The sequence below is a fragment of the Pseudomonas sp. IPO3747 genome, from assembly GCF_013385245.1.
Classification (GTDB): Bacteria; Pseudomonadota; Gammaproteobacteria; order Pseudomonadales; family Pseudomonadaceae; genus Aquipseudomonas; species Aquipseudomonas edaphica.
In genome coordinates this window covers 1-95111 of the sequence record NZ_JACAQL010000011.1, presented here as the reverse complement: position 1 = coordinate 95111, position 95111 = coordinate 1, and the positions used below count along the sequence as shown (strand labels likewise).

89 protein-coding genes and 9 tRNA genes are annotated in these 95111 nt (G+C 60.1%); 24 read left to right on the top strand and 74 right to left on the bottom strand.

The window, feature by feature from the left end:
- Positions 1 to 214: 214 nt before the first annotated feature.
- The gene (locus HX790_RS18065) at positions 215 to 1051 is read left to right on the top strand and encodes a 5'-nucleotidase, lipoprotein e(P4) family (protein ID WP_017138718.1); all 837 of its coding nucleotides are present in this window, start codon (positions 215 to 217) and stop codon (positions 1049 to 1051) included.
- A 15-nt stretch (positions 1052 to 1066) separates the two neighbouring features.
- Here HX790_RS18065 and HX790_RS18060 read toward each other — a convergent pair whose 3' ends face one another.
- Positions 1067 to 1555 (bottom strand): type VI secretion system tube protein Hcp, encoded by a 489-nt coding sequence (locus tag HX790_RS18060; RefSeq protein WP_017138717.1) that lies wholly within the window; start codon positions 1553 to 1555, stop codon positions 1067 to 1069.
- Between the two features lie 185 nt (positions 1556 to 1740).
- Here HX790_RS18060 and HX790_RS18055 point away from each other — a divergent pair, with 185 nt between their 5' ends.
- Both HX790_RS18055 and HX790_RS18050 read left to right on the top strand, forming a co-directional pair.
- Positions 1741 to 2655, top strand: a complete 915-nt coding sequence (locus HX790_RS18055) for a hypothetical protein (RefSeq protein WP_017138716.1) — start codon at positions 1741 to 1743, stop codon at positions 2653 to 2655.
- Entirely contained in the window at positions 2652 to 3218 is a 567-nt protein-coding gene (locus tag HX790_RS18050; protein WP_017138715.1) for a hypothetical protein, read from the top strand. Before HX790_RS18055 ends, HX790_RS18050 begins: the two co-directional genes overlap by 4 nt.
- 32 nt (positions 3219 to 3250) lie before the next feature.
- Here the strand turns inward: HX790_RS18050 and HX790_RS18045 are convergent, their stop codons facing one another.
- The 13 genes from HX790_RS18045 to HX790_RS17985 all read right to left on the bottom strand — a co-directional run bounded on the left by HX790_RS18045 (position 3251) and on the right by HX790_RS17985 (position 21075).
- Positions 3251 to 4435: an EAL domain-containing protein gene (locus HX790_RS18045; RefSeq protein ID WP_017138714.1), complete on the bottom strand. Its 1185-nt coding sequence runs from the start codon at positions 4433 to 4435 to the stop codon at positions 3251 to 3253.
- A 159-nt stretch (positions 4436 to 4594) separates the two neighbouring features.
- Positions 4595 to 6745, bottom strand: a complete 2151-nt coding sequence (locus HX790_RS18040; protein WP_017138713.1) for a phosphocholine-specific phospholipase C — start codon at positions 6743 to 6745, stop codon at positions 4595 to 4597.
- 359 nt (positions 6746 to 7104) lie between these two features.
- Positions 7105 to 7527 carry a RidA family protein gene (locus tag HX790_RS18035; protein ID WP_017138711.1) on the bottom strand — a complete coding sequence of 141 codons (423 nt, stop codon included), beginning with the start codon at positions 7525 to 7527 and terminating at the stop codon, positions 7105 to 7107.
- Between the two features lie 11 nt (positions 7528 to 7538).
- Positions 7539 to 9122 (bottom strand): FAD-dependent oxidoreductase, encoded by a 1584-nt coding sequence (locus HX790_RS18030; protein WP_170040388.1) that lies wholly within the window; start codon positions 9120 to 9122, stop codon positions 7539 to 7541.
- Between the two features lie 10 nt (positions 9123 to 9132).
- Positions 9133 to 10056, bottom strand: a complete 924-nt coding sequence (locus HX790_RS18025; protein WP_176991861.1) for an ABC transporter substrate-binding protein — start codon at positions 10054 to 10056, stop codon at positions 9133 to 9135.
- Positions 10057 to 10074: 18 nt separating this feature from the next.
- On the bottom strand, positions 10075 to 10848 hold the full coding sequence (locus HX790_RS18020) for an amino acid ABC transporter ATP-binding protein (RefSeq protein ID WP_017138708.1): 774 nt from the start codon (positions 10846 to 10848) through the stop codon (positions 10075 to 10077).
- Positions 10841 to 11806: an amino acid ABC transporter permease gene (locus tag HX790_RS18015; protein ID WP_017138707.1), complete on the bottom strand. Its 966-nt coding sequence runs from the start codon at positions 11804 to 11806 to the stop codon at positions 10841 to 10843. The genes HX790_RS18020 and HX790_RS18015 overlap by 8 nt, the downstream gene beginning before the upstream one ends.
- Positions 11807 to 11831: 25 nt before the next feature.
- On the bottom strand, positions 11832 to 14225 hold the full coding sequence (locus HX790_RS18010; protein ID WP_176991860.1) for a TonB-dependent siderophore receptor: 2394 nt from the start codon (positions 14223 to 14225) through the stop codon (positions 11832 to 11834).
- A 494-nt stretch (positions 14226 to 14719) separates the two neighbouring features.
- Positions 14720 to 15511 (bottom strand): Fe(3+) dicitrate ABC transporter ATP-binding protein FecE, encoded by a 792-nt coding sequence (gene fecE / locus HX790_RS18005; RefSeq protein ID WP_176991859.1) that lies wholly within the window; start codon positions 15509 to 15511, stop codon positions 14720 to 14722.
- A 4-nt stretch (positions 15512 to 15515) separates the two neighbouring features.
- Positions 15516 to 16484 (bottom strand): iron chelate uptake ABC transporter family permease subunit, encoded by a 969-nt coding sequence (locus tag HX790_RS18000; protein WP_138450896.1) that lies wholly within the window; start codon positions 16482 to 16484, stop codon positions 15516 to 15518.
- On the bottom strand, positions 16481 to 17470 hold the full coding sequence (fecC, locus tag HX790_RS17995; RefSeq protein WP_169988569.1) for an iron-dicitrate ABC transporter permease FecC: 990 nt from the start codon (positions 17468 to 17470) through the stop codon (positions 16481 to 16483). The genes HX790_RS18000 and fecC overlap by 4 nt, the downstream gene beginning before the upstream one ends.
- A 2-nt stretch (positions 17471 to 17472) precedes the next feature.
- Complete coding sequence (locus HX790_RS17990; RefSeq protein ID WP_370589443.1) at positions 17473 to 18387, bottom strand: Fe(3+) dicitrate ABC transporter substrate-binding protein FecB; 915 nt, start codon at positions 18385 to 18387, stop codon at positions 17473 to 17475.
- Positions 18388 to 18669: 282 nt separating this feature from the next.
- Entirely contained in the window at positions 18670 to 21075 is a 2406-nt protein-coding gene (locus HX790_RS17985) for a TonB-dependent receptor (protein WP_176991858.1), read from the bottom strand.
- A gap of 167 nt (positions 21076 to 21242) precedes the next feature.
- On the opposite strand from HX790_RS17985, the gene HX790_RS17980 reads away from it, so the two are divergent.
- Positions 21243 to 21872 (top strand): CatB-related O-acetyltransferase, encoded by a 630-nt coding sequence (locus HX790_RS17980; protein WP_099549939.1) that lies wholly within the window; start codon positions 21243 to 21245, stop codon positions 21870 to 21872.
- 5 nt (positions 21873 to 21877) lie between these two features.
- Here the strand turns inward: HX790_RS17980 and HX790_RS17975 are convergent, their stop codons facing one another.
- The 10 genes from HX790_RS17975 to thrS all read right to left on the bottom strand — a co-directional run bounded on the left by HX790_RS17975 (position 21878) and on the right by thrS (position 30184).
- Entirely contained in the window at positions 21878 to 22519 is a 642-nt protein-coding gene (locus HX790_RS17975) for a glycoside hydrolase family 25 protein (protein WP_099549938.1), read from the bottom strand.
- A 212-nt stretch (positions 22520 to 22731) separates the two neighbouring features.
- Positions 22732 to 22808 (bottom strand) — tRNA-Pro (locus HX790_RS17970).
- Between the two features lie 90 nt (positions 22809 to 22898).
- Positions 22899 to 23255 (bottom strand): MerR family transcriptional regulator, encoded by a 357-nt coding sequence (locus tag HX790_RS17965; RefSeq protein ID WP_003174972.1) that lies wholly within the window; start codon positions 23253 to 23255, stop codon positions 22899 to 22901.
- On the bottom strand, positions 23236 to 23538 hold the full coding sequence (ihfA, locus tag HX790_RS17960) for an integration host factor subunit alpha (protein WP_002553164.1): 303 nt from the start codon (positions 23536 to 23538) through the stop codon (positions 23236 to 23238). The genes HX790_RS17965 and ihfA overlap by 20 nt, the downstream gene beginning before the upstream one ends.
- 3 nt (positions 23539 to 23541) lie before the next feature.
- Positions 23542 to 25920 carry a phenylalanine--tRNA ligase subunit beta gene (gene pheT / locus HX790_RS17955; protein WP_176991857.1) on the bottom strand — a complete coding sequence of 793 codons (2379 nt, stop codon included), beginning with the start codon at positions 25918 to 25920 and terminating at the stop codon, positions 23542 to 23544.
- 26 nt (positions 25921 to 25946) lie between these two features.
- On the bottom strand, positions 25947 to 26963 hold the full coding sequence (gene pheS / locus HX790_RS17950; protein ID WP_034117607.1) for a phenylalanine--tRNA ligase subunit alpha: 1017 nt from the start codon (positions 26961 to 26963) through the stop codon (positions 25947 to 25949).
- 109 nt (positions 26964 to 27072) lie between these two features.
- A complete protein-coding gene (gene rplT, locus HX790_RS17945; protein ID WP_003174975.1) occupies positions 27073 to 27429 on the bottom strand; it encodes a 50S ribosomal protein L20 in 357 nt (118 codons plus the stop codon).
- Positions 27430 to 27456: 27 nt separating this feature from the next.
- A complete protein-coding gene (gene rpmI / locus HX790_RS17940; RefSeq protein WP_002553160.1) occupies positions 27457 to 27651 on the bottom strand; it encodes a 50S ribosomal protein L35 in 195 nt (64 codons plus the stop codon).
- A 59-nt stretch (positions 27652 to 27710) separates the two neighbouring features.
- On the bottom strand, positions 27711 to 28262 hold the full coding sequence (gene infC / locus HX790_RS17935) for a translation initiation factor IF-3 (protein ID WP_015884933.1): 552 nt from the start codon (positions 28260 to 28262) through the stop codon (positions 27711 to 27713).
- Positions 28262 to 30184, bottom strand: coding sequence for a threonine--tRNA ligase (gene thrS, locus HX790_RS17930; protein ID WP_176991856.1), 1923 nt, complete (start codon positions 30182 to 30184; stop codon positions 28262 to 28264). The genes infC and thrS overlap by 1 nt, the downstream gene beginning before the upstream one ends.
- A gap of 365 nt (positions 30185 to 30549) precedes the next feature.
- Between thrS and HX790_RS17925 the strand changes: the two genes are divergently transcribed.
- Together HX790_RS17925 and HX790_RS17920 are read left to right on the top strand one after the other, a co-directional pair.
- Positions 30550 to 30864, top strand: a complete 315-nt coding sequence (locus tag HX790_RS17925; RefSeq protein WP_017138777.1) for a hypothetical protein — start codon at positions 30550 to 30552, stop codon at positions 30862 to 30864.
- Positions 30865 to 31153: 289 nt separating this feature from the next.
- On the top strand, positions 31154 to 31366 hold the full coding sequence (locus HX790_RS17920) for a cold-shock protein (RefSeq protein ID WP_003234260.1): 213 nt from the start codon (positions 31154 to 31156) through the stop codon (positions 31364 to 31366).
- Between the two features lie 73 nt (positions 31367 to 31439).
- Here HX790_RS17920 and HX790_RS17915 read toward each other — a convergent pair whose 3' ends face one another.
- Together HX790_RS17915 and HX790_RS17910 are read right to left on the bottom strand one after the other, a co-directional pair.
- Positions 31440 to 31760 (bottom strand): I78 family peptidase inhibitor, encoded by a 321-nt coding sequence (locus HX790_RS17915; RefSeq protein WP_017138776.1) that lies wholly within the window; start codon positions 31758 to 31760, stop codon positions 31440 to 31442.
- A gap of 142 nt (positions 31761 to 31902) precedes the next feature.
- Positions 31903 to 32211, bottom strand: a complete 309-nt coding sequence (locus HX790_RS17910; protein WP_026013818.1) for a hypothetical protein — start codon at positions 32209 to 32211, stop codon at positions 31903 to 31905.
- Between the two features lie 172 nt (positions 32212 to 32383).
- Here HX790_RS17910 and HX790_RS17905 point away from each other — a divergent pair, with 172 nt between their 5' ends.
- Entirely contained in the window at positions 32384 to 32596 is a 213-nt protein-coding gene (locus HX790_RS17905; protein ID WP_017138774.1) for a hypothetical protein, read from the top strand.
- Positions 32597 to 32629: 33 nt separating this feature from the next.
- On the opposite strand, the gene HX790_RS17900 is transcribed toward HX790_RS17905, so the two are convergent.
- From HX790_RS17900 to HX790_RS17870, 7 genes are read right to left on the bottom strand one after another with little or no spacing between them, the layout of a single operon-like run.
- Positions 32630 to 33658: a nucleoside hydrolase gene (locus tag HX790_RS17900; protein ID WP_169988573.1), complete on the bottom strand. Its 1029-nt coding sequence runs from the start codon at positions 33656 to 33658 to the stop codon at positions 32630 to 32632.
- Positions 33659 to 33684: 26 nt separating this feature from the next.
- Entirely contained in the window at positions 33685 to 34089 is a 405-nt protein-coding gene (gene rbsD / locus HX790_RS17895; RefSeq protein WP_017138772.1) for a D-ribose pyranase, read from the bottom strand.
- Entirely contained in the window at positions 34086 to 35003 is a 918-nt protein-coding gene (rbsK, locus tag HX790_RS17890; RefSeq protein ID WP_138453586.1) for a ribokinase, read from the bottom strand. Before rbsK ends, rbsD begins: the two co-directional genes overlap by 4 nt.
- A 23-nt stretch (positions 35004 to 35026) precedes the next feature.
- Positions 35027 to 36049: a LacI family DNA-binding transcriptional regulator gene (locus tag HX790_RS17885; RefSeq protein WP_017138770.1), complete on the bottom strand. Its 1023-nt coding sequence runs from the start codon at positions 36047 to 36049 to the stop codon at positions 35027 to 35029.
- Positions 36050 to 36052: 3 nt separating this feature from the next.
- A complete protein-coding gene (locus tag HX790_RS17880) occupies positions 36053 to 37030 on the bottom strand; it encodes an ABC transporter permease (RefSeq protein WP_099549914.1) in 978 nt (325 codons plus the stop codon).
- A complete protein-coding gene (locus HX790_RS17875; protein ID WP_017138768.1) occupies positions 37027 to 38580 on the bottom strand; it encodes a sugar ABC transporter ATP-binding protein in 1554 nt (517 codons plus the stop codon). Before HX790_RS17875 ends, HX790_RS17880 begins: the two co-directional genes overlap by 4 nt.
- A 57-nt stretch (positions 38581 to 38637) precedes the next feature.
- Positions 38638 to 39597 (bottom strand): sugar ABC transporter substrate-binding protein, encoded by a 960-nt coding sequence (locus HX790_RS17870; protein ID WP_099549913.1) that lies wholly within the window; start codon positions 39595 to 39597, stop codon positions 38638 to 38640.
- Positions 39598 to 40091: 494 nt separating this feature from the next.
- Between HX790_RS17870 and HX790_RS17865 the strand changes: the two genes are divergently transcribed.
- The 3 genes from HX790_RS17865 to HX790_RS17855 all read left to right on the top strand — a co-directional run bounded on the left by HX790_RS17865 (position 40092) and on the right by HX790_RS17855 (position 42309).
- On the top strand, positions 40092 to 41180 hold the full coding sequence (locus tag HX790_RS17865; protein WP_056861272.1) for an asparaginase: 1089 nt from the start codon (positions 40092 to 40094) through the stop codon (positions 41178 to 41180).
- 186 nt (positions 41181 to 41366) lie between these two features.
- A complete protein-coding gene (locus HX790_RS17860) occupies positions 41367 to 41615 on the top strand; it encodes a DUF1654 domain-containing protein (RefSeq protein ID WP_017138765.1) in 249 nt (82 codons plus the stop codon).
- Positions 41616 to 41619: 4 nt separating this feature from the next.
- Positions 41620 to 42309: an endonuclease gene (locus HX790_RS17855; protein WP_056861270.1), complete on the top strand. Its 690-nt coding sequence runs from the start codon at positions 41620 to 41622 to the stop codon at positions 42307 to 42309.
- Between the two features lie 31 nt (positions 42310 to 42340).
- On the opposite strand, the gene HX790_RS17850 is transcribed toward HX790_RS17855, so the two are convergent.
- Positions 42341 to 42706, bottom strand: coding sequence for an SPOR domain-containing protein (locus tag HX790_RS17850; RefSeq protein ID WP_017138764.1), 366 nt, complete (start codon positions 42704 to 42706; stop codon positions 42341 to 42343).
- A 262-nt stretch (positions 42707 to 42968) separates the two neighbouring features.
- Here HX790_RS17850 and csrA point away from each other — a divergent pair, with 262 nt between their 5' ends.
- The 3 genes from csrA (at position 42969) to HX790_RS17835 (ending at position 44027) form a co-directional block, all read left to right on the top strand.
- The gene (csrA, locus tag HX790_RS17845) at positions 42969 to 43163 is read left to right on the top strand and encodes a carbon storage regulator CsrA (RefSeq protein WP_003192511.1); all 195 of its coding nucleotides are present in this window, start codon (positions 42969 to 42971) and stop codon (positions 43161 to 43163) included.
- 209 nt (positions 43164 to 43372) lie between these two features.
- Positions 43373 to 43636: a hypothetical protein gene (locus tag HX790_RS17840; protein ID WP_017138763.1), complete on the top strand. Its 264-nt coding sequence runs from the start codon at positions 43373 to 43375 to the stop codon at positions 43634 to 43636.
- Positions 43637 to 43730: 94 nt separating this feature from the next.
- The gene (locus HX790_RS17835; protein WP_017138762.1) at positions 43731 to 44027 is read left to right on the top strand and encodes a hypothetical protein; all 297 of its coding nucleotides are present in this window, start codon (positions 43731 to 43733) and stop codon (positions 44025 to 44027) included.
- Positions 44028 to 44046: 19 nt separating this feature from the next.
- On the opposite strand, the gene HX790_RS17830 is transcribed toward HX790_RS17835, so the two are convergent.
- Complete coding sequence (locus HX790_RS17830; protein ID WP_099549912.1) at positions 44047 to 44724, bottom strand: HAD-IA family hydrolase; 678 nt, start codon at positions 44722 to 44724, stop codon at positions 44047 to 44049.
- Positions 44725 to 44945: 221 nt separating this feature from the next.
- Here HX790_RS17830 and HX790_RS17825 point away from each other — a divergent pair, with 221 nt between their 5' ends.
- The 4 genes from HX790_RS17825 to HX790_RS17810 all read left to right on the top strand — a co-directional run bounded on the left by HX790_RS17825 (position 44946) and on the right by HX790_RS17810 (position 48198).
- Positions 44946 to 45716: an alpha/beta fold hydrolase gene (locus tag HX790_RS17825; protein ID WP_169988577.1), complete on the top strand. Its 771-nt coding sequence runs from the start codon at positions 44946 to 44948 to the stop codon at positions 45714 to 45716.
- Between the two features lie 110 nt (positions 45717 to 45826).
- On the top strand, positions 45827 to 46087 hold the full coding sequence (locus HX790_RS17820; protein WP_058419832.1) for a DUF2790 domain-containing protein: 261 nt from the start codon (positions 45827 to 45829) through the stop codon (positions 46085 to 46087).
- 42 nt (positions 46088 to 46129) lie between these two features.
- Entirely contained in the window at positions 46130 to 46801 is a 672-nt protein-coding gene (locus tag HX790_RS17815) for a heavy metal response regulator transcription factor (RefSeq protein ID WP_017138758.1), read from the top strand.
- Positions 46798 to 48198 (top strand): heavy metal sensor histidine kinase, encoded by a 1401-nt coding sequence (locus tag HX790_RS17810; RefSeq protein WP_170037997.1) that lies wholly within the window; start codon positions 46798 to 46800, stop codon positions 48196 to 48198. The genes HX790_RS17815 and HX790_RS17810 overlap by 4 nt, the downstream gene beginning before the upstream one ends.
- Positions 48199 to 48213: 15 nt before the next feature.
- Here the strand turns inward: HX790_RS17810 and pcp are convergent, their stop codons facing one another.
- The 5 genes from pcp to HX790_RS17785 all read right to left on the bottom strand — a co-directional run bounded on the left by pcp (position 48214) and on the right by HX790_RS17785 (position 52759).
- Positions 48214 to 48855: a pyroglutamyl-peptidase I gene (gene pcp / locus HX790_RS17805; protein ID WP_176991855.1), complete on the bottom strand. Its 642-nt coding sequence runs from the start codon at positions 48853 to 48855 to the stop codon at positions 48214 to 48216.
- Between the two features lie 7 nt (positions 48856 to 48862).
- Positions 48863 to 49813, bottom strand: a complete 951-nt coding sequence (locus HX790_RS17800; protein ID WP_176991854.1) for a DUF979 domain-containing protein — start codon at positions 49811 to 49813, stop codon at positions 48863 to 48865.
- A complete protein-coding gene (locus HX790_RS17795; protein ID WP_176991853.1) occupies positions 49810 to 50526 on the bottom strand; it encodes a DUF969 domain-containing protein in 717 nt (238 codons plus the stop codon). Before HX790_RS17795 ends, HX790_RS17800 begins: the two co-directional genes overlap by 4 nt.
- Before the next feature lie 241 nt (positions 50527 to 50767).
- Positions 50768 to 51193, bottom strand: a complete 426-nt coding sequence (locus HX790_RS17790) for an N-acetyltransferase (RefSeq protein WP_017138753.1) — start codon at positions 51191 to 51193, stop codon at positions 50768 to 50770.
- A gap of 444 nt (positions 51194 to 51637) precedes the next feature.
- On the bottom strand, positions 51638 to 52759 hold the full coding sequence (locus HX790_RS17785) for an NADH:flavin oxidoreductase (protein WP_099549906.1): 1122 nt from the start codon (positions 52757 to 52759) through the stop codon (positions 51638 to 51640).
- A 99-nt stretch (positions 52760 to 52858) separates the two neighbouring features.
- On the opposite strand from HX790_RS17785, the gene HX790_RS17780 reads away from it, so the two are divergent.
- Positions 52859 to 53275, top strand: a complete 417-nt coding sequence (locus HX790_RS17780; protein WP_017138750.1) for a helix-turn-helix domain-containing protein — start codon at positions 52859 to 52861, stop codon at positions 53273 to 53275.
- A gap of 116 nt (positions 53276 to 53391) precedes the next feature.
- Here the strand turns inward: HX790_RS17780 and HX790_RS17775 are convergent.
- Positions 53392 to 53468, bottom strand: a tRNA-Val gene (locus HX790_RS17775).
- A 184-nt stretch (positions 53469 to 53652) separates the two neighbouring features.
- Between HX790_RS17775 and HX790_RS17770 the strand changes: the two genes are divergently transcribed.
- Complete coding sequence (locus HX790_RS17770; RefSeq protein WP_017138749.1) at positions 53653 to 54936, top strand: FAD-binding oxidoreductase; 1284 nt, start codon at positions 53653 to 53655, stop codon at positions 54934 to 54936.
- A gap of 230 nt (positions 54937 to 55166) precedes the next feature.
- On the opposite strand, the gene HX790_RS17765 is transcribed toward HX790_RS17770, so the two are convergent.
- From HX790_RS17765 to leuC, 19 genes are all read right to left on the bottom strand, one after another.
- Positions 55167 to 55243: transfer RNA gene (locus HX790_RS17765), tRNA-Asp, on the bottom strand.
- 105 nt (positions 55244 to 55348) lie between these two features.
- Positions 55349 to 55425: transfer RNA gene (locus tag HX790_RS17760), tRNA-Asp, on the bottom strand.
- Positions 55426 to 55480: 55 nt separating this feature from the next.
- Positions 55481 to 55556, bottom strand: a tRNA-Val gene (locus HX790_RS17755).
- Between the two features lie 107 nt (positions 55557 to 55663).
- A complete protein-coding gene (locus HX790_RS17750) occupies positions 55664 to 56428 on the bottom strand; it encodes an SDR family oxidoreductase (protein ID WP_020372699.1) in 765 nt (254 codons plus the stop codon).
- 11 nt (positions 56429 to 56439) lie between these two features.
- Positions 56440 to 57651, bottom strand: coding sequence for an O-succinylhomoserine sulfhydrylase (locus HX790_RS17745; protein ID WP_017138747.1), 1212 nt, complete (start codon positions 57649 to 57651; stop codon positions 56440 to 56442).
- A 65-nt stretch (positions 57652 to 57716) separates the two neighbouring features.
- Positions 57717 to 59222 (bottom strand): amidophosphoribosyltransferase, encoded by a 1506-nt coding sequence (gene purF / locus HX790_RS17740; protein ID WP_017138746.1) that lies wholly within the window; start codon positions 59220 to 59222, stop codon positions 57717 to 57719.
- Between the two features lie 41 nt (positions 59223 to 59263).
- Positions 59264 to 59821: a CvpA family protein gene (locus HX790_RS17735; protein WP_176991852.1), complete on the bottom strand. Its 558-nt coding sequence runs from the start codon at positions 59819 to 59821 to the stop codon at positions 59264 to 59266.
- A gap of 183 nt (positions 59822 to 60004) precedes the next feature.
- Entirely contained in the window at positions 60005 to 60679 is a 675-nt protein-coding gene (locus HX790_RS17730) for an SPOR domain-containing protein (RefSeq protein WP_138453023.1), read from the bottom strand.
- Complete coding sequence (folC, locus tag HX790_RS17725) at positions 60663 to 61970, bottom strand: bifunctional tetrahydrofolate synthase/dihydrofolate synthase (RefSeq protein ID WP_099548305.1); 1308 nt, start codon at positions 61968 to 61970, stop codon at positions 60663 to 60665. The genes HX790_RS17730 and folC overlap by 17 nt, the downstream gene beginning before the upstream one ends.
- Entirely contained in the window at positions 61967 to 62887 is a 921-nt protein-coding gene (gene accD, locus HX790_RS17720) for an acetyl-CoA carboxylase, carboxyltransferase subunit beta (protein WP_003234319.1), read from the bottom strand. The genes folC and accD overlap by 4 nt, the downstream gene beginning before the upstream one ends.
- Before the next feature lie 245 nt (positions 62888 to 63132).
- On the bottom strand, positions 63133 to 63765 hold the full coding sequence (locus tag HX790_RS17715) for a phosphoribosylanthranilate isomerase (RefSeq protein ID WP_017138743.1): 633 nt from the start codon (positions 63763 to 63765) through the stop codon (positions 63133 to 63135).
- A 64-nt stretch (positions 63766 to 63829) separates the two neighbouring features.
- A complete protein-coding gene (gene truA, locus HX790_RS17710; RefSeq protein ID WP_026013815.1) occupies positions 63830 to 64654 on the bottom strand; it encodes a tRNA pseudouridine(38-40) synthase TruA in 825 nt (274 codons plus the stop codon).
- Between the two features lie 225 nt (positions 64655 to 64879).
- Entirely contained in the window at positions 64880 to 67447 is a 2568-nt protein-coding gene (locus HX790_RS17705; RefSeq protein ID WP_176991851.1) for a FimV family protein, read from the bottom strand.
- Positions 67448 to 67608: 161 nt separating this feature from the next.
- Positions 67609 to 68619, bottom strand: coding sequence for an aspartate-semialdehyde dehydrogenase (locus HX790_RS17700; RefSeq protein WP_176991850.1), 1011 nt, complete (start codon positions 68617 to 68619; stop codon positions 67609 to 67611).
- A 239-nt stretch (positions 68620 to 68858) separates the two neighbouring features.
- The gene (asd, locus tag HX790_RS17695; RefSeq protein ID WP_017138739.1) at positions 68859 to 69971 is read right to left on the bottom strand and encodes an aspartate-semialdehyde dehydrogenase; all 1113 of its coding nucleotides are present in this window, start codon (positions 69969 to 69971) and stop codon (positions 68859 to 68861) included.
- A gap of 64 nt (positions 69972 to 70035) precedes the next feature.
- The gene (gene leuB / locus HX790_RS17690; RefSeq protein ID WP_021491199.1) at positions 70036 to 71118 is read right to left on the bottom strand and encodes a 3-isopropylmalate dehydrogenase; all 1083 of its coding nucleotides are present in this window, start codon (positions 71116 to 71118) and stop codon (positions 70036 to 70038) included.
- Between the two features lie 53 nt (positions 71119 to 71171).
- On the bottom strand, positions 71172 to 71936 hold the full coding sequence (locus tag HX790_RS17685; protein ID WP_176991849.1) for a class I SAM-dependent methyltransferase: 765 nt from the start codon (positions 71934 to 71936) through the stop codon (positions 71172 to 71174).
- Between the two features lie 128 nt (positions 71937 to 72064).
- Positions 72065 to 72709, bottom strand: a complete 645-nt coding sequence (gene leuD, locus HX790_RS17680; protein ID WP_003234333.1) for a 3-isopropylmalate dehydratase small subunit — start codon at positions 72707 to 72709, stop codon at positions 72065 to 72067.
- 10 nt (positions 72710 to 72719) lie between these two features.
- Complete coding sequence (leuC, locus tag HX790_RS17675) at positions 72720 to 74138, bottom strand: 3-isopropylmalate dehydratase large subunit (RefSeq protein WP_099548310.1); 1419 nt, start codon at positions 74136 to 74138, stop codon at positions 72720 to 72722.
- Positions 74139 to 74278: 140 nt separating this feature from the next.
- Here leuC and HX790_RS17670 point away from each other — a divergent pair, with 140 nt between their 5' ends.
- On the top strand, positions 74279 to 75169 hold the full coding sequence (locus tag HX790_RS17670; protein ID WP_099548313.1) for a LysR family transcriptional regulator: 891 nt from the start codon (positions 74279 to 74281) through the stop codon (positions 75167 to 75169).
- 67 nt (positions 75170 to 75236) lie between these two features.
- Positions 75237 to 78545, top strand: coding sequence for an EAL domain-containing protein (locus HX790_RS17665; RefSeq protein ID WP_017138735.1), 3309 nt, complete (start codon positions 75237 to 75239; stop codon positions 78543 to 78545).
- Here the strand turns inward: HX790_RS17665 and HX790_RS17660 are convergent.
- From HX790_RS17660 to uvrB, 13 genes are all read right to left on the bottom strand, one after another.
- A complete protein-coding gene (locus tag HX790_RS17660) occupies positions 78531 to 80444 on the bottom strand; it encodes a hypothetical protein (RefSeq protein WP_256349288.1) in 1914 nt (637 codons plus the stop codon). The two genes, HX790_RS17665 and HX790_RS17660, sit on opposite strands and share 15 nt — an antisense overlap.
- Before the next feature lie 177 nt (positions 80445 to 80621).
- Positions 80622 to 81644: a hypothetical protein gene (locus HX790_RS17655; RefSeq protein WP_244973010.1), complete on the bottom strand. Its 1023-nt coding sequence runs from the start codon at positions 81642 to 81644 to the stop codon at positions 80622 to 80624.
- Between the two features lie 90 nt (positions 81645 to 81734).
- A complete protein-coding gene (locus HX790_RS17650) occupies positions 81735 to 82712 on the bottom strand; it encodes a hypothetical protein (protein WP_176991847.1) in 978 nt (325 codons plus the stop codon).
- Positions 82713 to 83284: 572 nt separating this feature from the next.
- Complete coding sequence (locus HX790_RS17645; RefSeq protein ID WP_017138731.1) at positions 83285 to 84244, bottom strand: tRNA-dihydrouridine synthase; 960 nt, start codon at positions 84242 to 84244, stop codon at positions 83285 to 83287.
- A 55-nt stretch (positions 84245 to 84299) separates the two neighbouring features.
- Positions 84300 to 84734, bottom strand: coding sequence for a thioesterase family protein (locus HX790_RS17640; RefSeq protein WP_017138730.1), 435 nt, complete (start codon positions 84732 to 84734; stop codon positions 84300 to 84302).
- Between the two features lie 37 nt (positions 84735 to 84771).
- Positions 84772 to 85605: an alpha/beta hydrolase gene (locus tag HX790_RS17635; protein ID WP_017138729.1), complete on the bottom strand. Its 834-nt coding sequence runs from the start codon at positions 85603 to 85605 to the stop codon at positions 84772 to 84774.
- 14 nt (positions 85606 to 85619) lie between these two features.
- Complete coding sequence (locus HX790_RS17630) at positions 85620 to 86159, bottom strand: TetR/AcrR family transcriptional regulator (RefSeq protein ID WP_017138728.1); 540 nt, start codon at positions 86157 to 86159, stop codon at positions 85620 to 85622.
- A gap of 183 nt (positions 86160 to 86342) precedes the next feature.
- A tRNA-Glu gene (locus HX790_RS17625) sits at positions 86343 to 86418 on the bottom strand.
- Positions 86419 to 86497: 79 nt separating this feature from the next.
- Positions 86498 to 86573: transfer RNA gene (locus HX790_RS17620), tRNA-Ala, on the bottom strand.
- 50 nt (positions 86574 to 86623) lie between these two features.
- Positions 86624 to 86699 (bottom strand) — tRNA-Glu (locus tag HX790_RS17615).
- 78 nt (positions 86700 to 86777) lie between these two features.
- A tRNA-Ala gene (locus tag HX790_RS17610) sits at positions 86778 to 86853 on the bottom strand.
- 147 nt (positions 86854 to 87000) lie between these two features.
- A complete protein-coding gene (gene gltX, locus HX790_RS17605; protein ID WP_169988596.1) occupies positions 87001 to 88482 on the bottom strand; it encodes a glutamate--tRNA ligase in 1482 nt (493 codons plus the stop codon).
- Positions 88483 to 88672: 190 nt separating this feature from the next.
- On the bottom strand, positions 88673 to 90688 hold the full coding sequence (gene uvrB, locus HX790_RS17600; protein ID WP_176991846.1) for an excinuclease ABC subunit UvrB: 2016 nt from the start codon (positions 90686 to 90688) through the stop codon (positions 88673 to 88675).
- A gap of 343 nt (positions 90689 to 91031) precedes the next feature.
- Here uvrB and HX790_RS17595 point away from each other — a divergent pair, with 343 nt between their 5' ends.
- On the top strand, positions 91032 to 92228 hold the full coding sequence (locus tag HX790_RS17595; protein ID WP_017138725.1) for an amino acid aminotransferase: 1197 nt from the start codon (positions 91032 to 91034) through the stop codon (positions 92226 to 92228).
- 101 nt (positions 92229 to 92329) lie between these two features.
- The gene (locus HX790_RS17590; protein ID WP_049712317.1) at positions 92330 to 92539 is read left to right on the top strand and encodes a hypothetical protein; all 210 of its coding nucleotides are present in this window, start codon (positions 92330 to 92332) and stop codon (positions 92537 to 92539) included.
- A 48-nt stretch (positions 92540 to 92587) separates the two neighbouring features.
- Here HX790_RS17590 and HX790_RS17585 read toward each other — a convergent pair whose 3' ends face one another.
- Positions 92588 to 93460: a LysR family transcriptional regulator gene (locus HX790_RS17585; protein ID WP_176991845.1), complete on the bottom strand. Its 873-nt coding sequence runs from the start codon at positions 93458 to 93460 to the stop codon at positions 92588 to 92590.
- A gap of 190 nt (positions 93461 to 93650) precedes the next feature.
- On the opposite strand from HX790_RS17585, the gene HX790_RS17580 reads away from it, so the two are divergent.
- Complete coding sequence (locus tag HX790_RS17580; RefSeq protein WP_176991844.1) at positions 93651 to 95042, top strand: aldehyde dehydrogenase family protein; 1392 nt, start codon at positions 93651 to 93653, stop codon at positions 95040 to 95042.
- The last annotated feature ends 69 nt before the right edge of the window (positions 95043 to 95111 follow it).

Here is a 95111-nt window from a genome sequence, read left to right as displayed (position 1 = left end):
CACCGAGTGTTGGGGCGAGGACCTTTTGCTTACTTTTGACTGGGCCGGCATTCCGGTCCTTGCAAAAGTGAGCCGCCGTAAGGGCGGAACCATAGGCCGCCGTTACCGCAGCAACGGATATGTACACCTACCCCCCCAAAAAAACATTCGGGATTGATGTATAGCCTGATTAGGCTAAGGTGCTGCCCACACGCGTCCACCGCCGAGGCATCCCATGCGCCACCTGATTTTCGCCAGTGTCTGCCTGCTGACCACCGCCCTGACCGGCTGCCAGCAGACCCCGCCGGCCAACGACCAACTCGACGCCGTGCTCTGGACCCAGACCTCCATCGAACACGAGTTGATCTACCGCCAGCTGTTCGCCAACGCCACCCGCCAACTCGACGTGGCCCTGGCCGACCCGACCTGGGATGCCCTGCCCTTTCCACCCCGCAATCTGAACGGTTTACCTCCAGCGGTGGTGGTTGATATCGACGAAACCCTGCTGGATAACGTGCCGCTGAACGCGCGCGATATCATCAATAATCAAATCTATTCCTACGATCGCTGGAACACCTGGGTCGACCAGGCCAAGGCCCAGGCATTGCCGGGCGCAGTGGCTTTCCTGCACGCCGCCGAGCAAAAAGGCATCAAGGTTTACTACCTCACCAACCGCGAACACAGCCAGGTCGCGGCCACTGTCGCCAACCTGCGCCTGCGTGGTTTTCCGGTGACCAGTGACACGCAGGTCCTGGCCGCCAGCACGCCAATCGGCCATTGCGAAAGCGCCGGCTACGGCAAGACATGTCGCCGTCAGTGGGTCGCCAGCCATGCCCGCGTATTGCTGATGGCCGGGGACTCGCTGGGTGATTTCGTGCAGGCCGAACACAACACCCTTGCCGCCCAACGTAAAGCGGTGGAACCCTATGTGAGCTGGCTGGGGCAGCGCTGGTTCCTGCTGCCGAACCCGAGTTACGGCAACTGGTACAGCGCGCCGTATGGGGATGATGAGAAGTTGCCGTTTGAACAAAAACGCAAGCTCAAACAGCAGGCATTGCAGTTGGAACAATAAGAGGCTGGCTGGTGCTCAGGCTTTGATGTTCTGCCGAATGTTCCAGCCAAACTTCACTGGCCCGCCGTCCTTGGTACCGTCGGCCTTCTGCGGCTGGTAGCTGACGTCGACGCTGGCGAAATTGAGAGCGACGCTGTCATGCACGACGTCGGTGTTGCTTTCAGCATTCGTGCTGTAGGACACCACCATGACTTCCTTCAGGGTAATCACCAGATACTCCACCGGGCTCGCACCGCCGGCCTTGCGTACCACCAACCTGGCCTCGGGGTAATGCTTGCCGCTGGCGCAGGCCATCATCAGGTTGGGGCTGGATTTATCCAGCGGTTTGGTCAGGTTCAGGTTGGCGATATTGACCTTGCCCGCACCGCCGCCCGTACCGCTGTGCATCGAACCCGACTGCGACATGCCCCACGCCCATTGGGTGATGTCAATCTCGTCGCGATGGGCCTGGTCCCTTGATTCACCCTTGATATCACCCAGCTTCAAAAACATATCGACTGCCATGTTTGCTCCTTGCCTTGGTATGCGTCGGTAGTGACGTGGGGCGCACTTTTCCTCAGCCGCAGCGGTGCGCGCAAGACGCAGAGGGCAGTTAGAGATGCACCCGACGTTAAATGGCGAACCTTCCGACATTCAGCGCCACCTCCTCATCTTTAGGCTCTCGACTCCCGCAAAAACAGGAGTTAAGGATGACGGCTTCCCTGCTCAGAGATGGACTCCCTTCGGCGCACCGCACCACACGTCAGCGGATTGAAAGCAGTATTGATCTGCGCAAGTTGTTCTTCACCATCGATAGCGACCCGGCACTGATTGGCGCGGGCGTGGTGTATATCGATGGCATGTTTAACGTGGTGGTACTGCGCGAGTTTCAGGCGATTTGCAGTGTGCGGCCGATCAAGGTCGTGCTGCGTGAGGCTCCGAAACATGTGGGGCCGGTGGAGTTCAAGCGGATGTTGGAGCATGAGCCGCGAGAGTCGGAATGGGTGGCTGAAGCGCTTGGCACGGCGGTGACCTGTACGGGGGCGATTCTGAGTTGGGTAGTCATTACCAGTGGCGTGATGTTGATGCCCTTTACGGCGGGGACGAGCGCGGTAATTACGTTTATCGGCAAGGCTGCTCTGGCTGCCAGTATGACCCAATGCGCCATCGGGTTAGGTCGAACCAGTGTAGAAGCGTTTGCGCCCCAATACCTTGATCTTCTGGATAACGAAACCTGGTATCAGGCCGTTGTTACGACGCTGGATGCCATTGCATTACTTGGCGTCGCCACTTCTGCCTTGACCACAATCAAAACAATAAACACAGCAACAAGAGTCACTGGCAAACCTCTCAAACAAGTACTCAAAGGTCTGAACCGGCAAGAACGAGCGAGACTGAATGATGAATTGCTCAGGCTTCGTGATCCTCGATTAACCCTAAAAATCCTCAAGGTGAAACAAGCCACCGGCGTATTACCAAAACGAATCAGTGCCACAGAAATGCAACTTGCTACCGCCAATCACATAAAAGACACCTTGGCTGCAACCCTGGGTTTCGCGAGCAGCTCGATGCCAGGAAATATCAAGACGTGGGCTATTGGTATCTACGAGGAAGTCAGCCAGTGAGCAAGCATGTACCAAAAAAAGGTCTTAGCGGATCCGAAAAGGATGAAATATATGAAGATCGCAAAGCCCTGACCTCTGAGGATCGCGCTTACGCATACTTCTATTTTGAGAACCCACAAACGTTCAGGAGACGCTACGCGCTAGTGATTGGCGCCGATCTAATTACCGGCTGCTCCACGATTGCAATGACTGCCGTCTTACTGTTGCTGACCTTTCTCTCCAGACTTCCGGAAGACCTTGCAATTAAGATCTGTTTTCTCGGCAGCATCGCAGCAGGCCTTGTCCTGTTTTTTTCCAAGGCTCAGGTCAACTATGGGCATATCCGCGCGGTATGGATCAGTGTCGGTATTTACTTAATTTGCTTGCTGATATCCCTACCCGCAATTGCGTACCGCCCGCCGCTTTTTCTCTACGCTATGTCACTGCTTAGCCCACTGACCGGCCTGCTGATCCTCAACAGCAACCGCTGCCGCGAACTGCGCCACAAGATGGTCGAAATCCGCCTCAAGCGCGAAGACATCATCGCCACCCTGAAAAAACAGGGCCGCTGGAAATGGTGGTGAGCGCCCTGCCACCTGTATTCGCTCAACGCCCATCAAGCCACGTTCTGCAACCGCCACAACAACTGCTCGCCACTCATCGCCGGCGCATACACATACCCCTGGCCCACCCTGCAGCCCATCGCCAGCAATTGCCGCTGCTGCTCCTGGGTTTCGATACCTTCCACCACCACGCTCATGCCCAGGCTATCGCCCAGCGCCAGGGTGCTGTGGATCACCGCGCAGCAGCGTGGGTCGGCGGTCATGCCGCGCACAAACTCGGCATCCAGCTTGATCTCGTTGAACGGCAGCTGACACAGCCGTTGCAAGGATGAAAACCCGGCGCCGAAGTCATCCAGGGACAGGTTGCAACCGAGCATGCGCAAACGCATCAGGCACGCCAGGCTGCTCGCCGAGGCTTCCAGCATGCCGCTTTCGGTCAGCTCGAAAGTCACGCTGGAGCGCGGTGCCTTGAACGGCGCCATGACGTCTTTGATCTTCAAACTCAACCCGCCCTGAGCCAGCTGCTGAGCGTGCAGATTGAACGCCAGGTTCAAGGTCATGCCTCTTGCCCTGACGTGTTGTTGCAGGGTCAAGGCCTGGTGCATCTGTGCAAACAGCAATGGGTCGAGCAGCCCGCAACGCTCCAGCACCGGCATGAAGGCCATTGCCGGTAACAAACCGTAAAGCGGGTGCTGCCAGCGGCTCAACACTTCCACGCCGATCATCTCGTTGGTCCACAGGCTGAATTTGGGCTGGTAGTACGCGTGCAGCTGGCCGGCAGCTAATGCGTCGCATACTTGCGCCTGAGTAAACAATGGCAACGCAGGTGAAACCGCAGGCACGATCCCCCCAACAGGCTGATGACGATGCAATACCTCTTCGAGCTGATTGAGGGTCGCCAGCTTTTCGACATGGCCAAGCAAACACACGCCGAGCAGGCTGGTGAACTGTTGCAGGGCTTGGCTGATCCCGGTCGGCTGATGGCCGCTGACAATCACGCCATGCAGCCACCCTCGTTGCGCGGCATGTTGCAAAAACTCCAGCCCATCCATGCCGGACATGGACAAGTCGCACAGTACGACATCCACCCCGTGAACGCTTTCCAGGAGGGCCAAGGCTTCAATGGCATGCGTCGCCTCGATCACCGCATGCCCCAACCGTTTGAACTGGCTCACGACGACGGCGCGCTGAAAGGCGTGCTCCTCAAGGATCAGGACGCGTAAAGGCTGGCTCGTCATTGGCGTGGGCTCGTGGGTGGTGGACCCAACGATTGTCTAAAACTGCCCGGAAAAAGCGCGGATGTTTAATCCTTTATGAACGTAGGATATTTCTCAAAATACTAACTCCCGGCCAAAGGCAGCGGATCGGTTCAACGCTATCCGCCGCCTCAGGGTTTGCTACACCGGCTTACCCATCAACGGGTCACTGATGCTATGCGCCCCCGTCTCAACCCGCCCCGCCACCCGGCGCACCCAGCCATGCTCATTACGCACGGTGAAGTCATACCAGCCACCGCTCGGCTGACGGGAGAATGTGCGTTGCTGCGAGCTGTGGCCAGCAATCTCCAGCAGCCATGGGCCTTGATGGGTGTAAGGGCAGCGCTTGATCGTCACCGAGGCTGGATGCTTGCTGGGGTTGATCACTGTCAGTTGCACGCTGTCCCCCTGGTAAGCCACTGACAGTTGCGGTTCGCGGCGTTGCAGATCACCCTTGAATGACCGGTGAAAGCCGTTCGGCCCCAATAGCCACAGGTCATAGCCGCCAGCCACTGGCCAGGTATCACTGAGGTGCTGTTCGGCGCCAACGGTGTAGCGCCGTGGGATGTCTTCCAGGTGCAGTCGATCGTAGACGTGGAAGACCGCGCCCTGTTCGCCATGGTTGAAGAAGTTCAACGTCAGCTCACCGGCGCGACGATCAACGTCACCTTCGACGTTCAACTGGTATGGCAACGCACGGGATGGCCGAGCCATGCGTGCCTGATGCGGCGCCTGTTGCCGACCTTCAGCAGGTACCACAACCTGGGCCAGTTGTTCCTGGCGCTGGCGCAGCAAATCCGCCGCCCGGCGGGTGGTTTCATGCAGTGGCGGCAACAACTCGGTGTTGGGGTTGACGAAGTTGAACGCCGAGGTGAGGTCGCCGCATACGGCGCGGCGCCAGGCGCTGATATTGGGCTCGCGCACCTGGAAGCGCTTCTCCAGAAATTGCAGCACCGAGGTGTGATCGAACGCCTGGGAGTTGACCCAACCGCCGCGGCTCCAGGGCGACAGCACCAGCATCGGCACCCGTGGGCCAGGGCCGTAAACACCACCGTCAGGCGCAGGCTGTTGCGTGGTGCCGGGCGGCGCCGGGTGCGTGAAGATTTCGCTGTCGAACTTGACCGTGGATTTGCCGGCAAAGCTGCCATCGGCACGCTTGGACGGGGCTGACGGTGAAGGGACGTGGTCGAAGAAACCGTCGTTTTCATCGTAGTTGACCAGCAATACAGTCTTGCTCCACACCTGCGGGTTTTCAGTCAGCGACTTGAGAATCTCCTGGGTGAACCAGCCACCCTGCACCGGGCTGGAAGGCCCAGGATGTTCGGAGTAATTGGCCGGGGCGACCAGCCAGCTCACCTGAGGCAAGCGGCCGTTTTTTATGTCATCGCGAAAGCCCTGGATGATCGCTTCCAGGTCACTGCCGTTTGCCGATGGCAGCGTGTTGCCGTTGCCTTTGTACAACGGCACACGGGCGTTGAGTTGATCGCTGTAGGGCACAAAGGCCTTGAAGTCTTTCGGTGGCTCCGCCGGGTTGCCGGCCGCAACACTGGCGGCGCGGTACTGGCGAAAACCAGCCAGCGGGTTGTCGCCAAAGTTATCCGGCAAGAACTGGTAGACCTTCCAACTCACGCCCGCCTCTTCCAGGCGCTCAGGGTAGGTTTTCCAGGTGTAACCCACGCTCACTGCGCCAGGGCCGTCCCATTCATTGACCACCGCAGCCACATTGGCGCCGGTCGGGCCGTTGGTGCCGGTCCAATGGAACAGCCGGTTCGGGTTGGTGCCGGCGTGCACCGAACAGTGGTAGGCATCGCACAGGGTAAAGGTGTTGGCCAACGCAAACTGGAACGGCAATTCCTGCTCGCGGTAATAGCCCATTGACGTGTTGGTCTTGTAGGTTGGCCAGGCATTCATGCGGCCGCTGCCCCAGGCGGCGTGTTCGTCAACCCAGGAATGTGGCGTGCCGTCGACACGCTGGGCATTGCCGCGTGAACTGTCCAAATGATAAGGCAATACGCGCCGCCCCTTGCCCTGTTGCTCCCAGACTTTGCGGCCGCCCGGCAGCGGAATGGTGAAGCGGTCGCTGAAACCACGTACGCCGGGCAAGGTCCCGAAGTAGTGGTCGAACGCGCGGTTTTCCTGCATCAGGATGACTACGTGTTCCACATCCATGATCGTGCCGGTGCGGTTGTTGGCGGGGATCGCCAGCGCCTGGCGGATGGAGTCGGGTAGCAGGGTGTAGGCGGAGCCGATGGCGGCGGCCTTCAGCAGGGTGCGGCGGGTGAGAGTTGGCATGGCACTAATCAATCCCTGGGGTGCTTGAGATAAAAACGCTCAAGACAAAGTAGAGACTGCAAGCGACAAAAAGGTGACATGCGGTTACTGACAATCCGATGATCTGTTCACGGGCCTGCCACCAATGGTGGTGAGCAGCTTGTTGTGGCTAGAGGCTTATTGTGGCAAACAGGCTTGTTGTGGCGAGCAGGCTTGCCCTGCGTTGGGCTGCGCAGCAGCCCCAGTAAAGGCACCGGGATTCTCCTGAAGGAACTCAGCGCCTGGTTTCAGGCGCCGCTGCGCGCCCCAACGCAGGGCAAGCCTGCTCGCCACAACAAGCCACAGCAAGCAAGCTATCCACAACAGCGCATTCAATAGAGTCAGGCCGTTCTGGCCGCAATCGCCTCCACTTCCACCAGCGCCCCTGGCAACGGCAATGCCACCACCTGCAACGCCGTGCGCGCAGGCTTGTTCGGCTGCTCTGGCGTGGCGAAGAACTGCGTGTAACCACGCTGCAACCCGGCAAAGTCGAGCTTGCCGTCGGTCTCTTCGGCCCCCACCAGAAACACGCGCAATTGCACGATATCGCCCAGGTCCAGGTCTTGCTGCTGGAGGATCTTGCGCAGCTTGTTGAACACCGACACCGTCTGCACTTCGGTGTTGCCGTAAACCCCGGGCACGTTAGGGTCGGCCAGGTCGGGCAAGGTGCCGCTGACGAAAATCAGGCTGGCCGAGGCCGGTACGGTGACGGTTTGCGAGATGGGAAAATCGCCGACGCTGGTGCGTTGAATGCTGTCGCTCATGGTGATGCTCCTCAGGAGGCGGCGAGTGCCGCAATCTGTTGTTGTTGGGTAACGCGCTCGGCCAGCTGCGCGACCACATGCCGTGCCGAGTTGGCTGCCGACTCCTGCCAGATGCCCACACCGCTTTGCACCAGGCCGTCGCCGGCGAAGTACACGCGGCCGTGGGCCTGTTCCAGCAAGGCACTGGCGTCGGCCGGGAAGTGTTCGCGTTGCAGCCATGGGCCTTCGCTGTAGGGGATCTGTTCCCAGGACACCGCCAGCGGGTGGCGCAGGTGTTTTGAATAACCCGGATGCAGCAGTTCCACGGCTTCTTTGGACGTGGCGTACTGCTGGTCGAATGGCTTGGCACCAAATACGTCGGCGCCCTCCCCGGTCACGTAACCGGCCACCAGCAAACCGTCGCGGGTGTTGAGGTCGTTGCTGGGGTACCACAGCAGGCGCGCCGGGTGTTCGATCCACGACAAGCCGCCGTAGGTGCGATAGTCGGTTTCCCAGAAGCGCGGCGATTGCCACGCCACTTTGGTCGCCTGATCACTGCGGGTGCTGAGCAAGGCGGCTTTGACCCGGTCGCTGAAGTCGGTGTCGAGTTTGGCCAACAGCGGCAACGGCAAGGTCGAGACCAGGTAATCGGCGCGCACCACCTGTTCGCGGCCGCTGAGCTGGTCGTGGTAGGTCACCGCCACGCCGTCTTCAAGCTGGCGGATCTGCCGCACCTGGGCGCCGAGTTGCACGTGCTCGCGCACGCGCTGGTAGAAGGCGTCGGTGATGCGGTCCATGCCGCCGACAGGTTGGAACATGGTGGCGGAAAATTCCGGGAATTCGGTGTGCAATAACGCCCCCCACAACTCCGGATGCAGCAGCCGGTCCAGCGCCAGCGGGCTACGGCTGGCGGGCAGCGCGCCGGGGTGGGCAGGCGACTCCAGGTGACCGGAGCGCAAGCTGCCTTCAAAGGCCAGTTCCTGCGACAGATCGCCATACACCTGCAAAAACGCCAGCAAGCGCGTGCGCTCTTCACTGCTCAACACATCATCGAGGGCATCGCGCTGCACGGCTTTGGCCAGCAAGCCGGACAAATGCCCGCGCGTGTCATTGATCGCCTGGCCGACGGTGAACGCCGGCTGTTGCAGGTCGGGCCGCACCTGGGCGCCGTGGCTGCTGTTGACCAGTACTTCCAACGGCACACCCAGCTCGCTGCAATAGTCGAGAAGCGTGCGGTGCTGGCTCGGAATCCTGGCGGGACCGGCGTTGAAATACAGGCCGTTATCAAACGCTACGGTTTGCGTGCGGCCGTCCTTGTAGTCCACGCGGTCGCCATTGCGCAGGGTCCAGGTGCGCCCGCCCACGCGGTTGCGGGCCTCCAGTATTTGCACGCTGAACCCGGCGCGGCTGAGTTCCAGGGCCGTCACCAACCCGGCAATCCCGGCGCCCAGCACCAGCACACGAGTGCCCTGCCCCAGGCCCGCGTTGAGTTTCAGCGGTTGCGGGCGGCGATGTGACGACGGCCCCAAACCCAATACCGCCAATGCATCCTTGACGGCCTTTTCGCCGCCTACAGCAGCGATGCTCGACAGCGCTTCACGGCGTGTCAGTCCCATGTCGATGCTCCTAGTCCGGCAGGCCCGGTGGGTTGATCAGCGACGTGTCGACACGCTCGATGTCCAGACCCCAGCGTTGCAGCACCTGTTCGTATTGGCCGCCGGCGATCGCGCCTTCCAGGGCGGTGTGAATCGGTTGGACCAGGCCGTTGTCCTTGCGTGTGGTCACGGCAATATCTGCCTTCAACGGCCAGCCGCCGTTCACCGTGCCCACCCGCTTGATGCCACCGGTGACCGCCGCCGAATAGGCATACACCGAGTTAGGCCCGAACAGCGCATCGCTGCGACCCGATTGCACCGCCAGTTGCGCGGCGGCCTGGTCGTCGATGTATTGCAGGAGCGCAGGCTCGATACCGGCCTTTTCATTGGCCTCGTTCCAGGCCAGCAAGACCTTTTCCTGGTTGGTGCCGGAGCCGACGATAATCTTCAGCCCGGCAATGTCGGCGGCCTGTTTGATCTCGGTGATTTTGTTGGTGCTCTTGACGTAAAAGCCGAGCACATCCTGGCGATAGGTGGCGAAGTCAAAACGCTTCTTGCGCGCCTCGGTCACGGTGACGTTGCTGATCACCGCGTCGTACTTGCCGGAGCTGACGCCCAGCGGCCAATCCTCCCAACTGGTCTGCACCACATTGAGTTGCAGGCCGAGGCTGTCGGCCACCAACTGCGCGGTGTCGGCTTCGCTGCCAATGGTGGTCTTGTCGTCATTGGCCAACAGCGCCAGCGGCGGCCCGGCAACGCCGGACACCGCCACGGTGAATTTGCCAGGCTGGGCGAACTTGAAACCCGGCGGGATCTGCGCAATCGCTGCTTCATTGCGCGGCACATGGATGCGCACACGGTCGGGGCTGAAATCCACCTGTTGCACGGCGAACGCGGTTTGCGCAGCACCGACGGCAAGCGTCAGCAAGGCCACGCGGGCAGTATTGATGAACATGGGCAGTCACTCCTTGAACTAAAGCACCTTGCCCAGAAAGGCCACGGTGCGGGGATGTCGGGGTTGGCGAAACATCTGTTCGGGCGGGCCTTCTTCGATCAGTTGACCGTCACACAGGAACACCACGTGGTCGGCCACTTCGCGGGCAAACCCGATTTCGTGGGTGACGATCACCAGGGTCACACCCAGTTGGGTCAGGCCTTTGATCACGTCGAGCACTTCGCCCACCAGCTCCGGGTCGAGGGCTGAGGTGGGTTCATCGAACAGCAGCACTTTGGGATCCAGCGCCAGGGCGCGGGCGATAGCCACGCGCTGTTGCTGGCCGCCGGAGAGCTGCCGTGGGTAGGCATCGACTTTGTCGGCCAGGCCGACCTTGGCCAGCAGCTCGCAGGCCTTGGCCTGCGCCCCGGCCTTGCTCCAGCGCTTGTGCGCCAGCGGTGCCTCGGCGACGTTTTCCCAGGCGGTGAGGTGCGGGAACAGGTTGAAGTTCTGGAACACAAAACCCACGTCGATGCGGCGCTTGAGAATCTCGCGTTCTTTCAATTCGTAGAGCAGGTCACCCTTGCGCCGATAGCCGACGTATTCACCGTCGATGGTGATGTGCCCGCTGTCGATTTTTTCCAGGTGGTTGATGGTGCGCAGCAAGGTGGATTTGCCCGAGCCGGACGGCCCGAGAATCACCGTGACCTTGCCTGGGTCGATGGTCAGGTCGATGTCTTTCAACACCTGCTGGTTGCCAAAGCGCTTGCCCACGCCCTGGATCTGAATGCGCCCGGCGCGTGCTTCAGCCATGGGTTTTCTCCTTGAGCCAGCCGCGCAGGCGTTGCAGCGGTGTGGGCGGCAGTACCCGCGCCGTACCACGCGCAAAGTGGCGCTCGACGTAGTACTGGGCGCTGGTCAGCACCGTGGTGATGATCAGGTACCACACGGTCGCCACCACCAGCAGCGGGATCACCGCCTGGGTGCGGTTGTAGATGACCTGCACGGTGTAGAACAGCTCCGGCAAGGCCAGCACGTAGACGATGGACGTGCCCTTGACCAGGCCGATGATTTCGTTGAAACCCGACGGCAAAATCGAGCGCAGCGCCTGGGGCAGGATGATGCGAAAAATCCGTCGCGAAGCCGGCAAACCGAGGGCCGCCGCCGCTTCATGCTGGCCGGCATCCACGCCAATCAAACCGCCACGAATGATCTCCGCCGCATAGGCTGCCTGCATCAAGCTCAGGCCCAACACCGCCACGGTGAATTGGCTGAGCACATCCACGGTCGACCACTCGGCGAACACCACGCGGGTGAACGGCACGCCGAGCACGATGTGGTCATACAGGTAGGCAAAGTTGTAGAGGATGATCAGCACCAGCAGCGCCGGCATCGAGCGGAAAAACCAGATATAGCCCCAGGCCAACGCCGCCAGCAATGGCGAGCCCGACAGCCGTGCCAGCGCCAATGCAGTGCCGAAGAGGATGCTGAACACGGTACTGAGCAGCGTCAGCAGCAGCGTCTGGCCGAGGCCGCGCAGCACCGAGGCAGAAAAGAACCACTGGCCGAACACGCCCCACTCCCAACGCGGGTTGGTGGCCAGTGAATGCACGATAGCGAGCAGCACCAGCGCAGCGAAGATAGACCCGGCCCAGCGCCACGGGTGGCGGGCGGGAACCACTTGCAGGGCCTTGATGGGCGTTGCAACGCGGCGCTGGCGAACCGGGCTGACGTCTTCGATCAGGTCATAGGATTTGGCGACAATGGGCATGTTCTATTCCTCGCGGGTTGCGGCCTTAGAAGGCGTAAGTCAGCCGGGTGTAGTAGTACCCGCCGGTAAAACCGTAGGGCGAATAAGTGCCGTAGCTGGCGAGCATGGTGCTGCTCGGCACGCCTTGTTTCTTGGGGTAAAGGTCGAACAGGTTCTTGGCGCCGACGGCGATGTTGAGGGCTTTGGTGAGGTTGTAGCCAAGGTCGAGGTCGGTGATCCAGCGGGCGTTGTAAACCCGGTCCAGGTCGCGATTGGCCGAGGAATTGACCTCTTTGTAGGCGCCGTAGCGGGTCAGGGCCAGGTTGAGGTTGAAGCGGTCGATGCTCCAGTCGCCGCCGAGGATGAGCTTGGTCTTGGGCTGCACATCGGTGATCAGGCCACGGGCCTGGCGGTCCATCAGGTCATAGGGCGTGCCGAGGATATCGGTGGACGCCTTGTAGTTGAGGATCTTGGTCTGGTTCCAGTTGAACGCGGCGGTCCACTTCAAGGCGCCGAACTGGCCGAGGTCCTGGTTGTAGTTGCTGACCAGATCCACGCCCTTGGTGCGGGTGTCGGCGCCGTTGATAAAGTACTGGCCGCCGGAGGTGGAGTTGATGCCGTTGCTTTGCAGTACCTGGGTGACTTCGGGGCCGAGCAAGGTGCCGGTCAGGGTGATGCGGTCGCGCAGGTTGATCACGTAGGCGTCGGCGGTGAAGTTCAGGCGGTCGGTGGGCGTAAGGGTGAAACCCAGGCTGAAGTTGGTCGAGCGCTCGGGCTTCAACTCTTGGGCGCCGAGGGCCTTGGCCGCCGCCGAACCCACCGGCAATACCCCGTAGTTGATCGACTGATACACACCGTCGACCACGCCATAAGTGGTGGAGCGCGCGCTGAACAGGCTGTTGGCCAGGGACGGCGCGCGGAAGCCATTGCTGACGGTGGCGCGCACGGCAAATTGCGGGGTGAAATCGTAGCGTGTGGTCAGCTTGCCGCTGCGGGTGGCGCCGACGCCTTCGTTGTAATGCTCGTAGCGAAAGGCCGTGCCGATGTACCAGTCCGGCAGCGGGTTGAAGCCCACATCGACATAACTGGCGAGACTGTTGCGCGAGGCGCTGCTTTCTTCATCCGGCGAAATACCGTTGGTGACCTGCGCCCCGGATGACGCGCAGTTGCCGGGCGCCACGCAGTAGCCGCCATTGGCATAAGACGCGTAGTCACCCGCCTGCACCTCATAGGTGTCGCGCCGATGTTCGAAGCCGTAGGACAGGTCCAACGGTTTTTGCAGGCCGACATCAAAGCCACGCTTGAAGTCGAGGTTGGTGGTCAGCTCGGTGGAAATCCAGGTGCCAGAAGTGAAGCTGTTGGGCGTGTACTCGCCCAGCGACGGGTTCTGGTTGTGGGTGGTGCCCTGTTCCGCCTCGTTGCGCCCGTAGGTGGTGGACAAATCCCAGTCCCACGCGCCAACGGTGCCTTTGCCGCCGAACGCGGCCTGGAAATCGTCCTCGTCGATGTACCAGGTCGGCGTGTACCCGGCCGGGTAGCCATTCGGCCCGGTGGTGATGGTATTGGTGATGGTCGGCAGGCGGTAGTTCTGCCCCTGCTCGGCCTTGCGCCGCGAGTAGGTGGTGAAGGAATACAGGCTGAGGCTGTCATCAATCGGCAGCTCGGCGTTGTAGCCCAGGGTCAGCAGGTTGGTCTTGGGCGTGCCGTAACCGCCGTAGGTCGATCTGCCGGCCTGGTTGTAGGCTTGCTCATAGGTGTAGCCGTTGGCGCTGGCTTTGTTGTCGTCATTCTGGCTGCGGGCATCCAGGGCCAATTGCACGACGCCGCCGTTGCCGATTTCAAAACCCTTGTTGAGGCTTTGTTGCACGGTTTGCTTCTTACCGTCGTAGCCCTGACCGACGTTGGTGACGGCGGTGCCGCTGGTATCAGCCTTGAGGATCACATTGATGACCCCGGCGATGGCATCCGAGCCGTACTGGGCGGCGGCGCCGTCGCGCAGCACTTCCACATGGTCGATGGCACTGATGGGGATCAAATCCAGGTCAGCCGGCGCCGCACCGGTGTTGATGCCATTGATGTTCAGCGTGGCGCTGGTGTGGCGACGTTTGCCGTTGACCAGCACCAGCACTTCGGCGGCGCTCAAGCCCCGCAGGTTGGGCGCACGGGCAATGCCGCTGGCGTCCCAGCCGGTTTTTTCCGGCAGGGTCAGCGACGGGATCACCGCGCTCAAGGCTTCCATCAAGCCAGGCTTACCGGTGCTTTGCAGTTGCTTGGCGCTGACCACATCGATCGGCACCGGGCTGCTGGTGACGGTGCGCTGCTCGGCGCCACGGTTGCCGGTGACCACCACGGTGGACAGGGTGCTGTCGTCCTGGGCGGATGCAGTGCCGGCCAACAGGACCAGCGTGAGTGCGGCGGTGGGGGGTAAAACTTGCTTCATGGCCACTCCAGACGTTCCGAATCGCGAAGTCGGGCACTCGCGCGGGCGGGCGCGGTGCTCGTTTTTCAGGGTGCAGCTGCGATGGGAACTAGGTGTGGAGCGAGCGAGGGTTTTGAATCGGCAACATACGTTGAACTCCCTTCCAACGATTCTGCCGCGGGGTCTTTACCCGGTTATGGCGCGCAGAATCTGAATCACGCTGGGTACCATCCGAGGTCAGGGGTAGGCTGTTGCGATCAAACATAACGGAATGGATTTTAAAAATATAATGCTATTTGGGCATAAGCTAATATTCTCTACTTTCATTATTAGCGAATAACTTTATTCATATAAATAATGTTTTTTACTGATCGTTCCCACGCTCCGCGTGGGAATGCCTCATGGGACGCTCCGCGTCCCGCCCTGCAACCGGCAACCTTGTGACGCGGAGCGTCACGGGCTGCATTCCCACGCGGAGCGTGGGAACGAGCATTAGTGCGTGAGAGCGAACAGGGTCAGGCGTGGGTGCGGGTGCTTTTTTCCACCAGGCACATTGGCGTGCCGGCAACCGGCTCCTGCAGGATCTGCACCTGCACGTCGAACACCTGGCGCATCAGCTCAGCACTGATCACTTGGGCGGGCGGGCCGTCAGCCACCAGCTTGCCGGCGTGCATCACCGCCAGGTGATCGGCGTAGCGGCAGGCCTGGTTGATGTCGTGCAGTACGGTGATAACGGTTTTGCCCTCGGCGGCCAGTTCGCCCATCAGGTCGAGCAGTTCCACCTGATGGCTGATGTCGAGGTAAGTGGTGGGTTCGTCGAGCAACACCACTGGCGCATTCTGTGCCAGCACCATGGCCAGCCAGGCGCGCTGGCGCTGGCCGCCGGACAAATCCGCCAACGCGCGGTCGCCCAGGCTGTCCAGCTCCAGGCGCTGCATGGCCTGGGTCACCTGGGCTTGATCGTTGCCGCTCAGGCGCCCCCACAACGAGTTATGCGGGCTGCGGCCGTAGGCGACCAACTGGCGCACGCTGACACCTTCCGGCACCGGCAATACCTGCGGTAAAAATGCGATCTGCCGCGCCAGTTGCCGAGCGGACAAGCTGGCGTAGGCGTGGCCATCCAGGGTCAACTCGCCCTGGGTCGGCTTGAGGATGCGCGCAAACGCCTTGAGCAAGGTGGACTTGCCGCAGCCGTTGGGGCCGATCAGCGCGGTGACGCGACCTGTCGGCGGTGCGAACGAAAGGCCCTGCACGATACGCGTGGCGCCGTAGCCGATATCGAGTTGGTGGGCCTGCAAAATACTCATGTCATCAACCCTTGAACCGTGCCAGCAACCAAAGAAAATACGGCGCACCAATCACCGCCGTAAGCACGCCCGCCGGGATTTCGCTGGGCGCGATCAACGTGCGTCCAAGCGTGTCGGCCAGCACCAGCAATAACGCGCCAATCAGCATCGCAGCCGGCAGCAGGTACTGGTGATGCCCACCCACCAGACGCCGCGCCATGTGCGGTGCGACCAGGCCGATAAAACCAATCGGCCCGATCACGCCGACACCCAGGCTGGTGAGCACCACCGCGCAGGCCATCGCCCACCAGCGGGTACGGCCAAGCGCAGTGCCCAGGCTGTGGGCGGCCTCATCGCCAAGCGCGATGAGGTTCAGGGGTTTAGCCAGGCACAGGCCCAACGGGATCAACAGCAGAAACGGCAACACCAGCGCCACATGGTGCCAATTACGGCTCCACAAACTGCCCGTCAGCGCGAGCAACGCGGTGTTGATATCCAACGGATGGGACAGGATCAAAAACTCGGTGACGCTGGACAAGGTCACCGCAATCGCCACCCCCGACAGCGCAAAACGCACCCCGGAAAAACTCACGCCGGTGTTGTACAGCGCCAGCAGCAAGGCCCCACCGGCGCCGCCCAGGCAGGCCACCAGTGGCAGCCAGGCAATCGGCAGGTGTGGCCAGCTGATGATCGCCACGGTCAGCGCCAGCCCGGCACCTTGGGTCACGCCGAGAATTTCCGGCGAGGCCAGCGGGTTGCGGATCACGCCCTGCACAATCGCGCCGGCCAGGCCGAAGGCGCAGCCAGCCAGAATGGCGATCAGGCTGCGTGGCAGGCGGTGGTTCCACACTTCAAAATCGAGGGCGTCGTGGGCCAGCAGGCGCTCCAGCACGGTGGCAGGTTTGAGCCACACCGTACCGGCGCTGAGGCTCGCCAGCAACGCCACCAGCAGCAAGCCCAGCAGCAGCCATAAACGTAAGCGTGGCCGAATCATAGGGTGCGCCTGGCAAGAAACAGGAAGAACGGTGCGCCGATCAACGCAGTGACCACGCCCGCCGGGGTTTCCACTGGAAAGGCCACCGCGCGACTGAGCAAGTCGGCGCCCAGCACGATCACCGCGCCCAACGCCGCGCTGAGCGGGATCAGCCAGCGGTAGTCGTTACCGAGAAACTGGCGAATGATATTCGGCGCGATCAGCCCGACAAAGCCAATGGGGCCGACCGCGCACACGCTGGCGCCCACCAACAGCAAGCTGGCGACAAACACCTGCAAGCGCAGGCTGGCGATACCGACGCCCAACGAGCGCGCGGCGTCTTCGCCGAGGTTGATCAGGTTCAGCCGCGGCGCACACCACAGCGCCCACACGCCGCCGATCAGCGTGCATGGCCAGAGCAGTTGCACCTGGGCCGCACCCACATTGGCCAGCGACCCGGCCAGCCAGTTCAGCACGCTTTGGGCCTGGGCCTCGACCAGAATCACCGTGAGCCGGGTCAAGGCCGCGCACAACGCAGCAACCGCCACACCGGCCAACACCAGCCGACCTTGCGCGGTGTTCGGCGACCACGCGCCGCCGAGGCTGAACACCGTGACCCAGGCCAGCGCGCCGCCCAGGCAGGTCATCAACAGGGCGCCACCGGCAAAGGGCGGCGCGACCAAACCGGTGGAAAACAAGGCCAATCCCAATGCCGCGCCAGCCGTCACGCCGAACAACGACGGCGATGCCAGGCGGTTGCGGGTGATGCCTTGCATCAATGCACCGGCCAGGCCCAGGCAGGCACCGACCAACGCCGCGCACAACGCTCGGGGCACGCGCAGCTGCGCCACGATATAGGCCATATTGCCGCCCACGCTGCCCTGGTGAATCAGGCCGTTCCAGGCATCCGTCGCGGTGATAGTGAACGGCGACCAGCTGTACAGCGAGTACCAGAACAACACGGCACCCAGCAGCACAATGCCTGCCGCCGCGAAACTGCGCTGCACGGTTATTGGCTCAATACGGCTTTGCCGCCCTTGAGTATCGCCAGGGTGTCTTCAGCGATTTGCTCCGACGCCAATACACCTCGGTTACGCGCCCAACTGTCGCCATCGACCTCGGCCACCTGATGATTACGCACCGCGCCGAGCACTTGCCACAACGGCTGCTTGCTCCAGGTGTCGACGATACTTGGGCGACGATAGTGACCAACCAGCAACCAGCCAGGGTCAAGCGCGAGCAATTGTTCCAGGCTGACAAATTCAGTCGGCGCAGCCTTGGCACGTACCAAAGGCACTTTCAGGCCGATGGCTTGCAGCACGCTGCCGGCGTAGGAGTCAGGCCCGTGTACGGAAAAGCTGTCTTCACGGGCAACCCCGAACAACACGCTGGCACCCGCCGGAATCTGCTTGGCAATGGCCTGCAAGTGTTCACGGTTCTGGGCGATGCGCGCGTGCATCTGCGCGCTTTTGCCCAGGGCCGTGCCGATCAGTTCGGCGGATTTAAGGCTGCCTTCGTAATCTTCTCCACGTGATGGCAGCAACAAGGTCGGCGCGATGCTCGCCAAGTCGCTGTACAACGCCTGATGACGATTGAGGTCGGCGACGATCAAGTCCGGCTTGAGCCGGGCGATTTCTTCGATGCTCGGTTGCGAACGCAAGCCCACGGACTTCCATTGGCCGATGGCCTGGCGCACACGCGGCAAGACGCGGTTGGCATCGCCATCGTCCGCAGCGCCGACCGGCGTAACGTCGACGGCGGCGAGACTGTCGAGAAATGAGAACTCCAGCACCACCACGCGCTTGGGCGCATCCGGCAGGTGCACCGCGTGCTGGCCATCATTAAGGTCGATAGGCGCGGCGTTCAACACGCTGGAAGACAACGCCAGGAGGCAGGCGGCAAGGGTCGGGATGGAGCGCAACATTCGCATGACAAAGACCTCGGCGTTAAAACACCCCGGCTGGACGGGCCGGGGAAAACGGCGGGTACTATTCCATATTGAGGCGATGCAATCAAAAAACATTCTTATTAACGCGGCACGTCCGTGGTGTGGGCTGGCTTATGTGGTCAGGGCTGTGTGGGAGCTGGCTTGTGTGGGAGCTGGCTTGCCTGCGATAGCATCGACCGGGTCTTACTGACAGACCGAGGTGCCTGTATCGCAGGCAAGCCAGCTCCCACATTGGCCCTCCCCTCATGATCGTTGCGTTTAGAAGTCGACGGTGGCCGACAGCAAATAGGTACGCGGCGTGGACAGGGTCAGGCCCGGCTCACTGTCATCCGAAGCACCGGCCGAGCTCCAATAGCGTTTATCAGCGACGTTCTCGACATTCGCCCGCAAGGTGATGTGCTTATCGTCGACCTTGAAGGCATAGCGCGCACCGACGTCAAGGCGTGTCCACGCGTCGATCTCCTTGACGTTGGACTGGTCCAGGTACTGCGAGCTGGAATAGATACCCCGGCTGGTCAGGGTCAGGCCTTCCACCGTCGGCACATCCCATTCGGCGCCCAGGTTGACGTTGTACTTGGGCGTGGCCGGGGCGCGGTTGCCGTCGAAAGTACCGTTGGTGGTGTGGGTCAGTTCGCTGTCGATGTACATCACGCCGCCCAGCAAGCGCACGCCCTTGAGCGGCTCGCCGAACACGCTCAGTTCCACGCCGTCGTTCTGGCGTTTGCCATTGGGCCCGAACACCCGCGTAGTGGCGTTGGTTTCGTAGGCCGGTTGCTTGATACGGAACACCGCCGCCGTCACGGCAAACGCGCCGGCGTCGTATTTGGCACCCACTTCAACCTGACGGCTGACAAACGGCGGGAAAATTTCATCTTCGTTGATCGAGGTCGACGGCGCGATTTTGCCTTGGCTCAAGCCTTCCATGTAGTTGGCGTACAGCGACAGTTTGTCGGTGGCTTTAAACAGGATGCCGCCGGAGGGCGAGACTTTTTCCTCATCGTAGGCCGTAGCGCCTTTGACGTTGTCGGTCCAGTCGTCGACCTTGACCCGCTGCCAGCGCGCGCCGAGGGTCAGCAATAAACGCTCGTCGAAAAAGCCCAGGGTATCGGACAGCGCCACGCCACTGAAGCGGTTCTCGGTGTAGACCTTGGAATCCAGGCGTGTTGGCCGTGAAGGGGTTGGGGTTTCTACCGGGTTGTACAGGTTGCTCGGCGCCGCCGCGTAACGGGCGCCGCCGTTTTCAAAGTCCATATAGAAGTAGCTGGCCGCCAGGTTGATCTCATGGCTGACCGGCCCGGTATGCAACCAACTGCGCACCCCGGCGGTGGCGGTGCGCACGTTTTCATCGCGGGTGAAATCCCGTGGCAATACGCTGAAATCCCCGGCGTTGTTGGTGACGGACACCGCGTGACGCAAGAAGTCGTGGTTGCTTTTACGCGCGCCGACGCCGCCATACAGCATCACGCTGTCACTGAGGTCGAACTCGCCGTTAACCGTGCCGAAGGTGTCATCGGTACGGGCTTTGCTCCAGGGCTGTGCGTAGTTATGCCGTACGTCATTGGCACTCGGCACCCGGGCATTGGCGCCGACTTGTACACGTTCTTGCGGCGCATCGGTGTCGCGCTCGGTGTGGCCGATATCCGTGGAAAGGCGCAGGCGCTCACCGCGAAAATCCAGGCCCAGCACCGCCATTTCACGGTCGACGCTCTGGTGATCCCATTCGGTATCGCCGGACTGCTTCACGCCATTGAAACGGATGCCGAACTTGTTGTCCTCACCAAAGCGCCGCCCCACGTCCACCGCGCCACCGGCCTGGCTGCCGGACGCCCAGGTGCCGGTCAGCGAGGTAATGTCCTTGTCGGTAGCGCGCTTGGGCACCACGTTGATCCCGCCGCCCACGCTGCCGCGCGGCGAGATGCCGTTGATCAACTGGCTCGGGCCTTTGAGGATGTCGACGCGCTCGGCCATTTCCATGTCGATGGTGTACGTCGGCAGTACGCCATAGAGGCCGTTGTAAGCCACATCACTGTTGAACAGGCTGAACCCGCGAATGGTGAACTGCTCGTAGCGCCCGCCCGCCGGGTTGGTGGCGCGCACCGAAGGGTCGCTGGCGACCAGATCGCCGAGGGTACGCGCCTGCTGGTTCTTCACCGCCTCGGCGGTATAGGTGGTCATGCTGAACGGGGTTTCCATAAAGTCCCGTGAGCCGAGCAGGCCTTGCGAGCCACGCCGCGCCACCTGGCCACCGGCATAGGTATCGCCATCGGCCAACCCAGTGGTACCGACGATGGACGTGGGTGCCAGTTGCAGGCTGCCGCTTTCCGGCACCGGCATCAGCCTGTAGGCCTGCGTGCCCATCGGTTGCAACTGCAGGCCCGAGCCCGTCAGCAACTGCGCAAAGCCCTCCTCCACGCCGTATTCACCCGACAAGCCGGCGCTGCTGCGACCGCTGACCAGCGCCGGGTCCACCGACAGGTTGACCCCGGCGAGCCCGGCGAAGCGGGTCAATGCGGCGCTCAGGCTACCGGCCGGCACCTGGTAACTGCGGCGGGCGGTGCTGTCTTCGGCATAGCTGAGCGGGACGAATAACGGGCTGGCACTGAGGCTCAGCATCAGGCTCAGGTTCAGCAACGGGCGCAAGCGCATGGGTCGGACTGCGGGCATGGGGAGAAGCTCTCGATTTTGTTCACTTGCCTGGAATGACAGGCGAGGCGCAAAAAAGGGACAGGGGTTGGCGATTTTTTTCAGCAGATAAAGCCTTCGTCTTGCATAGAGGGCAACCATTGCTCACGATGTCGCCTGATTTCAATCTCTGCATAAAGGCTCACCGCATGAAGTTATTGCGTAAATGGCGCGAAAAAAAAGCGCGCAAGGCAATACGCGCGCTCTCCCCGCTGGAGCGCTCTACGCAAAAACTGCGCAACCGCTATCCAAACTACAGCTTTGGCATAGGCACCTACGGCGACTTGAAGGTGCACGACTGGCATGAAGGCACGACCCTGCGTGTCGGCGCCTACACCTCGATTGCCGGCAATGTGGAAGTGTATTTGGGCGGCCATCATCGCACCGACTGGCTCAGTTGCTACCCCTTCCCCGCCAAGATGAAAAGCCTCGCGCACATTACCGACTTTGGTGGCAGCAAAGGCGACGTGATCATTGGCAATGATTGCTGGATCAGCTCCCACGCGAAAATTCTGTCGGGCGTGACCATCGGCAATGGCGCAGTCGTGGCTGCGGGCGCGATTGTGACCAAGGATGTGGCGCCTTACGCCATCGTCGGCGGCAACCCGGCCAAACATATCCGCTGGCGTTTTGATGAACCGACTCGGCTGATCCTTGAGCAATCCGGCTGGTGGGACTGGCCGGAGGCGGAGGTGCGTGATGTGGCGCATTTGCTGTGCAGTACGGATATCGGGCCGTTTGTGGAGTACCTCAGCCAGCGCGGGCGTTCGGCTGGCTGAAGCCTTCAGCGCTTGATCCAATCCAAATCCACGGCACCTTGAATGCCATCGACCTGGCCTTTGCTGCTGTGCTGCCACCAGTGCCAGCGCTTGCCGTGGCTACGCCAGGTTTCGGGCACCGTCGGCTGCTTGGCATCCCAGTGGGCGATCCACAACGGGCACCGGCTGAAATCGTACTTGCGCCACGCCACACGGTCAGCCCAGATGCTGGGTGACGTGTAGATGTAGGGATGGGCGCCATCGAGCACCTGCGTGCTGAGCAGCATTACCAGTTCGTACAAGGCATCGGCCATCTGATCCGGGCTCGCCGTTTCGTTGCGCGAGGTTTCTACATCAATGGCCAGGATGTGCTTCCCGACCTCGAAGTTGGCCTCGCAGAGCCGCTGCCGAATATTGGCCAGTTGTTCGCCGGGGGTACTGCTCAGTGCACGAAAGTAGTGGTAAACCCCCGCAGTCAAACCGTGGGCCAGCATCCCGGCAAAGTTTGTTGCAAACCGAGGGTCAGTGTAGGTGCCCCCTTCGGTCATCTTCACAATGGCATGGGTGACACCGGCTGACGCGACGCGGCGCCAGTCGATCTCGCCTTGCCAGCGCGATACATCAATGCCACGAGCATGGGTGGTAGGGGTTTGCTGTTCACAACTCATGAGTTTCTCCAAGACGCTGGGTGCTTTATGCAACCTTTCATCTCGGATACTTTCATTCTAAAGCGCCGAAAAACCGTATAAGAGTACTGCCTGCTTAGGGATGCGCTTGGGTATGGCAGACGGTACAAGGGTGAAAAATTGGGGCGTTCCCCAAAAAACGCGCACATGAAAAAGCCCAACCTTTTCAGATTGGGCTAAGTCATTGAAAAATATGGTCGGGACGGAGTGATTCGAACACTCGACCCCTAGCACCCCATGCTAGTGCGCTACCGGACTGCGCTACGCCCCGACTAGGCGTGTTACTGGGTTTGCTTCGTAACGAAGCGATCCGGAATATACCGCAAGCTTTTGAAATGTGGAAGTATTTTAAAAGCTTGTATCACTTCTTCAACACCACCAGCACATCTTCGAGTTCGGAGATCATCTGGCGGATCAGTTGTTTGTATTGGGTGGTGTCGTCTTTAGCTTCATCACCGGACATACGCTGGCGCGCGCCGCTGATGGTGAACCCCTGGTCGTACAGCAACGCACGGATCTGTCGGATCATCAGCACGTCCTGGCGCTGATAATACCGACGGTTCCCGGTGCGTTTGACGGGGTTGAGTTGAGGAAACTCCTGCTCCCAATAGCGCAGCACGTGCGGTTTGACCGCACAGAGCTCGCTGACTTCACCGATGGTGAAGTAGCGTTTGCCTGGGATGACGGGTAGTTCGTCGTTATGACTTGGTTCCAGCATAAGCCTCAACTCGGGCCTTCAACTTCTGCCCTGGACGAAAGGTGACCACACGGCGAGCCGTGATCGGGATTTCTTCTCCCGTTTTTGGATTGCGGCCAGGCCGCTGGCGTTTGTCCCGCAGGTCAAAATTGCCGAAACCGGACAATTTGACCTGTTCGTTGTCTTCCAGAGCGTGCCGAATTTCTTCAAAGAACAGCTCGACCAATTCCTTGGCTTCGCGTTTGTTCAGACCCAACTCTTCGTACAGACGTTCCGCCATCTCAGCTTTCGTCAAAGCCCCCATACGTCACTTCCTTAACGTGGCGTTCAACCTTTGTTCGAGCGAGGTGAGGATATTTTGTGTCGTGGTATTCACCTCATCGTCATTAAGAGTGCGCGATGGATGCTGCCAGGTCAAGCCAACTGCAAGGCTTTTTCTATGCGGATCAATGCCTTTACCCTGATAGACGTCAAATAGCCTGAGGTCTGTCAGCCATTCCCCTGCATTTTCACGGATTACGTCCAGAACGGCAGTGGCGGCCACTTCACGGTCGGCGATCAGCGCGAGGTCACGACGCACTTCAGGGAAGCGCGACAACTCGCTGAATTTAGGCATCTTGCCCGACGCCACTTCAGCCAGGACCAGCTCAAAAACAAAGACCGGACGGTCCAGGCCCAATGTTTTCGACAGCTCAGGGTGGATAGCACCGACAAAACCCACCAAACGCCCTTCGCGCTCGATACGTGCAGTCTGGCCCGGGTGCAATGCCGGGTGGCTACCAGGCACAAACGTGAAATCATCCAGTGCACCGGCAAAGCCCAGCACCGCTTCCACATCGGCTTTAACGTCGAAGAAGTCCACGCCATCGCGGCCCTGTGCCCAGCCTTCTGGCAGGCGGCTACCGCAGACAACACCCGCCAGCATCGGCTCTTGCTTGAGGCCGTCGAGTTGACCGACAAAACGCAGGCCGCTTTCGAACATGCGCACGCGGTCCTGCTGACGGTTCAAGTTGTGGGACAGTGCCTTAACCAGACCCGGCCACAGCGACGAGCGCATGGCGGCCATGTCATTGGAGATCGGGTTGGCCAACAGCAACGGCTCAACACCTGGGTTGAACAGCTCAAACTGCTTTGGATCGATGAAGCTATAAGTCACCGCTTCCTGGTAGCCACGGGCAACCAGCAGGCGACGCAACTCTGGCAGGTGCGCACGCGCCTCGGCCTTGGGTTGCGGTGCCAGACGCGCTTGCGGGTAACGAACCGGCAGGCGGTTGTAGCCGTACAGGCGGGCCAGTTCTTCGATCAGGTCAACTTCCAGGCTGATATCGAAACGGTGGCTTGGCACTTCAACGTGCCACTGCCCTTCCCCACCGGCGGAAATACCCAGGCCGAGTGCGGACAGCAGTTGCTCGATCTGCGCAGGTTCAATCACCAGGCCAAGCATTTGCTCGACGCTTTTGGCGCGCAGGGTGATCGGTGCAATCGACGGCAGGAACTGCTCGTTGACGGTTTCAGTGATCGGGCCGGCTTCGCCGCCAGTGATTTCCAGCAGCAGGCCAGTGGCGCGCTCCATGGCTTCACGGGCCAGTTTCCAGTCCACGCCACGCTCGTAGCGGTGCGACGCATCGGTGTGCAGGCCGTAGGAACGGGCCTTGCCAGCGATGGCGATCTGGTCGAAGAATGCGCTCTCAAGGAAAATATCGCGGGTGGTTTCGGACACGCCGCTGTGCTCGCCACCCATCACGCCGGCAATCGCCAGGGCGCGGGAATGGTCGGCAATGACCAGGGTGTCGGCGCGCAGGCTGACTTCCTGGCCGTCGAGCAATACCAGCTTCTCGCCTTCTTCGGCCATGCGCACACGGATGCCGCCATTGATTTCGGCAAGATCGAAGGCGTGCAGCGGTTGGCCCAGCTCCAGCATCACGTAGTTGGTGATGTCCACGGCGGCATCGATGCTGCGCACGTCGGCGCGACGCAGGCGCTCAACCATCCACAGCGGGGTTGGCTTGGACAGGTCGACGTTGCGGATCACACGACCCAGGTAACGTGGGCAGGCGTTTGGCGCCAGTACGTCGACAGGGCGCACTTCGTCGTGGACTGCAGCGACTGCGGCCACCACCGGGCGGGTGACCGGGGCGTTGTACAGCGCGCCCACTTCACGGGCCAGACCGGCGAGGGACAGGCAGTCACCCCGGTTCGGGGTCAGGTCGACCTCGATGCTGGCGTCTTCCAGTTCCAGGTAAACGCGAATGTCCTGACCCACTGGCGCATCGGCCGGCAGTTCCATCAGGCCATCGTTGCCCTCGCCGACTTGCAGCTCGGCCTGGGAACACAGCATGCCGTTGGACTCAACGCCACGCAGCTTGGCTTTCTTGATCTTGAAGTCGCCCGGCAGTTCGGCGCCGATCATGGCAAACGGAATCTTCAGGCCCGGGCGCACGTTTGGCGCTCCGCACACGACCTGAAAGGTTTCCACGCCATTGCTGACCTGGCACACACGCAGCTTGTCGGCATCGGGGTGCTGCTCGGTGCTCAGCACCTCGCCCACCACCACGCCGGTGAAAACACCGGCGGCCGGCGTTACGCTATCGACCTCAAGGCCGGCCATCGACAGACGAGCAACCAGCTCGTCGCGATCTACCTGCGGGCTTACCCAGCCACGCAGCCATTGTTCACTGAATTTCATCCTGCTCTCCTAAAGATTCGTTACGACTAGCGAAATTGCGCGAGGAACCGCAAGTCGTTGTCGAAGAACAGACGCAAGTCGTTCACGCCGTAACGCAGCATGGCCAGGCGCTCAACGCCCATGCCGAAGGCAAAGCCCGAGAACTCTTCCGGGTCGATCCCGGACATGCGCAGCACGTTAGGGTGAACCATGCCGCAGCCCATCACTTCCAGCCAGCCGGTCTGCTTGCAGACGCGGCAGCCTTTGCCGCTGCACATCACGCATTCCATGTCGACTTCAGCGGATGGCTCGGTGAACGGGAAGAACGATGGACGGAAACGCACCGCCAGCTCTTTCTCGAAGAACACCCGCAGGAACTCTTCGATGGTGCCTTTGAGGTCGGCGAAATTGATGTCGCGATCGACCAGCAGGCCTTCGACCTGGTGGAACATCGGCGAGTGGGTGATATCAGAGTCGCTGCGGTACACACGGCCTGGGCAGACGATGCGGATCGGCGGCTTGTTCGCTTCCATGGTGCGGACCTGTACCGGCGAGGTATGGGTGCGCAACAGCATGTTCGCGTTGAAATAGAAGGTGTCGTGCATCGACCGGGCCGGGTGATGGCCTGGGATGTTGAGCGCCTCGAAGTTGTGATAGTCGTCTTCGACCTCGGGGCCTTCGGCAATGCCGTAACCGATATGGGTGAAGAACTGCTCGATACGTTCCAGAGTCCGGGTGATCGGATGCAGACCGCCCGAGGCCTGGCCACGACCAGGCAAGGTGACGTCAATGGACTCGGCGGCGAGCTTGGCCGCAAGATCGGCCTCCTCGAGCGACGCCTTGCGCGCATTGAGCACCTCGGTGACACGCTCCTTGGCGACGTTGATCAGCGCGCCGACTTGCGGACGCTCTTCAGCCGGCAAATTCCCCAGGGTCTTCATCACCTGAGTCAATTCACCTTTTTTGCCAAGGTAGTGAACCCGGATTTGCTCCAGGGCATTTACATCTTCAGCGCTATGCACAGCCTCAAGAGCTTGGGCAACGAGCGCATCCAGGTTTTCCATGTACAGACTCCAGATACAAAATAGGGGAAGAGCTTGAAGGCTCTTCCCCTATTTATGACGTTTACCACCTTGGGCTACAGGAGCAGCCCAAGGTGACTGTCGGGGGTACTTAAGCCAAGGTGGCTTTAGCTTTCTCGACAATCGCAGCAAACACCGCTTTTTCGTTCACGGCCAGTTCAGCCAGAACCTTACGGTCGATTTCGATGGACGCTTTTTTCAGGCCAGCGATGAAACGGCTGTAGGACAGACCGTTAACACGTGCACCAGCATTGATACGAGCGATCCACAGAGCGCGGAACTGACGTTTTTTCTGACGACGGTCGCGGTAGGCGTATTGGCCTGCCTTGATTACCGCTTGCTTGGCAACACGGAATACGCGTGAACGCGCGCCGTAGTAGCCTTTAGCAAGTTTCAGAATTTTTTTGTGACGCTTACGGGCAATGACGCCACGCTTTACACGAGCCATGAGTTATTCCTCTATTCTTGACTAAAATTAACGAAGGCGCAGCATGCGCTCGACTTTTGCCACGTCAGACGGATGCAGCAAGCTGCTACCGCGCAGTTGACGCTTACGCTTGGTCGACATTTTGGTCAGAATGTGGCTCTTGAAAGCGTGCTTGTGCTTGATACCGTTAGCAGTTTTCAGAAACCGCTTAGCAGCACCACTTTTAGTTTTCATCTTTGGCATGTTCGGTACTCCGCATTCAGTTGATAAACATAATCAGAAGGCCTGCCGTGCCCTGTTGATTACTTCTTCTTTTTCGGGGCGATGACCATAATAAGCTGGCGTCCTTCCATCTTAGGATGCTGTTCGACCGAACCGTACTCGAGCAAGTCAGCTTCAACCCGCTTGAGGAGTTCCATCCCCAGCTCCTGGTGGGCCATCTCACGGCCGCGGAATCGCAAGGATACCTTGGCCCTGTCCCCATCACTCAGGAAACGTACCAGGTTGCGCAGTTTTACCTGGTAATCCCCTTCCTCCGTCCCTGGACGAAACTTGATTTCTTTTACTTGAATCTGCTTCTGGTTCTTCTTCGCTGCGGCAACCTGTTTCTTCTTCTCGAAGATCGATTTGCCGTAGTCCATCACCCGACAAACAGGTGGGATTGCATCGGCGGAGATTTCCACCAGGTCCAATTTGGACTCTTCAGCAATACGAAGCGCTTCATCAATCGAGACGATGCCAATCTGCTCGCCGTCAGCGCCAATTAACCGAACCTCGCGTGCCGAGATATTCTCGTTGATCGGGGCTTTCGGTGCAGCTCGTTTATCTTGTCTCATTTCACGCTTAATAATAATTACTCCGAATCTGGGCGACCACGCCGGGAAACCGCTTGCGCGAGGAACTCAGCGAACTGGGCGACGGGCATCGAGCCCAGGTCAGCACCTTCACGAGTACGCACAGCGACAGTCTGCATCTCGACTTCCCGATCTCCGATAACCAAAAGATAGGGAACCTTGAGCAAAGTATGCTCGCGGATTTTAAAGCCGATCTTTTCATTTCTCAAGTCGGACTTGGCACGAAATCCGCTTTCGTTGAGAGTTTTTTCAACTTCAGCGGCAAAATCGGCCTGTTTATCAGTGATATTCATGATCACTGCCTGGGTCGGAGCCAGCCACGCAGGGAATGCACCCTCGTAGTGCTCGATCAGGATACCGACGAACCGTTCGAACGAGCCGAGGATCGCCCGGTGCAGCATAACCGGGTGCTTGCGGCTGTTATCTTCGGAGACGTATTCGGCTCCCAAACGGATCGGCAGGTTAAAATCGAGCTGCAGGGTACCACACTGCCAGACGCGACCAAGGCAATCTTTCAGCGAGAACTCGATCTTCGGACCGTAGAAGGCGCCCTCACCCGGCTGCAGATCGTACGCAAGGCCCGCGCTATCTAGCGCAGCGGCCAGTGCAGATTCAGCGCGATCCCACAGTTCGTCGGAACCAACACGTTTTTCCGGACGAGTGGACAGTTTCATTTCGACTTCGGTGAAACCGAAATCGCGATAAACATCCATGGTCAGCTTGATGAACGCGGCGGATTCAGCCTGCATCTGCTCTTCGGTGCAGAAGATGTGAGCGTCGTCCTGGGTGAAGCCACGCACACGCATGATGCCGTGCAGCGCACCCGACGGTTCGTTACGGTGGCAGGCACCAAACTCGGCCAGGCGCATCGGCAACTCGCGGTAGCTCTTCAGGCCCTGGTTGAACACCTGCACGTGGCATGGGCAGTTCATTGGCTTGATGGCGTAGTCGCGGTTTTCCGACTGCGTAGTGAACATGTTGTCGGCGTAGTTGGCCCAGTGCCCGGATTTCTCCCACAGGCTGCGGTCAACAACCTGAGGCGTCTTGATCTCCAGGTAGCCGTTGTCACGCTGAACCTTGCGCATGTACTGCTCGAGCACCTGGTACAGGGTCCAGCCGTTCGGGTGCCAGAACACCATGCCCGGCGCTTCTTCCTGGAGGTGAAACAGGTTCAGGCGCTTGCCGATTTTGCGGTGGTCGCGCTTTTCAGCTTCTTCGATGCGCTGGATGTAGGCCGCCAGTTGCTTCTTGTCAGCCCAGGCCGTGCCGTAGATCCGCTGCAATTGTTCGTTCTTCGCATCACCGCGCCAGTAGGCACCGGACAGCTTGGTCAGCTTGAACGACTTGAGGAAGCGTGTGTTCGGCACGTGCGGACCACGGCACATGTCGACATATTCTTCGTGGTAATACAGGCCCATGGCCTGTTCGTCCGGCATGTCTTCCACCAGACGCAGCTTGTAGTCTTCGCCACGGGCGGTGAACACGTCGATCACTTCGGCGCGCGGCGTGACCTTCTTGATTACGTCGTAATCTTTTTCGATCAGCGCGTGCATGCGCGCTTCGATAGCGGCCAGGTCGTCCGGAGTGAAAGGACGCTCATAGGCGATATCGTAGTAAAAGCCTTCGTCAATGACCGGGCCGATCACCATTTTTGCCGTTGGGTACAGCTGCTTGACCGCATGGCCAATCAGGTGCGCGCAAGAGTGGCGAATGATCTCCAGCCCCTCTTGATCCTTGGGCGTGATGATTTGCAGGCTGACATCACCAGTGATCAGGTCGCTGGCGTCAACCAGCTTGCCGTCGACCTTGCCGGCCACGGTGGCCTTGGCAAGACCTGCACCAATGGATGCGGCGACCTCGGCTACGGAAACCGAATGATCGAATGAACGTTGACTGCCGTCGGGAAGAGTAATAGTTGGCATGGCGCCTCCTCTCCTAGTGGTGACCCCTACCAAAGGTCACGTGGGTTGGGATGAGCCAGTACAAGATCCAACACCAGGCCGTTCAATGATGAACGCCTGCCTTACAGCGGCAGGAGCCTTTCGGCCAACCGATAATCGAACCAGAGTGACTGGAGTGAACTCAAAAAACATGGCAAGGCGGCAATGGGCGCGCCTGGAAATAGCCAAGCACAGGATGCTAGCACAGATGAACGGTCATCGCGCCTGCCGCGCCTGATGAAACATAAAATCCCGTGTTTGATGCCTGTAAAAGTGAACTTGAGCTGTACGAAAGCCCTCAAACCCGCTGAGAATCGCTGTTTGCCCACGAATCAAAGGAGCACTTCATGATGCGCTTTACCTCGACCCTCGCTCTCGCCGCTTCCCTGGCTTTCTTGTCTGTTGGCGCGCACGCCGCCGCCCCTTCGAACTGGCCTGAAGGTGCCCGTGACAGCTTCATCAAAGATTGCAGCTCGGCAGCCCAACAAAACGTGGACGCCAAAACCGCCAAAAGCCATTGCGAATGTGGCGCGGACAAGATCAATGCCGAATTGAGCACCGCTGAAATCAAAGAGCTCATGACTAACCCGAACTCCAGCCCCGAGCTCAAAAACAAAGCTGTCGCGGCTATTTCGTCCTGCAAAGTCGTGAAGAAAAAATAACAACGACCACTGATCAGACGGCCATTTGACTGAAAAAACAGCCTGAAAACTGCCATTTCGCACAAATTACGCAGCTTTTACGGCTTTTTTTAACAGCTGGTATTTCGCTGCAAAGCCCCGTAGATCGGGGCTTTCAGCCAACCAAGGCACTAAACGCAACGCTATTGATTAGCAAACAATGCCTTGGGGGGGCTTACAAGCCGAACATTTCGACTATGATACCCCGGTGTGCCCAGTTGGCCTGAGCAGCACAGCACTACTGAAAATATATGTTTCTTGGAGATACACCATGTCTAATCGCCAAACCGGCACCGTTAAATGGTTCAACGATGAAAAAGGCTTCGGCTTCATCACTCCTCAAGGTGGCGGTGACGACCTGTTCGTACACTTCAAAGCTATCGAAAGCGACGGTTTCAAAAGCCTGAAAGAAGGCCAAACCGTTTCCTTCGTGGCTGAGAAAGGCCAAAAGGGTATGCAAGCTGCACAGGTTCGCGGCGAGTAATTCTCCGCTGAGCTAAAAAAACCCCGTCCATGTGACGGGGTTTTTTATGGGCGCTGCAAAAGCCAGGAGGCGATCAGCCGCAGTTGACCCGCGTGATCACCAGGTTGTCGTCGGTGTTCAGGTTCAGACGGTCGGAGCGGTATTCCAGGGTGATCATGTCGTTAGGCTTGAGGATCCGTGCGTTCTGCGCGCCGGCACGGGTACGCGCCTGCTCCAGCAATTGAGGCGAGGCTTTCTGGCCGATGGCGAATTCGGCAGCCTTCGACTCGCAGCGAGTGTGACCTGCATCGGCAACGGCGGCATCTTTGCCCGGCTCAGGGGCACCCGGGGTGCTGCAACCCGCCAACGCGAGTGCTGCCAACAAAGTACCGAATGATGCGAGCTTCCAAGGCATGAAGCCTCCTATGAAAAAATGGACAGAGATCGTGCGACAGCGATCTGGCGGTTTGGTTTCAAGACGTAAATCGCCTAAGAGCAAGTCTGCCTGACTCAAGGCGAGCATTCGCCGGATCAATCGTCACCAGATATGAACGAATTCAGTAGATATCGATGTAGTCAAACGGCGGCTTCGGCCAGTTCTGCTGGAGCGCGTTGAAAATCTGCCGGACCCAGACTTCATCGCTGGCCGCGACGTTACCGACATAACCCGAGCCTTTGGCCCAGGTCTCGAGGCGAAACAGCAGGCCGTCGATGTCGACTCCGCCTACGGCCTTCCCGGAAGAAATAAACGCGATACCGCCCTTGGTCACCCGCAACTGGGTGTGCTCGTCGTCACTGGCACTCGCGAGCAACTGGCGCACGGCTTCCAGCGTGAGGTTCTCGGGGTTGTTCAAATCGATCTGCACCTGGTGTCCCCGGCAATTGAATGGGGTAACAGTGTCGCACAGCATCGGCCTCATCCCGAAACGTCTCATGCCTAAGTAGCACTGCCAAACCCTACGCAAAAATGGTTAACTGCCCCGGTTAGAACCGCGTTCCAGCGCATTGCCCAGCCTTCCCGCCCCGTGAGCCCCGACCATGAGTACCGTAACCCTCCAAGCCGACATCAAAGCCAAGTGGCCTCAAGGACAAAGCTCCTACAGCCCCGGAAGCCCGGAGGAGTTGGCCATCATCGGAATCGACCTGCTGGTCAAGGAGCTCGGCACTCAGGCCGCACAGGCGTTCATCGGCCAGGTATTCGAGAAATACCCGGCCGACCACATGGGCGCTCATAACCCCGAGCGCGAATAAGACCCGGCCGGCGAGCGCCGACCGGCAAACACCTTACTTCAGACGGGCCAGGCGCTCGGTCAACAGATCGAAGAAGCCCTGGGCGTCGCCGTTCTCAACCCAGAATGCGTTCTTCGGCTGCTTGAGGCCGTCGTACCAGTCGACGACGGTCTGGCCGAAGGTCGGGCCTTCGCGGCTGTCGATCACCACGTTGACTTCACGGCCGCTGAACAGGGAAGGCTTGAGCAGGTAGGCAATCACGGTAGCGTCATGCACCGGGCCACCCGGGATGCCGTAGTGCTCCATGTCGCCCTTGACGTATTCATTGAGAATATCGCCCACCACCTTGCTCGCATTGTTCTTGATGTCGGCAATCTGTTTCAGGCGCGCGTCACTGGTCAGCACCTTGTGGGTCACGTCCAGCGGCAGGTAAGTCAGCTTGACGCCACTTTTGAGCACAATTTCAGCGGCGACAGGGTCCGCGAACAGATTGAACTCAGCCACCGGGGTGATATTGCCGCCATTAAAATGCGCCCCGCCCATCACCACCACTTCCTTGATGCCTTGGGTGATCTCCGGCGCCTGGGTCAACGCCAGTGCCAGGTTGGTCTGCGGGCCGAGCATGGCGATGGTGATGCTGTGAGGCTTGGCGGTGCTGAGGGTCTTGATCAGGTAGTCAACGGCATTGCCTTCGGCCAGGCCTTTTTTCGGCTCATACACGGCGACCCCGGAAATACCTTCCTTGCCATGGATATTCTCCGCATAGATCGGCGTGCGCAGCATGGGTTTTGGCGCGCCGGCGTACACCGGGATGTCTTCGCGCCCTGCCCACTCGCGGGCCAGGCGCGCGTTGCGGGAGGTCTTGTCGAGGCGCACGTTACCGGCGACGGTGGTCAGCGCACGAATGCTCAGCTCCTGCGGGGACGCCATGGCAAACAGCAACGCCACGACGTCATCGGCGCCTGGGTCGGTGTCGATGATCAGGTCGATTTTTTCCGCCGCGTGGGCGCTGGCTGCGGTGAGTGCGGACAAAAGCAGGACACTCCGAAATAGATTCTTCAGGGTTGGGAGACCACGTTGCATGAAACACTCCTTGTCGTAGGGAAACTCTAGAAGGTAACGCCGGACACCAGCGCGATATTGCAATACGGCTGGCACTCGCCCGTGCGCACCACGGCGCGGGCCTTGCGGCTGAGCTGCTTGAATTCTTCATGGCTGACCAAACGGCGCTCGCCCAAGGCGGCCTGTTCGGTCAACACATTAAGTGGCGTCAGCGCAGGTGGCTGCTTGAGCAGGATTTCTTCGGCCAACACATGGCTTTCTACCTGCATCTCGCTGAGCACAATGCGCAGGGTGCTGATGAAATCCGGAATGCCCTGGGTGAGCGCCAGGTCAATCAACTCGACGCCTGGCGGCACTGGCAGGCCGGCATCACCGATCACCAGGATGTCACCGTGGCCGAGGGATGCGATCACGCGCGACAGCGCAATATTGAGCAATGGTGTCTTTTTCATGAGGGCATAAAACCTTGTACGTCCTGCAGCGTAGGAATAGAGGGTTGCGCACCCGCCCGCGTGACCGACAGCGCGGCAGCCACCTGGCCAAACCGGATAGCTTCGGCTTCACTTTTGCCATTGGCCAGCGCCGCGGCAAAACCACCAACAAAGGTGTCACCGGCAGCTGTGGTGTCCACCGCCTTGACCTTGGGCGCCTGCAAGTGCTCGAAACCTTTGCCATCGGCAAACAACGCGCCCTGACTGCCAAGGGTAATAATGACCTTGCCGGCACCCGCCTTGAGCAGCAGCGTTGCGGCAGCCTTGGCGCCGTCGAGTGAATCGACCGTCACACCACTCAAGGCGCTGGCCTCGCTTTCGTTGGGGATCAAATAATCGATCGAGGCATACCATTCCTCTGGCAGCGGGCCACTGGCCGGTGCCGGATTGAGGATCACGGTCTTACCCAATTCACGACCGCGCTTGAGCGCCTGGCCAACCGTGTCCATCGGCACTTCCAACTGGCAGACAATGACATCTGCTGCCTGCAGTACCGCGTCAGCCGCCTGCAACGACGCGGGCGTGAGCTCACCGTTGCTGCCAGCCACGATCACAATCGCGTTCTGGCTGCTGTCATCCACCACAATCAACGCCACGCCGCTGGAGCCATCCACCGTGCTGACGGCCTGGCAATCGATGCCCTCCACCAGCAGCGCATCACGCAATTGCGCGCCGTAGGCATCCGTGCCCACACAGCCGATCATCGCCACCTCAGCGCCAAGGCGCGCAGAGGCCACCGCCTGATTGGCGCCCTTGCCGCCCGGCACGGTGGAAAACGTCTGGCCGATCAGGGTTTCACCGGCGCGCGGCAAGCGACTGGCGCGGGTGACCAGGTCCATGTTCAAGCTGCCTATTACCACTACTTTTGCTGGCATACATCAGTACTCATCAATTCGGTTCAGCGGTATTGGGCGAACACACCGGCAAACGGCGCCGTCGACTCACGCAAAACAATGCTCGGCGTCACGATGCGCTGATCGATCGGCAGTTGGGGTGTTGCAATTCGTCGCAGTAAAAGCTCGGCCGCCGTCTCGCCCAGTTGCACGATCGACTGCCCGACCGTCGTCAGCGCCGGGTACACGTAACGGCCCATTTGAATATCGTCAAAACCAATCACCGACAGCTCGCCAGGCACACGGATATTGCGTTCGGCGGCTGCACGCAACACACCGAAACCAATCATATCGTTACTGGCGAAAATCGCGCTGGGCGGGTTTTCCGACAGCAGCTGTACCGCCGCGGCATAACCACCGGTGCTGGTGAAATCGCTTTCCTGGGTGCGATTGGCCAGCACTTCCACGCCCGCCTCACGCAGCGCGCGGTGATAGCCGGCAAGACGCATTTGCGCCACGCGGGTATGACTGGGGCCGCCAATGCAGGCGATGTCGCGGTGACCAAGCTCCAGCAAATGCCGGGTTGCCAGGTAGGCACCCTGCTCATGATCGATGCGCACCAGGTCGACATCAATGCCGTCCAGTGCTCGGTCGACAATTACCATGGGGGTGCGCACCGCGCTCAAGCCTGCGGCAAGGCCACTGTCGTCGCCGCCCACCGAGGTCACGATCAGGCCGTCGATGCGCTTTTCCAGCAACACGCGCAGATAGCTGCGCTGCTTTTCGGCGTTATCGTCGGAGTTGCAGAGGATCACGCAATAGCCATTACGCTCGCAGTAATCCTCGATACCCCGCGCCAGCTCGGCAAAATACGGGTTAAGGCTGTTGGGCACCAGCAGGCCGATGGTCGCAGTGGTCTTGGCCTTGAGCGAGCGCGCGACGGCACTCGGCACGTAGTCCAGCTGCTTGATCGCCGCTTCCACCTTGATGCGCACAGGCTCGCTGACCGGCCGCGTCTTGTTCACCACATGGGACACAGTGGTGTAGGAAATACCTGCAAGCGCGGCCACATCCTTGATCGTTGCCATGGTTCAGCCCCGCCGACTGGCGCGCTGGCTGCGGTAGGTGTCGAGGACCACGGCAATCACGATTACGGCGCCGGTAATGATGCGTTTGGTTGGCTCTGTCGCACCGATCTGCGCAAGGCCGGCGGCCAGTACCGAAATAATCAGCACACCGAAGAAGGTGCTGATAACCGACCCGCGCCCACCCATCAGGCTGGTGCCACCGATCACCACGGCGGCGATCACTTGCAGCTCCAGGCCGGAGCCGGCATTCGGGTCCGCCGCTTCCAGGCGGGAAATCTGGAACAATGCCGCCACCCCGGCCAGCAGGCCCATCAGGCTGAACACCAGGATCTTGTAAGGCTTGGGGTTGATGCCGGCCAGGCGCACGGCTTCTTCGTTGGTGCCGATGCCGATCAGGTAGCGACCGAATACGGTACGGGTCAACACCAACTGAGCGGCGATGATCACCAACAGGGCAATGATGAACGACGGCGAAATCCCGAAAGCCACCGGGTTCGACAGCCAGGCATAGGAGTCACCGATATAGGCGGTGCGCGAGCCGGTCATCTGGTAGGCCACGCCACGCGCCATTTCCAGCACGCCAAGGGACACGATAAACGACGGAATGCGCCATGCCACGGTAATCGAACCCGTAATGGTGCCCGCCAACGCAGCGCAGCCCATGCCCAGCAATGCGGCTGGCAACACGCTCCAGCCCCAGCCCAGAATCGCCACACTGACCGCCGAAGCGGCCAGTGCCAGCACCGAGCCCACCGACAGATCAATGCCGCCGATGATCAGGATGAACGTCATGCCCACCGCCAGCACCATCAGGTCCGGGATCTGGTTGGCCAGGGTGCTGAAGGTGTCATAGGACAGGAAGTGGTCGCTGAGCACCGAGAACAGCGCAATCATCGCGAGCAAGGCGCCAGCCAGCCCCAGGTAGGTGCCCAGGCCGTAGAAGTTGCCGCCGGTTTTGCCCGGGGAAGAAGTGATTTTCATGGTGTTTCCCTAAGCACTGCGTCGTTGAGCAGCGCGTCACGTTTTTGATAGCCGGCAAAGGCGGCGGCGAGCAATTCGTCCTGGGTCCAGCTGTCGCGCTCGAAGGTCTCGATCAAGCGCCCGGCAGACAGCACACCGATGCGATCGCAGATCAGCATCAGTTCGCGCAGGTCACTCGATACCACCACCAGCGCTTTGCCCTGGCGCGTCAATTCGCCGAGCAAGGCATAAATGTCGAACTTGGCGCCGACGTCGATACCGCGAGTCGGCTCATCGAACAGCATTACCGCGCAGTCGCGCTCCAGCCAACGGCCAATCACGACCTTCTGCTGGTTGCCGCCCGACAACTCGGACACCAACTGCGCCGGGCTGGAGCTGCGGATGCGCATGGCATCGATCTGGCGCTTGGCCAAGGCAGTTTCGTCGCGGCTGTTGACCACGCCGCCACCGGAGATTTCCGGCATGTTGCCCAAGGCAATGTTGGCGCTGATGGATTGGGTCAGCAGCAGGCCTTCGCCCTTGCGGTCTTCGGTGATCAGCGCGATGCCATGGCCCACTGCGTCCACCGGCGAGCGAATGCTCACCACTTGGGCTGGCGAACCCAGGGCCACGGTGCCGCTGTCGGCCAGGTCGGCACCGAAAATAAGACGCAGCAATTCAGTGCGGCCGGCGCCGATCAGGCCTGAAATGCCATAGATCTCACCGGCACGCACCTCAAAGGACACATCGCGAACCTTGTCCGAGCGGGTCAAGCCTTTGACCGTCAGCGCCGGGCCGCCAATGGTGCGTGGCCCCAGGTCGATCTGCTCACCCAGCTCGCGGCCGACCATCAAGGTCACCAGCTGCTCACTGTTGTAATTGGCCATCGGCTCGACGCAGACCAGCTTGCCGTCACGCAGTACTGCAATGCGCTGGGCAACACGGGCGAGCTCTTCAAGCCGGTGTGAAATATAAATGATCGCCACGCCCCGAGCCTGCAGGCGGGTGATTTGTTCAAAGAGCATCTCGACTTCACGGGCCGTGAGCATGGCGGTCGGTTCGTCGAGGATCAGTACATGGCAGTCGCCGATCAGGTTGCGGGCGATCTCGACCATCTGCTGATGGCCAATGCCCAGCGTCCCCACCAGGGTGTCCGGGTCGATCGCATCCAGGCCGACCTGGGCCATGGCTTCGATCGCAGCTTTACGCAGTTGCTTGCGGTTGATCCAGCCACAGTTGCGGGGCAGGTTGTCCAGGAACAGGTTTTCGGCCACGGTCAGGGTCGGCAGCAGGTTGAGTTCCTGCATGACCATGCGCACGCCCAGCTCTTCAGCCTGGGTGCGGCTGCCGGGACGGTAATCCTGGCCATTGAACTGCATGTGCCCGGTGGTCGGCGTGACCAGCCCGCCGATGATTTTCGACAAGGTGCTTTTACCTGCGCCATTCTCACCGGTCAGCGCCAGCACTTCCCCGCGATTGAGCGTCAGGGTGATGTCGGACAGTACCGGTTGGGCATAGGTCTTGCCGATACCGCTGACCGAGAGGACAGCGTTCGGGGCGGAAGATGACATAGGAAAATCTCCAGGCGCCCGCTCAGGACGAGCGGGCGCTGTTGGGTGCTGCCAGGATTACTTCTTGAGGACGAGTTCGACCGGGGTTTCGATCACGCCGTCTTTGGACTCGACTTTTTCACCCTTGACCAGCTTGAGCGCGTTCTGGATACCGAATACCGCTTGCTGGGCTGCAGCCTGGTCGGCGGTCGCGAGTACGCGGCCGTCTTGCAACATAGGCTTGATGGCTTCGATATTGTCATAGCCAACCACCAGCACCTTGCCGGCCTTGCCCGCCGCACGTACGGCAGAGACAGCGCCCAGGGCCATGTTGTCGTTACCCGCCAGCAGTGCCTTGAGGTCCGGGTATTCGCTCAGCATGGCAGACGCCACCTTCTGGCCCTGGTCGATTTCCCAGTTACCCGATTGGGTGGAAACAATCTTCATGCCCGCGGCGTCCATCGCATCCTTGTAGCCTGCGGTGCGCTGCTGGGCATTGGTGGTGGTCGGCACGCCTTCGATGATGCCGACCTTGTCACCTGCCTTCAGTTGCTTGGCCAGGTAGTCACCCACCAGCTTGGAGCCTTTGCGGTTGTCCGGACCTACGAACGGGATATCGAGGTTTTTGCTTTTGAGCACGTCCGGGTCAAGGCGATTATCGATGTTGACGACCTTGATGCCGGCATCGGAGGCTTTCTTCAACACGGTGACCAGCGCCTTGGAATCAGCCGGAGCAATCACGATGGCGTTTACTTTGGCGAGGATCATCTGGTTGACGATATCGATCTGCGCGCTGGTGTCGGTTTCGTTCTTGATCCCGTTGGTGATCATGTCGAAATCGGCGGCGTGTTCTTTCTGATAAGCCTTGGCGCCGTCCTGCATGGTCACGAAAAATTCGTTGGCGAGGGACTTCATCACCAGGCCGACCTTGGGTTTGGCGGCGGCGTCATCGGCAAAAGCAGAGGAAAGGGGCAGAGCAGCGGATGCGGCAGCAAGCACAGCGACAGCAAGAAGACGTCCAGCAAATGGCAGCTTCATGGGTTCACTCCGATCTTATGATTATTGTGAGCAACGCTTGCACTGCGAAACATCTCGCAAACGTTTGCGTTGTTCAAACTATGAGAACCTTGTCGAGATTTGTCAACGGGTGAAAAGCGTCTTTCATCCAGGCGCTCGGTTACCTTCCCCTACACCCTGCGGGTCGCAGGATTGAACCTCAGCTTCTCCCGATCGTTGTCTAAAACGACAGGCTATGGCGCCCAAGTCCCACACCCACCGTTGATATTCCATCATGGTTTTCGGACAACCGAACGCAATACCACCCTGCTGTTCGGAATGCCGGACGAGCACGCTGCCCACTCATCTTAAAATTCAATATAAGTTGTTTTAAATCAACACGTTAATTTATGACCGCGAACATCATGGGCTTGGTACAAATCCTGCTCTTTCCAAGCACCTCGCGGCATTCAGAACGGCCCGGGTGTTCTCGATGAACCTGCTACAGCACTCATCAAAAACCAGAGAGAAAAATAATGAAATCTGCACTGAAGACTTTTGTTCCGGGCGCCCTCGCCCTCCTGCTGCTGTTCCCCGTTGCCGCCCAGGCAAAGGAAGTTGAAACCAAGACCAAACTGTCCAACGTCGTGATCCTCGCCACCGGCGGCACCATTGCTGGCGCCGGCGCCAGTGCGGCCAACAGTGCCACGTACCAGGCGGCCAAAGTCGGCATCGAACAACTGATCGCCGGCGTTCCTGAGCTTAGTCAGATCGCCAACGTACGCGGCGAACAAGTGATGCAAATTGCGTCCGAAAGCATCAACAACGAAAACCTGCTGCAACTGGGCCGCCGTGTTGCCGAGCTGGCCGACAGCAAGGACGTGGACGGTATCGTGATCACCCACGGCACCGACACCCTGGAAGAAACCGCTTACTTCCTCAACCTGGTGGAAAAAACCGACAAGCCAATCGTGGTGGTCGGCTCCATGCGCCCAGGCACCGCCATGTCGGCGGACGGCATGCTCAACCTGTACAACGCCGTGGCCGTTGCCGGCAGCAAAGACGCGCGCGGCAAGGGCGTGCTGGTGACCATGAACGACGAGATCCAATCGGGTCGCGACGTCAGCAAAATGATCAACATCAAGACTGAAGCGTTCAAAAGCCCATGGGGCCCGCTGGGCATGGTGGTTGAAGGCAAATCCTACTGGTTCCGCTTGCCTGCCAAGCGTCACACCATGGATTCCGAATTCGACATCAAGACCATCAAGAGCCTGCCGGACGTTGAAATCGCCTACGGTTACGGCAACGTGAGCGACACCGCCGTCAAAGCCCTGGCCCAGGCCGGTGCCAAAGCCATCATCCACGCCGGTACCGGCAATGGTTCGGTGTCTTCCAAGGTAGTGCCGGCCCTGCAGGAACTGCGCAAGCAAGGCGTGCAGATCATTCGTTCTTCCCACGTGAATGCCGGCGGTTTCGTTCTGCGCAATGCCGAACAGCCTGACGACAAGTACGACTGGGTCGCCGCACATGACCTGAACCCACAAAAAGCCCGGATTCTGGCGATGGTTGCCCTGACCAAGACCCAGGACAGCAAAGAGCTGCAACGGATGTTCTGGGAATACTGATCCCCGGTAACACGGGTAGAGGCGGGTTCACCCGCTTCTACCTCTCCTCTTACACCTCGATACAACTCCCCGCGCTCAATCACCTCGCTGAAAACGCTGCCAGACAAACCTCCTGAATTTTAAGCAGTTGCGAAAATCGTAACAGTTAAATACTGTATGCCCGTACAGCACACTAAGGAATACTCCGTGGCAACGTCCTCTTCCGCAGCGCCAACCCCTGACGCGTACGCACGCCTTGCCGTTCGCGTGCAAAAAATCATCAATTCGACCAATGCCCAGAAAGCCAAGGCTGCCTTGATCTTTCGCTTGCCGGATGAGCCTGAGGAGGAATGGGCGCGCTTGCTGGAGGAGATTGCGGAGAACGACAACGTCACCCTCGCCTACCGGGATGACGGTGGCGTGCAGATTTTCTGGGTTGTGCCGAAGGAAGATTGATTCAATGAGTGGCCGTTTTATTGCTGTTTTTTGCCTGTTTTTTGCCGTTACAGCCCACGCACAGGCGCCTCGAACCTTCAGCGAGGCCAAGAAAGTCGCCTGGAAGCTCTACGCCCCGCAATCCACGGAGTTCTACTGTGGCTGCAAATACACCGGCAACCGGGTCGATTTGAAAGCCTGCGGTTACGTACCGCGCAAAAATGCCAACCGTGCCGCACGCATCGAATGGGAACATATCGTCCCGGCCTGGCAGATCGGACATCAGCGCCAGTGCTGGCAAGCCGGCGGGCGCAAAAACTGTACGCGTCACGATGATGTGTTCAAGCGCGCCGAGGCGGACCTGCACAACCTGGTGCCGAGCATCGGCGAGGTCAATGGCGACCGTAACAACTTCAGTTTTGGCTGGCTGCCGGCGCAACGCGGGCAGTACGGCTCATGCCTGACCCAGGTCGATTTCAAGGCCAAAAAAGTCATGCCCCGCCCGTCTATTCGCGGAATGATCGCCCGAACGTATTTTTACATGAGCAAACAATACGGCTTGCGCCTGTCAAAACAGGACCGCCAGCTGTATGAAGCCTGGAACAAGACCTATCCGGTGCAACCCTGGGAGCGCCAGCGCAACCAGACTGTGGCGTGTGTGATGGGGCGCGGTAACGAGTTCGTCGGCCCGGTAAACCTGAAGACCTGCGGTTGAGCGTGGGCGGAGTTGCCGCCCACCCTGCCGGTTATTGCGCGACCTTGTGCTCGATAACCTCTGATTCGGTATCGTTTTTCTTGGCCCGTGCGAGCTTTTCGGTCAGCAGCGCCTGCTTGGCTTCAGCCTCGGCCTTGCTCGCGAACGGGCCTAGATACACCTCGTCCTTGCCGTCTGTTTTGACGATATAGAAGTTGAAACCATGTTCGAGCAACCAGGCAGTCAGGTCGGTGATTGCTTGCAGCTTATGGTCCGGCGGGCCTACCCACACATCCCATTCCTGAGCGGCAATCGCCCCGGTTTGTGGCTGGCTCTCGGTCACGGCAGGCTTGGCCTTGGGGGCGTCAACCGGTTTACCTTCACCGCAACCGGCCAACGCCAACACCGCAATTGCCATCGCTACTTTACGCACAGCCCTGCTCCTTTAAGGATAAAGAGGCAACTTTATCATTCACTGTCTATTCTGGCCGTCATAAACGTTGGCTTAAACAATGCGAATGATGTATCGCAGACCTGTATGATGCCGCCATGGGAATTAATGTCGCCTCTATGCGTCCTAAAAGAGGCAGTCACAGGGAAGCGCTTAGCAGTAAGCTACACACATCCGACACCTGCCCTGTCTGAAACATGTGTCCTTAAAAGTAATCAAGGAGAAGTCCATGCTGATACTCACCCGCAAAGTTGGTGAAAGCATAAACATCGGTGATGACATCACGATCACCATCCTGGGCGTCAGCGGCCAGCAAGTACGAATCGGCATCAACGCACCCAAGGACGTTGCCGTGCATCGCGAGGAGATCTACCAGCGCATTCAGGCTGGCCTGACAGCTCCGGACAAAAACCAGACTCCTTGACGCCTCACTCAGTAGCCAGCCTTTTCGTTCATTGTGATGGCTGGCGAAAACCCTTCCGCCCACTCGCGCTTCCTGCATGATCGGCGTGCTTTATGCTTTCAGCTACGCTGCAAGATAAAACTGTCTTGGCGACTGGAACTTGTTGCGTAATTCGCGGCCGAATCCACTGACTATAACCCTACCATCAGTGTGCGTTCAGGAGCACGTCGATGAGACCGATTGCAAAACAACCGCTTGCCTCCAAGTCTTGGGGGATCGCCCTGCTGATAGGGCTGGCCTTCGTGGTGCTGGGATATGGCGTGAAGTTCGAGATCGAAACAGTCAGTGACCCCGGCAAGCGTTCGTCGATGGAACTTACACTCTTCTTGTGCGGCTACCTGTTCGTGTTCTGCCTACAGCCTATCCAGAAAGCCATTTTGCGCAAATTATGCCAGCGCGCCGCGCAACGTGAGCACCCGAAAACCGCACGTTGATGGCGGCTAATCTGCTATTAGATCGCCGGTATTTACAGGTCGGCGGCAGGATCTATGCTTGGGCTTGCACGGTTTCTGAAAGGCATTGACGCAGATGGATACCCTCAGCAAATCTCAAATCGAAGCGGCCCTGGCGGCGCGTTTGCCCAGCTATGCGATCACCTGTACGTTACACGCTGACGGCACCCTTTCCGCCATCCTTAGTGGTCCGGAAACCGACCATTTCGCGATTACCGGCATCGTGCGCGCGCACTACCATGGCCCCGAGGCGATTGCCCGGCTTGCCAATGAAATCCTCAGGGAAATGGTGCTTTCGCGCCAAGGCATCAAGAGCAGCCGACTGCAGGCGCCACCCGACTCGCCTTCCTGCGCACAAAGCCGAGACCAATAACGGGCTCGGCTTTTTCGTTTCAGTCTTCCAGGCGCTGCAAGCGTAACGTGCCCTCTGCATCGCGCAGAACCTGCAGCGGCTGATAGTCGTTAATGCAGGCATGCGCCGTGACGATCGGCGTCAGGTGTGTATTGGTTACAACCAGCACATCCGCGCCGGCCGCCTCCCCGGCGCGAATCCCCACCGAAGCGTCTTCGAACACCAGGCAATCCTGCACCGGCACACCCAGACGCTGGGCGCCCAGCACGTAACAGGCGGGATCGGGCTTGCCGCTGGCAACGTCCTCGGCCGTCACCAGCACGGCTGGGGGCGTAATACCGGCCGCAGCCAGGCGTCGTAGCGCGAGCGCCTTGGGCGCAGACGTGACCAGTGCCCATTGATCGCCAGGCACGCTATTCAGAAACCCGACAGCACCGGGAATCGCCACCACGCCTTCGACGTCGTTGATTTCGGCCTCGGTAATCCACTGTGCTTCAACTTCGGGGTCCACGCCTGGCAGTGCCTGGCGAGTAATAGTGTCAATGGCGCGTGCGCCATGAATGGTGGTCAGGAACGCCGCCACCTCCAGACCGTGGCGTTCAGCCCAGATGCTCCACACGCGCTCGGCGGCGGCAATGGAGTTGAGCAGGGTGCCATCCATATCAAACAGGAAGGCGCGGTAACGTTGGGTGAATACGGCTGGACCTCGAATGGACACTGCGTGGCTTCCTCATAGGCGGTAACAAATAATCGGCCCGATGCAATCTACGGGTCACCTCCTCGCTTGTAAACGCCAGCGGTATCTGGCGGCCCCTGCGATTGAATGACAGGTTTGTAATGAGCCTGTAAGGCTTGTCAGCACCCTCGCTTCATACAGTGGCGTCGTCAGTCACCCACACCGGGTGGCACAACTTCCCACTGATGATGAAGGGCCGCACGATGAAACCTGCCAGCAAACTCTGCCTGATCGCCGCCAGCCTGTTGATGCTGGGCACCGGCACCGCCATGGCCGGCACTGTCGCGCCGGTCAAGGCCAACAATGTGGTGCTGGTGCACGGGTCCTGGGCTGACGGCTCGAGCTGGTCCGAGGTGATCACGCGCCTGCAGGCCGCCGGGCTGCATGTGACCGCCGTACAAAACCCACTGACTTCGGTGGCCGATGACGTCGCTGCCACCAACCGCGTGCTGGACCAACAGGACGGCCCTACCGTGCTGGTCGGTCACTCCTACGCCGGCACCGTGGTCAGCGACGCCGGGGCGAACCCCAAGGTCAGCTCACTGGTGTACGTGGCCGCCCGTGCACCGGACGCCAACGAAGACTTCGTCGCCCTGTCTGCCAAATACCCCAGCACGCCGGTGCGCGCCGGTGTCGTCGAGCACGACGGTTACCTGACGCTGAACCAGGACGCCTTCCTCAAGTACTTCGCCGCTGACGTGCCGCGCGCCAAAGCCCTGCAGCTGTACGCGGTACAGCAGCCGATCGCCAAGACCCTGTTCAACGGCCGCACGGTGAATGCCGCCTGGCACACCAAGCCGTCCTGGTACGCAGTGTCGAGCAATGACCAGACCATCAACCCGGACCTGGAGCGTTTTCTGGCCAAGCGCATGAACGCGACCACCATCGAACTGCCGTCGAGCCACTTGTCGCTGGTGTCCCACGCCAAGGCAATCACCGACCTGATCCTCGAAGCGTCCGGCCGCCAGCCTTAAACCACGCATTACAAACTTGTCATGATCCTGTTGGCTGGCTGTTTGGGGTGCCTGGTTACTGTGAACTCACTGCCAGCCCCGGCAGCCAACCCTTAAAGAGAGCTACTGCCATGAAACTGTTTATCCTGGGCTTTGCCGCTTTGCTTGCTACCGGCTCTGCGTTCGCTGCCGACACCGCCCCTGACGCTAACGTGATCCACGACAAAACCGGCTTCTTCGTGCACCTGGACGTGGCCAAAGTGCTGTCGAGCACCGACACCTACGGCCAATGCGGGATCGTCCCGGCACAACTCAAATACCTCGACTCCCAAGACCGTGAACACGTGCTGGACTACCAGGTGCAAGGCATCGGTTGCCCCAGTGACAATTGATCCGGCTACACTTGCGCAACGCAGCGAACCAGGGCACTTCCCATGAACATCCTCGTAGTCGAAGACGAACCCAAGGCCGGCAATTACCTGCTCAATGGCCTGCAGGAACTGGGTTACTCGGTGAGCCTTGCCCGCGACGGCGTAGACGGCTTGCACCAGGCACTGGAAACGCCCTTCGACGTCATCGTGCTGGATGTGATGATGCCGAAAATGGACGGCTGGGAAGTGCTGCGCCGCCTGCGCAAAGAGGCTGACACGCCGGTGCTGTTCCTCACTGCCCGCGATGACATCGCCGACCGCATCAAGGGCCTGGAACTGGGCGCCGACGACTACCTGATCAAGCCCTTCTCCTTCGCCGAACTAGTCGCGCGCTTGCGTACCCTGACGCGTCGCGGCCCGAGTCGCGAAGAAGAGCAACTGCACATCGCCGACCTGCAGATCGACGTGCTCAAACGCCGCGTCACTCGCGGCGGCACGCGCATTACATTGACCAACAAGGAGTTCGCCCTGCTGCACCTGTTCGCCACCCACCAGGACCAGGTGTTATCACGCTCGATGATTGCTTCGCGGGTCTGGGACATGAATTTCGACAGCGACACCAATGTGGTCGACGTCGCCGTGCGGCGCCTGCGCCTGAAAATCGACGACCCATTCCAGCTCAAATTGATCCACAGCGTGCGGGGCATCGGCTACCGCTTCGACACCCAGCCATGAACCCTCGCCGCCATTATTCGCTGACCCTGCGCCTGGCGCTGATCTTCGCCCTGCTCGCCTTCGCGCTGCTCGCCACCTTGGGCGTTGCGTTGTACCGCGAGCTTGAGCGTGAACTGATCAAGCGTGACGACGCCGCACTGATTTATCGCGCCGACCAGTTGCGCAACCTGCTCAAGGACAGCAACACCCTGGACCTGATCAAGACCAAGCCAGAGCTGTTCCAGAACATGCTGGGCAACAGCGAGTCGGTGCTGAGCATCGCGGCGCCGGGGCAAAAGCCGTTGCTGCTGGTAAACCCGGGCAACATTGCAATGCCAGATGTGCCGCCCGTGCCCACCAACCGTGAACTGGGCTTTGCCGACGTGCACCATTTACCCGGTATCAATGGCGTGCCTTTCGCCACCGTGGCCGCGTCCATCGACTCGGGCGACCTGGGCAGCCTGCAAGTCACCACCGGGCGCCTGATGACCGAACGCACGGCGATGCTCGCCAGCTATCGCTTGAGCGTGTTTATCCTCGCCAGCATCGCCGCGGTCATTCTCGCCATCGTCAGCTACCTGCTGGTGCACCGCGGGCTGGTGCCACTGCGGCGCCTGGCCGTGCACACCCAAGGTATCGGCGTGGGCAACCTGGCCGAACGCCTCGACAGCCACGGCGCGCCCAAAGAGCTGCTGCCGATGATCGACGCCTTCAATACCATGCTTGAACGGTTGGCCAAGGGCTTTGTGCAACTGAGCCAGGTATCCACCGACATGGCCCACGAGCTGCGCACGCCGATCAACAACTTGCTGGGGGAAACCCAGGTCGCCCTGCAACAGAGCCGTAACATTGAGAGCTACCAGCAACTGCTGGCGTCCAATGTCGAAGAACTCGAACGCCTGGCACGAATGCTCGACAACATGCTGTTCCTCGCCCGTACCGACCCGGCCAGCGCACTGCGCCAACGCCAGGAACTGAGTGCGGCGGATGAAGTGGAGCGTATAGCCGACTACTTCGAAGGGTTGGCGAGCGATGTGGATATTCACATTCAGGCCGAGGGCGAAGGCCTGATCTGGGCCGAGCCGATGCTGTTGCGCCGCGCCTTGGCAAATTTGTGTGCAAACGCCATCAAGTACGGCGCACCCAGTTCGCAGTTGCTGATTCAGGCCATTCCAGACGCCGAGGGCATCAACTTGCGCGTCAGCAACCAGGGGCAGACGATTCCCGCCGAGCATTTGCCGCGCCTGTTCGAGCGTTTTTACCGGGTGGATGAGTCACGGGAACGCTCGGCCCAGTCCAATGGGCTGGGGCTGTCGATTGTGGCGACCATCATGCAGCTGCATAACGGCCGCTACCGGGTCACCAGTGAGGCCGGAGTGACCTGTTTTGAGTTGTTTTTCCCCAGGCGCGAAGCCTGAACACCGCGAGCCGGGTCAACTGACCTGGCCACCGGCCTGCACCACATCAACCTGTGTGTTCCATGCCACCTGCACCGCCAGGCGCAAGCCTTCTAAGGTTGTCACCAATGGCATCGATGCCAGCCCAGTCCCCACCACCTGCTCCGGCAAGTTCGGCACATGGATGAACCCACTGCGAACGTCCGTGCCGGCCAGCGCGTGCTGCAACAGATAAAACACCTGATTACACACAAACGTACCCGCCGTCTGCGAAACCGCCGCAGGCACCCCGGCCTCGCGCAACGCCTTGACCATGGCCTTGATCGGCAATGTGCTGAAGTACGCCACCGGCCCGTCGATCACCACGGGCGTATCGACAGGTTGCTCACCCAGGTTGTCCGGGATGCGCGCGTCGTTAACGTTGATCGCCACCCGCTCCATGGAAATGCTGCTGCGTCCAGGCCCGAGGTCCGTTGCGATCACCATCGACGGGCGCAATTGCGTGATCCACTCAGCCAGGCACTCCCCCACCAAGCTAAATGCACAGGGCAGTCGGCGCGCAACAATCTGCACATCCTCGCCCAATAGCATCCCATCCAACTGGCGTACAGCCTCCCAGGACGGGTTGACCGGGTCTTGATCAAAAGGCTCGAAGCCCATCAACAGTAACGTTTGCATCCTGGCCTCACATCAACAGGTAAAGCAGCACAATATTGACCACCAGCATCATCAGTGCCGTCGGCAGCTGCGCCTTGATGACCGCGTTCTTGTCGGGCAACTCCAGCAAGGCCGCCGGGACAATATTGAAGTTGGCCGCCATCGGCGTCATCAACGTGCCGCAATAGCCGGAGAACATGCCAATCGCCGCCATCACCGCCGGGTTGCCGCCATAGATGCCCACCAGCACCGGCACGCCGACACCGCCGGTCATCACCGGGAACGCCGCAAAACCATTGCCCATGATCACGGTAAACAGCGCCATGCCCAATACATACACCATCACCGCCACCAGCTTGAAATCCAGGTTGATATAGGTGGTGGTGACATGGGCAACCGCTGTGCCGACCCCGGCTTCATTGAACAGCAAGCCGAGCATGGCGAGCATTTGCGGCAGCACCATGGCCCAGCCCAAGGCTTCGGTCAGGCGTCGGGATTCACGCAAGGCTTGCACCGGTGTGTCGCGGGTCAACCAACAGGCCAGGCCGAGGGCGATCAGGCAGCCGATGCCCAAGGAGACAAAAGTGGTGTTTTTCGGGTCCAGCAATGGCACGCCACCGATTTCGGTGTGCTTGAGCAATACCGAGCCAATCACGGTGGTCAGCGGAATGGCCAACGCTGGGATAAACAGCTTGTGGCCAAGCCGACCGGCACTGGCACGGGCAGACTTGTCATGCAACTGGGCATGCACACCGCGCCCCACGCCACCCAAACCTGCGATCAACGCCATCACCACCACGCCAACGCCGATAACCACCGGCGGCAAACGCTCCCCGACCAGGAACGGAATGGCAAACAGCAACCAGAATACCGCGCTGGACCAGCGCTTGGGATGGGTACGATCCAGCAGGATCATGCCTGCGGTAATCAACAGCAGAATGCCAGCAAGCCAGTACAGGCACTCAATCGAGATAATCATTGCGCAGACTCCACCGGCGTCGCGACGGGCGTCATCTCGCGGGTAAGCCTTCGGTCGAACCGGTGCAGGCGAATCGCATGGATGATAAACGCACAGATCGCCGTCGGAATGCCCCACACCGCGATGTGCAACGGCTCCACATCAATCCCCGAACCGAGCAGGAAGGTGTGCATCAGCGCAATCGCACCAAAGGCAACAAAGATGTCTTCACCGAAAAACAGCCCGACGTTATCGGTCGCCGCACACATCGCCAACACCTTGTGGCGCACCTTGTCCGGCAGCTTGCCGTAGCGTTTTTCCGCTGCGCCTTCGGCCATCGGTGCCAACAGCGGGCGCACCATCTGCGGATGCCCGCCCAGGCTGGTGAGGCCCATGGCGGCCGTGGACTCGCGCACAAATAGATACATGATCAACAAGCGCCCCACCGTGGCGCGCTCGAAGCGGGCGATCCAGTTCTGCGCATGCAGGCGCAGGCCATGGCGCTCCAGCAGCCCAATAACGGCTAGGGGCAGTAACAGGATCAATTGCAAGGCGCGGGTCTGAAGGAAGCCTTCGCCCATGCTGGCGAGGATTTTTTCCAGCGGGAAGTGGGCGGCAAGCCCCGTGGCAATGGCTGCGGCGGTCACCACCAGCAACGGATTGAAGCGCAGGACAAAGCCAACCACGATGACAAGTACGCCGATCAACGGCCATAGGTTCACAACAGTTTGCATGACGATTAAGTCCTAGAATGCGCGCTGCGGCGCCATGACGGCAGGTGTGAACAAAGGGTTCACAGCATGAAAGTGGCGTGCAGCCCGACGTGGTTTTTTATTGTTGACCTGGGAGGTCGAGCGTCAGTGGCGGCAACTGTGCTGCTTGGGGGCGGGAGGTGTCCAACAAGAAAAATTGTTGCTGCAAACCAATAAATTTTGTCGGTGATGGGCGCCGGGTGGCCCGGCGCTTTGAGGGAGTTCAGCTCAAGCGCTTGTGGAAAAAATGGCGTTTATGGCCCGGCGGGAAATCAGCAATGTGGCCAAATTCAGTGAAGCCCTGCTTGCGATAAAACCCGGGCGCCTGGAAGCTGAAAGTGTCCAGCCAGATGCCCTCGCATCCGCGTTCACGGGCCAGGTCTTCAGCCGCACGCATCAATCGCGTGCCCGTGCCTTGGGTGCGCATCTGGTCGGGAATGCTCAACAGTTCAATGAACAACCACCCGAAGGAAATCTCCCCGTAAAGACCGCCCACTACTTCTTGAGAAGCGGGATCACGCAGCAAAATACCGACCGTTTCGGACGGCATCTGGCCGGTGTGGCTGCGGTTGAAAGCCCGCAGCGGCTTGAGAATGGCCTCGCGCTCCTGCGCCGTCACGTCGAACGATACTTCCATTGCCAATTCCATTACGGACTCCATGGGTTGAATTCAATCGTTCCTCAGTATGCCTTGGGCGCACCAAACCTGAGTGGATCTGCGCCAGTTTCATTAACCCAGCGGCGCTCAATCACCTTAAGTCGTCTCGACAGCATGGATCTCGTTCCAGACCTATACTCAATACAGTGTTGCGCGGTCCTGCGCAGCGCTCAGCGCAGTATTGCCGATGGAGGCAGCCGCTATGTACGCCGGACAAACGAGTATGGCGACAACAAATGGTGAGATACGGTGCCAGATGTTTGCACAGATTATCTGCCTGTTATCGGTGGCTACGCTGTTCTGCTAGCAGTTCTCAGCGCAGTAACCCGCAAAGCGGTATGGGCAGGTATTGGCAAAATTCCAGCCAAAAAAAGAGCCCACCTTTCGGTGAGCCCTTCAACACTCAAGGTTTTGCACGTGTCAGAAGTGTGAGACTCAGGCCAGCTCGGCCAAATCTTTTACGTCAAAAGGCTTCAAGTCGGCCGAATTGCCCGATCGAATTTTCCTCACCCACTGCGCGTCACTCAACAGTGCTCGCCCAACAGCGATCAAGTCGAACTCCTCTTTCTCCAATCGCTGCACCAAATTGTCGATGGCTGCCGGTTGGGAGCTTTCGCCGCTGAAGGCGCCGAGGAAGTCGCCGGACAACCCCACAGAGCCGACACTGATAGTCGCAGCGCCCGTCAGCTTTTTGGCCCAGCCGGCAAAGTTCAGACCCTGCTCGCCGTCCAGTTCCGGGAACTCGGCTTCCCAGAAGCGCCGTTGAGAGCAATGCAAAACGTCCACACCGGCCTCCACCAGTGGCACCAGCCAATCGGACATGCTTTCAGGCGTCGTAGCCAATCGGGCGCTGTAATCCTGCTGCTTCCACTGACTCAGACGCAGAATGACCGGGAAATCCGGCCCTACGGCTGCGCGTATGGCCTTGACCACTTCCGCCGCGAACCGTGAACGCTCCTTGATCGTTGCGCCGTTGAAGTGGTCGGAGCGTTCATTCGTACCTGTCCAGAAAAACTGGTCCAGCAGGTATCCGTGGGCACCGTGTATTTCGACGGTATCAAACCCCAGCCGCTTGGCGTCAGCAGCGGCCTTGGCGAACGCCGCAATGGTGTCGGCAATCGCCTCATCATTCATGGCCTGCCCCAGTGGTTTCTGCGGGCCGGCAAGCCCCGACGGGCTCTCAAACCCACCGGCGGGCGCCCAGTCTTCCTGGAAACTGGGCGCGGCCCCGACGTGCCAGATCTGCGGCCCCATTTTGCCACCGGCGCGATGAACACCATCGATTACTGCTTTCCAGCCTGCGAGTGATTCATCGCCATGGAAAAACGGAATCCGCGACATATTACGAGCGCCCGGACGATCCACCACAGTCCCCTCAGACAGAATCAACCCGACCTGGTTTTCCGCACGCTTGCGGTAATAGGCGGCGATTTGTTCGTCAGGCACACCGCCCTTGGCGAAAGCGCGCGTCATAGGCGCCATTACAATTCGATTCTTCAGGGTCAAGGACTTGATCGTGAACGGCTGAAATAGAGAGTCGAGATTCGTAGAACTCATTGAGAGATGCTCCGAGCAAAAGGAAACTCCATGGTATAAGTTGTATACCTAATATCAATAAGGCACTTAAAAGTGCTCAGGTATACCCGAGGAAACTACATGCAGGAAAAAGCTATTCAGGCGTTGGGGCAAAACGAGAACCCTCCAGTCGTCTACGCCGCTGATTGCACCAGCCGGATACTGCTCGATCAGATCGCGGACAAATGGTCCGTATTGATACTGGCAACGCTCTGTAAAAGCCCGCTGCGCTTCAATGAAATCAAACGTCGACTCGACGGCATTACGCAAAAAGCGCTCACGCAAAGCCTGCGTCGCCTGGAGCGCAATGGCATTTTGTCGCGCCGCGTCATTCCCTCTTCTCAAGTCGCGGTCGAGTACAGCGTTACGGACCTGGGGCATACGCTGGAAGAGCCATTTCGTGCGTTATATAGGTGGACGCTCCAACATTCTGAAGCTGTGATGAACGCCCAGGCGGCATTCGATAAGCTTGCAGAAGAGCAGCAGCACGACGGGTAAAAGCATAACGATGGCGGCGGGAGTGTTGATAAGGAAGTTTTGCAAATCGCAGACAACAAAAAAGGGCCCACCTTTCGGTGAGCCCTTCCAGACCGCCCAGCAGAGCGGATTTTGTTTGGTAGGCGCGATTGGACTCGAACCAACGACCCCCACCATGTCAAGGTGGTGCTCTAACCAACTGAGCTACGTGCCTGCTGTGAGGCGGCATTCTACGGAATTCCGAAGGGGTGTCAACATCTTTTTTGCAGCTAACCCTATGAATATGCGAATTTTTTATTTGTGAAAGGCATGCCCGGGGTTTTCGGGTGGCTGGCAGGCAATTTTCAACTCAGGTAGGATCGGCGCACTCGTAAAAAATATAAAACAGAGGTTCCAGGATGGCGAACACCCCCTACCCCCAGTCGTATTACGCCGCGTCCGCGAATGCGGTTCCGCCACGCCCGGTGCTGCAAGGTGAAGTCGAAACCGATGTCTGCGTGATTGGCGCCGGTTATACCGGCCTGTCCAGCGCGCTGTTTCTGCTGGAGAACGGTTTTCGCGTGACGGTACTGGAAGCCGCCAAGGTCGGCTTTGGCGCCTCGGGCCGCAATGGTGGGCAGATCGTCAACAGCTATAGCCGCGACATCGACGTGATCGAACGCAGCGTTGGCCCCAAGCAGGCGCAGTTGCTGGGGCAGATGGCGTTTGAGGGCGGCAGGATCATTCGTGAGCGCGTGGCCAAGTACCAGATCCAGTGCGACTTGAAGGACGGCGGTGTGTTCGCTGCACTCAACAGCAAGCACATGGGCCACCTGGAGTCGCAGCAGCGCCTGTGGGAGCGCTACGGCCATACGCAGCTTGAGTTGCTGGATGAGCGCCGTATCCGCGAAGTGGTGGCCTGTGACAACTATGTCGGCGGCCTGCTGGACATGAGCGGCGGCCATATTCACCCGCTCAACCTGGCACTGGGCGAAGCAGCGGCGGTGGAGTCCCTGGGCGGCACGATTTACGAGCAGTCTGCGGCGGTGCGCATCGAGCGCGGCGCCAACCCTGTGGTACACACCGCCGAGGGCAAGGTCAGGGCCAAGTTCATCATCGTCGCGGGCAATGCCTACCTGGGCAACCTGGTGCCGGAGCTGGCGGCCAAGTCGATGCCGTGCGGCACCCAGGTCATCACCACCGCGCCGCTGGGCGATGAACTGGCCAAGACCTTGCTGCCGCAGGACTACTGCGTCGAGGACTGCAACTACTTGCTGGACTACTACCGCCTCACCAGTGACAAGCGCCTGATCTTCGGCGGTGGCGTGGTGTATGGCGCGCGCGACCCGGCCAACATCGAAGCGATCATCCGCCCGAAGATGCTCAAGGCCTTCCCGCAGCTCAAGGATGTGAAGATAGATTACGCCTGGACCGGCAATTTCCTGCTGACCCTGTCGCGCCTGCCACAGGTGGGTCGCCTGGGCGACAACATTTATTACTCACAAGGCTGCAGTGGCCACGGCGTGACGTACACGCACCTGGCTGGCAAGGTGCTGGCAGAAGCGTTGAGAGGCCAGGCAGAGCGTTTTGACGCGTTTGCCGACCTGCCGCACTACCCATTCCCGGGTGGGCAGCTGTTGCGCACACCGTTTGCGGCGCTGGGCGCATGGTATTACGGGCTGCGGGATAAGCTGGGGTTCTGATTGCGATAGCTGGCTGCCGACGATGGCCTTACCTTGGACCGAGGTGAAGCTATCGCAGGCAAACCAGCCCCCACATTGACCAGTGGCAGCTGCAGAAGAAGCTCAACCCAAAATATCAAATCACAGACACAAAAAACCCCGGTCTTTCGACCAGGGTCTTTGCTATCGGGTCAAAGCAGCTTAACGCTTGCTTTGTGCTCCAAGGCGTTCAGCGGGCCTTGGGGCAGATATGGCGCAGCGGACGGGACTCGAACCCGCGACCCCCGGCGTGACAGGCCGGTATTCTAACCGACTGAACTACCGCTGCGTATCGCTTGACCAGTTGAGCCTAAACCCTCAACCGTCTTTAAACGTATGACTGATCAGCCTAAGCCTTTCAATCTCAAACCCGACAAATCGGACCTGGAAAATATGGCGCAGCGGACGGGACTCGAACCCGCGACCCCCGGCGTGACAGGCCGGTATTCTAACCGACTGAACTACCGCTGCGCGTCGGTGCAACCTTTAACGTTGCGTCTTGCCCGAAGGCAAAACTCTCAAGAAGTGGTGGGTGATGACGGGATCGAACCGCCGACCCTCTGCTTGTAAGGCAGATGCTCTCCCAGCTGAGCTAATCACCCTTTGCTTCGTTGAGGCCGCGAAATTTACGCAGGTAGCAGACCTAAGTCAATAGCCTGCTTGAAGTTTTTCTGAAAAAGACAAAATTGCTTCAAGGCGGCTACCCGCCCTACTCGCTGTAAATCATCTTCTTGCTCATGCCGCCGTCGACCACAAACTCTTGGCCAGTGACAAACCCTGCCTGACGCGACAGCAGCCACGCCACCATCGCCGCCACATCCTCAACCGTGCCCACCCTGCCCGCCGGATGCTGGGCATGATCGGCATCGGTCAAAGGCTCGGCACGCCGCGCCGCTGGATCACGCGCATCGATCCAGCCAGGGCTGACGGCATTGACCCGCACCTCCGGCCCAAGACTTATGGCCAGCGCGTGAGTCAGGGCCAACAGCCCGCCCTTGCTCGCCGCGTAGGCCTCGGTGTCGGGCTCCGATTGACGCGCGCGGGTCGAGGCCAGGTTGACGATCGCGCCGCCATGGGCACGCAGGTACGGTGCACAGTGCTTGGCCAGCAGCATCGGCCCGCTGAGATTTACCGCCAGCACGCGGTTCCAGTACGCCAGGTCGAGGCTTTCGAGGGTGATATTGCGCGGGTCGGCCACCGCGGCGTTGCACACCAACGCGTCCAGGCGACCGAACTGACCGAGCACTTCGGCAACGCCTTGGGCGACCTGCTTCTCGTCGGCCACGTCCATGCTGATAAACCAGGCGTTGTCACCCAGCACCTTGGACACCTTGGAGCCGCGCTCGCGGTCCAGGTCGGTCAACACCACCTGCCAGCCTTCGCTGATCAGCCATGCCGCGATGCCGAGGCCAATGCCTCGGGCGGCGCCCGTCACCAGCGCAACACGGCCGTTACCGGCCGCTGCTGTTTCCATGGACCACTCGATCACAAGGCAGCCAGCCCGCGAGCCAGGTCAGCTTGCAGGTCGGCTACGTCTTCCAGGCCCACTGCAATGCGGATCAGGCTGTCACGGATGCCGGCCGCTTCACGCTCCTGTGGCGCCAGGCGCCCGTGGGAGGTGGTGCTGGGGTGGGTGATGGTGGTCTTGCTGTCACCCAGGTTGGCCGTGATGGAGATCAGGCGCGTTGCGTCGATAAAGCGCCAGGCGCCGTCTTTGCCGCCTTTTACTTCAAAGCTCACCACCGCGCCGAAACCACGCTGCTGACGCTGGGCCAGCGCGTGTTGCGGGTGGCTCTTGAGACCGGCGTAATGGACTTTCTCAATCCCGTCCTGTTGCTCCAGCCACTCGGCCAGGGCCTGGGCATTGGCGCAATGGGCCTTCATCCGCAGGCTGAGGGTCTCCAGGCCTTTGAGGAAGATCCACGCATTGAACGGGCTCAGAGTCGGCCCGGCGGTGCGCAAGAAACCCACCACTTCCTTCATCTGCTCGCTGCGGCCGGCGACTACGCCGCCCATGCAACGGCCCTGGCCGTCGATGAACTTGGTGGCAGAGTGCACAACAATGTCCGCGCCCAGCTTCAACGGCTGTTGCAGCGCCGGCGTACAGAAGCAGTTATCGACCACCAGCATCGCGCCCTTGGCGTGGGCCACTTCGGACAACGCGGCGATATCTACCAACTCGGCCAGCGGATTGGACGGCGACTCGACGAACAGCAGCTTGGTGTTGGCCTTGATCGCCGCATCCCAGCCGGACAGATCCGCCAGGGGCACGTAGTCCACTTCGATGCCGAAGCGCTTGAAGTACTTCTCGAACAGGCTGATGGTGGAGCCGAACACACTGCGCGACACCAGCACATGGTCGCCAGCACTGCACAGGCTCATCACCACTGCCAGGATCGCAGCCATACCGGTCGCCGTGGCCACCGCCTGCTCAGCGCCTTCCAGGGCCGCGATACGCTCTTCGAACGCACGCACGGTCGGGTTGGTGTAACGCGAGTAAACGTTGCCCGGCACTTCACCGGCAAAGCGCGCAGCCGCGTCGGCTGCGGTGCGGAACACATAGCTGGAGGTGAAGAACATCGGGTCACCGTGCTCACCTTCCGGGGTGCGGTGCTGACCGGCGCGCACAGCCAGGGTATCGAAAGCTACGCCATCGAGGTCGCTGTCCAACCGACCGGCATCCCATTCCTGACTCATGCTGCGACTCCTTACTCAATACTCTATTTAAGATACAAAACCGGCCCCTCAGGGCCGGTGTTTACTCAGTTGTTGTACAGATCGATGATCGCACTGACCGCCTGGGTCTTGATCTTCGACGAGTCGTTACGCGCCTGCTCGATCTTGTTCAGGTAAGCCTCGTCGACATCACCGGTCACGTACTTGCCGTCGAACACGGCGCAGTCAAACTCGGCGATCTTGATCTTGCCACCACCGACCGCCTCGATCAGGTCCGGCAGGTCCTGATAGATCAACCAGTCGGCACCGATCAGGTCGGCTACATCCTGGGTCGAACGGTTGTGGGCGATCAGCTCGTGGGCGCTCGGCATGTCGATACCGTACACGTTCGGGTAACGCACGGCAGGCGCGGCGGAGCAGAAGTACACGTTCTTCGCACCGGCTTCGCGGGCCATCTGGATGATCTGCTTGCAGGTGGTGCCGCGCACGATGGAGTCGTCGACCAGCATCACGTTCTTGCCGCGGAATTCCAGCTCAATGGCGTTGAGCTTCTGGCGCACCGACTTCTTGCGCGCCGCCTGGCCAGGCATGATGAAGGTACGGCCGATATAACGGTTCTTGACGAAACCTTCGCGGAACTTGACGCCCAAGTGGTTGGCCAGCTCCAGCGCAGCGGTACGGCTGGTGTCCGGGATCGGGATCACCACGTCGATATCGTGCTCAGGACGCTCGCGCAGGATTTTCTCGGCCAGCTTCTCGCCCATGCGCAGGCGCGCCTTGTACACCGAAACACCGTCGATGATCGAGTCCGGACGCGCCAGGTAGACGTGTTCGAAGATGCACGGAGTGAGTTTCGGCGCAATCGCGCACTGACGGGTGTGCAGCTTGCCGTCTTCGGTGATGTATACGGCTTCGCCCGGCGCGAGGTCGCGGATCAGGGTGAAGCCGAGCACGTCCAGGGACACGCTTTCGGACGCGATCATGTACTCGACGCCTTCGTCGGTGTGACGCTGGCCGAACACGATCGGGCGAATGCCGTGCGGGTCACGGAAACCGACGATGCCATAACCGGTGATCATTGCGACGACGGCATAACCACCGACACAACGGTTGTGCACGTCGGTCACGGCAGCGAATACATCTTCTTCGGTCGGCTGCAACTTGCCGCGCTGGGCCAGCTCATGTGCGAACACGTTGAGCAGCACTTCCGAGTCGGAGTTGGTGTTGACGTGGCGCAGGTCAGATTCGTAAATCTCCTTGGCCAGCTGTTCAACGTTGGTCAGGTTACCGTTGTGCGCCAGGGTGATGCCGTAAGGCGAGTTGACGTAAAACGGTTGAGCTTCGGCCGAGGTCGAGCTACCGGCAGTCGGGTAACGCACATGGCCAATGCCCATGTGCCCGACGAGGCGCTGCATGTGACGCTGATGGAACACGTCACGCACCAGGCCATTGTCCTTGCGCAGGAATAACCGGCCGTCGTGGCTGGTCACAATACCGGCAGCGTCCTGGCCGCGGTGCTGGAGGACGGTTAGCGCGTCATACAGCGCCTGATTGACGTTCGACTTACCGACGATACCGACGATGCCACACATGCGACGCAACCCCTACTTAATGAATCTTGACTGAACACTACTTACTGAGGCGTTTTGGCCGGCAAGAGGTGTTCCTTGAACGAAAGATCAGCGGGTACGCTGATTCCGCTGGCCAGCCACTGACTGCTCCACCCCAATATGAGGTTCTTGGACCAATCTGCAACCAATAGAAATTTTGGCACGAGTACCGACTCCTGCCACCACGAATCCTGCTGTACCGGCCCCAGGCTCAACAGCCCGACCGCCACAACCACCAGCAAGCCGCCACGTGCGGCGCCGAAGGCCATGCCGAGAAATCGATCGGTCCCGGAGAGGCCGGTGACACGTATCAACTCGCCAATAAGATAATTGACCATTGCCCCCACCAACAGCGTGGCGATGAACATGATGGCGCAGCCCGCAATGACGCGAGCCGAAGGTGTTTCGATATACCCGGCCAGGTAAACCGACAGTGAACCACCGAACATCCAGGCTACAACTCCTGCGATGATCCAGGTCAGCAACGACAGTGCTTCTTTTACGAAGCCGCGGCTTAGACTGATCAAAGCGGAGATGGCGACGATTGCTACGATCGCCCAATCAACCCAGGTAAATGGCACAGTGCAGCCTACGTACGGATAAGGCGGCGCATTTTAGCAGAGCGCTGGGCTATCGGTAAGCTGTGATTGTGGGTGCTTTGCAAATCAATGGGTTGAGCAATCTCAAGACCACCCAAAAACAATGTGGGAGCTGGCTCCCACAAAAGCCAGCTCCCACATTTGCCCTGCATTCCAACCCTTTACTCAGCCGCGCTCAGGCTGGAACCGCACCACAAACCCATTCAGGTTCTGCTGTCGCCCCAGCAGGTCACGCAGGCGATCCGCTTCGGCGCGCTCGATCAGCGGCCCGATAAATACGCGATTTTTGCCGTCGGCACTGCGGATATAGGCGTTATACCCCTGGGCACGCAACTTTTTCTGCAAGGCATCGGCGCTTTCACGGTTGGCCAGGCTGGCGAGCTGGATCGACCAACTGATCGGCAGACCATTCGGGTCGATACGGCTTTGACCGACATCCGGCTTGCCCGGCGCGGCTGGTTGTGGCGCTACAGGCTTGGGCGCAGGGGCTGGCGCAGCAGGTTTGGCAGCCACCACCGGGGCCGCTGGAGCGGGCGCCGGCTTGACCACCGGCACACTCTGTTGCACCGGCACTGCTGGCGCCGCTGGAGTCGTTTGCGCAGCCACCTCATCATCGCTCGGCACCGGTTCTTCAGGCAGCGTCTGCGGCTCAGGCACCACCACCGGCTCCACCTGAACTTGCGGCATCGCTGGCGCCTGTGGCGCTGCCGGTGCCTCGACCACGACCTGGCGCTGTTCGTCCTGGCGCGAAAACAGCATCGGCAGGAAAATCACCGCCAACGCCACCAATACCAGGGCTCCGACCATTCGCTGCTTGTATGCGCTATCCAGTAATGCCATGTGCAGCTTCCTCCGTGGAGCGCCGGGCCAACCACTCAAGCGCCTCGGCAACACAATAAAATGATCCGAACAACAGAATCTCGTCCTCGGCCGTCGCCACTGCACATTGCGCCTCAAGCGCTGCAGTGACGCTTGCATACGACGCCGCCGACGCACCAAGGTTCTGCAATGCCACTTGCAGTTCGGCAGCCGGGCGACTGCGCGGCGTGTCCAGCGGCGCTACCGCCCAAGCCTGGACATTGCCGAGTAACGGCGCAACCACACCGTCCAGATCCTTGTCAGCCAACAGCCCGAACACCGCCAGGCGACGACCGGCAGGTGGCGTGCGTGACAGACGTTGCGCCAGGTACTCGGCGGCGTGCGGGTTGTGCCCCACATCCAGCAGCAGGTTCAAACGCTTGCCTTCCCACTCGAATGTGCGGCGATCCAGGCGCCCCACCACACGAGTAGCCAGCAACGTGGCAGCAATCTGCTCGGGATTCCACGGCAGATCCATCAACAGGTACGCTTGCAGCGCCAGCGCGGCGTTTTCCATCGGCAGGTTCAGCAGCGGCAAATCCCGCAGCTCTACCACCTGGGCACGCGCATCACACCCGCGCCACTGCCAATGCTGGTCGCCAACTTCGAGATTGAATTCGCGGCCGCGCAGGTAAAATGGGCAATCCAGCTCGCGCACCTTGTCCAGCAAAGGCTGCGGCGGGTTCAGGTCACCACACAGCGCCGGCTTGCCTTGGCGGAAGATCCCGGCCTTTTCATAAGACACCGACTCGCGAGTGTTGCCCAGATAGTCCGCATGGTCGACACCAATGCTGGTTACCAGCGCGATATCGGCGTCCACCACGTTAACGGTATCCAGACGCCCGCCAAGCCCGACTTCCAGCACGACCACATCCAACTGCGCACGCTCGAACAGCCAGAAAGCCGCCAAGGTGCCCATTTCAAAGTAAGTCAGGGAAATTTCGCCACGGCCGGCATCCAGTGCGGCGAAGGCTTCGCAAAGCTGCGCGTCAGTGGCTTCGATGCCATTGAGCTGCACCCGCTCGTTATAACGCAGCAGGTGCGGAGAATTGTAGACGCCTACTTTAAGCCCTTGGGCTTGCAGCAGCGCCGCGACAAAGGCACAGGTAGAGCCTTTGCCGTTGGTGCCGGTCACCGTGATTACACGCGGCGCCGGGCGGCCCAACCCGAGGCGGGCCGCTACCTGTTGCGAGCGCTCCAGGCCCATGTCGATGGCTGACGGATGCAACTGCTCAAGGTAAGCGAGCCATTCGCCCAGGGTACGTTGGGTCATAGGTTTGCTGGCACCGGCGGAACAACGATAGGTTCGATTTTAGGTGCGACGTACACAGGCGTCGGCAAGCCCATCATTTGCGCCAGCAGGTTACCCAGGCGTGGGCGCAGTTCACCGCGCGGGATGATCAGGTCGATCGCACCATGCTCCAGCAGGAACTCGCTGCGCTGGAAGCCTTCCGGCAGCTTTTCACGTACGGTCTGCTCGATCACGCGCGGGCCGGCAAAGCCGATCAGTGCTTTGGGCTCACCGACGATCACGTCACCCAGCATCGCCAGGCTGGCGGAAACACCGCCGTAAACCGGGTCAGTCAGTACCGAGATGAACGGGATGCCTTCTTCACGCAGACGCGCCAGTACCGCAGAGGTCTTGGCCATTTGCATCAAGGAGATCAGCGCTTCCTGCATGCGCGCACCACCAGAGGCAGCGAAGCAGATCATCGGGCAACGATTTTCCAGCGCGTAGTTGGCGGCACGTACAAAACGCTCGCCGACGATGGCACCCATGGAACCGCCCATGAAGGAAAATTCGAACGCGGACACTACCACCGGCATACCCAGCAGCTTGCCGCTGACCGAAATCAGCGCGTCTTTTTCGCCGGTCTGCTTCTGCGCTGCGGTCAAGCGGTCCTTGTACTTCTTGCCGTCGCGGAACTTGAGACGGTCAACCGGCTCCAGGTCTGCGCCCAGCTCGTTACGGCCGTCGGCATCAAGGAAGATGTCGATGCGCGCACGGGCGCCGATACGCATGTGATGGTTGCACTTGGGGCAAACGTCCAGGGTCTTTTCCAGCTCCGGGCGGTACAGCACCGCGTCGCAGGATGGGCACTTGTGCCACAGACCTTCAGGAACCGAGCTTTTCTTCACCTCGGACCGCATGATCGAAGGGATCAGTTTGTCTACTAACCAGTTGCTCATGCTTTCTTTCTCCAGTACCGGTGGCTTGAACACAGCCCCGCGTATGCCCTTGAGCTAAATTCATATGTGGCGATGACACAGGCTGGACGGGGTCAGACGTTCGACCGGCCATTTCCCGCCTGTATCCTCAGCCTTCCAGACAACCTGCCAACGCAGGGTTGCCACTTCATTTCCGGGCCTCCCGCAGGCGGCACCGGTGCTGTTCTACACAGTGGTAGTTATGGACGGCGGCAGACTGCCAGCCGTCACATCGCGCCACTGCTGTTGCGCACGGCCTGCATGAATGCGCGAATCTTGTGGTGATCCTTGATGCCCTTGCCCTGCTCCACTCCGCCGCTGACGTCCACCGCATAAGGCCGGACCTGCTCGATGGCCGCCGCGACATTCGCGGGATTGAGCCCACCTGCGAGGATGATCGGCTTGCTCAAGCCTTCGGGAATCAGCGTCCAGTCGAACGCCTCACCCGTGCCGCCGGGCACGCCTTCGACATAGGTATCCAGCAAAATGCCGCGAGCGCCAGTATAGGCGGCGCACGCAGCAGCAATGTCATCCCCGGCCTTGACGCGTAGCGCCTTGATGTACGGGCGCTGGTAGCTTTCGCATTCATCGGGGCTTTCGTCACCGTGAAATTGCAGCATATCCAACGGCACGGCATCCAGGGTTTCGTTGAGTTCGCAACGGCTGGCGTTGACGAACAGCCCCACGGTGGTCACGAATGGCGGCAGCGCAGCGATAATCGCCCGCGCCTGCAACACATTTACCGCGCGCGGGCTCTTGGCATAAAACACGAAACCGATGGCATCCGCCCCCGCTTCGACTGCCGCCAGCGCGTCTTCTATGCGGGTAATCCCGCAAATCTTGCTGCGAACGGCTGGCATGTCGTGGAAACCTCAGGGGTTGGGCCGAGAAAGTCCCGGATGGTAACAAAAGCGCTTGCAGGCGTCAGCCGTCAAGTTCGCTGAAACCTGTGAGGAAATGTGGACCGATAAAGCGCTGCGGCAATTCAAACTCGTCGCGGTACTCCACATCCACCAGGTACAAGCCGAACGGGTGCGCCGTGACACCGCCGGTGCGGCGAACGCGGCTCTCCAGCACTTCCCGCGCCCACTCCACCGGGCGCTCGCCAGTGCCGATGGTCATCAGCACACCGGCAATATTGCGCACCATGTGGTGCAGGAAAGCACCGGCGCGGATATCCAGCACGATCATCTTGCCGTGACGGGTAACGCGCAGGTGATGGACTTCCTTGATCGGCGATTTAGCCTGGCATTGCCCCGCACGGAAGGCGCTGAAATCATGCACGCCGACCAGATGCTGGGCGGCCTCGGCCATACGTTCGGCATCCAGCGGGCGGTGGTTCCAGGTGATTTCTTGATTCAGGTGCGCCGGGCGGATCTGATCGTTGTAGATCACATAGCGGTAGCGCCGGGCAATGGCCTTGAAGCGCGCATGAAAATGCGCAGGCATGACCTTGGCCCAGGTCACGCTGACGTCATGGGGCAAATTGATATTAGCGCCCATCACCCAGGCTTTCAGCGTGCGCTCGGCCTGGGTGTCAAAGTGCACCACCTGGCCACAGGCATGCACACCGGCATCGGTACGCCCGGCACACATCAGCGAGACCGGCGAATCAGCCACCTTCGACAACGCGTTTTCGAGGGTTTCCTGCACAGTCAGCACACCTGAAGCCTGGCGCTGCCAGCCGCGATAGCGCGAACCTTTGTATTCCACGCCCAAGGCGATGCGGTTAAAGCCTGCGGCCGCCATTTCGGCAGCCGCGTTATCTATATTTGCCAAGAACTGAGAGCCCGATGAGTTGCGCGAAGGCGGGCATTATAAAGGCGCTGGAGCTATGCGGGGCGCTTTTGTTGTGTGGGAGCTGGCTTGCCTGCGATACAGGCACCTCGGTCTACAGTTGAGACCCGGTTGACGCCATCGCAGGCAAGCCAGCTCCCACACAAACCAGCTCCCACAGGGGGTTTGTATCAATTGTTAGATTTTGCCGAGCATTTCCTTGGCTTCATCGCGCTGCTCTTCACTGCCCTCGGTCAGCACTTCATTGAGGATGTCCTTTGCGCCATCCGCATCGCCCATGTCGATGTAAGCCTGGGCCAAGTCCAGCTTGGTGGCGACCTCGTCGGTGCCGGAAAGGAAGTCAAACTCCGGCTCATCAGCGCCCAACGCCGCGTCTTCAGCGGTGAAGGAAGGCTCGATCGGCGGATGCTCGAGGCTCGAAGACAGGCGATCGAGTTCTGCGTTGACGTCATCGAGCTCCGAGGCGAATGCATCAGGCTTGGCAACGGCCGGGGCTTGCGGCTCGTCCGCCAGGGACAGGTCGAAGTCCTCCGGCAGGTCAAAATCGTCCAGCGCAGCCGGCTTGAGGGTCGGCGGCTCAACAGCCGGCACGTCCTTCATTTGATCTTCCAGGCCCGACAGGAAGTCGTCATCGGCCTGCGAAGACGGAGCCTCAAGCTGCAAGTCCAGGTCGAAGTCCGACAGGTCATCAGGGCTGGCCTTGGCTTCGGTCTGCTGTTGCAGCACCGACTCAAAGCTCGGCGCGTCTTTCGGGCTGACTACGGTGGGTGACGCCGCTTCCAGGTCATCCAGACTCAGGTCGAAATCGGTGTCGAACGCCTCAGGCTCCGGGGCAGGCGCGGCGGGCTTTTCTTCGAGCAAGTCCTTGACGTATTGAGCATCCAGGGCCGCCGCTGCCACCGCAGCACTGACGCCCGCAGCCAACACGGCCATGGCCGGGAAGCGGTTTTTGAGCTGCTCGACCTGGGCATGGTTTTCACCATTGGCCACCAGTTGACGCTCCTGGGTGACGAAACCGTCCTTGTCGCCTTGCAGGCCATAGACTTCCATCAACTTCAGGCGCAGGTCGCTGCGCTTGGGTTCGCGCTTGATCGCCTGCTCCAGCACATCGGCGGCCTGGTTCAGGTGGCCACGGTCGATATGGGATTGCGCTTGCGCCAGTGCATCACTGGAGTTTTCCGGGGCGACGGCGACGGCCAATGGCGCCAGCACGGAGGCGACCGATGGCACCACCACAGGCTCAGCAACCGCCGCCGGCGCAGGAGCAGCAGCCAATTTAACGTTCGGCGCTGCCACCTCAAGGCCTTCGAAGCTGTCCGCAGGCAGATCGTGATCCACATTTGGCGTAAATGCCGGTTCTTCGGCCAGCGCGCGTGCCATGCGCAGGTGCTTTTCCTCTTCGAGGCGCGCATTGCGATGGCGCGCCCACAGCAGCAGAAGCAACAACACCAGCAAGCCAGCCGCGCCACCGATTACACCAAGGACGATCGGATTGGTCAGCAGCTCGTTGAACTTGCCTTCGTTGGTGGCAGGCGTGTCCTGCGCCTTGATTGGCTCAGGCGCGGGTGCTGCGGCAACGGGCGCCGCCTCAGCGGGTGCAGGCGTTGGCGTAGCTTCAGTTGCCAATTGAGCCGGCATCGCCGCTGTCGCCTGCGCCGCCGGCTCAGGGTTACCGGCCTGCAACCTGGCGAGTTGATCGTTTTTCAGTTGAATCAGTTTTTGCAGCTTGTCCAGTTGGCTTTGCAGGTCGGCCGCACGGCTTTTGAGCTCTTCATTGTCGCGACGGGTGGTGTCCAGCTGCTCCTGGGTCATCGCCAGTTTATCGCTCACCGCTCGGCTATCACCGGCCTTGCCCTTTGCGCCTTTTTTGGCCGACTCCGCCGAGACCAGGCTCAAGTTGTCCTTGGCCGTGGTGCTCGACGGCGCATTGCCCGCCTGGGTGCGCTTGGTCGCGTCCAGCTGTTGCTTGCCCGCCACCGGGTTACTGGCTGCGCGACGACCTGCGCGCCAGGCAGCATTTTGCGCAGTCACTTCGGCAATCGCCTCGGGCTGCGGCAAGCTGGTGGCTTGCTGGCGGTCCGGCAGGCGCAGAACCTGGCCGGTTTTCAGGCGATTGATGTTGCCGTCGACAAAGGCATCAGGATTAAGCGCCTGGATGGCCAGCATGGTTTGCTGCACCGACGCACCGTTGCGATTCTTTTCGGCAATTTCCCACAAGGTGTCGTGAGAGGTCGTGGTGTGTTGAGCGGATTTGCTGGCGGTCTTCGCCGGGTTGGCGGCCGCAGTGCTGGCCGGTGCGCTCAAGCGCGGCGCGGGCGCGTTGGCGGTCGGCGCCGGCTGCTCGAACTTGGCAGGGTCGAGCAACACACTGTAGTCGCGCATCAAGCGGCCATTGGGCCACTGCACCTGCAGCAGGAAACGTACGTAGGAATCGGGCAGCGGCTTGCTGGAGGTGACGCGCACCACACTGCGGCCGCTGGGGTTGACCACCGGGGTAAACGTCAGGTCATTGAGAAACGCCTGGCGGTCAACGCCTGCATCGACAAACGCCTGGTCGGAGGCCAGGCTCGGGGTGATCTCAGCAGCCGTGAGGCCGCCCACGTCGAGCAATTCGATTTCCACCGACAACGGCTGGTTCAGCTTCGATTTGAGGGTCATCTCCCCAAGTTGCAGCGCCTGCGCCATACCGGAGGACAGCGCCGAGGCGGCCGCTATTGCTAACACCAGTTTGCGAACTTGAACCATAGCCTCATCCTTTGTCTGAACACTCCCCGGCCTGCGAGAAGGTTGGTAACCGCTGCCATAAGGCATGGCGAGCCGATAGGTTACCGACGCGCTTCTTTACCGCTTGGGGCCAAGCATAGCGCCTGGCTAGAATCAATCTACAAATTGCCGCCAAGTATCTTTTACACAAGGCCTTTTATCAACAACTGCGCCAGCTGTACGGCGTTGAGTGCCGCGCCCTTGCGTACGTTATCTGACGTCAGCCACAGATTTAGTTCCGCCGGGTCATCCACACCTGCACGCACACGGCCGACGTAGACCACATCCTGGCCGACCGCATCGCCCACAGCCGTGGGGTAATCGCCCTCTTCAACCAGTTCGATGCCAGGCGCCGCTTCCAATGCACGGTTCACCGCTGCCAGATCGACCGGCGCGCCCAATTGCAACGACACCGTCAGGCTATCGCCAAAAAACACCGGGGCTTGAACGCAGGTTGCAGAAATCTTCAGCAATGGAGTTTCCAGCACCGCGCGCAGTTCGTGTACGAGACGTTTCTCCAGGGCTGTATGACCTTTCGCATCTGGCGTGCCGACTTGTGCCAAAAGGTTGAAGGCCATTTGCCGATCAAAGAACTTGGGCTCCAGCGGGCGCACGTTCAACAGTTCGGCGGTCTGTCGCGCCAGCTCGCTGACGGCTTCACGGCCCTGGGCGGATACCGCCAGGTTGGCGGTGACGCTGACACGCTGGATCTCCAACAATTCACGCAACGGCGCCAGCACCACGGCCAGGTTGGTCGCCGATGGGCTTGGGCTGCTCAGTTGGAAGGGCTTTTTCAAACTGTCCAGTACATGGGCATTGGCTTCCGGCACCACCTGAGGCGCCTGTTCAGCAGGCAAGGCGCCAGACAAGTCGATCACCGCGCAACCGGCAGCGGTGGCGCGCGGGGCGAAGCTCAAGGTAACGGCCGGGCCGGCCGCAAAGAAGGCAAGCTGCGCTTTTTTGAAATCGAACTCATCGACTTCCTTGACCCGCACGTTCTTGCCGCGAAACGGCACGGAGGCGCCGGTCGAATTGCTGCCGGCCAGCAGATAGAGGGTGCCCACCGGAAAATCCAGTTCTTCGAGAATCTGCACCAGGGTTTCACCGACGGTGCCAGTGGCGCCGATCACGGCGATTTCAAAGGTCTGGGTCATGGAGGCTGCCTCGGGCATTGCGGGGGGAGCGGCACTTTACCGGGTGGCTCGGGGTGAGGCAATTAAGCTGGCCTTTGTGGTGAGGCTGATGGCCTCATCGCAGGCAAGCCAGCTCCCACCCTTGAATGTGTTTACAAAACAAAATGTGGGAGCTGGCTTGCCTGCGATGGCGGCCTCAAGGGCAACAAAAAACCCGCGCCTGTCACCAGTACGCGGGTTTCTCTTACGGCTTCAAGCGATCAACGCTCAAGCAAGATCCGCAGCATGCGACGCAGCGGCTCGGCAGCGCCCCACAGCAGTTGGTCGCCGACCGTGAACGCGCCGAGGAACTGGCTGCCCATGTTCAGCTTGCGCAGACGGCCCACCGGTACATTCAGGGTGCCGGTGACCTTGGTCGGGCTCAGCTCCTGCATGCTGATGTCGCGGTTGTTCGGCACCAGCTTGACCCACGGGTTGTGCTGGCTGATCAACCCTTCGATATCGGCGATCGGCACGTCTTTGTTCAGCTTGATGGTCAGCGCCTGGCTGTGGCAGCGCATGGCGCCGATGCGCACGCAGATGCCGTCGACCGGGATCGGGCTCTTGAAGCGACCCAAAATCTTGTTGGTCTCGGCCTGGGCCTTCCACTCTTCGCGGCTCTGGCCGTTTGGCAGTTCCTTGTCGATCCACGGGATCAGGCTGCCGGCCAATGGCACACCGAAGTTCTCGGTCGGGTAAGCGTCGCTGCGCATGGCTTCGGCCACGCGGCGGTCGATGTCGAGGATCGCGCTGGCAGGGTCGGCCAGTTGATCGGCGACAGCGGCGTGGGTCGCGCCCATCTGCTTGATCAGTTCACGCATGTTCTGCGCACCGGCGCCGGACGCCGCCTGATAAGTCATGGCGCTCATCCACTCAACCAGGCCGGCTTCGAACAAGCCGCCCAGGCCCATCAGCATCAGGCTGACGGTGCAATTGCCGCCGACGTAGTTCTTGGTGCCGGCATCCAGTTGCTGGTCGATGACCTTGCGGTTCACCGGGTCGAGGATGATCACCGCGTCGTCCTGCATGCGCAGGCTGGAGGCGGCGTCGATCCAGTAACCCTGCCAGCCGGCTTCGCGCAGCTTGGGGAAGACTTCGCTGGTGTAGTCGCCACCCTGGCAGGTCAGGATCACATCGAGGGTTTTCAGCTCTTCAATGCTGTAGGCGTCCTTGAGCGGGGCGATATCCTTGCCCACGGACGGCCCTTGGCCACCTACGTTCGAAGTGGTGAAAAACACCGGCTCAATAAGATCGAAATCCTGCTCTTCCAGCATCCGCTGCATGAGCACGGAACCGACCATACCGCGCCAACCGATCAGACCTACACGTTTCATCGCAACTACACCTTGTTAAAAAGTGGGCCGCCTTGCAGCAACAACTGCAAGCGGGCCGGAGAGATTACAGATTCCGCAGCGCGGCGACTACTGCGTCGCCCATTTCTTGCGTGCCGACTTTGGTGCAACCCTGTGACCAAATGTCACCGGTGCGCAAACCTTGATCCAGCACCAGGCTTACGGCCTTCTCGATGGCATCCGCCGCTTCGCTCAGGTTGAAGCTGTAACGCAGCATCATCGAGACCGACAAAATCGTCGCCAACGGGTTGGCAATGCCCTGGCCCGCGATGTCCGGCGCCGAACCGTGGCAAGGCTCGTACATGCCCTTGTTGTTGGTGTCCAGGGACGCCGACGGCAGCATGCCGATGGAGCCGGTGAGCATCGAGGCCTGGTCCGACAGGATGTCGCCAAACAGGTTATCGGTGACAATCACGTCAAACTGCTTGGGCGCACGCACCAGTTGCATGGCAGCGTTGTCGACGTACATGTGGCTCAGCTCGACGTCCGGGTAGTCCTTGGCGACTTCCTCGACGATTTCGCGCCACAGTTGGCTGGAGGCCAGTACGTTGGCTTTATCGACCGAGCAGACCTTTTTGCCGCGCACGCGGGCCATGTCGAAACCGACACGGGCGATACGGCGGATTTCACTCTCGCTGTACGGCAGCGTGTCGTAGGCCTGGCGTTCGCCATTCTCCAACTCGCGCACGCCGCGTGGCGAGCCAAAATAGATACCGCCGGTCAGTTCACGCACGATCAGGATATCCAGGCCCGCGACCACTTCCGGCTTGAGGCTCGACGCGTCAGCCAGTTGCGGGTAGAGGATGGCCGGGCGCAGGTTGCCGAACAGGCCCAGTTGCGCGCGGATTTTCAGCAGGCCGCGCTCAGGGCGGATGTCACGCTCGATCTTGTCCCATTTCGGGCCACCCACGGCGCCGAGCAGCACGGCATCGGCCGCACGGGCGCGGTCCAGGGTTTCGTCAGCCAGCGGCACGCCGTGCTTGTCGATGGCCGCGCCACCGATCACGTCGTGGCTCAGCTCAAAGCCCAGGCTGTACTTGCTGTTGGCGAGTTCCAGGACCTTGACCGCTTCGGCCATGATTTCCGGACCAATACCGTCGCCAGGGAGAATCAGAATCTGCTTGCTCATGCGTTCCTCATTTCATCAAGCGACCCGCCCGTGGGCAGGTCGGGAAAAATCAATCAGCGTTCAGCGAAAACCACCAGCACGTCGGTGCTGAAGGTGCCGTCGGCTTGAATCTCGTAGTAATCGCGCACTTCCTGGCCCATTGCCTGTTGCAGCGCAAGGATCGCCGCGCGCAATACCTCTGGCGTGCGCATGCGCTCGACCCACGAGGTGTATTCCAGGCGCAGGCGTTGACGGCTGCTGGTGCGCACATGCAAGCCGGATTCGCTGAGCTGTTGCATCCATTCGGCGGCGCAATAATCGCGCACGTGGCTGGTGTCACGCAGCACTTCGACGGTTTGCAGGTAAGTGTCCAACAGTGGGCTGCCCGGTGACAAGACGTCGACGAAGGCTGCCACGCCACCGGGCTTGAGCACCCGGCGCACTTCGCGCAGCGCCAGGCCCAGGTCGCTCCAGTGGTGGGCCGAGTAGCGGCTGAACACGAAGTCGAACTCGCCGTCGGCGAATGGCAGGCGCTCGGCGGCGCCGTGTACGGTGCGGATGTTGGCCAGGTTGCGGTCTTTGGCGGCGGCCGCAACCACGTCGAGCATCTGTTGGGACAGGTCGTAGGCCACCACTTCTTTAACCAGTGGCGCCACCTGGAAACTCACATGCCCGGCGCCGCAACCCAGATCCAGCAGCCGTGCAGCGCCCTGCCCGGCCAGTTCGGCCTGGAGCAGCGCGAATTCGGTGCCTTGGGCGTGCACGGCACTGCTCAGGTAGGCGGAGGCTTGCTCGCCGAATTGTTTTTGCACGACTTGGGTGTGGGCGGTGGTGGTCATGGTGGCTTTCCTTGGGTGTTGGGGTGGTTGTACGGGCGCTATCGCAGGCAAGCCAGCTCCCACAGTGGAATGCATTCCAGGGTGGGAGTCGGGCTTGCCCGCGATGGGGCCCGCACGGTTACCGCCAATCAGGCATCGCGAAACAACCAGGGCTGGCTCGCCCGGTGTTTGGCTTCAAACGCGGCAATCGCATCGCCGTCCTGCAAGGTCAGGCCGATATCGTCCAGGCCATTGATCAGGCAATGCTTGCGGAACGCATCCACCTCGAAGTGATACACCTTGCCGTCCGGGCGCGTCACGGTCTGCGCGGCCAGGTCAACGGTCAGTTGGTAGCCCACATCAGCCTCCACCTGCTTGAACAACTCATCCACTTCGGCATCGCTCAAGATGATCGGCAGCAAGCCGTTCTTGAAGCTGTTGTTGAAGAAGATGTCGGCGTAGCTCGGCGCGATGATGCTGCGAAAGCCATATTCTTCCAGGGCCCACGGCGCGTGCTCACGGCTGGAGCCGCAGCCGAAGTTTTCCCGCGCCAGCAATACACTGGCGCCCTGATAGCGTTCGGCGTTGAGCACGAAATCCTTGTTCAACGGGCGCTTGGAGTTGTCCTGGTAGGCGTAGCCCACGTCCAGGTAGCGCCACTCGTCGAACAGGTTAGGGCCGAAACCGGTGCGCTTGATCGACTTCAAGAACTGCTTGGGGATGATCTGGTCGGTGTCGACGTTGGCGCGATCCAAAGGGGCGACAAGGCCGGTGTGTTGGGTAAAAGCTCTCATCGGGTATTCCTCAGATCAATTCGCGAACGTCGATGAAACGACCGTTGACGGCAGCCGCAGCGGCCATGGCCGGGCTGACCAGGTGAGTACGCCCGCCGGCGCCCTGACGCCCTTCAAAGTTACGGTTGGAGGTCGACGCGCAATGCTCGCCCGATTCCAAACGGTCCGGGTTCATCGCCAGGCACATCGAGCAGCCCGGCTCACGCCATTCAAAACCGGCTTCGAGGAAGATCTTGTCCAGGCCTTCGGCTTCGGCTTGGGCTTTGACAAGGCCCGAACCCGGCACCACGATGGCTTGCTTGATGGTCGAAGCCACTTTGCGGCCCTTGGCGATCACCGCCGCAGCGCGCAGGTCTTCGATCCGCGAGTTGGTGCAGGAGCCGATAAACACGCGATCCAACTGAATGTCGGTAATCGCCTGGTTGGCTTGCAAGCCCATGTATTTCAGGGCGCGCTCGATGGAACCGCGCTTGACCAAGTCGGTTTCTTTAGCCGGGTCCGGCACGTTCTGGTCAACCGCCAGGACCATTTCCGGCGAGGTGCCCCAGCTCACTTGCGGCTTGATCTGGGCCGCGTCGAGCTCGACCACGGTGTCGAACACCGCGTCGGTGTCGGAGACCAGGTCTTTCCAGGCCTCAACGGCGGCGTCCCAATCGGCGCCCGCCGGTGCGAATGGGCGACCTTTGACGTATTCAACGGTTTTTTCGTCCGCCGCCACCATGCCCACGCGGGCACCGGCTTCGATGGACATGTTGCAGATGGTCATGCGGCCTTCGATGGACAGGTCGCGAATCGCGCTGCCGGCGAATTCGATGGCGTGGCCGTTACCGCCGGCGGTGCCAATCTTGCCGATCACGGCCAGCACGATGTCTTTGGCGGTCACGCCGAACGGCAATTTGCCTTCGACTTTCACCAACATATTTTTCATCTTCTTGGCGACCAGGCACTGGGTGGCGAACACATGTTCCACCTCGGAGGTGCCGATGCCGTGCGCCAGGGCGCCGAACGCGCCGTGGGTGGACGTGTGGGAGTCGCCGCAGACCACGGTCATGCCCGGCAAGGTGGCGCCCTGCTCCGGGCCGATCACGTGGACGATGCCTTGACGCACATCATTCATCTTGAATTCGGTGATGCCATATTCGTCGCAGTAGTCGTCGAGGGTCTGCACCTGAAGGCGCGACACGGTGTCGACGATGGCGTCGATCCCGCCCTTGCGTTCCGGGGTGGTCGGCACGTTGTGGTCCGGGGTGGCGATGATCGAGTCGACGCGCCAAGGCTTGCGCCCGGCCAGTCGCAGGCCTTCGAACGCTTGGGGCGAGGTCACTTCATGGATGATGTGACGGTCGATATAGATCAGCGACGAGCCATCGTCGCGCCGTTTCACTTCATGGGAATCCCAAAGCTTGTCGTAAAGCGTTTTGCCGGCCATCAGTCGGTCCTCATCACAGGTGCATCTATACGCCGGGCTTTTCAATAACCCTTTGGCTTGTGAGGCTGATGGTATGGCGCTACATTAAATAACTCAAATTCATATTTTTTATGCTTTGGATTACCAACTGGAATACCACCATGGACCTGGCCAACCTCAACGCCTTTATCGCTATCGCCGAGACCGGCAGCTTTTCCGGCGCCGGTGATCGCCTGCACCTGACCCAGCCTGCGATCAGCAAACGCATCGCCGGGCTGGAACAACAATTAAAGGTGCGCCTGTTCGATCGCCTGGGCCGTGAAGTCGGCCTGACCGAAGCCGGGCGCGCCCTGCTGCCACGCGCTTATCAGATTTTGAATGTGCTGGACGATACACGCCGGGCGCTCACCAACCTGACCGGCGAAGTCAGCGGCCGGCTGACATTGGCCACCAGCCATCACATCGGCCTGCACCGCCTGCCGCCCATTCTGCGCACCTTTACCCGGCAATATCCCAATGTGGCACTGGATATTCAGTTCCTTGATTCGGAAGTGGCCTACGAAGAAATCCTCCATGGCCGTGCCGAAGTGGCGGTCATCACCCTGGCACCTGAACCGCACAACCTGGTGCGCGCCACGCCGGTGTGGGACGACCCGCTGGACTTCGTGGTGGCGCCGGAACACAGCTTGACCGGCAACGGCACGGTCAGCCTTGCCGACATTGCCAAACACCCGGCGGTCTTTCCCGGCGGCAACACCTTTACCCACCATATCGTCAGACGGCTGTTCGAGGCCCAGGGCCTCACGCCCAACATCGCCATGAGCACCAACTACCTGGAAACCATCAAGATGATGGTCTCCATCGGCCTGGCCTGGAGCGTTTTGCCGCGCACCATGCTCGATGATCAGGTGGCAAGTATCGCTTTGCCGGGCATACAACTCAGTCGCCAGCTAGGCTATATCGTGCACACCGAAAGGACGCTGTCGAACGCTGCGCGGGCTTTCATGAGCCTATTGGATGCACAGGTCGATCTGCCAGGGATACCGGCATGAAGCTGTGCGGCCCATAAAGCCTGAATAATCCCGCGCCGAACGCCCATTGAGCCAAGGCCCATTGATAATGCGCAACCCCGTCGATTCCGTACCGCCCCTGCCGCGCATTTACGCCTTGGACCCTCAAGAGGCGGAACAAAGCTGGGAAAGTGCTCCACAATTGCTGGCGGCCCTCAATGCTGCCCGCCTTGGCGCGTGGTGCTGGGAAATCGATACGGGCAGGATCAGCTGGTCACGCGGCACCCAGGCGTTGTTTGGCTACGACCCTCGGCAACCCTTGCCCAAAGACCTCGACTACCTGGACCTGCTGGCGCCGCAGGACCGCGCCCGGGTGGTGCGCGCGTTTCATGCGGTGCTGGCGGGCGAGCCGTTCGAGCAGGCCATGCACCACCACATCCAATGGCCGGATGGCAGCCATCACTGGCTGGAAATCAACGGCAGCCTGGCGCCGGACAAAACCGGCCGGCGCCGCATGATCGGGGTAATTCGCGAAACCACCCGCCAGCGCGAGCGCGAACACGCCCTCATGCAATCGGAAAAACGCTTCGCCACGCTGTTTCACCTGTGCCCCAACATGGTGTTGCTCACCCGCCAGTCCGACGGCCGCATCAGCGAAGCCAACCAGTACTTCGAGATTCACTTTGGCTGGCCCGTTGCCGAGGCCATCGGCCGCACCACCCTGGAGCTGGGCCTGTGGCGCCACCCCGAGGAGCGCGCGCTGCTGGTCAAGGCCACCCAGCGCAAGGGCGAGCCGATCACCATGGACGTGCAGTTCTGCGCCAGCAACGGCCAGATTCACGATGGCACCCTCAGCGCGCAAAAGGTCGAGCTTGAGGGCGAGGCTTACCTGATCAGCACCTTTCTTGACACCACCGACCGCAAGAACGCCGAGCAGGCCCTCAAGGACAGCCAGGAGCGCCTCGACCTGGCCCTGGATTCGGCGCAACTGGGCACCTGGGACTGGCATATCCCCACCGGCATGCTCTACGGCTCGGCCCGCGCCGCCCAATTGCACGGCCTGCCGCCCGAACCGTTCCACGAAGCCTTCGATGCGTTTTTTGAAGGCATGTCCGATGCCGACCGCGAGGGCATGCGCAACGCCTACCGCAGCCTGCGCGAAGGCCCGGACGGCAACTATCAGTTGACCTACCGCGTGGAAATGGAAGATGGCAGCCCGCGCTATCTGGAAAGCCGTGCACGCCTGTATCGCGATGACGCCGGCAAGCCGCTGCGCATGGCCGGCACCTTGCTCGATATCACCGACCAGGTTGAACGCGAACAACGCCTGACCGCCTCCGAGGAAAAATTCGCCAGCCTGTTCCAGGCCAGCCCCGACCCAATCTGCGTAACCTGCCTGGACAGCGGCGTGTTTATCGAGATCAACCCGGCCTTTACCCAGACCTTCGGCTGGACCGCTGCCGACGTCATCGGCAACAGCGCCGAGCAGATCGGCCTGTGGGACGATTCGAGCCAGCGCCTGCAACGCATTGAGCAGGTGATCCGCGAACAATCGTTGAGCAATGTGGCCCTGGTGGTGCATCACCAGAACGGCCACAGCCTGACCTGCGTGATTTCCAGCCGGTTGATCAAGGTCGGTGACCAACCCTGCATTGTCACGACGTTGCGCGATATCACCCAGCAACAGCGCTCGGAAGCCGCGCTCAAGGCCAGTGAAGAGAAGTTCGCCAAGGCCTTTCACTCCAGCCCTGACGCGATTTCCATTACCGAGCGCGACACCGGCCGTTACGTCGAGGTCAACGACGGCTTCTGCCGCCTGACCGGCTACCGCGCCGAAGAAGCCATCGGCCTCACGCTCTACCAGATCGGCATCTGGGCCGATGAAAACCAGCGCGCGGCATTGTTGGCCGAACTGCAGATCAAGGGCCGCATTCATCACCTGGAAATGCTCTGGCACAACAAGCGCGGTGAAGTGTTGGCGGTGGAAGTCTCGGTCGAACCCATCACCCTCAATGAAACCCCGTGCCTGCTGTTGACTGCACGGGATGTGAGCCTGTTGAAAAACGCCCAGGCGCAGATTCGTCACCTGGCCTACCACGACCCTCTGACCAACCTGCCCAACCGCGCGCTGCTGATGGACCGTCTCAGTCAGCAGATCGCCCTGCTCAAACGCCATAACCTGCGCGGCGCGTTATTGTTCCTCGACCTTGACCACTTCAAGCACATCAATGATTCCCTCGGTCACCCGGTGGGCGACACCGTGCTGAAAATAGTCACTGCACGGCTGGAAGCCAGCGTGCGCCTGGAAGACACCGTGGCGCGCCTGGGCGGCGATGAATTCGTGGTGTTGCTCAGTGGCCTGGAAGGCACACGTACAGCGGTCAGCGGCCAAGTACAAGTATTGGCCGACACGCTGCGCGAACTGCTGTCGGAGCCGATGTTCCTGGATGGCCACCGCTTGCAGGTCACACCGAGCATCGGCGTGGCGCTTATACCCGATCATGGCTCCACACCGGCCGACCTGCTCAAGCGCGCCGATATTGCGCTGTATCGCGCCAAGGACTCGGGGCGCAACACCACGCAAATGTTCCACAACAGCATGCAGAAAACCGCCAGTGAGCGTCTGCGCATGGAGACCGACCTGCGCCTGGCGCTGTCACGCGGTGAGTTCAGCGTGCATTACCAACCCCAGGTGGATGCACGCGGCAACAAAATTGTCGGCGCCGAGGCGCTGGTGCGCTGGCAGCACCCACAATTGGGCGCGCAGTCACCCACCGAATTTATCAAGGTACTGGAAGACAGCGGCCTGATCCTGGAGGTCGGCACCTGGATTCTCGATGAGGCCTGCGGCGCCTTTGCGCAGCTGATTGCCGAGGGCCTGGTAGACCCGCTAAATTTCAGCCTGTGCGTGAATATCAGCCCCCGGCAGTTTCGCCAGAACGACTTTGTGGAGCGGGTAGAACACAGCCTCAAACAGCATCATCTGCCCTGCAGCCTGTTAAAGCTGGAGATCACCGAAGGCATCGTCATCCAGAACCTGGACGACACCGTGGCCAAGATGCGCCGCCTGAAAAAGCTCGGCGTGAGCTTTGCCATGGATGACTTCGGCACCGGCTATTCGTCGCTGACTTATCTCAAACGCCTGCCGGTGGATGCGCTGAAGATCGACCAGTCCTTCGTGCGCGATGCCACCCATGACCCCAACGACGCGGAAATCATCCGCGCCATCGTGGCCATGGCCCGCAGCCTCAACCTTGATGTAATTGCCGAGGGCGTGGAAACGCCGGAGCAACTGGCGTTCCTGCAAAAGCTGGGGTGCCATTTGTTCCAAGGGTATTTGCACAGCCGGCCGTTGCCGATCAAGGCGTTCAGGCAGTTACTGGTCCAACCGCCCTCACCCGGTCTACACCAGTTTTAACGCGTGAGCGCCTTTCTCCCAGTCCGAACCGGCCAATTTTATTGTTGACCCATAAAAATCGATAATTCCGTCAAAAACGCCTACGGAGTGGCCATGATTGGCAAGAGTGCCCGCAACGCCACTGGCCAATTCCTCGGCAGTGCTGCTACGCGTGAAGGCATACAAGCCAAGGCGCCGAAGTGCTTCGCCAGGGGTTTCTCTATCATTGAGCGTCCCCATGGCGGCCTCAAAACTCGCTTCAGCCCGAAACTCGTGATTTTCCATTTGCGCGCGCTTTGCGCTCACCGCGAACATGAAAATCGCGTCGTGCAAAAGACCTTTATCTTCACCGAAGAAGTGCGAACCTTTTTGCGCTTTTTTCAACTCATCGTGGGTCAGGTGTACCGTGCATGAGTCACGCATGGTCACGGTATAACCCTCGGGTGTCTCAATAATGCGTTTATAAATGCCCTGGGGATTTTGACCGTACTTCATCATCGCGGCCTTGATCGCAGAGACGGTGACGCAGTTGAGTTCTGAACCTTGATAGAACCCACTCCAGATATTGTCAGGCTTGACGCCCACCTGACGACTGGAGAGGTTTGAAATGTTCCCGCCCGGTGGCGCCGACGAAGTGTTCGACGGCTGCATGGCGAGCATATAGCCATAGTCTTTGACAACAGGCTGTTGTTTTCCCGACGAGTATTTGATGCCATCCAGTACAAACTCACCAGCGTAATTATCCAAGACGGCAACGGCGCCTTTTTTCAACATTTTTTCGGGTTCGACAATGCGCAGGAAACCGATCATCCCCATCCCTTTTAATGCCCGGTACACCGTATCATTAAGCATGACTGCGGATAACGCGCGCTCGAAGCTCCCCTGTTTATCAGGGTCCGTACTGGACAGTTGCACACGTTTTACATAGGCCGCCAAGATGAAATTGGCATCCATCACAATACCGCCGTCACCGCCGGTAAACCGCGAGACCCCGGCCGTGCGACTCAATTCTTCTTTGGACAGATGTAAAGAAAAACCGTCCTTCATGGTGATGTCATAGCCCTCTGCGGCCGCCACGACCTTGTCGAACACATCCTGCGGACTTTGACCAAACCTCATCATCATCATTTTGATCACTGACGCATGCCGACGGGTATCGCCCTCACCGAACCGTCGTTCAGCGACGTCAAAACTTCTTACCATATCGACAGGTTTCTGCCCCTTTGCTCGAACAGGGATGTCGGAAGACAAATCGCTCATTGGCGGCACGCCGGGGTCGGAGGGGCTCTGAGGCTGAGCGCTGGCACTCAAACCAGAGGCATTACCCTGCACCTCAACGGACGTATTGTGATTAACCAGCACGTAGACATAGGGACGCTCGACAGGTCGCTGGCCCCCATATTCATGGCTCACGCCCCCATAGACCAGGGCACCGCCAAATGTATGGGTTTGCATGACGCCGACCCCGCTGCCTGCCAACTGCGCCGACGGTACTTGGCGTAAAAAACCGGCCATGCCCAGGCCCTTGAGCACATTATAAGTCGTCTCACCACGCAACGAATTTGATAATGCACTCTTAAACCCCTGATTATTACCTGCCTGAACGCCCATTAGTTGTTTACGTTTAACAAACACAGCCAATGCAAAGTTCGCATCACTGATCGCCGCCGGGTCATGTCCAACAATTCTTGAGCCGGCGGCTGTTTGCCGTAACTCGAGATCGGACACTTGAACTTTGTTGCCATCTCTAAGCGTGACCTCATACCCCTGCTCGGCACGCTTGACCTGCGTAAACAAGTCCGAAGGGCGTTGACCAAAAGTAACCATCATCATTTTGATAACCGCTAAGTGAGCACTGGCGTCATAGTCCTCACCAAAGCGTCTTTGAGGGGCATTGAATGCGTTGACAACGTCCAGCAATTTAACGTCTGTGGAGTGTGAGATCGGCCCTGTAAAAGGCAGGGAATGTACGGGTGTTGAACGAGGAGAGAGGTTAAGCCTGGCTACGTCCACAAAAATGACTCCTGCAGTCTGTCAATCAATACACGTTGAGAAGAAGAGTTAAATCAATGAGTTGCGATAAGTAGAAAGTTACGGTCAACGCTTATCTTTTATTACCTGATCATTCGCGCCCAGCGAGGCCAGGCCTTGACAGCAAGGAGTGCGCTTGAGTGCCACAGCCTCCCCTCGCCGAGGCTCAGCCCCGGGCCGCCCCCAAATCTCTTCAAGGCCATTGATGACTGCTACCGAGTGCCCCCGCCGATTACTCACGCCCACGTGACCTTCGGCAAGCTCACGCACGCTGACGTTTTTCATATAGTGAATTAGCCCTAACCGCAGGAAGCCCTCGCCAGGCTTTTCCTCATCCTCACCATCATTCAAACTCTCCACACCCGCGTCAAAGCTCTCACCCGCCGTTGTGTCGTTGTTCTCCTCATGTGCACGCTTGGCACTGACGGCAAACAAAAAGTGCGCATCCTTGAGCATGCCTTTATCGGGGCCGATGAACTGCGAAGCGCGCGAGGCGACTGCCAACTCTCGGTCGGTCAATGTGAGCGTGTAATTGTCGCGCATCGTTACCCGATAACCACCGTCCAGCCGCCTGACTTCGCGGTAGATGTCTGTCGGGCTTTGACCGAATGTGTGCATCGCAGCCTTGATCGTCGCTACCGTGGCACAGTTACCGCCTGGCCCCTGACGGAACCCACTCCAAATATTCAATGGCTTTGCGCCATTACGCTTATCGGACAAACCCGGGATATCGCCTCCATGCGCCTGCGCAGGCACGCAAGTCAGCACGGGCGCCGAGTCAGCTGGCGCGGCACGCCTCACCGCCTGGGGATTCACTTGGGGTTGTGGGGGCACATCGGGAAAGACCTTAGCCTTTGGCTGCGAGGGACCACTGGCCACTTGCGCTAAAAATGCGGCAACCCTGTCCACCAGGCTTTGAGCCCTTTGTTGCCCAGGCCTATCACTGGGCACCGGCACCGAGTTCCACCGCGAACCGGCATGTTTTGGCGCGTAAAAGGACGCGCGCTCATTGGGTGCGCCATGCAAATCCATGCTTGGCAGCTGACGCACATCTGGGTAAGCGATGTTATCAATTCGGTAATACACCATGACTTGCTCCACGTTTTTCAAACGGTTCCCCGAACCTTGGGCCCGGGGAAACGCGGCGTTATCGGCGAAGTAAAAACACCCTGGCGGGTGTCAGTTCCTCAGCCGGGAGCGGCTGGAGAAGCCCTGGTCCCAACGATCATTCTCATTTTCAGCAGGGCCTGGGCTCGTGACGCCAACCTTGGGCTTAGTGAGTACCTCCAAGTCTTCCTGCGGGGTCTTCCTGGGCGAGCCTGGCACCTCACTATGGATGTGGCGCGGTTTGCTATGGCTGTCGTGGTCGTGGTCGTGGTCGTCAATCGGTGCCGGCGCTACAGGCGTGATAGGCGAAACCGTCTTGAGCGTCTCGCCAACAGTGGGGTGCGGCTCGGCAGGGCTGTCAGGCTTAAGGTTTATCCGCGTCCGAGGGCGGTGATCAACCGGTACACTTACACCGGTTGTTATTCCATCGCGCTCAACCAAGGTCTCGGGACAGTGGCAATGGTTGATATTGACCTCCACCTTGACCTGCGGTTTTGCCTGATTGGTTACGCTCACACCGGATTCGCGCATCGGATGTGAAACACGGCTCCCGAGGACTGGTTGCGCTGCTGGATGCGAATCCTCATCCGACTTCTCTTTTAGTTGATCCGCAACGTCCGAAATAACCTTGGACAGCGAGCCTGTTTGCAGCTTGCCTTTCAATTGAGACGCGGCAGCCGCAGCGTCCTTCAGCAGAGGTTGGGTGTGCACAGCCACGTCGTTCTGAGGGTATATACCTTGCGTGGTATTGGCTGTTGTATCGGTGTGAGGCATTAGGGCAACTGTTTCGGCCTTGCCCGAAAACATCTCACGCAGGGCGCTGACAAGTTGTTCAAACATATCAAACAGTTTCGTGAGCATGTTGGCATTATTCAACCCGTCACGCTGCAGAGCCGTGGAAAACTCAGTTCGGGGGGCGGGTGGAGTGTGCCCCAAACCAGCCCCGTGCAGGCCAACAGGCTTACCGACATTGGGTTCTTTCGAGACTGTCAGGTCAAGGGGCAACGTATCAGAGTTGATAGAGGGCGAATGGTTGATCGAAAAAGACATTAGCAATTTCCTAATTAAGCGCAGCCTGGGCAATTAAAACCCAGAACAGCGACAGTCATTATAAGTGCTGCAAGCAACAGCGCTGCTTCACAGACCCTACTTTTGTGAGGCGCGAGATTATTGAGTTCCAGAAATCGCGCTTCATATAAGGAAACCAAATCAACCTTTAGGACTTTTCCCCGTTGTTATTCACGAAAAACCGAGACGTCGCTCACCCCTACCCGCATAACAGCGGACACATGCACTTATAAACTGCCAAGGCTGCAATTAAGCGACATGATTAACTAACCAACAAAACGACAACGTGTGATACTCCGCACTCAATGAAACACCTGTCGCAACATTTATTACTTGATTAGAAAACGACTGACTATTTAGAACAACTCTGTATCAATTTCCAAACCCGGGTTGGCAGCGACTGTTGCTTTCCAGCGCTAAAAAAGCTTCCGACAGCGAAAAAACGCTACCTCTCAAGCTTGGCGAGCCTCCCCGGCAATACCTTTAAATGCAAAAATGCTCCGTATCTTTCAATACGGAGCATTTTTGAAACAAAGGCGGCTGTGATCGCTTCACTACGCCGGGTCGGGATGCTTCATACCCAGCAAGCGGCTGACCTGCTCCAACCCGGTTTCGCGGCGCAGCGCGGTAAACAACTCGACTGCCTCGGGGTAGTTGCGCGTGAGCATCGCCAGCCACTGCTTCAAACGGCCCGGCGCCTGCTTTTCGGTCAGTTGCACCACCGATTGGCGCCAGAACTCCTGGAGCATCGGCTGCATGTCTGCCCACGTCATCTCTACCACCTCTTCGCCTGCCTTCGCCGCCACAATCTGCCGCGCCAGGTCCGGGCGGGCCACCAGGCCACGGCCAAGCATGATGTCTTCGGCGCCGCTGACTTCGCGGCAACGCTTCCAGTCTTCGACGCTCCAGATATCGCCATTGGCAAACACCGGCACCTTGACCACGTCTTGCACCCGCGGAATCCACTCCCAATGGGCCGGCGGCTTGTAGCCATCGGTCTTGGTGCGCGCATGCACCACGATGTGCGCCGCGCCGCCTTCAGCCAGGGCCGTGGCGCACACCAACGCACCGTCGGGGCTGTCGAAGCCCAGGCGCATTTTCGCGGTGACCGGGATATGCGCCGGCACGGCGCGGCGCACGTGCTCGACGATCTGGTTGAGCAGCTCGGGCTCCTTGAGCAGTACCGCACCGCCACGGGATTTGTTGACGGTCTTGGCCGGGCAGCCGAAGTTCAGGTCGATCACCTCGGAACCCAATTCGCACGCCAGCGCAGCGTTTTCCGCCAGGCACACCGGGTCCGAGCCCAACAACTGCACGCGCAACGGCACGCCCGCTGCGGTGTGGGCACCGTGCAGCAGTTCGGGGGCGAGCTTGTGGAAATAGGCCGGGGTGAGCAGGCGGTCGTTGACGCGAATGAACTCGGTCACGCACCAGTCAATACCGCCCACGCGGGTCAACACGTCCCGAAGGATGTTGTCGACCAACCCCTCCATGGGCGCCAAAGCAATTTGCATGGGAAACACTCAACAAAAATCGTGGCGCAGTTTACTGGGTTTCCCACAGTAACCGTTAACCCCCTGTCAGCGCCGGGCCATAGCCATCGAGAAACTCGGCGGGCATGCGCTTGGGTTTGCCGCTGGACAGCTCGATGCAAACAAAGGTGGTTTGCGCACGCAGCAGGGTCGCACCATCGCTGGGGCGTACCAACTGGAAGCGCCGAGTCATCTTCAGCCGCTGGTCCCAGTCAACGATCCAGGTGGCCAATTGCAACTCGTCACCTTCATAACCAGCCGCCAGGTAGTCGATCTCATGGCGCACCACGGCCATGGCGCGGTCGAGCCGGCGATACTCGGCGAGGTCCAGCCCCAGACGCTGGGAGTGACGCCACGCACAACGCTCCAGCCAGGACACGTACACCGCATTATTGGCGTGCCCAAGGCCATCGATGTCTTCAGCGGCGACCTGCAGGTCGATGATAAACGGCGCTGCCAGATCCCAGCCCATGCCTTGCTCCAGTCGATGAATGTCGCCGGGCAGTGTATCAGGCGGTTTGCCGCTCCTGTAAACGACTGCCGGCCAACAGGGCCAACACACCCTCGATCACCCGTGGATCGGCCAGCACCCGCTGATGACCGCCCTGCTCCAGGCGCAGCAGGCGGCTGTCGAACCAAGCCTCATGAATGGCTTGCGAGGCTTTGACCGGGACGAACGTGTCGTCTTCAGCGTGCACGATCAACCCCGGCAGGTTCATCTGGTAGTGGGCCACATCCAGGTGCTTGAGCGGCATGCCGAAAGTCTGTTCGACCTCCTGGATAAACGCCGAGCGCGCACGCGGCGGCAAGCCCACCATGCGGGTAAAGCCACGCAGCACATCCAGGAAGCGCGAGGGCGCGGCAATGCTCACCAGCGCTTCAGTGCGCAACCCCAATTGCACCGCCAGCATCGCACTGGCGCCGCCCATGGAATGCCCGACCACCGCATGCAGCGGCGGCAATTCAGCGGCAGCATCGAGCATGGCGCGGGCAAACAGCAACACATGCGCTTCACGCCCCGGCGAGCGACCATGGGCCGGGCCATCCAGGGCTATTACCGAATAACCATTGTCCACCAACGCGGTGATCAAGCTGGCGAACTGCGTGGGGCGCCCTTCCCAACCGTGCATCAGCAATACTGCTGGGCCTTGGCCCCAGCACAACGCTGACAAGCCGAAACGCAAGGTGATGCGCTCCGATTGCGCCAGCAGCGGCAGCTCCCAATCTCGCGGCGGCAAGTTGCGCGGTGTCATGAAGGTGCGGCGCAATTTGCTGGCCACCGTTCGCGGCGCCAAACGGCCAACGGTGCCATGGAAACCACGAATCCAGGTTAATGCGCCCATCATGCGACTCCTTTTTAACGCACTGCCGACTTGGCGGCGCGCAACACGCGGTCGGACAATTCACCTGGGCCAAGCGCACGAGCCAGCGCCAGGCCGCCGATCATCAAGGCCATGTCGGCCAGGGCCTTGTCGGTGTCTTCGGGGCTGGCGGCCAGTTGGGCGGCCATCAATTCGGTGTGCTCGTTGAGCGCCAGGCGGAACTCGTCCGGCAGGCGGCTCATCTCGCCCACGGTGGCGGGGATCGGGCAGGCGTGGTCGGTGGAGTCGCGGTGCTTGCGCGACAGGTAGAACGCCGCCACCAGGCTTCTGCGCTCCTCTCCGGTCAGTTGCGCGTCCATGTCGTCGATCGACGCACGCCGCCGAGCCAGCAACTGGGTGAAGGCCTCCAGCATCAGCGCGTCCTTGCTTTCAAAGTGCGCGTAGAAACCGCCGACCGTGAGCCCGGCTGCGCCCATGACTTCGCCGACACTCGGCTCAGCCGGGCCGCGCTGGATCAACGCCGCGCTGGCAGCCTGCAAAATGCGTTCGCGGGTTTGCGCTTTTTTATCGCTCATCAGTGCCTCCGTCTCTCATGGGTTGAATATTATTACCATAATAATATTTAGCAAGCGACAGGCATGACCGCTGGTCAGGACAGAATAAGGGGCACTGAGAAGAGAATTGGCCAAACGCCAGACAAACAAAAGGGCCATTCAATAATTGAATGACCCTTAAAAATCCCGCAGAGCGGGTAATCGTGGCGTCCCCTAGGGGACTCGAACCCCTGTTACCGCCGTGAAAGGGCGGTGTCCTAGGCCACTAGACGAAGGGGACACAAACCTTCTATACACTGATCAGCGCTGAGAACTGATCGATTCAAGGACGGTGTGGCCAGAACCTTGAACCTGTAAATTGGTGGAGCTAAACGGGATCGAACCGTTGACCTCTTGCATGCCATGCAAGCGCTCTCCCAGCTGAGCTATAGCCCCGGATTTTTCGTCTCGCGACGCAGCAGACCTTTCGAGCTGCTTGTTGAAACTGGCGTCCCCTAGGGGACTCGAACCCCTGTTACCGCCGTGAAAGGGCGGTGTCCTAGGCCACTAGACGAAGGGGACAAAACCTTCTGTACAACCGATCAGAGCTGAGTTCTGATCAATTCAAGGACGGTGTGGCCAGACCTTGAACCTGTAAATTGGTGGAGCTAAACGGGATCGAACCGTTGACCTCTTGCATGCCATGCAAGCGCTCTCCCAGCTGAGCTATAGCCCCTCATCGGTGAGGACGGGGCGAATCTTAATGGCGGTTTGGAAGTGTGTCAAATTTATTTTCAACAATTTCCAAACTTTTTTGCCGGGATAACAATCACTTACCGGCGAAACCCCGGAAAACCGGGGTTTCGTCGTAACAACAGCCTGCTTAAGCGATAGCGCCCAGCAGCTTTTCCCACTCTTTGTTTTCTTTCTTCGACACACCCCCAAGCAAATCAAGGGCTTGGCGCAGACGGAAACGCGTAAGGTCCGGGCCGAGAATTTCCATCGCATCGAGCACCGACACCGAACTGGCCTGCCCGGTGATCGCGGCAAACATCAGCGGCATGGCATCGCGCAATTTCAATTCCAACGATTCCACCACTGCCTGGATTGTCGCGGTGATCGCCTCTTTCTCCCACTGACGCAGGCTTTCGAGCTTCCACAGGATCAACTGCATCAACTGGCGAACCTGATCACCGGAGAGCTTCTTGGACTCAAACAGCTTGGCGTCCGGGTTCACGCCACCGGCGAAGAAGAAGCTGGCCAGCGGTGCGACCTGGCTGAACGTCTCTACTCTGCCCTGCACCAGCGGCGCGATCTTCATCATGTACTCGGGGTTCAGCGCCCACTGCTGCACACGGCTGGCAAACTCTTCCACCGGCAAATCACGCAGCCACTGGCCGTTGAGCCACGACAGCTTCTCGATATCGAAGATCGGCCCGCCGAGGGAAACGCGCGACAGGTCGAAGTGGTCGACCATTTCCTGCAGCGAGAACTTCTCGCGCTCGTCCGGCATCGACCAGCCCATGCGGCCCAGGTAGTTGAGCATCGCCTCAGGCATAAAGCCCATGCGCTCATAGAACGTGACGGAGGTCGGGTTCTTGCGCTTGGACAACTTGCTCTTGTCCGGGTTACGCAGCAGCGGCATGTAGCACAGCTGCGGTTGCTCCCAACCGAAATACTCGTACAGCAGAATCAGTTTGGGCGCAGACGGCAGCCATTCTTCGCCGCGCAGCACGTGGGTGATGCCCATCAGGTGGTCGTCGACCACGTTGGCCAGGAAGTACGTCGGCAAGCCGTCGGTCTTCATCAGCACTTGCATGTCCATGCGGTCCCACGGGATCTCGACGTCACCGCGCAGCATGTCCGGCACCACGCACACGCCTTCGCTCGGCACTTTCATGCGGATCACGTGCGGCTCGCCGGCGGCCAGGCGCCGGGCCACTTCTTCCTTGGACAGCAGCAGCGCGCGGCCGTCGTAACGCGGGGTTTCACCACGGGCCTGTTGCTCGGCACGCATCTGGTCGAGTTCTTCGGCGGTGCAGAAGCACGGGAAGGCGTGGCCCATGTCGACCAGTTGCTGGGTGTACTGCTTGTAGATGTCGCTGCGCTCGCTCTGACGATACGGGCCGTGCGGGCCGCCGACGTCCGGGCCTTCAGCCCAGGTAATGCCCAACCAGCGCAAGGCATCGAAAATCTGCTGCTCCGACTCACGGGTGGAGCGCACCTGGTCGGTGTCTTCGATCCGCAGGATGAATTCACCGCCGTGCTGCTTGGCAAAGCAGTAGTTGAACAGGGCGATGTAGGCAGTACCGACGTGGGGATCCCCAGTAGGCGATGGCGCAATGCGCGTGCGGACGGTGGTCATGGCAGGTCTCGAATGGGCGATAAAACTGAAAATTGAAACAAGGGGCGAATGGTAACACCAGCGCGGGGGGTTCTGGCAGACCGAGGTGTCGCTATCGCAGGCAAGCCAGCTCCCACATTTTGACTGTGTTCACACATCAACTGTAGGAGCCGGGCTTGCCCGCGATGAGGCCAGACCGGCTAGCGAAAAATCAAACAGCCAACAGGCGCTCACGCAACTTGCCAATCTCATCGCGCGTTTGCGCCGCCGCCTCAAACTCAAGATCGCGCGCCAACTGGTACATCTTCTCTTCCAACTGCCGAATCCGCTTGGTGATCTCACTCGGCGAGCGCAGTTCGTTCTCGTACTTGGCGCTCTCCTCGGCCGCCTTGGCCATGCCCTTGCGCTTCTTGCTGCGCGAGCCCGGCACGGTGGCGCCTTCCATGATGTCGGCGACGTCCTTGAACACGCCCTTCGGGGTAATGCCATGCTCCAGGTTGAAAGCGATCTGCTTGTCCCGACGGCGCTCGGTCTCGCCGATCGCCCGCTCCATGGAGCCGGTGATGCGGTCGGCATACAGAATCGCGCGACCATTGAGGTTACGCGCGGCACGGCCAATGGTCTGGATCAACGAGCGCTCGGAGCGCAGGAAGCCCTCCTTGTCCGCATCCAGAATGGCCACCAGTGAGACCTCCGGCATGTCCAGGCCTTCGCGCAGCAAGTTAATGCCCACCAGCACGTCAAACACACCCAGGCGCAGGTCGCGGATGATCTCCACGCGCTCCACGGTGTCGATGTCCGAGTGCAAATAACGCACACGCACGCCGTGGTCGGCCAGGTAATCGGTCAAGTCTTCGGACATGCGTTTGGTCAGCGTGGTGACCAGCACGCGCTCTTCCAGGGCCACGCGCTTGGTGATTTCCGAGAGCAAGTCATCGACCTGGGTCAGCGCCGGGCGGATTTCAATCTGCGGGTCCACCAGCCCGGTCGGCCGCACCAACTGCTCAATCACACGGCCAGCATGTTCGGCTTCATAGTTGCCTGGGGTTGCAGACACGAAGATGGTCTGCGGGCTGATGGCCTCCCACTCGTCAAAACGCATCGGCCGGTTATCCAGTGCCGATGGCAGACGGAAGCCGTATTCCACCAACGTCTCTTTACGCGAACGGTCGCCCTTATACATGGCGCCGACCTGCGGCACGCTGACGTGGGATTCGTCGATCACCAGCAGCGCGTCGTCGGGCAAATAATCATAGAGCGTCGGCGGCGCGGCGCCGGCTTCGCGCCCCGACAGGTAGCGTGAGTAGTTTTCGATGCCGTTGCAGTAGCCCAGCTCCAGGATCATCTCCAAATCGAAGCGGGTGCGCTGCTCCAGGCGCTGGGCTTCCACCAGCTTGTTGTTGGCGCGCAGGTATTCCAGACGCTCTACCAGTTCGGCCTTGATGCCTTCGATCGCCCCCATCAGGGTTTCACGCGGCGTCACGTAGTGGCTTTTCGGATAGAAGGTGAAGCGCGGCAGTTTGCGGATCATCTCGCCGGTCAACGGGTCGAAGGCCGACAGGCTCTCGACTTCATCGTCGAACAGCTCAATGCGGATCGCTTCCAGGTCGGATTCGGCCGGGTAAATGTCGATCACATCGCCACGCACACGGAAGGTGGCACGGGCAAAATCCATGTCGTTGCGGGTGTACTGAAGGCTTGTCAGGCGGCGCAGCAGTTCGCGCTGGTCGAGTTTGTCGCCGCGATCGACGTGCAGCACCATTTTCAAATAGGTTTCCGGGCTGCCCAGGCCGTAGATGCACGACACCGTGGTGACGATGATTGCGTCCTTGCGCTCCAGCAACGCCTTGGTCGCCGACAACCGCATCTGCTCGATATGGTCGTTGATCGACGCATCCTTCTCGATAAAGGTGTCGGACGACGGCACATAGGCTTCGGGCTGGTAGTAGTCGTAGTAGGAGACGAAGTACTCCACCGCGTTGTTCGGAAAGAACGCCTTGAACTCACCGTACAACTGCGCGGCCAGGGTTTTGTTCGGCGCCAGCACCAGAGTCGGGCGGTTGATCTGCGCGATCACGTTGGCGATGCTGAAGGTCTTGCCTGAACCGGTCACCCCGAGCAGCGTCTGGTGCGCAAGGCCGGCTTCGATGCCTTCGACCATCTGGCGAATGGCTTCGGGCTGGTCGCCGGCGGGTTCAAAACGGGTGACGAGCTGGAAATCCGACATAACGTACCTCGTGAAGTCACCCCAGACTCGAAACCGCCAGGGACGAAATAGCTCAGCAACCCGCGAATAGTCTTCGCAGGTTGCAGGAAAAAACCATGATAGCTGTAGAAGTGGTGGCGAATGTGACGGGTTTCAAGGCAATCGTCCTACCTGCCGTCGCTGATCAATATTGCAATAAGACTAACGGTGGGCAAATAAACCGAAAAACTTGGCTTAAAAGCCGTTTCGGTTGTCGCCCTGAGCCTGGATGGCCTCTATACTAGCTCCCCGTTTGTGCACCGCTCTAGTGCATTCGGCTGGAGCGCGACACGTCCCTCCATTCCCCCATAGAGCTGCCGCAAAAATGAGCCTGTTCTCCGCTGTCGAAATGGCACCACGCGATCCAATCCTGGGCCTCAACGAAGCATTTAACGCCGATACACGAACCACCAAGGTCAACCTTGGCGTGGGCGTTTACTGCAACGAGGAGGGGAAGATTCCACTCTTGCGTGCCGTTGCCGAAGCGGAAGCCATTCGCGTGGCGCAACACGCCGCCCGTGGCTACCTGCCGATCGACGGTATCGTGGCGTACGACCAGGCTGTGCAAAAGCTGCTGTTCGGCGCTGAGTCGCCACTGCTGAGCGCCGGCCGCGTGATCACCGCCCAAGCGGTCGGCGGCACCGGCGCGCTTAAAATCGGCGCGGACTTCCTCAAGCAACTGCTGCCCAACGCCGTCGTCGCTATCAGCGACCCGAGCTGGGAAAACCACCAGGCACTGTTCGAAAAAGCCGGCTTCCCGGTGCAGACCTACCGCTACTACGACGCCGCCACCCACGACGTCAACCGTGCCGGCCTGCTCGAAGACCTCAACGCCCTGCCGCCACAGTCCATCGTGGTGCTGCACGCCTGCTGCCACAACCCGACCGGCGTTGACCTGAGCCCGGCCGACTGGCAAAACGTGCTGGACGTGATCAAGGCCAAGAACCTGGTGCCGTTCCTCGACATGGCCTACCAGGGCTTTGGCGATGGCATCCACGAAGACGCCGCTGCTGTGCGCCTGTTTGCTGAATCGGGCCTGACCTTCTTTGTCTCCAGCTCGTTCTCCAAGTCGTTCTCGCTGTACGGCGAACGCGTGGGCGCGCTGTCGATCGTCAGCGAATCCAAGGAAGAAAGCGCGCGCATCCTGTCCCAGGTCAAACGCGTTATCCGCACCAACTACTCCAACCCGCCGACCCACGGCGCGGCGATCGTGGCTGCGGTGCTGAACAACCCTGAGCTGCGCGCCCAGTGGGAAGCCGAACTGGCCGAGATGCGCCTGCGCATCCGCGGCATGCGCGAGCAGATGGTCGCCGAACTGGCCAAGGCTGCACCGGGCCACGACTTCAGCTTCGTCGGCCGCCAGCGTGGGATGTTCTCCTACTCCGGCCTGACCGTTGAGCAAGTCACCCGCCTGCGCACCGAGTTTGGTATCTACGCGCTCGACACCGGCCGCATCTGCGTGGCCGCGCTGAACCAGTCGAACATTGGTGCGGTCACTAAAGCGATTGTTCAGGTTCTATAAACCTGCCAGCGTCATACGAAGGGGGAAGCCAATGGCTTCCCCCTTTTTGTTGGCCAAGCCACTAGACTGAACACCGAACGCCCCCTTGCTGTGAGAGCCCTATGAGAAACGACGACCTGGACCTGCGCGCCGACCGCGACGAACTGCACGACTACACACCCCGTGCCCCACAAGCCAAGCGCCAGAAAAGTCTGGTGCTGCAAGTGGCGCTGGGTGTGTTTCTGGGTGGGTTGGCCTTGTGGCTGGTGCAGTTGGGCGCCACGGCACTGATGGCCAAGCTGGCCATGGGCACCCTGCAATTTGGCGGTTAAAAACACGATCACAATGTGGGAGCTGGCTTGCCTGCTCCCACACTGGCTCTACTTCGCCTGCAGACCGCGTTCCTCCAGCAATTTCACAAAGCTGTTCAAACTCTGCGACACCGTACCCCGGCGCCAGATCAGCCAGGTATTGAGCAGGCGAAACGCGTCGGTCAACGGCCACACACTCACCGTCGTAAACCCCGGCATGCTCTCCAGCATACTGCGCGGCATCAGCGCCAGGCCGGCACCGGCACTGACGCAGGCGAGCATGCCGTGGTACGACTCCATTTCGAAAATCTTGCCCGGCACCGCGCCATCCTGTGAAAACCAGCGTTCGAAGTGATGGCGATACGAGCAGTTCGAACGAAAGGTGTAGATGCTCTCCCCCGCCACATCCTGGCCCCGCGTGATCGGCGCATGGTGCAGCGGCGCAATCACCACCATCTCCTCCTCAAACACCGCCACGCCCTCCAGCGTGGCATGCAGCACCGGCCCATCGACAAACGCCGCCGCCAGGCGCCCCGACAACACGCCCTCGATCATCGTGCCCGACGGCCCGGTGCTCAGGTCCAGCTCGACCTTGGTGTGTTTCTGGTTATACGCCGCCAATAGCGCCGGAATGCGTACAGCCGCCGTACTCTCCAGCGAGCCAAGCGCAAACGCGCCCTGAGGCTCCTCCCCGGCCACGGTTGCGCGGGCCTCCTGCACCAAATCAAGAATGCGCCGCGCATAACCGAGGAAATTCCAGCCGGCTGGCGACAGGCGCAGGCGGCTTTTCTCACGGATAAACAACTCCACGCCCAAATCCTGCTCCAGTTGCTTGATGCGTGTGGTCAAGTTCGACGGCACGCGATGAATCAACTGCGCGGCGGCGCTGATGCTGCCTTGCTCGGCAACGGCCTTGAAGATTTCCAGCTGCACCAGATCCAAGTCATTCTCCAATCGTGAACGTATGTGAGCGTTCCCACGCTCTGCGTGGGAATGCCGCCAAGGACGCTCCGCGTCCAAAATCCAACATCCATTCTCAATTCGAGAACGTATCACTTAATATTATTCAGTTTCCAGAAAACATGCATCCCCGTAGGCTGACCCCATTCCACTCATTCAGCCGGACGGTGCCATGAACGCTATTACTCACCAGACCCACGCCTTGTCGATCAACCCCGCCAATGGCGAAATGGTCGCCAGCTACCCCTACGAAACCGCGGCGCAACTGGACGCCGCCCTAGACCGCGCCACTGACGCTTTCCGCAGCTGGCGCCGCCAGCCGGTGAGCCAACGCGCTGAACTGCTGCTGGCCCTGGCCGGTGCATTGCGCGAGCAAGCCGAAGACATGGCCCAGATGATCACCCTGGAAATGGGCAAACCCATCGCCCAGGCCCGCGCCGAAATCGAAAAATGTGCACAGCTCAGCGAGTGGTACGCCGCCCAAGGCCCAGCCATGCTCGCACCGGAACCGACCCTGGTGGACAACGGCAGCGCGCAGATCGAATATCGCCCGCTGGGCCTGATCTTCGCCGTCATGCCGTGGAACTTCCCGGTGTGGCAAGTACTGCGCGGCGCCGTGCCGACCTTGCTGGCCGGTAACACCTACGTGCTTAAACACGCGCCGAATGTGATGGGCAGCGCCTACCTGATCCAGCAGGCGTTCCAGAAAGCTGGTTTTGCCGAAGGTATTTTTGAAGTGGTCAACGTCACCAACGAGGGCGTATCCAAGGCCATCGCCGACCCACGCATCGCCGCCGTCACCCTCACTGGCAGCGTGCGCGCCGGTATCGCCATCGGCTCCCAAGCCGGTGCAGCGCTGAAAAAATGCGTGCTGGAATTGGGCGGCTCCGACCCGTTTATCGTGCTTAACGACGCCGACCTTGATGCCGCCGTGCAGGCCGCCGTGATCGGGCGCTTCCAGAACAGCGGCCAGGTCTGCGCCGCCGCCAAGCGCCTGATCATCGAAGCAGGTGTGGTGGAAGCTTTCACAGCCAAATTCCTTCAGGCCAGCCGCGCGCTGGTAATGGGCGACCCGACCTCGACCCACACTTACGTCGGCCCGATGGCCCGTTTCGACCTGCGCGACGAGCTGCATGGCCAAGTCCAAGCCACCCTGGAAGAAGGCGCGACCCTGCTGCTGGGCGGCAATAAAGTGCCCGGCGCCGGCAACTACTATGAGCCGACCGTACTGGCCAACGTCACCGACCAGATGACCTCGTTCAAACAGGAACTGTTCGGCCCCGTGGCCTCGATCATCACCGCCCGCGATGCTGACCACGCCTTGGCCCTGGCCAACGACAGCGAGTTCGGCTTGACCGCCAGTGTCTTCACCACCGACTCGGCGAAGGCACGGGATTTCACCAACCAACTGGAAACCGGCGCAGTATTCGTCAACTCGTTCAGCGTGTCAGACCCACGCGTGGCGTTTGGCGGCGTGAAAAAGAGTGGGTTTGGCCGCGAACTGTCGCACTTTGGTGTGCGTGAATTCTGCAACGCACAGACCGTGTGGCTGGATCGCAAATAAAACCGGCAACACCCTTCAACTGTGGGAGCTGGCTTGCCTGCGATAGCCATAGGTATCTACACAACCGGT

What these genes read in the sequence shown, in the direction of transcription:
- HX790_RS17800 (WP_176991854.1), bottom strand. Translation starts at nt 49,813, where the DNA reads ATGATTATCTCGATTGAGTGCCTGTACTGGCTTGCTGGCATTCTGCTG.
- HX790_RS17825 (WP_169988577.1), top strand. Translation starts at nt 44,946, where the DNA reads ATGAAACCTGCCAGCAAACTCTGCCTGATCGCCGCCAGCCTGTTGATG.
- HX790_RS17790 (WP_017138753.1), bottom strand. Translation starts at nt 51,193, where the DNA reads ATGGAATTGGCAATGGAAGTATCGTTCGACGTGACGGCGCAGGAGCGC.
- HX790_RS17770 (WP_017138749.1), top strand. Translation starts at nt 53,653, where the DNA reads ATGGCGAACACCCCCTACCCCCAGTCGTATTACGCCGCGTCCGCGAAT.
- HX790_RS17985 (WP_176991858.1), bottom strand. Translation starts at nt 21,075, where the DNA reads ATGCCCGCAGTCCGACCCATGCGCTTGCGCCCGTTGCTGAACCTGAGC.
- HX790_RS18020 (WP_017138708.1), bottom strand. Translation starts at nt 10,848, where the DNA reads ATGGCTGAAGCACGCGCCGGGCGCATTCAGATCCAGGGCGTGGGCAAG.
- HX790_RS17850 (WP_017138764.1), bottom strand. Translation starts at nt 42,706, where the DNA reads ATGGCAATTGCGGTGTTGGCGTTGGCCGGTTGCGGTGAAGGTAAACCG.
- HX790_RS17815 (WP_017138758.1), top strand. Translation starts at nt 46,130, where the DNA reads ATGAACATCCTCGTAGTCGAAGACGAACCCAAGGCCGGCAATTACCTG.
- HX790_RS17905 (WP_017138774.1), top strand. Translation starts at nt 32,384, where the DNA reads ATGAGTACCGTAACCCTCCAAGCCGACATCAAAGCCAAGTGGCCTCAA.
- HX790_RS17870 (WP_099549913.1), bottom strand. Translation starts at nt 39,597, where the DNA reads ATGAAGCTGCCATTTGCTGGACGTCTTCTTGCTGTCGCTGTGCTTGCT.
- HX790_RS18030 (WP_170040388.1), bottom strand. Translation starts at nt 9,122, where the DNA reads ATGGGACTGACACGCCGTGAAGCGCTGTCGAGCATCGCTGCTGTAGGC.
- rpmI (WP_002553160.1), bottom strand. Translation starts at nt 27,651, where the DNA reads ATGCCAAAGATGAAAACTAAAAGTGGTGCTGCTAAGCGGTTTCTGAAA.
- HX790_RS17665 (WP_017138735.1), top strand. Translation starts at nt 75,237, where the DNA reads ATGCGCAACCCCGTCGATTCCGTACCGCCCCTGCCGCGCATTTACGCC.
- HX790_RS17640 (WP_017138730.1), bottom strand. Translation starts at nt 84,734, where the DNA reads ATGGGCTGGGATCTGGCAGCGCCGTTTATCATCGACCTGCAGGTCGCC.
- HX790_RS17875 (WP_017138768.1), bottom strand. Translation starts at nt 38,580, where the DNA reads ATGTCATCTTCCGCCCCGAACGCTGTCCTCTCGGTCAGCGGTATCGGC.
- HX790_RS18010 (WP_176991860.1), bottom strand. Translation starts at nt 14,225, where the DNA reads ATGAAGCAAGTTTTACCCCCCACCGCCGCACTCACGCTGGTCCTGTTG.
- HX790_RS18015 (WP_017138707.1), bottom strand. Translation starts at nt 11,806, where the DNA reads ATGCCCATTGTCGCCAAATCCTATGACCTGATCGAAGACGTCAGCCCG.
- HX790_RS18000 (WP_138450896.1), bottom strand. Translation starts at nt 16,484, where the DNA reads ATGATTCGGCCACGCTTACGTTTATGGCTGCTGCTGGGCTTGCTGCTG.
- HX790_RS17650 (WP_176991847.1), bottom strand. Translation starts at nt 82,712, where the DNA reads ATGTCTTTTTCGATCAACCATTCGCCCTCTATCAACTCTGATACGTTG.
- HX790_RS17655 (WP_244973010.1), bottom strand. Translation starts at nt 81,644, where the DNA reads ATGGTGTATTACCGAATTGATAACATCGCTTACCCAGATGTGCGTCAG.
- HX790_RS17645 (WP_017138731.1), bottom strand. Translation starts at nt 84,244, where the DNA reads ATGCAAATTGCTTTGGCGCCCATGGAGGGGTTGGTCGACAACATCCTT.
- pcp (WP_176991855.1), bottom strand. Translation starts at nt 48,855, where the DNA reads ATGCAAACGTTACTGTTGATGGGCTTCGAGCCTTTTGATCAAGACCCG.
- HX790_RS17990 (WP_370589443.1), bottom strand. Translation starts at nt 18,387, where the DNA reads ATGTTGCGCTCCATCCCGACCCTTGCCGCCTGCCTCCTGGCGTTGTCT.
- rplT (WP_003174975.1), bottom strand. Translation starts at nt 27,429, where the DNA reads ATGGCTCGTGTAAAGCGTGGCGTCATTGCCCGTAAGCGTCACAAAAAA.
- HX790_RS17915 (WP_017138776.1), bottom strand. Translation starts at nt 31,760, where the DNA reads ATGCCTTGGAAGCTCGCATCATTCGGTACTTTGTTGGCAGCACTCGCG.
- gltX (WP_169988596.1), bottom strand. Translation starts at nt 88,482, where the DNA reads ATGACCACCGTCCGCACGCGCATTGCGCCATCGCCTACTGGGGATCCC.
- thrS (WP_176991856.1), bottom strand. Translation starts at nt 30,184, where the DNA reads ATGCCAACTATTACTCTTCCCGACGGCAGTCAACGTTCATTCGATCAT.
- HX790_RS18065 (WP_017138718.1), top strand. Translation starts at nt 215, where the DNA reads ATGCGCCACCTGATTTTCGCCAGTGTCTGCCTGCTGACCACCGCCCTG.
- HX790_RS17810 (WP_170037997.1), top strand. Translation starts at nt 46,798, where the DNA reads ATGAACCCTCGCCGCCATTATTCGCTGACCCTGCGCCTGGCGCTGATC.
- HX790_RS17855 (WP_056861270.1), top strand. Translation starts at nt 41,620, where the DNA reads ATGAGTGGCCGTTTTATTGCTGTTTTTTGCCTGTTTTTTGCCGTTACA.
- HX790_RS17750 (WP_020372699.1), bottom strand. Translation starts at nt 56,428, where the DNA reads ATGGAAACAGCAGCGGCCGGTAACGGCCGTGTTGCGCTGGTGACGGGC.
- HX790_RS17785 (WP_099549906.1), bottom strand. Translation starts at nt 52,759, where the DNA reads ATGAGTTCTACGAATCTCGACTCTCTATTTCAGCCGTTCACGATCAAG.
- HX790_RS17975 (WP_099549938.1), bottom strand. Translation starts at nt 22,519, where the DNA reads ATGAGTTGTGAACAGCAAACCCCTACCACCCATGCTCGTGGCATTGAT.
- HX790_RS17595 (WP_017138725.1), top strand. Translation starts at nt 91,032, where the DNA reads ATGAGCCTGTTCTCCGCTGTCGAAATGGCACCACGCGATCCAATCCTG.
- HX790_RS18060 (WP_017138717.1), bottom strand. Translation starts at nt 1,555, where the DNA reads ATGGCAGTCGATATGTTTTTGAAGCTGGGTGATATCAAGGGTGAATCA.
- HX790_RS17840 (WP_017138763.1), top strand. Translation starts at nt 43,373, where the DNA reads ATGAGACCGATTGCAAAACAACCGCTTGCCTCCAAGTCTTGGGGGATC.
- HX790_RS17900 (WP_169988573.1), bottom strand. Translation starts at nt 33,658, where the DNA reads ATGCAACGTGGTCTCCCAACCCTGAAGAATCTATTTCGGAGTGTCCTG.
- HX790_RS17715 (WP_017138743.1), bottom strand. Translation starts at nt 63,765, where the DNA reads ATGCCAGCCGTTCGCAGCAAGATTTGCGGGATTACCCGCATAGAAGAC.
- csrA (WP_003192511.1), top strand. Translation starts at nt 42,969, where the DNA reads ATGCTGATACTCACCCGCAAAGTTGGTGAAAGCATAAACATCGGTGAT.
- HX790_RS17965 (WP_003174972.1), bottom strand. Translation starts at nt 23,255, where the DNA reads ATGCTGGAACCAAGTCATAACGACGAACTACCCGTCATCCCAGGCAAA.
- HX790_RS17670 (WP_099548313.1), top strand. Translation starts at nt 74,279, where the DNA reads ATGGACCTGGCCAACCTCAACGCCTTTATCGCTATCGCCGAGACCGGC.
- HX790_RS17980 (WP_099549939.1), top strand. Translation starts at nt 21,243, where the DNA reads ATGAAGTTATTGCGTAAATGGCGCGAAAAAAAAGCGCGCAAGGCAATA.
- leuB (WP_021491199.1), bottom strand. Translation starts at nt 71,118, where the DNA reads ATGAGCAAGCAGATTCTGATTCTCCCTGGCGACGGTATTGGTCCGGAA.
- pheT (WP_176991857.1), bottom strand. Translation starts at nt 25,920, where the DNA reads ATGAAATTCAGTGAACAATGGCTGCGTGGCTGGGTAAGCCCGCAGGTA.
- HX790_RS17820 (WP_058419832.1), top strand. Translation starts at nt 45,827, where the DNA reads ATGAAACTGTTTATCCTGGGCTTTGCCGCTTTGCTTGCTACCGGCTCT.
- pheS (WP_034117607.1), bottom strand. Translation starts at nt 26,963, where the DNA reads ATGGAAAACCTGGATGCGCTCGTTGCCCAAGCTCTTGAGGCTGTGCAT.
- HX790_RS17925 (WP_017138777.1), top strand. Translation starts at nt 30,550, where the DNA reads ATGATGCGCTTTACCTCGACCCTCGCTCTCGCCGCTTCCCTGGCTTTC.
- HX790_RS17835 (WP_017138762.1), top strand. Translation starts at nt 43,731, where the DNA reads ATGGATACCCTCAGCAAATCTCAAATCGAAGCGGCCCTGGCGGCGCGT.
- folC (WP_099548305.1), bottom strand. Translation starts at nt 61,970, where the DNA reads ATGACCCAACGTACCCTGGGCGAATGGCTCGCTTACCTTGAGCAGTTG.
- HX790_RS18025 (WP_176991861.1), bottom strand. Translation starts at nt 10,056, where the DNA reads ATGTTCATCAATACTGCCCGCGTGGCCTTGCTGACGCTTGCCGTCGGT.
- HX790_RS17865 (WP_056861272.1), top strand. Translation starts at nt 40,092, where the DNA reads ATGAAATCTGCACTGAAGACTTTTGTTCCGGGCGCCCTCGCCCTCCTG.
- HX790_RS17885 (WP_017138770.1), bottom strand. Translation starts at nt 36,049, where the DNA reads ATGGCAACGATCAAGGATGTGGCCGCGCTTGCAGGTATTTCCTACACC.
- HX790_RS17795 (WP_176991853.1), bottom strand. Translation starts at nt 50,526, where the DNA reads ATGCAAACTGTTGTGAACCTATGGCCGTTGATCGGCGTACTTGTCATC.
- fecE (WP_176991859.1), bottom strand. Translation starts at nt 15,511, where the DNA reads ATGAGTATTTTGCAGGCCCACCAACTCGATATCGGCTACGGCGCCACG.
- HX790_RS17745 (WP_017138747.1), bottom strand. Translation starts at nt 57,651, where the DNA reads ATGAGTCAGGAATGGGATGCCGGTCGGTTGGACAGCGACCTCGATGGC.
- HX790_RS18045 (WP_017138714.1), bottom strand. Translation starts at nt 4,435, where the DNA reads ATGACGAGCCAGCCTTTACGCGTCCTGATCCTTGAGGAGCACGCCTTT.
- HX790_RS17920 (WP_003234260.1), top strand. Translation starts at nt 31,154, where the DNA reads ATGTCTAATCGCCAAACCGGCACCGTTAAATGGTTCAACGATGAAAAA.
- uvrB (WP_176991846.1), bottom strand. Translation starts at nt 90,688, where the DNA reads ATGTCGGATTTCCAGCTCGTCACCCGTTTTGAACCCGCCGGCGACCAG.
- HX790_RS17580 (WP_176991844.1), top strand. Translation starts at nt 93,651, where the DNA reads ATGAACGCTATTACTCACCAGACCCACGCCTTGTCGATCAACCCCGCC.
- HX790_RS17880 (WP_099549914.1), bottom strand. Translation starts at nt 37,030, where the DNA reads ATGAAAATCACTTCTTCCCCGGGCAAAACCGGCGGCAACTTCTACGGC.
- ihfA (WP_002553164.1), bottom strand. Translation starts at nt 23,538, where the DNA reads ATGGGGGCTTTGACGAAAGCTGAGATGGCGGAACGTCTGTACGAAGAG.
- HX790_RS18040 (WP_017138713.1), bottom strand. Translation starts at nt 6,745, where the DNA reads ATGCCAACTCTCACCCGCCGCACCCTGCTGAAGGCCGCCGCCATCGGC.
- rbsK (WP_138453586.1), bottom strand. Translation starts at nt 35,003, where the DNA reads ATGCCAGCAAAAGTAGTGGTAATAGGCAGCTTGAACATGGACCTGGTC.
- asd (WP_017138739.1), bottom strand. Translation starts at nt 69,971, where the DNA reads ATGAAACGTGTAGGTCTGATCGGTTGGCGCGGTATGGTCGGTTCCGTG.
- HX790_RS17700 (WP_176991850.1), bottom strand. Translation starts at nt 68,619, where the DNA reads ATGACCCAGACCTTTGAAATCGCCGTGATCGGCGCCACTGGCACCGTC.
- rbsD (WP_017138772.1), bottom strand. Translation starts at nt 34,089, where the DNA reads ATGAAAAAGACACCATTGCTCAATATTGCGCTGTCGCGCGTGATCGCA.
- HX790_RS17630 (WP_017138728.1), bottom strand. Translation starts at nt 86,159, where the DNA reads ATGAGCGATAAAAAAGCGCAAACCCGCGAACGCATTTTGCAGGCTGCC.
- HX790_RS18055 (WP_017138716.1), top strand. Translation starts at nt 1,741, where the DNA reads ATGACGGCTTCCCTGCTCAGAGATGGACTCCCTTCGGCGCACCGCACC.
- accD (WP_003234319.1), bottom strand. Translation starts at nt 62,887, where the DNA reads ATGAGCAACTGGTTAGTAGACAAACTGATCCCTTCGATCATGCGGTCC.
- truA (WP_026013815.1), bottom strand. Translation starts at nt 64,654, where the DNA reads ATGGCGGCCGCAGGCTTTAACCGCATCGCCTTGGGCGTGGAATACAAA.
- purF (WP_017138746.1), bottom strand. Translation starts at nt 59,222, where the DNA reads ATGTGTGGCATCGTCGGTATCGTCGGTAAGTCGAACGTCAATCAGGCG.
- HX790_RS17780 (WP_017138750.1), top strand. Translation starts at nt 52,859, where the DNA reads ATGCAGGAAAAAGCTATTCAGGCGTTGGGGCAAAACGAGAACCCTCCA.
- HX790_RS17685 (WP_176991849.1), bottom strand. Translation starts at nt 71,936, where the DNA reads ATGACCACCACCGCCCACACCCAAGTCGTGCAAAAACAATTCGGCGAG.
- HX790_RS17635 (WP_017138729.1), bottom strand. Translation starts at nt 85,605, where the DNA reads ATGGGCGCATTAACCTGGATTCGTGGTTTCCATGGCACCGTTGGCCGT.
- HX790_RS17590 (WP_049712317.1), top strand. Translation starts at nt 92,330, where the DNA reads ATGAGAAACGACGACCTGGACCTGCGCGCCGACCGCGACGAACTGCAC.
- HX790_RS18035 (WP_017138711.1), bottom strand. Translation starts at nt 7,527, where the DNA reads ATGAGCGACAGCATTCAACGCACCAGCGTCGGCGATTTTCCCATCTCG.
- HX790_RS17730 (WP_138453023.1), bottom strand. Translation starts at nt 60,679, where the DNA reads ATGGCATTACTGGATAGCGCATACAAGCAGCGAATGGTCGGAGCCCTG.
- leuC (WP_099548310.1), bottom strand. Translation starts at nt 74,138, where the DNA reads ATGGCCGGCAAAACGCTTTACGACAAGCTTTGGGATTCCCATGAAGTG.
- leuD (WP_003234333.1), bottom strand. Translation starts at nt 72,709, where the DNA reads ATGAGAGCTTTTACCCAACACACCGGCCTTGTCGCCCCTTTGGATCGC.
- HX790_RS17705 (WP_176991851.1), bottom strand. Translation starts at nt 67,447, where the DNA reads ATGGTTCAAGTTCGCAAACTGGTGTTAGCAATAGCGGCCGCCTCGGCG.